Annotated in this window: 96 protein-coding genes and 1 tRNA gene (1 of these 97 running past the window's edge); 51 read left to right on the forward strand and 46 right to left on the reverse strand. The window is 39.7% G+C overall.

All coding sequences use genetic code 11. The features are described from left to right. Nucleotides 1-69: 69 nt before the first annotated feature. On the reverse strand, nt 70-2118 hold the full coding sequence (locus DD649_RS11045) for a TonB-dependent receptor (RefSeq protein WP_294107067.1): 2049 nt from the start codon (nt 2116-2118) through the stop codon (nt 70-72). A 271-nt stretch (nt 2119-2389) separates the two neighbouring features. Here DD649_RS11045 and DD649_RS11050 point away from each other — a divergent pair, with 271 nt between their 5' ends. The 8 genes from DD649_RS11050 to DD649_RS11085 all read left to right on the forward strand — a co-directional run bounded on the left by DD649_RS11050 (nt 2390) and on the right by DD649_RS11085 (nt 12192). Further along, nucleotides 2390-3481 (forward strand): efflux RND transporter periplasmic adaptor subunit, encoded by a 1092-nt coding sequence (locus tag DD649_RS11050; protein WP_336430680.1) that lies wholly within the window; start codon nt 2390-2392, stop codon nt 3479-3481. Beyond that, complete coding sequence (locus DD649_RS11055; protein ID WP_294107069.1) at nt 3478-6564, forward strand: efflux RND transporter permease subunit; 3087 nt, start codon at nt 3478-3480, stop codon at nt 6562-6564. The genes DD649_RS11050 and DD649_RS11055 overlap by 4 nt, the downstream gene beginning before the upstream one ends. Nucleotides 6565-6695: 131 nt before the next feature. After that, a complete protein-coding gene (locus tag DD649_RS11060) occupies nt 6696-6923 on the forward strand; it encodes a type II toxin-antitoxin system Phd/YefM family antitoxin (RefSeq protein ID WP_294107070.1) in 228 nt (75 codons plus the stop codon). Between the two features lie 14 nt (nt 6924-6937). Next, nucleotides 6938-7246 (forward strand): type II toxin-antitoxin system RelE/ParE family toxin, encoded by a 309-nt coding sequence (locus tag DD649_RS11065; RefSeq protein WP_294107071.1) that lies wholly within the window; start codon nt 6938-6940, stop codon nt 7244-7246. Nucleotides 7247-7508: 262 nt separating this feature from the next. After that, entirely contained in the window at nt 7509-8684 is a 1176-nt protein-coding gene (locus DD649_RS11070; protein ID WP_294107072.1) for an MFS transporter, read from the forward strand. 19 nt (nt 8685-8703) lie between these two features. Then, the gene (locus DD649_RS11075) at nt 8704-8967 is read left to right on the forward strand and encodes a SemiSWEET family transporter (RefSeq protein WP_336430690.1); all 264 of its coding nucleotides are present in this window, start codon (nt 8704-8706) and stop codon (nt 8965-8967) included. A gap of 509 nt (nt 8968-9476) precedes the next feature. Next, nucleotides 9477-10649, forward strand: coding sequence for a multidrug efflux MFS transporter periplasmic adaptor subunit EmrA (emrA, locus tag DD649_RS11080; RefSeq protein WP_294107074.1), 1173 nt, complete (start codon nt 9477-9479; stop codon nt 10647-10649). A gap of 16 nt (nt 10650-10665) precedes the next feature. Beyond that, entirely contained in the window at nt 10666-12192 is a 1527-nt protein-coding gene (locus DD649_RS11085; RefSeq protein WP_294107075.1) for a DHA2 family efflux MFS transporter permease subunit, read from the forward strand. Nucleotides 12193-12255: 63 nt separating this feature from the next. Here DD649_RS11085 and DD649_RS11090 read toward each other — a convergent pair whose 3' ends face one another. The 4 genes from DD649_RS11090 to DD649_RS11105 are packed head-to-tail and all read right to left on the reverse strand — an operon-like array spanning nt 12256 to nt 17208. Beyond that, complete coding sequence (locus tag DD649_RS11090) at nt 12256-13320, reverse strand: fimbrial protein (protein ID WP_294107076.1); 1065 nt, start codon at nt 13318-13320, stop codon at nt 12256-12258. A 13-nt stretch (nt 13321-13333) separates the two neighbouring features. Continuing rightward, nucleotides 13334-15826 carry a fimbria/pilus outer membrane usher protein gene (locus DD649_RS11095; protein WP_294107077.1) on the reverse strand — a complete coding sequence of 831 codons (2493 nt, stop codon included), beginning with the start codon at nt 15824-15826 and terminating at the stop codon, nt 13334-13336. Nucleotides 15827-15875: 49 nt separating this feature from the next. After that, the gene (locus DD649_RS11100) at nt 15876-16568 is read right to left on the reverse strand and encodes a molecular chaperone (protein WP_294107078.1); all 693 of its coding nucleotides are present in this window, start codon (nt 16566-16568) and stop codon (nt 15876-15878) included. Nucleotides 16569-16620: 52 nt separating this feature from the next. Further along, a complete protein-coding gene (locus DD649_RS11105) occupies nt 16621-17208 on the reverse strand; it encodes a fimbrial protein (protein ID WP_294107079.1) in 588 nt (195 codons plus the stop codon). 1216 nt (nt 17209-18424) lie between these two features. On the opposite strand from DD649_RS11105, the gene DD649_RS11110 reads away from it, so the two are divergent. Beyond that, on the forward strand, nt 18425-19210 hold the full coding sequence (locus DD649_RS11110) for a class I SAM-dependent methyltransferase (protein ID WP_294107080.1): 786 nt from the start codon (nt 18425-18427) through the stop codon (nt 19208-19210). Between the two features lie 5 nt (nt 19211-19215). Here DD649_RS11110 and DD649_RS11115 read toward each other — a convergent pair whose 3' ends face one another. The 3 genes from DD649_RS11115 to proP all read right to left on the reverse strand — a co-directional run bounded on the left by DD649_RS11115 (nt 19216) and on the right by proP (nt 22593). Then, the gene (locus tag DD649_RS11115; protein WP_294107081.1) at nt 19216-19524 is read right to left on the reverse strand and encodes a monooxygenase; all 309 of its coding nucleotides are present in this window, start codon (nt 19522-19524) and stop codon (nt 19216-19218) included. A gap of 87 nt (nt 19525-19611) precedes the next feature. Next, a complete protein-coding gene (phrB, locus tag DD649_RS11120) occupies nt 19612-21063 on the reverse strand; it encodes a deoxyribodipyrimidine photo-lyase (protein WP_336430699.1) in 1452 nt (483 codons plus the stop codon). A 27-nt stretch (nt 21064-21090) separates the two neighbouring features. After that, nucleotides 21091-22593: a glycine betaine/L-proline transporter ProP gene (proP, locus tag DD649_RS11125; protein ID WP_294107083.1), complete on the reverse strand. Its 1503-nt coding sequence runs from the start codon at nt 22591-22593 to the stop codon at nt 21091-21093. 915 nt (nt 22594-23508) lie between these two features. Between proP and poxB the strand changes: the two genes are divergently transcribed. After that, entirely contained in the window at nt 23509-25233 is a 1725-nt protein-coding gene (poxB, locus tag DD649_RS11130) for a ubiquinone-dependent pyruvate dehydrogenase (RefSeq protein WP_294107084.1), read from the forward strand. 729 nt (nt 25234-25962) lie between these two features. Here the strand turns inward: poxB and DD649_RS11135 are convergent. Beyond that, nucleotides 25963-26865: a 3-methyladenine DNA glycosylase 2 gene (locus tag DD649_RS11135; RefSeq protein ID WP_294107085.1), complete on the reverse strand. Its 903-nt coding sequence runs from the start codon at nt 26863-26865 to the stop codon at nt 25963-25965. Nucleotides 26866-27102: 237 nt separating this feature from the next. On the opposite strand from DD649_RS11135, the gene DD649_RS11140 reads away from it, so the two are divergent. Genes DD649_RS11140 through DD649_RS11150 form a run of 3 tightly spaced genes read left to right on the forward strand, consistent with a single transcriptional unit; the run spans nt 27103 to nt 28578 of the window. After that, nucleotides 27103-27651: a DUF2569 domain-containing protein gene (locus tag DD649_RS11140; protein WP_294107086.1), complete on the forward strand. Its 549-nt coding sequence runs from the start codon at nt 27103-27105 to the stop codon at nt 27649-27651. 36 nt (nt 27652-27687) lie between these two features. Continuing rightward, nucleotides 27688-28044: a DUF488 domain-containing protein gene (locus DD649_RS11145; protein ID WP_294107087.1), complete on the forward strand. Its 357-nt coding sequence runs from the start codon at nt 27688-27690 to the stop codon at nt 28042-28044. A 12-nt stretch (nt 28045-28056) separates the two neighbouring features. Continuing rightward, nucleotides 28057-28578, forward strand: a complete 522-nt coding sequence (locus DD649_RS11150; protein WP_294107088.1) for a DUF2569 family protein — start codon at nt 28057-28059, stop codon at nt 28576-28578. Nucleotides 28579-28609: 31 nt separating this feature from the next. On the opposite strand, the gene DD649_RS11155 is transcribed toward DD649_RS11150, so the two are convergent. The 7 genes from DD649_RS11155 to DD649_RS11185 all read right to left on the reverse strand — a co-directional run bounded on the left by DD649_RS11155 (nt 28610) and on the right by DD649_RS11185 (nt 35867). Then, on the reverse strand, nt 28610-30181 hold the full coding sequence (locus tag DD649_RS11155) for an ATP-binding cassette domain-containing protein (RefSeq protein ID WP_294107089.1): 1572 nt from the start codon (nt 30179-30181) through the stop codon (nt 28610-28612). 392 nt (nt 30182-30573) lie between these two features. Continuing rightward, complete coding sequence (gene glpD, locus DD649_RS11160; protein WP_294107090.1) at nt 30574-32076, reverse strand: glycerol-3-phosphate dehydrogenase; 1503 nt, start codon at nt 32074-32076, stop codon at nt 30574-30576. A 378-nt stretch (nt 32077-32454) separates the two neighbouring features. Then, complete coding sequence (locus tag DD649_RS11165) at nt 32455-33213, reverse strand: DeoR/GlpR family transcriptional regulator (protein WP_294107091.1); 759 nt, start codon at nt 33211-33213, stop codon at nt 32455-32457. A gap of 29 nt (nt 33214-33242) precedes the next feature. Further along, complete coding sequence (gene glpG / locus DD649_RS11170; RefSeq protein ID WP_294107092.1) at nt 33243-34091, reverse strand: rhomboid family intramembrane serine protease GlpG; 849 nt, start codon at nt 34089-34091, stop codon at nt 33243-33245. 16 nt (nt 34092-34107) lie between these two features. Continuing rightward, entirely contained in the window at nt 34108-34431 is a 324-nt protein-coding gene (glpE, locus tag DD649_RS11175; protein ID WP_294107093.1) for a thiosulfate sulfurtransferase GlpE, read from the reverse strand. A gap of 101 nt (nt 34432-34532) precedes the next feature. Next, the gene (nfuA, locus tag DD649_RS11180) at nt 34533-35111 is read right to left on the reverse strand and encodes a Fe-S biogenesis protein NfuA (protein WP_294107094.1); all 579 of its coding nucleotides are present in this window, start codon (nt 35109-35111) and stop codon (nt 34533-34535) included. Between the two features lie 63 nt (nt 35112-35174). Continuing rightward, entirely contained in the window at nt 35175-35867 is a 693-nt protein-coding gene (locus tag DD649_RS11185) for a DNA utilization protein GntX (RefSeq protein WP_294107185.1), read from the reverse strand. A gap of 56 nt (nt 35868-35923) precedes the next feature. Between DD649_RS11185 and bioH the strand changes: the two genes are divergently transcribed. After that, nucleotides 35924-36703 (forward strand): pimeloyl-ACP methyl ester esterase BioH, encoded by a 780-nt coding sequence (bioH, locus tag DD649_RS11190; protein ID WP_294107095.1) that lies wholly within the window; start codon nt 35924-35926, stop codon nt 36701-36703. 16 nt (nt 36704-36719) lie between these two features. Here bioH and DD649_RS11195 read toward each other — a convergent pair whose 3' ends face one another. From DD649_RS11195 to DD649_RS11210, 4 genes are all read right to left on the reverse strand, one after another. Beyond that, entirely contained in the window at nt 36720-36953 is a 234-nt protein-coding gene (locus tag DD649_RS11195) for a FeoC-like transcriptional regulator (protein WP_336430711.1), read from the reverse strand. Between the two features lie 11 nt (nt 36954-36964). Continuing rightward, entirely contained in the window at nt 36965-39283 is a 2319-nt protein-coding gene (gene feoB, locus DD649_RS11200; RefSeq protein ID WP_294107097.1) for a Fe(2+) transporter permease subunit FeoB, read from the reverse strand. Nucleotides 39284-39367: 84 nt separating this feature from the next. Beyond that, on the reverse strand, nt 39368-39598 hold the full coding sequence (feoA, locus tag DD649_RS11205) for a ferrous iron transporter A (protein ID WP_294107098.1): 231 nt from the start codon (nt 39596-39598) through the stop codon (nt 39368-39370). Nucleotides 39599-39965: 367 nt separating this feature from the next. Continuing rightward, nucleotides 39966-42296, reverse strand: coding sequence for a Tex family protein (locus tag DD649_RS11210; RefSeq protein WP_294107099.1), 2331 nt, complete (start codon nt 42294-42296; stop codon nt 39966-39968). Nucleotides 42297-42466: 170 nt separating this feature from the next. On the opposite strand from DD649_RS11210, the gene greB reads away from it, so the two are divergent. The 15 genes from greB to hemN all read left to right on the forward strand — a co-directional run bounded on the left by greB (nt 42467) and on the right by hemN (nt 58019). Beyond that, nucleotides 42467-42952, forward strand: a complete 486-nt coding sequence (greB, locus tag DD649_RS11215) for a transcription elongation factor GreB (RefSeq protein ID WP_336430714.1) — start codon at nt 42467-42469, stop codon at nt 42950-42952. Nucleotides 42953-43069: 117 nt separating this feature from the next. Next, entirely contained in the window at nt 43070-43789 is a 720-nt protein-coding gene (ompR, locus tag DD649_RS11220; protein WP_336430715.1) for a two-component system response regulator OmpR, read from the forward strand. After that, a complete protein-coding gene (envZ, locus tag DD649_RS11225) occupies nt 43786-45117 on the forward strand; it encodes a two-component system sensor histidine kinase EnvZ (protein WP_336430716.1) in 1332 nt (443 codons plus the stop codon). Before ompR ends, envZ begins: the two co-directional genes overlap by 4 nt. A gap of 200 nt (nt 45118-45317) precedes the next feature. Next, nucleotides 45318-46130, forward strand: a complete 813-nt coding sequence (locus tag DD649_RS11230; RefSeq protein WP_294107102.1) for a hypothetical protein — start codon at nt 45318-45320, stop codon at nt 46128-46130. Between the two features lie 328 nt (nt 46131-46458). Next, the gene (pstS, locus tag DD649_RS11235) at nt 46459-47502 is read left to right on the forward strand and encodes a phosphate ABC transporter substrate-binding protein PstS (protein ID WP_294107103.1); all 1044 of its coding nucleotides are present in this window, start codon (nt 46459-46461) and stop codon (nt 47500-47502) included. Between the two features lie 195 nt (nt 47503-47697). Beyond that, nucleotides 47698-48654 carry a phosphate ABC transporter permease PstC gene (gene pstC / locus DD649_RS11240; RefSeq protein WP_294107187.1) on the forward strand — a complete coding sequence of 319 codons (957 nt, stop codon included), beginning with the start codon at nt 47698-47700 and terminating at the stop codon, nt 48652-48654. 1 nt (nt 48655) lies between these two features. Next, nucleotides 48656-49537 (forward strand): phosphate ABC transporter permease PstA, encoded by an 882-nt coding sequence (gene pstA / locus DD649_RS11245; RefSeq protein ID WP_294107104.1) that lies wholly within the window; start codon nt 48656-48658, stop codon nt 49535-49537. Nucleotides 49538-49574: 37 nt separating this feature from the next. Next, nucleotides 49575-50351, forward strand: a complete 777-nt coding sequence (pstB, locus tag DD649_RS11250) for a phosphate ABC transporter ATP-binding protein PstB (protein WP_336430717.1) — start codon at nt 49575-49577, stop codon at nt 50349-50351. 13 nt (nt 50352-50364) lie between these two features. Beyond that, nucleotides 50365-51078: a phosphate signaling complex protein PhoU gene (gene phoU / locus DD649_RS11255; protein ID WP_294107106.1), complete on the forward strand. Its 714-nt coding sequence runs from the start codon at nt 50365-50367 to the stop codon at nt 51076-51078. Nucleotides 51079-51604: 526 nt separating this feature from the next. Then, nucleotides 51605-52444, forward strand: a complete 840-nt coding sequence (locus DD649_RS11260) for an ABC transporter substrate-binding protein (protein ID WP_294107107.1) — start codon at nt 51605-51607, stop codon at nt 52442-52444. Nucleotides 52445-52630: 186 nt separating this feature from the next. Continuing rightward, complete coding sequence (locus DD649_RS11265) at nt 52631-53383, forward strand: amino acid ABC transporter permease (protein ID WP_294107108.1); 753 nt, start codon at nt 52631-52633, stop codon at nt 53381-53383. Between the two features lies 1 nt (nt 53384). Continuing rightward, nucleotides 53385-54137, forward strand: coding sequence for an amino acid ABC transporter permease (locus DD649_RS11270; protein WP_336430718.1), 753 nt, complete (start codon nt 53385-53387; stop codon nt 54135-54137). A 186-nt stretch (nt 54138-54323) separates the two neighbouring features. Then, complete coding sequence (locus DD649_RS11275) at nt 54324-55658, forward strand: NCS2 family permease (protein ID WP_294107110.1); 1335 nt, start codon at nt 54324-54326, stop codon at nt 55656-55658. Nucleotides 55659-55858: 200 nt separating this feature from the next. After that, nucleotides 55859-56377 carry a Der GTPase-activating protein YihI gene (gene yihI, locus DD649_RS11280; protein ID WP_294107111.1) on the forward strand — a complete coding sequence of 173 codons (519 nt, stop codon included), beginning with the start codon at nt 55859-55861 and terminating at the stop codon, nt 56375-56377. A 268-nt stretch (nt 56378-56645) separates the two neighbouring features. Continuing rightward, on the forward strand, nt 56646-58019 hold the full coding sequence (gene hemN / locus DD649_RS11285; protein ID WP_294107112.1) for an oxygen-independent coproporphyrinogen III oxidase: 1374 nt from the start codon (nt 56646-56648) through the stop codon (nt 58017-58019). A gap of 114 nt (nt 58020-58133) precedes the next feature. Here hemN and ampC read toward each other — a convergent pair whose 3' ends face one another. Then, nucleotides 58134-59276: a class C beta-lactamase gene (ampC, locus tag DD649_RS11290; protein WP_294107113.1), complete on the reverse strand. Its 1143-nt coding sequence runs from the start codon at nt 59274-59276 to the stop codon at nt 58134-58136. A gap of 187 nt (nt 59277-59463) precedes the next feature. Between ampC and DD649_RS11295 the strand changes: the two genes are divergently transcribed. Then, nucleotides 59464-60339, forward strand: a complete 876-nt coding sequence (locus tag DD649_RS11295; RefSeq protein WP_294107114.1) for a LysR substrate-binding domain-containing protein — start codon at nt 59464-59466, stop codon at nt 60337-60339. 84 nt (nt 60340-60423) lie between these two features. On the opposite strand, the gene DD649_RS11300 is transcribed toward DD649_RS11295, so the two are convergent. The 14 genes from DD649_RS11300 to DD649_RS11365 all read right to left on the reverse strand — a co-directional run bounded on the left by DD649_RS11300 (nt 60424) and on the right by DD649_RS11365 (nt 74231). Next, nucleotides 60424-60711 carry a helix-turn-helix transcriptional regulator gene (locus DD649_RS11300; RefSeq protein WP_294107115.1) on the reverse strand — a complete coding sequence of 96 codons (288 nt, stop codon included), beginning with the start codon at nt 60709-60711 and terminating at the stop codon, nt 60424-60426. Nucleotides 60712-60772: 61 nt separating this feature from the next. Continuing rightward, nucleotides 60773-61003 (reverse strand): helix-turn-helix transcriptional regulator, encoded by a 231-nt coding sequence (locus tag DD649_RS11305; RefSeq protein ID WP_294107116.1) that lies wholly within the window; start codon nt 61001-61003, stop codon nt 60773-60775. Between the two features lie 289 nt (nt 61004-61292). Further along, nucleotides 61293-61574 (reverse strand): helix-turn-helix transcriptional regulator, encoded by a 282-nt coding sequence (locus DD649_RS11310; protein WP_336430719.1) that lies wholly within the window; start codon nt 61572-61574, stop codon nt 61293-61295. Between the two features lie 58 nt (nt 61575-61632). Next, nucleotides 61633-62130, reverse strand: a complete 498-nt coding sequence (locus DD649_RS11315; RefSeq protein WP_294107117.1) for a fimbrial protein — start codon at nt 62128-62130, stop codon at nt 61633-61635. A gap of 14 nt (nt 62131-62144) precedes the next feature. Continuing rightward, the gene (locus DD649_RS11320) at nt 62145-62663 is read right to left on the reverse strand and encodes a fimbrial protein (RefSeq protein WP_294107118.1); all 519 of its coding nucleotides are present in this window, start codon (nt 62661-62663) and stop codon (nt 62145-62147) included. A 9-nt stretch (nt 62664-62672) separates the two neighbouring features. Further along, a complete protein-coding gene (locus DD649_RS11325) occupies nt 62673-63641 on the reverse strand; it encodes a fimbrial protein (protein WP_294107119.1) in 969 nt (322 codons plus the stop codon). 16 nt (nt 63642-63657) lie between these two features. Next, nucleotides 63658-66183 (reverse strand): fimbria/pilus outer membrane usher protein, encoded by a 2526-nt coding sequence (locus tag DD649_RS11330; RefSeq protein ID WP_294107120.1) that lies wholly within the window; start codon nt 66181-66183, stop codon nt 63658-63660. 23 nt (nt 66184-66206) lie between these two features. Further along, nucleotides 66207-66875 carry a molecular chaperone gene (locus DD649_RS11335; protein WP_294107121.1) on the reverse strand — a complete coding sequence of 223 codons (669 nt, stop codon included), beginning with the start codon at nt 66873-66875 and terminating at the stop codon, nt 66207-66209. Between the two features lie 58 nt (nt 66876-66933). After that, the gene (locus tag DD649_RS11340; RefSeq protein WP_294107122.1) at nt 66934-67458 is read right to left on the reverse strand and encodes a fimbrial protein; all 525 of its coding nucleotides are present in this window, start codon (nt 67456-67458) and stop codon (nt 66934-66936) included. Nucleotides 67459-68087: 629 nt separating this feature from the next. Then, nucleotides 68088-69560, reverse strand: a complete 1473-nt coding sequence (gene glnG, locus DD649_RS11345; RefSeq protein ID WP_294107123.1) for a nitrogen regulation protein NR(I) — start codon at nt 69558-69560, stop codon at nt 68088-68090. 10 nt (nt 69561-69570) lie between these two features. Further along, the gene (glnL, locus tag DD649_RS11350) at nt 69571-70620 is read right to left on the reverse strand and encodes a nitrogen regulation protein NR(II) (RefSeq protein ID WP_294107124.1); all 1050 of its coding nucleotides are present in this window, start codon (nt 70618-70620) and stop codon (nt 69571-69573) included. A 180-nt stretch (nt 70621-70800) separates the two neighbouring features. After that, complete coding sequence (glnA, locus tag DD649_RS11355; protein ID WP_294107125.1) at nt 70801-72210, reverse strand: glutamate--ammonia ligase; 1410 nt, start codon at nt 72208-72210, stop codon at nt 70801-70803. 386 nt (nt 72211-72596) lie between these two features. Beyond that, complete coding sequence (locus tag DD649_RS11360; protein ID WP_294107126.1) at nt 72597-73172, reverse strand: HdeD family acid-resistance protein; 576 nt, start codon at nt 73170-73172, stop codon at nt 72597-72599. A 264-nt stretch (nt 73173-73436) separates the two neighbouring features. Then, nucleotides 73437-74231, reverse strand: coding sequence for a PadR family transcriptional regulator (locus tag DD649_RS11365; RefSeq protein ID WP_294107127.1), 795 nt, complete (start codon nt 74229-74231; stop codon nt 73437-73439). A 431-nt stretch (nt 74232-74662) separates the two neighbouring features. On the opposite strand from DD649_RS11365, the gene typA reads away from it, so the two are divergent. The 8 genes from typA (at nt 74663) to fabY (ending at nt 83776) form a co-directional block, all read left to right on the forward strand. Further along, nucleotides 74663-76483 carry a ribosome-dependent GTPase TypA gene (gene typA / locus DD649_RS11370; protein ID WP_294107128.1) on the forward strand — a complete coding sequence of 607 codons (1821 nt, stop codon included), beginning with the start codon at nt 74663-74665 and terminating at the stop codon, nt 76481-76483. 350 nt (nt 76484-76833) lie between these two features. Further along, entirely contained in the window at nt 76834-77295 is a 462-nt protein-coding gene (locus tag DD649_RS11375; protein ID WP_336430721.1) for a helix-turn-helix domain-containing protein, read from the forward strand. A 188-nt stretch (nt 77296-77483) separates the two neighbouring features. Beyond that, nucleotides 77484-78224, forward strand: coding sequence for a MurR/RpiR family transcriptional regulator (locus tag DD649_RS11380; protein ID WP_294107130.1), 741 nt, complete (start codon nt 77484-77486; stop codon nt 78222-78224). Between the two features lie 240 nt (nt 78225-78464). Then, nucleotides 78465-80021 carry a PTS transporter subunit EIIC gene (locus DD649_RS11385; protein ID WP_294107131.1) on the forward strand — a complete coding sequence of 519 codons (1557 nt, stop codon included), beginning with the start codon at nt 78465-78467 and terminating at the stop codon, nt 80019-80021. A gap of 14 nt (nt 80022-80035) precedes the next feature. Beyond that, nucleotides 80036-81406, forward strand: a complete 1371-nt coding sequence (locus tag DD649_RS11390) for an adenylosuccinate lyase family protein (protein ID WP_294107188.1) — start codon at nt 80036-80038, stop codon at nt 81404-81406. Between the two features lie 307 nt (nt 81407-81713). Continuing rightward, a complete protein-coding gene (gene yihX, locus DD649_RS11395) occupies nt 81714-82328 on the forward strand; it encodes a glucose-1-phosphatase (protein ID WP_294107132.1) in 615 nt (204 codons plus the stop codon). Between the two features lie 63 nt (nt 82329-82391). Beyond that, entirely contained in the window at nt 82392-82829 is a 438-nt protein-coding gene (gene dtd / locus DD649_RS11400) for a D-aminoacyl-tRNA deacylase (RefSeq protein ID WP_336430726.1), read from the forward strand. Between the two features lie 23 nt (nt 82830-82852). Next, nucleotides 82853-83776: a fatty acid biosynthesis protein FabY gene (gene fabY, locus DD649_RS11405; protein WP_294107133.1), complete on the forward strand. Its 924-nt coding sequence runs from the start codon at nt 82853-82855 to the stop codon at nt 83774-83776. Nucleotides 83777-83922: 146 nt separating this feature from the next. Here the strand turns inward: fabY and DD649_RS11410 are convergent, their stop codons facing one another. Both DD649_RS11410 and DD649_RS11415 read right to left on the reverse strand, forming a co-directional pair. After that, nucleotides 83923-85713, reverse strand: coding sequence for an AsmA family protein (locus DD649_RS11410; protein ID WP_294107134.1), 1791 nt, complete (start codon nt 85711-85713; stop codon nt 83923-83925). A gap of 149 nt (nt 85714-85862) precedes the next feature. Beyond that, nucleotides 85863-87251 carry a uracil-xanthine permease family protein gene (locus DD649_RS11415; protein WP_294107135.1) on the reverse strand — a complete coding sequence of 463 codons (1389 nt, stop codon included), beginning with the start codon at nt 87249-87251 and terminating at the stop codon, nt 85863-85865. Between the two features lie 234 nt (nt 87252-87485). Here DD649_RS11415 and gltS point away from each other — a divergent pair, with 234 nt between their 5' ends. Then, nucleotides 87486-88700 (forward strand): sodium/glutamate symporter, encoded by a 1215-nt coding sequence (gene gltS / locus DD649_RS11420; protein ID WP_294107136.1) that lies wholly within the window; start codon nt 87486-87488, stop codon nt 88698-88700. A gap of 93 nt (nt 88701-88793) precedes the next feature. Here the strand turns inward: gltS and recG are convergent, their stop codons facing one another. From recG to gmk, 5 genes are all read right to left on the reverse strand, one after another. Continuing rightward, nucleotides 88794-90875, reverse strand: a complete 2082-nt coding sequence (gene recG, locus DD649_RS11425) for an ATP-dependent DNA helicase RecG (RefSeq protein WP_294107137.1) — start codon at nt 90873-90875, stop codon at nt 88794-88796. 90 nt (nt 90876-90965) lie between these two features. Continuing rightward, nucleotides 90966-91676 carry a tRNA (guanosine(18)-2'-O)-methyltransferase TrmH gene (trmH, locus tag DD649_RS11430; RefSeq protein ID WP_294107138.1) on the reverse strand — a complete coding sequence of 237 codons (711 nt, stop codon included), beginning with the start codon at nt 91674-91676 and terminating at the stop codon, nt 90966-90968. Nucleotides 91677-91710: 34 nt separating this feature from the next. Beyond that, nucleotides 91711-93828: a bifunctional GTP diphosphokinase/guanosine-3',5'-bis pyrophosphate 3'-pyrophosphohydrolase gene (spoT, locus tag DD649_RS11435; RefSeq protein ID WP_294107139.1), complete on the reverse strand. Its 2118-nt coding sequence runs from the start codon at nt 93826-93828 to the stop codon at nt 91711-91713. Between the two features lie 19 nt (nt 93829-93847). Further along, on the reverse strand, nt 93848-94123 hold the full coding sequence (rpoZ, locus tag DD649_RS11440; protein ID WP_294107140.1) for a DNA-directed RNA polymerase subunit omega: 276 nt from the start codon (nt 94121-94123) through the stop codon (nt 93848-93850). A 55-nt stretch (nt 94124-94178) separates the two neighbouring features. Continuing rightward, nucleotides 94179-94802, reverse strand: a complete 624-nt coding sequence (gene gmk / locus DD649_RS11445; protein ID WP_336430733.1) for a guanylate kinase — start codon at nt 94800-94802, stop codon at nt 94179-94181. 386 nt (nt 94803-95188) lie between these two features. Between gmk and ligB the strand changes: the two genes are divergently transcribed. Next, nucleotides 95189-96823, forward strand: coding sequence for an NAD-dependent DNA ligase LigB (gene ligB / locus DD649_RS11450; protein WP_294107142.1), 1635 nt, complete (start codon nt 95189-95191; stop codon nt 96821-96823). A 53-nt stretch (nt 96824-96876) separates the two neighbouring features. Here the strand turns inward: ligB and DD649_RS11455 are convergent, their stop codons facing one another. Beyond that, nucleotides 96877-97491: a trimeric intracellular cation channel family protein gene (locus DD649_RS11455; protein ID WP_294107143.1), complete on the reverse strand. Its 615-nt coding sequence runs from the start codon at nt 97489-97491 to the stop codon at nt 96877-96879. Between the two features lie 123 nt (nt 97492-97614). Here DD649_RS11455 and DD649_RS11460 point away from each other — a divergent pair, with 123 nt between their 5' ends. Then, complete coding sequence (locus DD649_RS11460) at nt 97615-98940, forward strand: DUF3748 domain-containing protein (RefSeq protein WP_294107144.1); 1326 nt, start codon at nt 97615-97617, stop codon at nt 98938-98940. A gap of 388 nt (nt 98941-99328) precedes the next feature. On the opposite strand, the gene DD649_RS11465 is transcribed toward DD649_RS11460, so the two are convergent. Beyond that, nucleotides 99329-99670 carry a YceK/YidQ family lipoprotein gene (locus tag DD649_RS11465; RefSeq protein WP_294107145.1) on the reverse strand — a complete coding sequence of 114 codons (342 nt, stop codon included), beginning with the start codon at nt 99668-99670 and terminating at the stop codon, nt 99329-99331. Nucleotides 99671-100027: 357 nt separating this feature from the next. Between DD649_RS11465 and DD649_RS11470 the strand changes: the two genes are divergently transcribed. After that, nucleotides 100028-101686, forward strand: a complete 1659-nt coding sequence (locus DD649_RS11470; RefSeq protein ID WP_336430737.1) for a putative transporter — start codon at nt 100028-100030, stop codon at nt 101684-101686. A gap of 462 nt (nt 101687-102148) precedes the next feature. On the opposite strand, the gene DD649_RS11475 is transcribed toward DD649_RS11470, so the two are convergent. Both DD649_RS11475 and DD649_RS11480 read right to left on the reverse strand, forming a co-directional pair. Continuing rightward, nucleotides 102149-103405 (reverse strand): valine--pyruvate transaminase, encoded by a 1257-nt coding sequence (locus DD649_RS11475; protein ID WP_294107147.1) that lies wholly within the window; start codon nt 103403-103405, stop codon nt 102149-102151. A 204-nt stretch (nt 103406-103609) separates the two neighbouring features. Continuing rightward, the gene (locus DD649_RS11480; protein WP_294107148.1) at nt 103610-104173 is read right to left on the reverse strand and encodes a DNA-3-methyladenine glycosylase I; all 564 of its coding nucleotides are present in this window, start codon (nt 104171-104173) and stop codon (nt 103610-103612) included. A 200-nt stretch (nt 104174-104373) separates the two neighbouring features. Here DD649_RS11480 and glyQ point away from each other — a divergent pair, with 200 nt between their 5' ends. The 9 genes from glyQ to dppF form a co-directional block, all read left to right on the forward strand. Further along, a complete protein-coding gene (gene glyQ, locus DD649_RS11485; protein WP_294107149.1) occupies nt 104374-105282 on the forward strand; it encodes a glycine--tRNA ligase subunit alpha in 909 nt (302 codons plus the stop codon). 9 nt (nt 105283-105291) lie between these two features. Further along, nucleotides 105292-107361: a glycine--tRNA ligase subunit beta gene (gene glyS / locus DD649_RS11490; RefSeq protein WP_294107150.1), complete on the forward strand. Its 2070-nt coding sequence runs from the start codon at nt 105292-105294 to the stop codon at nt 107359-107361. A 201-nt stretch (nt 107362-107562) separates the two neighbouring features. After that, nucleotides 107563-107639, forward strand: a tRNA-Pro gene (locus DD649_RS11495). Between the two features lie 246 nt (nt 107640-107885). Continuing rightward, nucleotides 107886-109508, forward strand: a complete 1623-nt coding sequence (locus DD649_RS11500) for a ShlB/FhaC/HecB family hemolysin secretion/activation protein (protein WP_294107151.1) — start codon at nt 107886-107888, stop codon at nt 109506-109508. A 592-nt stretch (nt 109509-110100) separates the two neighbouring features. Beyond that, nucleotides 110101-111711 carry a dipeptide ABC transporter periplasmic-binding protein DppA gene (gene dppA / locus DD649_RS11505; protein ID WP_294107152.1) on the forward strand — a complete coding sequence of 537 codons (1611 nt, stop codon included), beginning with the start codon at nt 110101-110103 and terminating at the stop codon, nt 111709-111711. A gap of 208 nt (nt 111712-111919) precedes the next feature. After that, nucleotides 111920-112939: a dipeptide ABC transporter permease DppB gene (gene dppB / locus DD649_RS11510; RefSeq protein ID WP_294107153.1), complete on the forward strand. Its 1020-nt coding sequence runs from the start codon at nt 111920-111922 to the stop codon at nt 112937-112939. A gap of 11 nt (nt 112940-112950) precedes the next feature. After that, nucleotides 112951-113853, forward strand: coding sequence for a dipeptide ABC transporter permease DppC (gene dppC, locus DD649_RS11515; RefSeq protein WP_336430748.1), 903 nt, complete (start codon nt 112951-112953; stop codon nt 113851-113853). A gap of 12 nt (nt 113854-113865) precedes the next feature. Continuing rightward, a complete protein-coding gene (dppD, locus tag DD649_RS11520) occupies nt 113866-114846 on the forward strand; it encodes a dipeptide ABC transporter ATP-binding protein (RefSeq protein WP_336430750.1) in 981 nt (326 codons plus the stop codon). Continuing rightward, on the forward strand, nt 114843-115343 hold the start of the coding sequence (gene dppF / locus DD649_RS11525; protein ID WP_294107154.1) for a dipeptide ABC transporter ATP-binding subunit DppF. 525 nt of this gene lie beyond the right edge of the window; only the first 501 of its 1026 coding nucleotides appear in the window; it begins with the start codon at nt 114843-114845; the stop codon falls past the right edge of the window. The genes dppD and dppF overlap by 4 nt, the downstream gene beginning before the upstream one ends.

A 115343-nucleotide genomic window follows, 5' to 3' on the forward strand; every position in this document is an offset into this window, starting at 1 on the left:
GTTGCCTACATGCAACTCGAATGGCTTTTAATGTAATAGGTAGCCTGCAAAAATTAACAAGGTAATCAATTAGAAGGTGAAATTCACGTTCGCCCAATAACGGCGACCATCTTCTACATCCCAGTTGCCGCCATTTTTATCAATTTTAGGCCCTTTTTCATTACCGATATTTAATACTGCTAAATTTAGCTTAGTATTTTTCAGTAATTGATAAGTGGCTCCGACATCCATGGTGGTATAGCCACTACGGTAGCGTGGTGCTGTGTAGCCATTACGCTGGGAGGCCCAAACTTGTTTACCTTCATAGTGTGCACGGGTATATAAAGTGAGGTCTTCGCTATAATTCCAATCTAACTTAGCATTTGCCAGATGCTTTGGCGTTTTATCCAATGCATAGCCTTTGAGTGATTGACCACTACTTAGCTTTTCATCATCACTTTTACGCTCTGAATCAGTATAGGTGTAATTTAAACTCAATTTCCAATCTTGGGCTAGAGGAATTCCTGTTGCGACCTCAACCCCTTTGATATTGGCTTTACCGACGTTGTCATAGGTATATAAGTTTAGATTGGTAATAGGGTCTGCGTCGCCAGTATAGTAGCTAGTTAATTTGTTTTTAAAATCGGTATTAAAGAAAGTTAAGCTAGCATCAAAACCGGATTCATGGTTATAGGCAATACTGATTTCTTCACTGAGGCTTTTTTCTGGTTTTAAATCAGGATTACCGTAGATAATCCCATTACCGCCCTCAGTTGAGGTACCGTAACCTGAACTGACTTCACGCAAGGTTGGTGCACGGAAAGCTTGTGATACACCGCCTTTAATGGTGATTTCATCAGTTAAATAATAAACTGCATAGCCTCTCGGGTTCCAGTGATTACCATAAGTCTCATGGTGATCTAAACGTAGACCACCCGTTAAAATAAGGTCATCTGTTGCTGTAAACTCATTTTCAACAAATAATGCATATTGTTCAGCGCTAAGTTTTGCATTTTCTGTGGTTGTTTTACCTGTGGAAGAGCTATCTTTCAATTTAGCGTGTTGGAATTGCCCCCCTACAGAGAGAATATTGTCAGGTAGAAAGGCAACCACTTTCCCATCAACTACAGTATTGGTAATTTCAGGAACGCGAGGCTCATAACTATAAACTAATGGGCTTGTTTTGGTTTCTTGTCTTTCAGATTTAGTTGAGCGCTTTGTTTGTTCTTGATAAACGCTCAACTCAGTGTTGAATGAATCCCAATCACCTTTATATGTTAGTGCTAAATGGTTTCGATCATTATGAAGTTCTGTTTTGGTATTGGCTTTTTTGGAGGTACCACGAATTTCATATTCAGCGAGAGATTTACCCGGCGTTGAAGTTCTTTCTTGAGTGGTTCTGCCTGCTTCAAATAAGAAAGTTTGGTTATCCCAAGGGGTAAAGGTTAGTTTTGCCGTTAAGCTTTTATTATCCTTTTTATTATGCCCTTCTGTAATCTTATCTTCTTGGCGATAATCGCCACCGCCATATAATTGCAAACCTAATTTATCTTGCATTAATGGTCCAGATAGATAGAAATTACCATCTGTTGAGTTACCGCTATCACTGTTTTCTTGCACAATAGCGCCAGTCGATAGACTGCCGTGCCACTCATTAGTGACTTTCTTGGTGATGATATTGATAACGCCGCCCATGGCATCAGAACCATACAGGGAAGACATAGGACCACGGATCACTTCAATACGTTCAATTGCTTCAACAGGCGGCATAAAGCCTGCTTCAAAACCACCGCTGCCATTCGGGCGAGATTCACGGCTATTTTGACGACGACCATCCACGAGTATTAAGGTGTATTCGCCGGGCAAGCCACGAATATTAATATCTTGTTTATTGGCTGCACCTACAATACTGACACCTTCAACATCTTTAACCGCATCGGCTAAATCGCGTACCGGTTTGTTTTGTAATTGTTCAGCAGTAATTACAGTCACACTCGCAGGGGCATCACGTAATTGCTGTGAATAGCCCGATGCACTGACGACCATGGTATCTGAGTTTTCTGCGGCAGTAGCGCTAAAAGAAGAGAGTGCCGTGCAAACACCTGCGGCAAGAAGCGTGTAGTGGTATGGCTTAGACATAATTATTCCTAGACCCCGGTAAATTGAAACAATAAATATAAATGATAATAATAATCATATTCTTTATCGATAATACCATTGAAGTAAGTAAGAAATAAATAATTGCCTAACTAATTTATGGTCAGGATTTGATCTCAGACATAAAAATGCATCTAGCTTTGTGAAGCGTGCCAACCTTAATGGAAAATTAAGGTTTAACTTTGGTTTATGGAGTTTCCCACAATGTGAACTTACATTAGCTCTGCTATCTACTCGGGGAACTTAAAGGCTAATGAGAAGTATATTTTTGATGATCGCAGGATTATTGATGTTAATCGCACCCACACTGGCGTGCGCAGAGGCGATGCGCTTAAGTGTGACTAATCCACAACAAACTATGGCGGTTGATGTTGTCAACATTCCGGGAAAGTTTGTGGCTAAAAATGAGGTTTCTATCGGATCGCCATTACAGCAACAAAGGGTGACGGCGGTTTTTGTTGAAGAAGGTGAATGGGTTGAGAAAGGGCAATTACTCGCTACGCTTGAATCACCACTTCAAAGTGCGGCGGTGAAGCAATTACAAGCGGAAACAGAGAAAGCAACCGCTTACATTAAGCAGCAACAAGCTCTAACGGCACAGTCACAAAAAGAGTTACAGCGCCTTATGCCACTGGCTAAAACAGGGGTAATTTCCGCGAATGAATTCGGTAAAGCGAAATCAGAAGCGCTATCACAGCAAGCCTTGCTCGAGGCGAGTCGGGCTGAGTTGCGTCAACTACAAGCACAATTAACGCGTGAACAGAGCCAAGAAGATAAATCAAAGATTATCGCCCCCGTTTCAGGGGTGATCAGTGAGCGTTACGCGATGAACGGCACGCTATCTGATAATGCGTTGCTGTTTAAATTAATTGAAAATAATGAAATTGAATTTGAAGCCGCCGCTCATTCATCGGAATTAGCGCGAATTCGAGGTTCAAATCCCGTTGTTATTCAATTATCTGAAAATAAGCAACTTTTGGGTAAATTACGTTATTTATCGCCGAAAATAGCGTCATTAACACAATTAGGTAAAATGCGAGTCGCCTTGAACGAGGCGCCCAACGGTATCCGTATAGGGGAAATTGCGACGCTGGTTTACGCCAATTCACCCGAGGAACAACTTACTTTGCCATATAGCGCCATTAGAACGGAAACAAATGGTGAGCGTTTCGTTTTCACCGTGACCGAAGGGGTTGTGACAAAACAAAAGGTACAAACGGGGAAAATACAAAATGGCCGAGTGGAAATTCTCAGTCCTTTAGCGACAAATTTAGACGTTGTAACTTATGCACAAGCGTTTTTGTCGCAGGATGACATTGTTATTGCAGTGAAGGATAGCCAATGAAATTACAGTTATCATCTTGGGCCATCACCAGACCCATTCCTACTATTGTGATTTTTTTGGTGTTAACGATTGCCGGAATATTTTCATTCAATACCTTACCGGTGACGGCGAATCCGGTAATTACTTTTCCGATTGTTACTGTGACGGTGACGCAAGATGGTTCATCGCCAACGGAGCTAGAAAATGCAGTCACCAAGCGAGTTGAACGTGCGGTATCGGGTATTCCGGGTATTCGCCACATTTCATCATCAATAACCGAGGGGTCATCATCAACAACCATTGAGTTTAACCTTAACGTGAACGCTCATGTGGCGACTAATGATGTGCGCGAGCAGATAGGACAAATTAGAGCAGAGCTGCCTCAAACAATTGATGAGCCGCTTATCAACCGAATTGATGTGGAAGGTGGTGCAATTTTACGTTATGCGGTTTCTTCTGATACCGAATCTATCGCTGATTTATCATGGTTCGTGGATGACACCGTCAGTAAGCAGCTAGTGGCGGTACCGGGTGTGCAGAAAGTGAGTCGATTAGGCGGCGTTGAGCGCGTTATTCGTGTCGAACCGGATGCTCAAAAATTGGCTGCAATGCAGATATCAATCGCGACTATTAATGAATTACTGCGCAATGTACATCAAAATTCCGCAGGAGGTAGTACTAAATACAATACCTTACAGCACACAATCCGTGTTCTGGGTGAAAAGCATGCGGTGGATGATATCGCCAATGTGATGTTACCGATGGATAACCAACAATCTGTCAAATTAGGTGAAATTGCAAATGTGTACGATGGCTATAAAAATGTGAAATCCATTTCACAGTTTGATGGTGAAGAGGTGGTGGGATTTGCGGTTTTTAGAGCGAAAGGTTCCAGTGATACGCAAGTGGCTGAAGGGGTAAAACAGGCGCTTGCCAAACTGCAAGCGGCGAATCCCGCGGTCAAAATTAGCTTAATTTCATCGACCGTCAAATATACCGAATCAAGTTTTAATTTAACCATTCAAACCTTATTAGAAGGGGCATTTTTAACCGTTGTTATCGTTTTCTTTTTCTTAAAAAGTTGGCGAGCAACGTTAGTAGCAGCGATTGCTTTACCATTGTCTATTTTGCCGACGTTCTTTATTTTGGCTCTGTTTGATTACAGCCTAAACAGCATTACATTACTGGCATTGACCTTGGTGATTGGTATTTTAGTCGATGATGCCATTGTTGAAATTGAAAATATTCAAAAATATATTGAGCGCGGAGAGCGCCCTTATCTGGCGTCACTAAAAGCCTCTGATGCGATAGGATTTGCGATTGTTGCCATTACATTGACGATTGTGGCCGTCTTTTTACCAGTGAGCTTTATTGGTGGTTTTGTGGGGCAATATTTTGTGCCCTTTGGTGTCACGGTTTCTGCGGCAGTATTATCATCATTATTGGTTGCTCGCCTTGTGACACCGTTGATGGCAGCTTATGTTTTATTACCACAAAAACAGCAACATGAAGGGGTGAAGGTTGCCAATTGGATTGTGCGATATACCCGATTTTTATCAGCAACCTTGAAACATCGTAAATTAGCTTTATCTGTTGCTGGGGTGTTTTTAATTGGTTCCGTTGGGATCACCAGCTTCTTACCCGTTGGTTTTATGCCTGATGGTGATATTAGTGTAAGCCAGATAAATATAGAGTTATCGCCAGGCACACCTGTTGAGCAAACTCAGCAAAAAATTAATGAAATTGCTGAGAAATTAAAAGATAGGCCTGAAATTTTATCCGTTTATACCATTGCAGGCATAGCGGATGATTCAGAGGGTGTTGCTCAACACAAGGGGGAAATGATTTTAACTTTAACGGAGCCAAGTGAGCGTGAGTTATCACAAAAGCAATTTGAACAATCAGTGTCACCGTGGTTGAGCCAAAAAACTGATGCGCGTTATAGCTTTAGTAACAGTAATGGCAGCAAAGAGTTTTCGTTGGTATTTACCGGCACCGACCCTGAAGAGCTTGAAAAAGCGATTCAAGCATTGCGCAATGGGATAGCCAAAACTGCTGGATTTAAAAACGTGCAGGTGGTGAAACCGTTATTGCGTAAAGAGTTACTTGTTACGCCAAACTTGGTTGATTTAGGGCGAACAGGGGTGAATGTGGACGATATTTCCACGACACTACGCATTGCTACGATGGGAGAAGCCAGTTCTCGCAGTGCCAAATTTAATCTACCGGATAGGCAATTAGCATTGCAGGTTATTCTTCCTCAAAATCAACAAAATGATATTGAGGTATTGAATAATTTATATGTGAAAAGCGCGGGGGAACAAAGTATTCCTATCAAATCGGTGGCGAAAATTGACTCTAGTGATGGGCCTTCACAGATTGAGCGAATTAATCGCCAACGTAAAATGGTGATTGAAGCTAATTTAGAGGGTATTACTTTAGGGGAAGCTATTGAGAGTGTGATGCAATTACCTGAGTATCAACAATTACCCCATAGTGTTTCACAGGTCGAATACGGCGATATGGAATATATGACCGATATGTTTGAACGCTTTGGCACTACGATGGTATTAAGTATTTTGCTAGTTTTTGCCATCTTAATTGTGCTGTTTAAAGATTTTATGCAGCCGATTACGATTTTAGTGGCTCTGCCGTTTTCTATCGGTGGCGCGATTATCGCACTGGTTCTTTATGGTGCGATGATAGATTTACCCGTTATCATCGGTATTTTAATGCTTATGGGGATTGTGACGAAAAACTCAATTTTGCTGGTGGAGTTTATCCTTGAAAAAGAGCGCTCAGGTCTTGATCGCGAAACGGCTATTTTAGAGGCAGGACAGGAACGTATTCGCCCGATAATTATGACCACGTTTGCGATGATTGCCGGTATGGTGCCGTTAGTGTTGACGACAGGGGCAGATGCTAGCTTTAGAGCGCCGATGGCCATCGCGGTTATTGGTGGGCTGATTAGTTCCACGATATTGAGCTTACTTTTTGTTCCCGTAATTTACAGTTTAATGGATGATTTAAAACAAAAAATACTGCCTCTATTAGCCAAACTGACTTCCGTCACGCAAACTGATAGAGATGTTAAAGAGTGGTAAAAAGAGGCCAGTCATATAAATGGCTGGCTTTTTACTATTGTTTTTTTATTGATTGGGAAGTAAATTGACTTTTAGTCCACCTATAGACTATATTTGGTCTAGTTGCCTGAAAATGCATGTAGGAATTCTTAATGAAAATTGAAACGATTAGTTATATTAAAAAACATGCCGCTGCACTTGAACTTTCTGAGCCAATTTTGGTTACTCAAAATGGTGTGCCAGCTTATGTCATTGAGTCATATGAAGATAGAAAAAAGAGAGATGATACTATTGCTTTACTTAAGCTCTTATCTATTTCAGAAAAAGATAGCAAAGAAGGAAAGCTCTACTCGCGTAGCCAGTTATTGGATAATCTGTAAATTGGAGCTGTAGGATGATAATTAATTTTAAGTACACGGAAACATTTTTAAGTATTATAAAAGACCAAGGATTGGATAAAAAATTAGTTAATACTATTCTTGATAGGTTTGAACGGCATCTGAATTCTTTTCCTGAATGTTGTGGAGTACATGTATATTTACAGGAAATAGGTGTAACTAAATATAGGGGATATATATCGCCTGAAAATTACACTCTTCTTTATTCCTATGAAAACAAAGGCAATGTTGTTACTGTTCATGCTATTTTGCATCAACGACAAGATATACAAAAGCTATTATTTAATCGTATCATTGAACGCTAAATTTAGATTATTAGTGATTTCTATATGTACCATGTGAACTTTTTATTCCCTAGAAATTATTTCTGTAGCACTAATCTATTAGTTAAATTTACTGCAATTAATAATGTTTAAGTTAAATTAATAATAATCAATCATATTAATGAAAAATTGCTACATTAGAGGCAAAACAAAAATTTCAAAACTAGTATTATTGACATTTTTAATTCATTAATCTAGTTTCAAGGTGTCCAAATCAGTATTGATGAGTAAGGCACCTTTCATCATGAATACATCCCCAACTCGCTCACAATGGCCGCTATTACGCCTTGCCACGTCTATGTTTTTTTCGTATATGACGGTTGGCCTTCCCTTAGCTGTTATTCCACTGTTTATCTATCAAGAACTTGGCTATAACGATATTTGGGTGGGTGTCGTGGTCGGTATTCAATTCTTAGCCACGGTACTGACTCGGGGTTATGCGGGGCGCTTAGCTGATCAACAAGGTGCCAAAAGAACCACATTACAGGGCATGTTAGCTTGTGGTTTATCTGGTCTGTTTTGTTTGCTCGCAGTTATTTTACCCCTTGGGCCAGCCTGCCAAATTTCACTCTTGATTATGGGGCGCTTAGTGTTGGGTTTAGGGGAAAGTCAATTATTGACAGGGAATTTAACGTGGGGAATGCGGCTTGCGGGCGCTGAACACGCAGGAAAAGTAATGTCTTGGAATGGAATGGCTATTTATGGCTCTCTTGCTGTCGGGGCACCATTAGGGTTGATGATTTATCAACATCTTGGCTTTGCAGCACTTGGTGGTGTCATTATGTTGCTACCTTGTATTTCATTACTGATAAGCGGCACGGTAAAAGCAGTTTTACCTTTGCAAGGGCGTTGGGTGTCGTTTTGGTCTATCTTGCGCAAAATTTGGAAAATGGGCGCTATATTGGCGCTACAAGGCATTGGCTTTGCTGTGATCAGTACTTTTATCTCACTCTATTTTGCATCTAATCAATGGGGAAATGCAGGGCTAGCCCTCACAGCATTTGGTTGCGCGTTTGTTTTGGTACGTATCTTTTTTGGCGGTTTACCCGATAAATTCAACGGTTATCGAATTGCGCAGATTTCTTTATCAATCGAGTGTGTTGGGTTAGTAGTGCTTGGTTTTGCGCCTGAATTTAGCGTGGCACTAGTGGGTGCGGCACTGACGGGGATGGGATGTTCACTTATCTATCCTGCAATTGGTAAGGAAGTTGTGAAAACTGTTGAGCCTCAAATGCGAGGTACGGCACTAGGTGGATATTCCGCTTTTCAAGATATTGCCTATGGGATAACTGGCCCACTCGCGGGTATGACGGTGGCTTATATTCATTATCGAGGTATCTATTTAGCGGCGGCAGTTGCGGTTTTATTGGCTATCGTGATGACTTCTATTTTTATAGGTCGTTCGAGCTATCGTCATTAGTTTATTGAGGAGATAAAAATTGTCATCAGAAAATATGCCAAAATATATCAGTTATCTTGGATGGGCTGCGACCTTGACTGCATTTAGTATGTATGTGGCCTATATTCCACAAATTCTAGGGAATCTTGAGGGAAATAAAACCCATCCAATGCAAGCGGCGGTTGCTTCACTTAACTGTGCTCTATGGCTCTGGTATGGAATAAAGTTAAAGAATAAGCCAATTACCTTCGCGAATGTTCCTGGGGTTATATTTGGACTGATTGCATTTATTACTGCGTTATGAATTCATTGACTGTATACAGATGCAGTCAATGATCTACGTTTATAATTATTCATTTCGACTATGTTTTAATATATCTTTGGATATTTAGTCAAATAATGATGTGAAAAATGAGTCCATAGTTTTTTATATTATGAAATCATTTACTCGTAAATTGAATTTCATCATCTAATCATATTAAGATGTGCTCTATAAAGCCATTAACTTTAAGTGTATTCAATTACACTTATTATCATTATGGTATAGTTAATATCATATTTAGATATAGCCTTCATTTTATTTAACATTGACCTTACATTGATGATTTAACTCTATGTTATTTATATATATTAATTTGAGTTGCTAAGTTATTAGATAAGTTCAGTAGCTGATAAAACTGATATAAAAGATATCATATTATTGTTCTATTCTATTTTTATGTTATTTAAAAACAGTTCCCTATTGCTTTATGGCAGAGAGTTCGTAAATATAACAGATAGAATGAATAATTAATTTCGACGTTGAGAGTTATTATGGACCAACCAAAAAATACAGATGAATCTAATCAAAAAACGACAAATGAAAAACGAAGAAAAATATGGATGGTATTTGCTTCAATTATTATCATTCTTTTATTTGTCGCCTATGGCGTTTATTGGTTTTTAGTCTTGCGCTTTCAAGAATATACCGATGATGCATATGTTGCTGGATTACAAATCCCGATCATTGCGCAAACAACGGGTAATGTCACTCAAGTCAATTTTGAAAATACAGACTTAGTGAAGGCGGGTGATGTGCTCGTTGTCTTAGATAAAACCAATGCGACGTTGACTTTTGAACAAGCAAAACACGATCTCGCCACCACGGTGCGCAAGACGAAAGAGCTGTATATCAATGGCGACGAATATCAGGCTCAAATTCAAAAGAATCGCGTATCCCTTGCGCAAGCGCAAAAAGATAATCAGCGACGTATTGCGTTAGGGCGTAGTGGTACTATTTCTAAAGAAGATTTGCAACACTCCCAAGAGGCTGTGCAATTGGCTCAAGCTGCGCTGGAGATTTCAATTCAGCAATATAATGCCAACCGAGCGCTATTACGCAATACGGAATTGAAAAAACAGCCAGCAATACAGCAGGCAGCAGATAGTGTTCGCAGCGCATGGATTAACTTGCAACGTACTGAAATTAAAAGCCCAATGACAGGTTATGTCTCCCGCCGGAACGTCCAAGTGGGTTCACAAGTTAGCTCTCAAAGCTCATTAATGGCGATTGTTCCTATTCAGCCAGTTTGGGTTGATGCCAATTTTAAAGAAACTCAGTTAGAAAAAGTCCGGATTGGTCAGCCAGTGACGATAAACAGTGATTTCTATGGTGATGATATTGTTTATAACGGGACTGTTGTTGGGCTAGATATGGGAACGGGCAGTGCGTTTTCGCTATTGCCTGCTCAAAATGCGACGGGCAACTGGATTAAAGTGGTTCAGCGTCTCCCTGTTCGTGTTGAATTAGACCCAGCGCAAGTCGCGAAACATCCGTTGCGTATTGGTTTATCGATGAATGTGACGATTGATATTAAAGATCTCAACGGCCCTGTTTTGGCTGAAGTTCAACGAACGGCACCCGCTTTTGAAAGTGATGTATTGGTGCTGAAATTGAACGATGTCGATCAGATTATCGATACCATCATTAACGATAACGCGGATTAGCCCGAAAGGAGTGGCTGTGGCAGATATTCAACCACTAAAGGGCACAAAGCTAGTTTGGGCAACAATTGCATTGTCCTTGGCGACGTTTATGCAAGTGTTAGATTCGACAATTGCAAACGTTGCTATTCCGACAATTGCAGGGAACTTGGGGGTTTCGGTATCTCAAGGAACGTGGGTTATCACGTCATTTGGGGTATCAAACGCCATTTCTATTGCTATCTCGGGCTATCTTGCGAAACGATTTGGTGAAATTCGTGTTTTCTTATGGGCAACGGGGTTATTTACCATCTTTTCTCTGTTGTGCGGGTTTTCCGATAGTTTGGGTATGCTTATTATGTATCGCGTGTTGCAAGGCGCGGTAGCAGGGCCGGTGATCCCACTTTCCCAAAGCTTAATAATGCGTTGTTACCCGCCGAAAATGCAAAATATGGCCTTAGCATTTTGGTCGATGACGATTATTTTAGCACCCGTGTTTGGTCCTATTTTTGGGGGTTATATTAGCGATAACTTCCATTGGGGCTGGATTTTCTTTATGAACGTGCCTTTAGGTATTTTCGTTATTATTGTGAGCACAATAATATTCAAGGGTATGGAATCAAAAGTGGTCAAAGTGCCATTCAATGTGATTGGCTTGGCGCTACTTTCTGTCGGTGTGGGTTGCCTTCAAGTGTTGCTAGACAAAGGCAAAGAGTTAGGTTGGTTAGCATCTAAAGAAATCGTAATTTTAGCTGTATTTTCAGCAGTTGCGTTAGTTTTCCTTGTCATTTGGGAACTGACTGATAAAAACCCAATCGTAGAACTTTCGTTATTTAAGTCGAGAAATTTTACCATCGGAACCATTTCGGTCAGTTTGGCGTACATGGCCTATTTTGGCGCGATTGTCTTACTACCTCAACTGTTACAGGAGGTATATGGCTACACGGCAACCTGGGCTGGACTGGCGCTAGCGCCAATTGGTTTATTGCCCGTATTATTTTCAGCACCAGTCGCTAAGTTATCAGATTTTCTTGATATCCGCTGGATAGTCACCTTTAGCTTTGTATTTTATGCAATCTGCTTCTTTTGGCGTGCATATACATTTGAGCCGAGTATGGGCTTCTCTGCGGTAGTTTGGCCTCAATTGGTACAAGGTATGGCGGTTGCCTGCTTCTTTATGCCATTAACTACGTTAACATTATCGGGCTTACCACCAGAAAAATTAGCATCGGCATCAAGTTTGGCCAATTTTTTCCGTACTTTAGCCGGTTCAATTGGTACATCGATTACTACAACGATGTGGAGTGATAGGGAAGCGGTGCATCATAGTCAACTAACTGATTATATAACAGATTATAATCCAGAGTCGTTACAGATGTATCAAGAAATGGCCGCACATGGAATGACATCAGAGCAAACTTCTGGATTTATTGCGCAGCAGATAACTAGCCAAGGGTTGATTATTGCGGCAAACGAAATCTTCTGGTTATGTGGTTGGGTGTTTATTGCTTTGATTATCACGGTTTGGTTTGCGAAACCGCCATTTGGTGGCAATGCGAATAAGTAAATAATCCATTCAAAGTCATATAAATAGGGCGCAAGAAGATATCAATTGCGCCCTATTTTTATTTTATGGATACACTACATTCAAGATGGCGGTGGTTTTGATTGTACCCTGAGTAACTTGTTTCGGCGCCCATGGGTAATAATAAGCCGCCATCGGGATCATAAAATTAGATTCTAATTGCCCACCTGCTTTGACATAAAAAAGCGATGTGGCATTACCACGGCTATTGGTATTGGTTGAAATGAGCACCGGCTGTTGGTTATCACTGGTTTTAACTAATCTTAGACCGACTCCTTGAGCCGCATTTGGTGATTTATCAATTAAAACGGTGCGATCAGTACTGAGCAAGTTATTACTGGATAAGAAGATATCAATATCACGTTCAGAGGTATTTTTATTGCCCAAATTTTCGCAGCGCATATTTAAACTAAATGGTGTGTAGCCTGCTCGGGTATCATTTAAGACCTGATTACGTCCTAAAGTCGGTAATGTAACCACTAAACCTGCATTTTGAAATAAACAGGTCGTCATTTTGGGTGAATAAGTGATATTCATTGGTTGGCTATACATATCGCGTTGATCATAAGGCCATTGAAAACCGTTAAGTAACCAATAGGCAATTTTAAGAATTTGCTTGGGTAGCCAAAGTAATATTTCAAAGAAGCTTAAACCGCTTAAATCAGTCACAATAAGAACATCACGTAAGTTCGCCGTATTGCCTTGTATTTTTTCTCCCTTTTGAGAGACCAATGAAAATTTAATTGTCATTGAGGCATTTAATTGGGCAGCAGAATAGCTACCCCATTTTTTTATCGTTAGATTCGGGATGTTATTCGTAATTTCTGCACGAATATTATATTTGCCCTCATTAAAACTTAAAACAGTCGCATCATGGCTACTGGTGCTTAGAATTTTAATATAGCCAAAGGTGCTTTCATAAGTCGTACAGTTAAAACTGCCTGCATATTGCGTTGGAATTGTGGTTATCCATACGGGAGTTGCAGGGGAAAGCTTATCGGATAAATCTACATTAATCGGCGGTGCGTAGCGAATATTACTATTGTAACAAGTAGCATAACTCAGGCTACTAAATAAAAATAAGCATAAAGATAGGATATTCTTAATCATTATTTACATCTCTTTATTGGCAAATAGCGGGTGAGCTATCAAGGTTTTCAGTCAATTCATTGATAGTACAACTGCCATTAGCTAATTGGACGACGACTTTTTTAGGGAAGTTTTCGGCTTTCAAATAAAGCACGCTAGATTGTCCGACATAGCCGATTGATTCCCCATCAATACTCAAAATTTCTGAGCCAAAAGGGAGTGCTTTGTTATCAAAAAACAATGCACGACTCACCCAGTTTTTACGAGTATCGGTTTTAAAATTGACGACACTAACCGCGCCTTCTAGCGGGGCACTATTGGCTATATTTCCAATGACTTCAGCACCCTGCGTCTCTTCTGTATTAGTAACCGTGATGGCATTTTTTCGATAAGGTGTTGCATAAGGCACTAACGCGAGTCCTTCACTATTTGTGACAATACTTTGGTCGCCATTAATCATGAGCCCTTCAGCTTTAGGGGCTTTCACAATGGTCATGGTGCTGCCTACTTCATTAGACATGAGCACATTCCAAGGAATAGCGACTAAGCTACCTCGGGCACTTAAACCTGTTTGACGATAATCGTTGGACTCACTTAATGACGCCCCTAAAGTGGAAATATTAGCGCGATAGGTGACATTGGCACTGGCCATATTTTGTCCATTTTGCTGATTGCTACCAGAAAACGCATAATTAAGACGATTTGCCTCAAGGGCGGTTCCACTTAATGAAAGGGTACTTTGTTGGTAACCGGAGTCGGTGGCGGTAAAACCAGAACTGACCCAAATATTGTTATCGAATAACGACATAGGCAAGCTTAGGGACAAATAGTAGCGATTTTCTTCTTTTCCTTGTCCGTCTCGTACACGACTTGCTGACAATGAATAACTCATCTGTGCATAAGAATTGGCATAGCCGAGTTGATATTCTCGTGTTGCAGGTATGGTTGCCCAATAATCACGTTGCGATCCTGAAACATAAAATGTGCCCCAGCTTTCTGGTAGTCGTTGGTTTAAATTGATGGTGAAGGTATTTTTGGGTCTTGCGCCTCGCATGGAATCCCAAGTATTAAGATCAACTGCGGGTGTTTCTTGATTATTTTTTTGATTTTTTTTATACAAATCAATAGATTCTTGGTATGAACGATAGCCATCGTGAGCATGAATTGAATCATTAAAGCTATAATAGCCTTTAGTTGAATAACGATAGGCCGCTAAGGTGAAGTTAGTGGCTGTGGTATCTAAAAATTTACTATAAGAGACACGCATACTTTGCCCATGTTGCGAATCATTCAATAATTGTGTATCTGCATGGGTAATATCAACGGAAACTGCCCCAATAGGGAGATTCCAACCTGAACCCACTAAATAGGCTCGGTAATTTTCACTGGCGATAGTGCCTATGTATCCGGTGATTAAATTATTAAAACCATACTCAAAAGTACCTTGTACAAAAGAAGGAGTGTAGTTTCCTCCGTCCTGATTCACTTTTCCTGCAAATAATGCATAGTTACTGACCCCCTCCTTTAACATACCCGGAACGGCAGAAAAGGGGACAGTAAAGGATTGTTCTTGTCCATTGGCTTCTTGCACAATGACTAATAAGTCACCTGCGGAGCCTGTAGGCTGAATATTATCAAGGGTAAATTGCCCCGGAGGGACACTTTCTTGATAGATAACACTGCCATTTTGTAGAACTTTAATCAGCGCATTTGTTTGTGCGACACCTCTAACTATAGGGGCGAAACCTTGTTGAGAGCTTGGACGCATGTTGATATCGGAGGCGAGCGAAACACCACGGATCCGCATAGAATCGAATAAATTACCTTGTGTATAGAAATCACCCACTAATAAATTAGATTTTTGCATCGGTAATGATTTTCGAATATAGCGGGTATTATTCTGCCATTTCAGTTGTTCACCAGAGTACTTTCTGACGGTACTGTTATCTCGAAATTGCCAAGAACCTATATTAAGACCGGATTCTAAACCGCTATAAAAGTCATCACTGGATAATTTAGCACCATTTTTATTCTTCGTTTTATAATAAGTGGTGTTATAGGAAAAGATCATTGCGGGTACGCCGCTATCCCAAAACTCAGGAGGCACGTAGCCGACTTGGGTACGTAAAACGAAACTTTGTGGTACAGATAATTTAATACTTAGTGTACTAACATCAACACTATAGCTTCCTCCTTGAACAATTTGTTCTAATGAGTAGTCATATTGCTCAGTGTCAAGTTTAGGGAGAGATACCCCGAGCAACATGGCTTCTTTTTGTTCAAGATATATTTTCTTGTCATCGCCAGTAAAGGTGAACGGATAACGGCCTTTCCAGTCATCATTGACGTAGATATCCATTTCTTGGATACCAGCGGGCATATTTTGGTCTTCATAAAAGCGAGTTAAGTCTGACTTTGCAGAGTCACCTGCGAGCAATGAGGTGTCAAAATTAACTCCCCAACTCGGTGATGTTGCGAAAAGTAGGCATATTGCCAACAGGCTTTTATGATGGCCGTACTGCTTCATTATTACAGGTTCTCTAACTGGTGGGATTGTTGTTCTTTTTACGATAAAGCTACAGCGCAACGATCGATTTATCTTTATAGGCACCAAAATCATCAACATATAGCAAACTATAGGTTTTACCCTGCTTTACGGGGGATTTTGCAGGTGCAAATACATTAGAAAATGGGGCGATCATTAACGATTCAGAAAGTACTTTTTGGCCTTTGTCGTCATTGATATTGGCAATGGTGATGTAAAACGGACTTGTATTCGTGAGGCGAAATCCTTGATTTTCAACTTTCGCTTCGACGGTTGAAATTGCATTCTCTGAAATACTTTGTAAGTTAGTTGGACGATAAAACAGTTTAATACGCGTTTTAATAGCCAACTGCATCGTATTTTGTCCCTGTAAATTATCGGGTGTCGGGGGAATATCGAGAACATTTAAATAAAAAATAGATTCTCTATCCGTTGGCAATGAAGAGGGTAATTTTTTAATTCGCAGTTGCTGGCCTGCATTACCTGAAACCTTTATAACTGGAGGTGAAAGTAAAAATGGCACATTAGCAGTTTCTGGCGTTGAATTGATATCACCATCATCAATCCAAGATTGTACCAAGGCGGGATCATTACCGTTATTAATTAATTGTACGATAGTTTCTTTATTACTCGCCGGATAAATAACGCGAGTGCCATTGACCACAATATTGGCAAATGCGGAATTAACACTAAATATTAAAGAAAGTAAAATAAGTATACGCATATTCATTCGCTCAAAAATAGCCAAGTTAGTTATTTAACTTGGCTATTAATCATTACAGGTAAGAAATTGTGTAAGTTACGTTAGAACTCAAGCTACCTACTTTTGCCGGTAATGCATTGGTTTTATAGTAGTAAATATCTAAGGCTAATGACTCAGGTTTAGCTGGGTTAGTCGCGCTGCCTTTGATATCAGTTACAAAGGGTTTATTTAATGGAATTGCTGTTTTAGTACCTGGTTTTGCAATAGCAAAGCCGACGTTACGCGCAACAGATACATCATTTTCATTTACAGTCGTATTTTGCAAATAATTACCGTCAGTAGAGATATTATCTGCAGATGAGAAATGAATGGTTAATGGGGTATCAATGGCTTTTGCTGCGGGTGCGCAATCAGAAAAAGTTAACGCGATTGTTTTTTTATTTTTATCAATCAGACCTGTAGTAATACCTGCATCAGCTGCAGTAATAGGGTTCAATGCAACAGTAAAATCTGCACTTTTTCCACCATTAATTGTACAAGTTGTATCAGTAATTGCACCGCTGAAGTTAATTACACCACCTGCCGCATTATCCGCTGATAAAGCTGGTGTTGCAGATAAAATAAGAGCTGTGGCAGCAGATAATGCAAATTTATTATTCATTTTCTTCTCCGAGAAGAGTTGTTATTCATGACGATGGTAAATAAGTAAAATATTAAATTTTTAATTTAATAAAAAATTTTAATTAATCATTAAAGCAATTTTTTAATTACTTAGATGTAAGAGGAAATTAAAAAATCAATAGCAAAACGTAATCACTTTAAAAGTGATTAATGTTTTATTTTCTATTTATTTCAGATAATTTGACTTATATCAAAAATGATAGCCTGTCATTATACGTGTAATCATTTATTTAAACAGAGGGCGAAAGTTAGTCATTTTATATATAAAAATTATATCTTGAAATGGGTACACTTAGGATGGGTGATTGTGGTTTATATATCGATATTAATTATATATATGATTTTTTATTCTAAGTTCTAATTTAAAATGATATTTTATATAAATATTGTAGATATTGTTGGAGTTAATAACTTGTTGCAAATAGTGAATTTATGTAAAAAATGATGTTTTAAATTATTTTAAATCAGTATGTTAAATGAAAAGGCTATTGGTGATTATTTGCTAACTTAGGATTATTTATAGTAATCATTGTTTTTAATATTCCGATTATTTGCTTTTAATTGGTCTAATGTTTCAATTATTTAATTAATATATAGATATTTTTAATATTTAAATAAGTGCTAATTTTAATTAGGGTGATTTAGCAATTATATTTTATTTGTATGACATTATTATTAACCAGGCATTTAAAAAACATTTTGATTATTTTTTCATCAATAATATTCTTTATGGTTTTTTTAAATTGGCCATATTCGATATTTACCCATATTAATTACGAGGTCTTTTATGGTTAAAGTTAAATTTTATACCGTATAAGCTCTCTATTTTTATCACTCAGCTATTATCGGCAGAATAGAAATTAACTTTATAACTAATTCATGGTTTAGGTGTAATTACTTAATTTTTTAGGCAAATATTAAATTTACATTAAGCTTGCTGCGTATAAAAAATAAGAGGACGAAATTTATCGTTTTTAAACGATAAATTTTTATAAACTCGATTTCGAAATCAGATTTTGAAAGGCGAGTTTTGGGCGATCTATTTCGATTTCATAAAGTGGCTCGACTTGCTTGAAAGAGTTCTGACCACGTGCGTTATACCGTATTCTAAATATAAATTGCTTATTTTATTGGCTCAAATAGGTGCTTTTTCAATCATTTTCTGTTTTGATGGATAAATAATTATATTTCATTTCATGTGGAAAAACGTAGGGAAACAAAAAGTGAAAACACACCATCAAGCGGTCTACCAACAATTTGACGAACAGGCAAATTCATATTTAACCAGCCAAGTTCATGCACAGGGTGAGGATTTAAAGGCCTTAATACATTCACTCAGTGGCAGTAATGAGGCCAATGTACTTGATTTAGGCTGTGGTGCAGGGCATGCCAGTTTTGGTGCGGCTCCTCTGGTATGTTCTGTGACGGCTTATGACTTATCAGATGCGATGTTAACGGTGGTCGAAAAAAATGCGACAGAGCGTGGTCTTAATAACATTACGACTTGTAAAGGCACTGCGGAATCATTGCCTTTTGCTGAAGATACTTTTGATATTGTGATTAGTCGTTACTCTGCTCACCATTGGCATGATGTTGAGCGGGCTTTACGTGAAGTTCGTCGCGTATTAAAACCTGGAGGAAGAGGTATTTTCATCGATGTTGTTTCACCGGGACACCCTTTACTGGATATTTATCTGCAAACGGTGGAAGTACTGAGGGATACATCTCATATTCGCGACTATTCCGCAGGGGAATGGTCTGGTATGTTTAATAATGCAGGGCTATTCGTTCGTGAAATTAAAAGCTTTCGTTTAGAGCTTGAATTTACTAGCTGGGTTGAGCGGATGAGAACGCCAGCACCGCTAATTGAGGCTATTCGTTTATATCAAAGCACATTAAGCGATGAGGCAAAAAGCCATTTTGCAGTACAGGAAGATGGCTCATTTACCTCAGACGTCATGCTGTTTGAATTTCAAGGCTAATTGCGTTATTTGATAAATTGCGCTTGGTTTAGCTGGCTAAGCGCAGTATTCACCTCGAAGATTTCACCGTCAACGGTTGGAATACCGAAGGATTTCAAGCGGGCGCTATGCTTTTGCAAGTAAGCTTGTGCCTCGGCTGCTGAGGCAAAGAGATAGATACCGCCTGCTTTTTGTGTTTCTTGGTTTTGCGTCCAAATTTTCCACATAAAACCCGGCTCTTGATTGATAGACTCAGCCAATTCATTCATCGCTATTGTCATTTCATCGCCCCAAGGCCCTTGGTAAGGGAAATCTACTTGTAAAATAACCTGCATATCATCTCCTTTTATTTGGATTTATTATAATAACGGCTAAATTCATATATTACATTGATTGTTCTTGGACGCTAATTTTTAGGGCAATCACGGTGATGATAATTTCAAACTATTCCGTTTTCCGGCCTCAAAAGCCTCGAGGGTGTTTAATCGCGCTTGTTTATGGTCAACTATCGGTGTTGGATAATTGAGCTGAATGTGATTACTATCAGCCCATTCATGAGGCGTATGGATATATTTATCTGGCACCGACATTAACTCAGGTAACCAATGGCGAATAAATGTGCCTTGTGGATCAAATTTGGTTCCTTGGGTCGTTGGGTTAAAAATTCTAAACCAAGGTGATGCATCAACCCCTGTTGACGCTGACCATTGCCAGCCCCCATTATTCGCCGCTAATGTGCCATCGATTAGTTGGCCCATAAAGTATTTTTCACCTTTACGCCAATCGATGAGCAAGTCTTTTACTAAAAAACTGGCCACAATCATACGTAAACGGTTATGCATCCAACCCGTTTCATTTAGCTGACGCATTGCTGCATCCACAATGGGGTAGCCTGTTTGTCCGTTTTTCCATGCATTAAAATCGTCAGGGGAGTTATTCCACTGAATATGTTGAGTCCATTCAATAAACGGTTGATGACGGCAAAGTCGCGGAAAAGCAACTAATAAATGAGAGTAAAACTCACGCCAAATCAATTCATTAAGCCAAGTAAAAGCGCCACTGTCTGGAGAATCTAATGCCTGAGGGTTTTCCGCATGTAAGCGGTTAAAACACTGCCGTGGAGATAATACGCCAATGGCTAGATAAGGGGATAATTGACTGGTTCCATTGACTGAGGGAATGTCTCTATCTCGTTGATAATTTTGGACACGCTCACGACAAAATTGTCTCAGTTGCTGTAATGCGGCTTGCTCTCCGGCCACAAATTGTGGCGAGATATCAGCCGCAGCATGTGCAAACAACGGTTGTGTTTCGTTAATTTCGAGGGCTTTACCGCGTTTTTCTGGCACAGTTAACGAACGGCAATCAGTGACAACAAGTTGAGAGGTAAATGCACGCCGAAATGGTGTATAGACCTGGTACATTTCGCCTTTTTGATTGCTCACGGTTCCAGGAGCAAGCAGTAAAGCATCATCAAAAGCATGAATATGTAAGGCATGAGATTGTTTGACTAACCACTCATCCCGTTGCTTTTCATTTATCTCATATTGGCGATTAAAAAAAAGTGCATCCGCTTGCTGTTCGCTGGCGTAATCAAGCACCCATTGTGCGGCCTCAGTAAAACTCGCGCTAGTATGACAAACTAGCGGAATACCGAGTTGTGCAAGAGAATGTTGTAATGCAACGAGGTTTTGATGCAAAAAAGTAATTTGACGTGCAGAAACATCATGCGATTGCCATTGTTGTGGCGTAGCGGTGAATAATGCAATCACTTTCGCCTGCGGATCAGCGCAGGCGGAGGAAAGCGCTTTATTATCTGTGACTCTCAAATCATTGCGAAACCAGATAAGATGACAAACTTGTTTTGCTGCCACCGCTTTCCTCCTTTGCCTTTGAAAAGGTTAATCCAATTTAGGGTGCTGATTGATCAAAGATTGACGTTTTTTCTCAAGTTCAGCAATTTCTTTTTCAATATCTTCAACTTTTTGTTCAATGTTGTCAAAGTGCTCAGATAAGATCTCTTTTGCCTCTGCTTTATCTGAAGCCGCAGGAGTCGCGCCTCTTAATGGCTTATTTGCAGTTTCTGGCATTTTAATACCGGTTAGCAAACCGATAGCGGCGATCACCATCAGATAATAGGCTGGCATATACAGATCATGGGTTGATTCGACTAACCATGCTGCTGCTGTTGGTGTTGCACCTGCAATTAATACTGAAATATTAAAGGCGATTGCTAAAGCACTGTAACGAATATGGGTTGGAAAAATAGCGGGTAAAATTGATGCCATTACACCCGTAAAACAATTTAATAATACAGCTAGAATTAATAAACCAACAAAAATTAAGCCGACAGAACCACTGTTGATCAACATAAAGGCCGGATAGGCTAAGAAAATAAGACCTACACTACCTGCGATGACAAAAGGACGACGGCCTATTCTGTCACTCATCAACCCAATCAATGGCTGAACAAATAACATACCCATCATAATGGCAATAATAATTAGCACACCATGGTCGGTTGAGTAATTCAGGTTATGTGATAAATAACTTGGCATATAAGTCAGCAACATATAATAAGTTACATTAGTTGCGATCACTAAGCCGACACAAATCATCAAACTTTTCCAATATTTAGTCGCCACTTCACGGAAAGAAACTTTCGGTGGGTTTTGAATATTGGCTTTATCTTGTTTTTCTAACGCTTCAATATGTTGTTGGAATGCAGGGGTTTCTTCAAGAGAATGACGTAAATAAAGACCAATAATCCCTAAAGGAAGTGCTAAGAAAAATGGAATTCTCCAGCCCCAATCGTGAAAACTTTCTTCCCCTAGAATACTTGAAATCAGTACTACGACACCTGCACCTAGTACAAAACCGGCAATTGAACCGAAATCTAACCAGCTTCCCATAAAGCCACGTTTACGGTCGGGTGAATACTCTGCAACGAAGATAGCGGCACCTGAATACTCGCCACCGACTGAGAACCCTTGAGCTAGTTTAGCAATAAGTAATAGTATCGGTGCCCAGATACCGATGCTGTTATATGAAGGAATTAACCCTATACAAAAGGTACTGATTGCCATAATGATAATGGTCATCGACAATACTTTTTGTCGACCATATTTATCACCTAGGACACCAAATACAAGTCCTCCGAGTGGCCTAACTAAAAAAGGTACTGAAAAAGTGGCTAATGCGGCAATCATCTGAACGCTCGGTGATGCGTCCGGAAAGAACACTTGACCTAGTACATAGGCTAGAAAGCCATATACACCAAAGTCAAACCATTCCATCGCATTACCCAGCGAAGCAGCGGTGATTGCTTTTTTTAACTTACCGTCATCAATGATAGTAATATCATTAATATTTAACGGTTTTTCTCTTTTTTTTCTAAATTTCATGGAGCCATCCTGTTATCTGAATATTAAGAACTTTTTAAACGACATTCAAAATGTAGGTTTTTCACATCTGAGTTTTTTGGATAAAGAGCAAGTGCTTAATATTTAGAATAGTCGTTATATGAACAATACATAAATTATTTAAACATTATTTGAAAGTGAAAATGATATTTTGCTGATTTTATTGATTTGTATCAGCTATTTTTTGATTAGGTTACCGTAGGCAGGAATATAGCGAAAAAAAATCATGAGAATAATATTGAAGTTGATTTAATGACAAAGAACATGGCTGTGAAGATTGTTGTAAATGAAGCAAAAAAGTCACCATCTAATAGCTGAACATGGTATCTATCATACAATAATTTCGAAATGTTGTAAAATAACGTGATTTTAATCCAGTATTAATACTTTAAATTGAATGTAAATGCTGACTTTTGTATGAAAGCTAGATTTAATGGGTGGTTTTGTTTTACTTGTATGATTTTAAAGTGAAAATTACTAATTTAAAATCAATTGGTAATTACCGCATGTTTTAATGGAACTAGCTCAAATAGGGTTGTTAATCATTGGTAATATCGATAGATTTTTTATGTGTAAAAATAAATTTGATTAGTACAACAGCAACGTAATATTAATTTTGACTAAGTTGATAATAAATTTTTTGCGATAGTCTAAATTTGATGATTTCTTTATGTGACCAATACAATCCATATTTATGCTGATACTTAGTTCTTCTTTTGATATTAACAGGTTATTGTATTGTTCTGTTTTATATTTAATTTAGTCGGTAGGAATAGACTATTTCTTTAGCTACAATCAATTCAATTATTGCCCAAGCATTTGAGAATGAGTGAGTATTGCAGCATATGAAGAATATCTGCAAATAACCTAATTATCTGACTTAAAAAGAGTGCCATTATGAAAAAACAGAGTATTGCATCCTACATTGCTAAAGTTCTTGATAATGCAGGTGTTGAACGTATCTGGGGCGTTACTGGAGATTCATTAAACGGTTTAACAGATAGCTTGCGCCGTCAAGGTGCTATTGAATGGCTAGGAACTCGTCATGAAGAAGTCGCTGCATTTGCCGCAGGGGCAGAGGCTCAGTTAACAGGAAACTTAGCGGTTTGTGCAGGTTCTTGTGGTCCAGGTAATATGCATCTTATTAATGGATTATATGATTGCCATCGTAATCGAGTGCCTGTATTAGCTATCGCAGCTCATATTCCTTCAAGTGAAATTGGTAGTAATTATTTCCAAGAAACACATCCGACAGAACTCTTCCGTGAATGCAGTCATTACTGTGAGATGGTCACTAATCCAGAGCAAATTCAACAGGTCTTAGGCATTGCAATGCGCAAAGCTATCCTTAATAAAGGGGTATCTGTTGTTGTGATCCCTGGGGATATTGCGTTGAAAGATGCACCAGAAACCGCTAAAGATACGTGGTATCAGCCACAAGCTCCGTTGATCATGCCACAACGTACTGAGATTGAAAAATTGGCCGAAGCCTTGAATCAATCTAAAAATATCACGTTATTTTGTGGTAACGGTTGTGCTGGTGCTCACGATGAAGTGGTTAAATTGGCTGAAACTCTAAAAGCACCTGTAGTTCACGCCCTGCGCGGTAAAGAACATATTGAGTGGGATAACCCGTATAGCGTTGGTATGACTGGGTTAATCGGCTTTTCATCGGGCTACCATGCAATGATGAATGCGGATACTGTGGTGTTATTAGGTACCCAATTTCCTTATCGCCCGTTCTACCCAACAGATGCAAAAATTATTCAGATAGATATTAATGCAGGTAGTCTAGGTTCTCATTGTCATATTGATATGGGGCTTATTGGCGATATCAAATCAACGCTTACTGCATTACAACCACATTTGCAGGCTAAACAAGATCAAAAACATTTAGACGGTGCTTTGAAGCATTACGCCGAAGCGCGTAAAGGGCTAGATGATTTAGCGAAGCCGGGACATGAAGGTCTTATTCATCCGCAATATCTGGCGACTAAAATTAGTGAGTTGGCAAATGACGATGCCATTTTTACTTGTGATGTTGGCACACCAACTGTATGGGCTGCGCGCTATTTAAAAATGAACGGTAAACGCCGCCTGATAGGCTCTTTTAATCACGGTTCAATGGCAAATGCGATGCCACAAGCATTGGGCGCACAATCTGTTGATAAAAAACGTCAAGTTATTGCCATGTGTGGTGATGGTGGTTTCAGTATGTTGATGGGAGATTTTATTTCCCTGACGCAAATGCAGCTTCCAGTCAAAATTATCATTCATAACAATGGTGTTTTGGGCTTTGTGGCAATGGAAATGAAAGTTGCAGGTTTCTTAACGGCTGGCACTGATTTACATAATCCTAATTTTGCTGCGATTGCCAATGCTGCGGGTATTAAAGGTATCCGAGTTGAGAAAAGTGAAGATCTTGACGGTGCATTAAAAGAAGCTTTTGCTCATGATGGTCCGGTTATTGTCGATGTGTTGACAGCAAAACAAGAGCTATCAATGCCGCCAGAAATTGAGGCGCAAGAAGCTAAAGGATTTAGCTTATATATGATGAAAGCAATTATGAGTGGCCGTGGCGATGAAGTTGTTCAACTGGTTAAAACTAACTGGCTGCGCTAATTCATTGATGTGGTGAATTTTTAAAACCTCATTCAATATAGTGTGAATTCGCTAGGTTGAATGGGGTTTTTATTTGGGGTATTTTTAATAATAATTTCATTCATTACGCCACGATATTTTATTTTTCAGAGACGGTATTACTGATTTTCCTGGTCTTTTGAACCCATCATTTCAATGAATAATATATGTAAATAAATACAGTATTGACATATAATTTAAAACATGTAGATTAAGTATCAACAGCACAGAAACACGCTGTGACAAGCAGTTCAGCGATAGCACATTGCAATCGCTAAAGAGTGTAAACGCGATGATGTAAGGCTTGGATAGTGCTTTTTGGTTGCGGCTGCAATGGTCAGCAACGGGGAGTAAGGCAACGCATCAATAGTATATATCGCGTGGGAGAGTGTACTGTTTATCTGTTACTCTTGTCTTGATGAGATAACAGTTTTATAAACGAATATTATATGGAGTCAGTTAGTCACCATATCGTAATAAATTTGTACATTTTAAACGTAGTATCAAAGTAACACTAAATTAGTAGTCATTAATGTTAAAAATTAAGTTGGCAGTATCTTAAAAGCCCTGAACGTATTAACGTCAGGGCTTTTATCGTTTTAGCCCCTCAGTAAACTTAATTCTCATGTTCTCATCTCAGGCATACTCAACCGTTCTGTGCCACAAAACAAACTTTTTTTGCCCAGTTTCTCTTCTTTCTCATTTCTATCACTAATAACCCGCGGCCGACTGACTGCGCCATAAATGTGCTGCCACTAAGGCTCGCCATGGGGAATATTGTGCTAACCATTTTTCAGTTTCTTTGGCGTTAGGTTGTTCATCTTGTGTTAGTAATATTTGCAAATTACGTCGCACTGCTACATCGCCATGTAAAGAACCATCGAGATAATTAAAGCCCCGAAGTAAGGCGTAGCTCACTGTCCATGGTCCAATACCTTTTATACTTAATAACTGCTCCGTGAGATGGGCAACATTGGATGAGGTTATTTGTACAGATAAATCAAGTTGTTGGTTTTTGATTGCATCACATAGTGCCCGCAAAGCGACAATTTTGCCGGTAGAAAAGCCGGTTTGGCGAAGAGTATCATCATCGACTTGGTTGACTTGTTGCTCGTTAGGAAAACACCAGATGCCTGATGAGTGCTGCATTCCGACAGCCTGAATAAACCGGCGGCGAATGGCAATTGCGGCATGAACGCTGATTTGTTGACCGATAATGGCCCAAACGAGGGCTTCAAATGGGCTGGCAGATTGATAAATCCGTAAACCTCGTTGGTTTTTAATCAGTTTCCCCAACCGAGGGTCAGTTAAATAACATTCTTCAAATTGTTCTACTCCTTGATGAAGACCTAACAAATTTTTTCCAAGAGCCACGATTTGTTCTTCATCTGATGTGTTTTTTAATGAGTCAAGTTTGGATGAGTCGATATCGAGTGAAATGATAGCTTGCTGGTTATCGATACGAAGGTTTATTTGCGCAGGGTTGTTATGCCAAATAATGCCTTTACGTAACTGTTTATTCTCAACAATTTCCGCAATGTTTTGTTGATCTCTTAAATGAAATGCAAAAAAATCATCGCAGCGAAAGTGCTCTGGCAGTAATAGCGTTGGCATGGTCATCACCTTATAGGACTTTTCTTTATTATTAAGAAGCGCATTTGGTTACTCATAATTTACCATTCAAATATGATATTGTGCTTAATATAGTTGTATTTGAATGAGGAAAAGAAGCAATATAGTTAGTCTGATAAAACAATCATGACAGATTTGCGGTGATAGTTGGAGCCTATAAAAGTGCTTAGTTCAGAATAAAGCGAAAGTATGAGTATGATACAATTCAAGGATGTTTAGATGAACAATCATGAGCCATCTCAAGATAAAATACCACAGCAGTCTTTCGACGCGATACCTCCTGCCATGCCAACTGCCCCTGCGCCAAAAATAAAAAATGAGTTAACGGGTTTTGGTGGATGGCTTATTTTGCCAATGTTGGGCATTATTTTATCTATTTTTGTTTTGCCCGCGACGATTTATGCTCAAAATATTGAAGTGATTGAATATTGGGATGCATTAACTAATCCGCTATCAGATTCATTTATTCCTTTATTCAAAGAATTAATTTACTTCGAAATCTTAGGTAACTCGATTCTTTATTCCGTACTCTTGTTTTTATGTTATGTATTTTTTACCAAGAAAAAAATAGCGATTAAAGTTTATATTTTCTTCCAGTTATTTTCTTTGGTGCTAGTTGTCTCAGATATTGTGTTAGCAATGACATTGCTTGATTTAGAATTTGAACCTTCAGATATTAAAGATATTAGTCGAGTCCTTGTCAGTTGTGCGATTTGGATCCCCTATTTTTTACTTTCCGTGAGAGTTAAAAATACGTTTGTAAACTAAGTCATAGTCTAACTCACGATAATAAGAGGTAAGTTGATGATTTATTGTAAAAGAGTTTATGACGCCACCTCTCTTGAAGATGGTTATCGCGTGTTAATTGATAGATTATGGCCAAGAGGAATTAAAAAGACGGATTTACAGTGTGATGAGTGGAATAAAGCTGTTGCTCCCTCCAATGAATTGCGAAAATGGTTTCATCAAAATACAGATCAATTTGAACAATTTATTACGCAATATCGCCAAGAGCTCAATAATAATGAATCCGCTTGGCAGCCGTTAGTCGAAAAGGCAAAGCAAGGTCATTTAACCTTATTATATAGTGCAAAAGATACGCAACATAATCAGGCGAAAGTGCTTAAAGCATTTATTGAAGAAAAGATACAAGGTAAATAGAAGGTTATTAGAATGGAAACCCGTCAGTTATCTCAGGGGGAACAACAGGTTTCTCATGTTACCGCTCAACATGTGCAAAAAGTACCTGTTCAAGGCATTGGTGGATGGCTTATTTTACCGCTTATAGGGCTATTTTATATGTTCTATAAAGCTATCAGCATGATGCTACAAGAGATTAGCCAAGTAAAAATTGCTTGGCCATTAGCGACTCAAATAGATTCTGATTTTTATGTTTCGGGTTTTGCATCTGCATTTTATTTATTACAAATGGGCTATGGCCTATTAATTGCTTTACTGTTATGGACTTTTATCGCAGCAATTAAATGGAAAAAAAGCGCCAAGCTCTTGTTTATCATTTCAATGATTATTTATCTGGTGGTGATTATTGGGGCTCGTTTTGTTTTCCCTAATTATTTTGGCCTAGAGATTAATTATTCAAATTTAATCACTGCGGTTAATAGCGGTTTTTATTGTGTCATTTGGATCCCTTACTTTTTGGTTTCCAGTCGTGTGAAAAATACCTTTATTCGCTAGAAATAGGCTGCCATAGGGCAGCCTTGTTTGTTTATTGACTAGAGAGATTTAATTCATGGGTGATATTACATTGCTCAATAAATACATTATCATGAGAAACTAAAAATAAAGTGCCTTGATATTCATTCAATAAATTTTCAAGTAATTGTTTTGAATCTAAATCTAAGTGATTATCGGGCTCATCAAGTAATAGCACTGCGGGTGGGGTGGGACTATGAGTTAAAGCTAGTAAGGTGGTTTTAAGTTGCTCCCCACCACTGAGCAGATGTAATGGTTGTAATGATTTATCCCCTCGAATACGTAACATCCCAAGTTGTGTGCGCCATTGCTCAACAGTAAAAGCAGGTTGATAGTGGTGTAATGCTTCGGCGACGGGCAACGATTTATCTAATAGATTTAAGTGTTGGTCTAAATAGCAAAACTCACCACTGATACGATACTCTCCTGATAGCGCTTGGATATGACCCGCAAGTACTTTAAGTAAGGTCGATTTTCCACTACCGTTGTGCCCCTTTATATGCCAATGCTCACCACTGTATGCAGTAAACGATAGAGGAGCTTGATAACCGTAAGGTAAGTGTAAATCAGCAGCAAATACAGTGACTTTACGACCATCACCTTGATATTTTAAATACATTTTTTGGGGTTTGGTATGAATGATTTTATCTTGGCTTTGTTGTAACTGATCGTGTAAATCGCCAATAACGCGCTGGTGTCGTTCAGCAACGTTCGATTGCCTTTTCTCTGCTCTATTTTTTTTCATATCCAGTAATAACAAGGACTGCGATCCACTTGAGCGTACTTTTTCACCTTGCTTACGCCGTTGAGCTGCTTTTTGTAATATGGCTTGTTGTTGCTGTTTCTCATGACGAATATGCTTATCAAGCCTCTCCGATTCGGCTTCAATAGCGGCTAGTTCAAATTTTCGTTGCTCATCATACAAGGCATAATTTCCACCATATTCATGCAGACCCTTGTCAGTGAGCTCTAGAATATTCTGCATATGGGCTAATAGTGTTCGGTTGTGAGTAATAACCAAACTCCCTGCGGTGTGTTGTGCCAGTTTTTCACTTAACCATTGGCGACCTTCAGTATCGAGGTGGTTATCTGGCTCATCGAGTAATAAAAAATGATTGGGATGCAAAAAAGCGCGGCAAAGCGCAAGGCGAGTACGTTCTCCTCCACTGAGATACGCAATAGGTGTTTCCATCGAGATAGGCAGATTTGCGGAATCGAGCAGGCTTTGCCATGTCGCAGGGTAATGCCATTTATCTTCAACTAATTCAAAATCGACTAATGTGCCATTACCCGCATTAATGCGAGCAAATGCTTGATAAAGTTCACTAATCCCTAAGGCATCGATAAGCGTGTTGCCTGTTAGACGAGTCAGTTGATCAACGTGAATGAATGGGATGTTCCAGTGAATGTGACCTGATGTGGGTGTTAATATTTGGGCGAGCATACGCATTAGCACGGATTTTCCCTTACCATTATTACCGACTAAGGCATTTTTTTGGCAAAACAGAGTGCCACTTAACGGTGGAAAAAGTGCAGTTTGATTAAATTCGATATTGAGTTGTGAAAAGTGACAAGCAGCCGTCATAGATACCTCCAATAAATAGAGGGCAGACAACGAAGATTATCTTTCGAATAAGATAGGATGATAACTATTGCCCGCCAGGAACAGAAAAATGAATACCGAAACACGGTATTGGAAAATATTTTCTGGCAGTGCTTAGTTCATCGTGAGGAATACCTGCTAATTGACGTTAGTGTGATTAGGCTAACGTGTAAAAATGTGAGCACATATTATAAGCAAACTAAATCAATTTGTACAACCTCAGCCCGTATCTAAAAATAAAGCGCCAGTCAGTAAACACTGACCGGCGTTTATTTTACAACGAGACTGCTTTCAATCTACAACTTACTATAACAACGAGATTCTATTTTTACGTTTGGATTATTGCACCAGTTCAGCAGTTTTAGTTTGTTCTGCTAACCACTGTGTTTGCTAACCATTGTGTTTGCTAACCATTGTGCAATGCGTTGTTTTTCTTCATCATTCAGCCACATACCCAATTTAGTCCGACGCCAAATAGCATCATCTAGTTCAACAACCCATTCATTTTTCACTAAATAACGTAATTCTGCTTCATAGACGTTATTGCCAAATGCTTCACCAAGGTCGCTAAGTGAATTAGCACCTTCAAGGATCAATTTGCTGTTGCTGCCATAGGTTCTTGCATAACGTAAGGCAAGTCCCTCAGGAAGCCATTGATAGCGTTGGCGTAACAGGCGTGAATAACCATCACGGTCACAACCTTCAATATCACCACCCGGTAGCTGACCGTTTTTTGTCCAAGGACTGCCCGCATTTGGGTAGTAACTTGCCAGCTTAGTGACTGCCGCTTCAGCAAGCTTACGATAAGTGGTTAATTTACCACCAAAGACAGATAACAGTGGTGCTTGACCATTTTCATCATGAATATCTAAGGTGTAGTCACGAGTGATTGCCTGTGGTGAATCAGACTCATCATCACACAGCGGACGAACACCAGAGTAATCCCACACGATATCATCTTTACCTAGCTGTTTTTTAAAGTGGTCGTTATAGACTTTTAACAGGTAGTTGACTTCATTTTCATCAATTTTGACATTTTTTGGATCGCCGTTATATTCAACATCGGTGGTTCCAATGATTGAAAACTCATCCATCCAAGGAATGACAAACACAATACGATTATCTTCGTTTTGTAAGATATAAGCTTGTGGCTCATCATGTGCGCGGCGCACCACAATATGGCTACCTTTGATAAGGCGAATGCCATAAGGTGATTTTAATTTCAAACCATCATCAAAGAATTCTTTTACCCAAGGTCCTGTTGCATTCACGAGGCCTTTGGCTTTCCAGGTTTCGGTTTCGCCAGTGCGGAGGTCTTGTGCTTCCACAATCCACAAACCATTTTCACGATATGCACGAGTGACTTTTGTTCGAGTGCGGACTTCACCTTGTTTACGAACGACTTCTTGAGCGTTTAACACGACTAAACGCGCATCATCAACCCAGCAATCTGAATATTCGAAACCTTTCGCCAGCTCCGGTTTAAGCACGGAGTTTTGGCTAAATTTCAAACTCTTACTGCTTGGTAGGCTAACGCGTTTTCCCAAATGGTCATACAGGAATAAGCCAATACGGATCATCCATGCAGGGCGTAAGTGCGGTTGGTGAGGAAGGCGAAAGCGCATTGGGAAGGCAATGTGCGGTGCTAACCGTAATAGGACTTCTCGCTCAGCAAGCGCTTCACTGACTAACCTGAACTCATAATGTTCAAGGTAACGTAAGCCACCATGGATAAGTTTTGAGCTCGCTGATGAGGTTGCACTCGCCAAGTCTTGAGCTTCAAGCAGCAATACTGACAGTCCACGGCCTGCAGCATCAGCCGCAATACCAGCGCCGTTAATTCCGCCGCCAATTACAATCAAGTCTTTAGTTTCCATGCATACCCCTGAGATGTTCGAAATACTTTCAAATATGTTCGTTTTCGCTCATTTGATTGTAGTCAAATTTCATTAATATGCCAACTAGTAATCGATATAAATATAACAAGTGCGTGATATAGGTAACAAGTTTTATACACTTCATACCTTGTGCAGATACACTTCATACTTCGCGCCACAGCGTTGTTGGCAGCACTCGGCTACCCAAATCACGTACTAATGTACGCTCATTGGGATATCCTCGTTTGCCGCCTAGCTGTAATGTGAATTATTTTGTGTATGAATAATTTGCTAATGAGTAAAGGAAAATAAAATCTAGGGATCGAAAATATAGAGGGGAATGATGGCAGCGTGGCTACCATCATGGAAGGCTATTTTTTAACACAGTTCGAGCTGAACGTTATGTTGTTCAATCACTTTGAGAATACTGTCAGGTGGTTGTTGGTCAGTAAATAAATAATCAATTAGGTTCATATTACCGAGGTTTACCATGGCATTACGGCCAAATTTTGAATGGTCGGTAACTAACATTACGCAACGCGAGTTTTCAATAATGGCGCGTTTGGTGCGAACTTCATGATAATCAAACTCTAATAATGAGCCATCCATATCAATACCACTGATACCTAGAATGCCGTAATCGAGCCTGAATTGGGAGATAAAATCGAGGGTTGCTTCACCGACAATACCGCCATCTCGTGAACGGACTTCGCCACCCGCGAGAATTAAACGAAAATCTTCTTTTTGCATCAGTAGAGTAGCGACATTGAGGTTGTTGGTCACAACTCGCAAATTTTTATGATTCACTAAAGCATGGGCGACCGCTTCGGGCGTTGTTCCGATATCAATAAATAAAGTCGCACCATCAGGAATTTGGCTAGCCACATGTTGTGCAATTCGCGCTTTTTCGTCTGACCACATGATTTTACGGTCATTATAAGCTGCATTCACCGAGCTTGAGGGCAGTGCTGCGCCACCGTGATGTCGTTGGATTTTATTCTGTTCAGCGAGATCGTTGAGGTCTCGACGAATTGTTTGAGGGCTGACCTCAAAATGTTCGACAAGTTCTTCAGTACTGACATATCCCTGAAGACGCACAAGTTCAATAATTGCATCATGTCTCTGGGTTTGTTTCACAGCGTTAGCCTCTAATTATTAAAATAATTTTATTTGGAGCTCTGGTGTTTAAAACTGTGCCTATTATCCCATACTCCCATCAATAAGCCGATAATTAACCCTGAAGTATGTGCGGCATTGGCAATATGCATACCTAAAATATCGAAATAACCGAAAAAGAGCCAGACAATTGAGAAGATCATCAATCCACGAGGTACACCAATTCCCAATTCAGGTCGGCGCTCACCCGTTAGCCAAACGTAGCTGACAAGGGCATAAACCACACCGGATAATCCGCCAAAATTATTTTCACTAAACAGTGATTGTCCCCAATTACTAAACAATGCAGAGACTAATAAAATGGTGAACAGCTTACCACTACCGAGCTTGCGTTCAACTTGGCCGGCGAGAAACCACCAGAGTGCAAGATTGAAACCGATATGTGAAATTGAAAAGTGAACAATGGCAGGGCTAAACCAACGCCATAATTCAGTTTGTTGATCGCCTATAGGCCAAGCTAAATAGCGCAAAACTTCCCGAGCATCGGTCATGACGACCCACAGATAAACCACAACGGATAACAGAATAATGGCTATCGTTAATGGGCCTGATTGCTCTTTTAAATAACGGAGGGTGAGGTAGTTGCGATATTGGAATTGCGCATCCGTATTGCCGGTTTGCCAACTTGCGGCGAGATAACGGGGATGGTTCGGATCTTGCAAAAATACATCAAGTTCATGGCGAACTTGTGAAAGATGCTGCTCATCGTCTAACCAAAGTTCAAACTGTTGCTGCTGTTCGGATGATGGCTGTATTCGCAGATGAATATTTTGACTAGCCATATAGTCAACGAATGCTTGCGCCATTCTTGGGTTAGCAAAAGAAGTGATATGGGTCATGAATGCGATTTCTCGTTTAGAGAGCCGTAACGGCTTGTGGATATTCCCTTAACCATGCTTCGAATCCGCCGCTGATACTGTAAACAGATTCAAAACCAATATTAATCAGGTATTGTGCAGCGCCTTGGCTACTGTGCCCGTGGTAACACATGACCATAACCGGCTGTTCATAATCAGTTTGTTCTAAAAACGCAGTGATTGATTCATTGGTTAGGTGATAAGCGCCACTTGCATGGCCAGCACGAAAACTTTGTGGATCGCGTACATCCACAAGTACAGCGGTCTTGTTTAACCAGTACTGATGAGCCTGTTCAGGTGTTATTATCTCAAAATGATCCATAAAATACCGAATTGTAAGGGCAAACTCTTGCGAATACAGGAAAGCTGGCACCCGTTAATCATGCTCGGGTGCCAAATAAAAATAAATCTAGTCTTTGGGATCTAGTAGAACGAGTGGTCGCCACGTTGATGTTCGGTCAAGTCTTTAACGCCTTTTAGCTCGCCTTCGAACATTTTAAGTAACTCTTTTTCGATGCCTTCTTTTAAGGTGACATCGACCATGGAGCAACCATTACAACCACCACCAAATTGCAGGATAGCAAAACCATCATCAGTGATTTCCATTAGGGAAACACGACCACCATGACCCGCTAACTGAGGGTTAATTTGTGATTGTAAAACATATTCAACGCGCTCAATTAATGAGGCATCGTCAGAAACTTTACGCATTTTAGCGTTAGGCGCTTTGAGCGTTAGTTGTGAACCTAGTTGGTCAGTGACGAAGTCAATTTCAGCATCATCCAAAAATGGTGCGCTAATTTCATCAACATAGGCTGAGATTTTTTCGAACTTGAGTTCTTTATCAGTCGCTTCAACTGCACCTGGTGGGCAATAAGATACGCCACATTCAGCAGTTGGTGTGCCTGGGTTAATGACAAATACTCGGATCTGGGTGTTTGGCTCTTGATTTTCCAACAACTTGGCAAAATGAGCCTGTGCTGCTTCTGTAATATTAATCATAATCATTTGCTCAATAATAGTTGACTGCTTTCGTTGGTTATAATACGCCCATTTACCCCTTTCCTACAAGGTGCGACACAAGGACCACGCATCAACAGTATGCGCTCCAGCACAAATCAGCAATTGTGCGGCAGTATTCATCGTGGCACCGGTGGTAATGACATCATCGATGATAGCAATGTGTAACCCTGAAACTGTAGTGGTTAGCGTAAATGCACCTTTTAGGTTGCTTAGGCGGTATTCCCGTTCTAATGTTATCTGAGCCAGTGTATCACGAGTGCGCGTTAATGAATTTCCCGAATAAGGGATATTGAGCCATGTGGACAATTTTTCACCAATTAGTGCCATATGATCGAATCCACGTTGCCATAATCGATGTGGATGCATTGGGATAGAGACGAGCAAATCGGGTTTTTTCCATTGATTCTGACGATAGCCCATCAGCCAAAAAAGTAAAAAAATTCTCGCAATAACAAAGGCTAACTGAGGCTGTTTATTAAATTTATAGCGATGAATGAGTTTTCTTAACGGCGCTTGGTAGGGGCTGACAGTGATTAATTGTTGCCATGCAGGAGGTTGCTTTAAGCAACGTCCACATGCTAATAATTGCTCATCATGAGGCTCATAAGGCAATGCACAGCGTGGGCAACATTGTGGCATTAAGGGGATACTTTTTAAACAAAAACTACAGACGCCCTGACATGGTAATTTTAATGGTTGTTGGCATAGCCAACAGTTCCCTTCTATTGTTAGCATAGATATTGTTATCATAGATATAGTTGGCTGATTCCGAATTAAAAGAGAGTGTAACCATGACAACGCTATATTGGCAGACCGTCGGCGAAGGAAAACAAGATCTTGTGCTGCTACACGGATGGGGACTGAATGCGCAAGTTTGGCAAACGATAATTCCGCGAATCACTTCCCATTTTCGCATTCATTTGGTTGACTTGCCGGGTTATGGTCGTAGTCATGATTTCGCACCAATGAATGTACAGTCAATGGCGGATACGGTGTGGGAATTAGCGCCTAAAAATGCAATGTGGTTAGGATGGTCATTAGGTGGATTAGTCGCTAGTCGCATTGCTCTGGATCACCAACAAGAAATTAAAGGCCTAATTTCTGTGGCATCTTCCCCTTGCTTCAAGGCGAATGAAAGTGGCTGGCCGGGGATTAAACCTGAGGTCTTGCTTGGCTTTGAACATCAATTATCTGCTGACTTCCATCGTACAGTTGAACGTTTTTTAGCCTTGCAAACTTTAGGCACTGAAAGTGCGCGTAATGATGCTAGATTGCTAAAATCGGTTGTTTTGGAACAACCAATGCCAACGGTTGAGGCGTTAAACGCGGGTCTTGAATCACTGCGCACAGAAGATTTACGAGATGAATTGAAAAATTTATATGTGCCTTTTTTGCGCATTTACGGTTACTTAGATGGTTTAGTACCACGTAAGGTCGCGACGTTATTAGATAAAATGTACCCGGACTCTCCTTCTATCGTGATGCGTAATAGTGCCCATGCACCATTTATTTCCCATCCTGATGAGTTCTGTGAATATTTATTAGATTTTCAGTGTCGTTTGGTAGAGTAGATAACTAAAATTTGAATCACTTAATTTTATACACAAAATGTGCACAATCTTGACTCTCAGGGCAGCCTTTGCAGCTGACCCCTGTTAAACATGCACTGACATCGACCTTTTCTATTTTGTCTAAACTAACTAATTTTTCCGCCATTGCTTTAATCAGTGGGGCTGGAGTATGCAATTGTTCACTGAGTAATTCGAGGTCAGCTTGCCCATATAAAGCAATTAAGTCTCTCACTTGAAGCAGGCTGACCATCATATTTTCCTTTAGTGACAAGCACTACTTGAGCAATCAGAACACTGTTTCGCTGTTTTAGTTTGCAGATTGAGGGTTACTCGGCTACGCATACGACGTAGGAGAACAAACAACACAATGTTAAACAGAACAACGGCTGCAATGGTAATTAAACTACTTTGTGGATGCTCACTAAATGTTGCGATTTGATAGAATAAAGCTGAAAGGCTATAGGCAACGTTGAGTCCCCAAAGAATAGAGAACATCATCCAACTTTTATTGGTTTCGCGAGCAATCGCACCCATCACAGACACGCAAGGCACATACAGCAAGACGAAAATCAGATAGCTATAAGCCGCAATACCAGAGCCAAATTTAGCCGCCATGGTGCCCATTGAACCGGATTCCATTTCACCATCCCCTTTACTCGCTTCGATAGGGTTGGATAGCGCGCTTAGTGTAAATGTATTTTTCAAACTATCCCAAGTTTCAGAAACGGCATCTTCTAATTCTTCGAGTAAATTAAATGATGCGGCATCGAAAGGTTCCGCAGTAATCGCTTCTGCGGTATACAGTGTATTCAAGGTACCGACCACCACTTCTTTCGCCATTGCACCCGTGATCAACCCAACCGTTGCTTGCCAGTTATCAGCGTGAACGCCAATGGGTTGAAGAACCGGAGTAATCACTTTACTTACGGAAGCAAGGGCTGAATCATTAATGCTATCAACAGGTTTACCTGAAAATGAAAAGCTATTGAGCGCGCCAATAAAAATACTGGCAACTACGATGACTTTACCTGCGCGGATCACAAAGCCTTTTAAACGCTGCCAAGTTTGAATCAATAACGTTTTGAGGTGAGGGACATGATAAACCGGCAACTCCATCACAAACGGTGATGCTTCGCCGCGCATGAGCGTATGTTTTAATAACAACCCAGTTAAAATAGCGACCACAATACCGAGAAGGTATAAAGAAAAAACTATACTGGCGCCATTTTTACCAAAGAAAGCGGCAGCGAATACAGCGAAAATAGCGAGTCGTGCACCACATGACATAAAGGGTGCCATTAATACTGTAATCAGTCTTTCCCGTGGAGCATCGAGTGTACGGGCACCCATAATTGATGGGACGTTACAACCAAATCCTACAATCAAAGGCACAAAAGATTTACCCGGTAAGCCCAGTGCTTGCATGAGCCTATCCATCACAAAAGCAGCACGAGCCATATAACCTGAATCTTCTAATAACGATAAGAATAGGTACATCATCCCGATTTGCGGCACTAATGGGAGAACTGTATTGATACCACCACCGACCCCTTGAGCGAGGAAAATGGTTAGCCATTCAGGGAAGTTAAAATAGGCACCAGTCCATTGAATACCGTGAATAAATATCGCCTCGGATGCACCTTCAAAGAAAGGTTGTAATGCGCCACCAATATTGATGGCTAAGACAAACATCAGGTACATCACGAATAAGAAAACAGGCACGCCAAGCCAACGATTCAGAATGTATTTATCAAGTGATTGAGTAAGTTTGTTGGGTTCAGCGGCACTATTATTAATTGCAGCATTACAAATTGTGGCGATAGATTGATAACGTGCATCCGCAATTAATAATTCAGGTTCTTCATGTAGATGTTCATTTAAGCGTAAGCGAATATCGGCAAGCTGCGTTTCTGAAATATTGGCTCGCTGACGACTATAGATATCGCCTTCTAATATTTGTAAGGATAACCAGCGGCGTTGTTGTTGGCTAAATTGTTGTGCTGAAATTTGTTCTGATAATGAATCGACAGCATCTAATAATTGAGGGGGATATTGGACTAACGCTTGTAGGTTATTTTGTGGTTGGCTATCGATAGCTTTTTTCAGCTTATCAATACCAGTTGCACGGGTGGATACCATTGGAATAACAGGGCATCCGAGTTGTTTTTCCAGTTTCTCTATATCGATATCAATATGTTGGCTTTGCGCAATATCCAACATATTCAGCGCAACAATACAAGGTACGCCTAATTCAACTAATTGCAGCGTTAAGTAGAGATTTCGCTCTAAGTTAGAGGCATCAACGACGTTAATTAGCATATCGGCTTCGCCGCTCAAAATGAAATAACAGGCAATCTGTTCATCAAGAGAGGTTTGTTCCGAAATGGTGGTCAGTGAATAGGTGCCAGGAAGATCAACTAGCTCTATTTTATGATCCGCGGTATGGAAGCGGCCAACTTTTCGTTCGACAGTGACACCTGCCCAGTTACCTACCCGTTGGCGCGAACCAGTAAGCTGATTAAAGAGTGTTGTTTTACCGGCGTTGGGATTGCCGATTAGGCCGATAGTGAGTGGTTTCATAGTGTTTGCCAATAAATGTATTTGCCAGTGGAGAGTCTTGCCAATAGTTACAATAAGAATCTTATCGAGACCGATGACTTATTTTTACGCAGTTGGTGTTTCGTCTAGATTCAATAATGCTAAATCTTTTTTACGTAAAACTAAGCTGACTCGATGGGTTTCTATTTGAACAGGGTCACCAAAAGGTGCGACACGAACCACCTTAAATATGGACCCCGGCAATAAGCCAAGGGAAAGTAATTTTTGTCTATAAGCGGGGCTTATCTCTGGTGAGAAACCAAGTATTTTATAACTGCAATGAGGAAGTATAGCCATGTTGCCTTCCAATAATTTTAATGAATAACAATATTGATAATTATTATTAAAATAATAGATGCTTCCGTGATAAATGCGACGAAAAACAAAAATTAATCTAATTAACAATGATAATCATAATCATCTGCCTTTTGTTATATTTAGCCTCTTTTTTCGTCAATTTGGCTTGATGTGGATCAACGAAGCGTTGAGTTGACAGTGTTTTGTTGGCGACGATGAGTTTAAGGCGTGAGTAAATATACGGAGTTAGATTTAAACAAAAGATGAGTTTTATTAATTTAATTTGTAATTGAATATATTGAAAACTAAACGCTTAATTAATAATCGACCCCATAACTATCATGTTATGGAGCCGATTAATGGATTTTTAACGTTTTTTGCCGAGTGCTGCCGCCAATGCATCACTCATGGCGCTATTGCCGGATGATGCTGAGTTTTGGCGAGATTGGCCTCTAGGCGCAGGTGCTTTACGTGTGTTTTTTTCTTGGGCTGGACTCGCATTGCGAGGCGCACTATTTGTGTCCCCAGGTTGTTCGTCTAAACGCATTGTCAGTGCAATACGTTTACGTGGAATATCCACATCGACCACTTTAACTTTGACGATTTCCCCTGTCTTGACGACTTTATGCGGATCTTCAACATAGCTATTGGATAGGGATGAGATGTGTACCAGTCCATCTTGGTGAACGCCGATGTCCACAAATGCCCCGAAGTTAGTGACGTTAGTTACCGTCCCTTCTAAGATCATTCCCGGAGTAAGGTCATTCATGGTTTCGACACCATCGGCAAAGGTTGCCGTTTTAAATTCAGGGCGAGGGTCACGGCCTGGTTTTTCAAGTTCTTTAATAATGTCAGTCACGGTCGGTACACCAAATTGCTCAGTGGTGAATTCACGCGGGCTTAAGCCGTTTAATACTTGTGAGTTACCCATGATTTCTTTTAGTGGCTGGCGGACGACTTCCAGAATTTTTTCCACGATAGGATAGGCTTCAGGGTGGACGGTTGATGCATCCAACGGATTGTTCCCATTGGTGATCCGCAAGAAACCGGCGCATTGTTCAAACGCTTTGGGGCCAAGACGCGCAACTTTTAACAGCTGTTTTCTATCAGCAAATTGGCCATTTTCATCACGCCAATCCACGACATTTTGCGCGATCATTTTACTCAAGCCTGCAACGCGAGTCAGTAGTGGAACTGATGCGGTATTAAGATCAACACCGACTGAGTTTACGCAGTCTTCAACCACTACATCAAGCTTACGCGCTAATTGTGTTTGGCTTACATCATGCTGATATTGGCCTACACCAATTGATTTCGGGTCGATTTTAACCAGTTCAGCTAGAGGGTCTTGCAAGCGACGGGCAATGGATACTGCGCCACGTAAGGTCACATCAAGATTTGGAAACTCTAAAGCCGCTAATTCTGATGCCGAGTAAACGGATGCGCCAGCTTCGCTGACAATCACTTTCTGTGCAGTGACACCCGGATACTGATTTTGTACCTCAGCAAAGAAGCGTTCGGTTTCTCTTGATGCTGTCCCGTTACCGATAGCAACAAGCTCAACTTGGTGTTTTTGACACAGCTCTGCCACAATTGTGGCTGATTTTGCTGCTTGTCCAGTATGTGGATAAATTGTATCTGTCGCGATAACTTTACCGGTTGCATCGACAACGGCAACTTTAACACCTGTACGCAAACCTGGATCTAGCCCCATTGTTGCGCGCATACCAGCAGGCGCTGCCATTAGTAAGTCATTGAGATTACGGGCGAAGACATTAATGGCTTCTTCTTCTGCTTTCTCACGCAGTACACTCATGATCTCAGTTTCTAAATGCAGCAACACCTTAACACGCCATGTCCAGCTCACGACGGCCTTACGCCATTGGTCAGCAGGGGCATTATTTAAACGTAGGTCAAGGTGGCGAGTAATAATTTCTTCACAGTAACTTTCTTTTGGTGGCTCCTCAAATTGCGGGTCACAGTTGAGCGAAAGCTGCAAAATTCCTTCATTTCGGCCACGAAACATGGCGAGTGCGCGGTGGGATGGAACTTGGGAAACGGGTTCTTGATGCTTAAAATAGTCGCTAAATTTAACGCCTTCTGTTTGTTTGCCATCAGCAACAACAGAAACTAAGTGGGCATTTTTCCATAAATAGTCACGAACTTTAGCTAAAAGTGATGCATCTTCGGCGAAACGCTCCATTAAAATGTATCTTGCACCATCTAAAGCCGCTTTGATATCTGCTACACCGTTGTCTGCATTAATAAAGGTTTGGGCGAGTGTATCAGGTGATTGACTCGGGTCACTCCAAAGCGTATCGGCTAAAGGCTCTAATCCGGCTTCAATGGCAATCTGGCCACGGGTACGGCGCTTAGGTTTGAAGGGTAAATAAAGGTCTTCAAGCTCAGTTTTATTTAAAGTGGTATTAATCGCATTACTGAGCTCAGGTGTTAGTTTACCTTGTTCTTCAATTGATTTAAGAATGGTTTGCTTACGATCGTTGAGTTCTCTTAGGTATCCTAAACGGCTCTCAAGCTGGCGAAGCTGAGTATCGTCCAACCCGCCGGTAACCTCTTTACGATAACGCGAAATAAACGGGACAGTATTACCTTCATCAAGCAGTGTGATGGCAGAAAATACTTGTTTAGGTTGGGTATGCAGCTCAGCTGCAATGATTTGGCTTAGAGTTTCATTCATGTCGTGTTTAAATACCTACTTCAAAGAACGGAAAAAAAATCAATGGCACTGTTATACTTGGTGGTAGAGAGAATTTCCAGAATGAATTTAATTCTATTGGTATGAAAGTCGCAGATTATTTTGTATAAAATATTATAATTAACGGATCAACTTATACATATTTGAAGGTTATGGCGAAAAGTCTATTAATTACACGTGATGGCTGGGATGCCCTTGATAAAGAATTAAAATATCTTTGGAAAGAAGAGCGCCCCATTGTGACTCAGTCTGTCACTGAAGCGGCTGCTCAAGGCGATCGTTCAGAAAATGCGGAATACATTTATGGTAAAAAAAGGCTGCGAGAAATTGATAGACGTGTGCGTTTTTTATCCAAAAGGCTGGACCAACTCAGGATTATTGAACCCGACCCTCGCCAAGAGGGGCGTGTGTTTTTTGGTGCATGGGTTAAACTAGAAGATGAAAATGAAAATATCAGAATATTCCGGTTAGTGGGTGCGGATGAGTTTGATCCAGCCAAACAATGGATTTCGATAGATTCTCCTGTAGCACGAGCCCTGATAGGCAAACAAGTGGATGATGAAATCACTGTTAGCACACCAGGTGGACAAGTTACCTATTTTGTTCTAGAAATAAGCTATAAGCCACTAACCGCATGAAGTGTAAAATGATTCATTAAATCTTAGGTTAATGGTAAATTAGTGAGCATAAATATTATATATGTTCACATTCAATAGAAAAATAATTCTAAAGATGCACATCTTGAGGGCTACACAATGCAGGAAAGTTATAAGGTTCTTGTCGTCGATGATGACATGCGTTTACGTGCACTGCTGGAGCGTTACCTTTCTGAGCAAGGGTTTCAGGTAAGAAGTGCTGCGAATGCAGAACAAATGGATAGGATTTTGACTCGAGAATCCATTCATTTGATCGTATTAGACTTGATGTTACCAGGCGAAGATGGATTATCTATTTGCCGTCGCTTACGCAGCCAAAACAACCCAATTCCTATCATTATGGTAACGGCTAAGGGTGAAGAAGTTGACCGTATCGTTGGTTTAGAAATCGGTGCGGATGACTATATACCTAAGCCTTTCAACCCTCGTGAATTATTGGCTCGAATTCGAGCAGTACTACGCCGTCAAGCAAATGAATTACCGGGTGCGCCATCTCAGGATGATGCTGTCATTACGTTCGGTAAATTTAAACTGAATCTTGGTACTCGTGAAATGTTCCAAGGTGAAGAAAACATGCCGTTGACGAGCGGTGAATTTGCGGTCTTAAAAGTTTTGGTTTCTTACCCAAGAGAGCCATTATCTCGTGATAAACTGATGAGCTTAGCGCGAGGCCGTGAATATAGTGCTATGGAACGTTCTATCGACGTTCAAATCTCTCGTTTACGCCGTATGGTTGAAGAAGATCCTGCACACCCTCGCTATATTCAAACCGTTTGGGGTTTGGGCTACGTGTTTGTTCCGGATGGTAGTAAAGCATGAAACGATTGAGGTTCTCACGACGTAGCACATTTTCTCGCTCGTTGTTTTTATTTGTTGCTTTATTGTTTGCTAGTCTTGTGACCAGCTATATGGTCGTGTTGAATTTTGTTGTCATGCCTAGCTTACAACAATTCAATAAAGTGCTGGCTTACGAAGTAAGAACATTAATGACAGAGAAAATGGTTCTACAAGATGGAACCTCAGTTCGAGTATCTCCAGCTTTACGCAAGAAAATCTATAATGAATTAGGTATTACTTTTTATGCACATTCAGCCGCGATGGAAGAAGGATTGAATTGGGCAAAAGAATATGATTTTCTGAGTAAAAATATGTCGGAATATCTCGGTGGCAAAGCAAGTGTTCATCTTGAGCTTGGTCGTGAGTACCCGATTTTATGGCTGACGTCTTATCTTGCACCCGATATTTGGGTGCGAGTGCCTTTGACTGAGATCGGTCAAAATCAATTCTCCCTCGTTTTTCGCTATACGCTGACTATTTTCCTTACCATTTTTGCGGGTGTTTGGTTGTATATCCGTTATCAAAATAAACCACTGCTTGAATTGGAATACCATGCGGGCGAGGTGGGTAAAGGGGCAAGTTTACCCCCAATGCAGGAAAAAGGTGCCGCAGAGGTTAGGGCTGCAATTCGTTCATTTAATCATATGGCTACCGGTATTAAAACACTGGAAAATGACCGAACTGTATTAATGGCAGGGGTTAGCCATGATTTAAGAACGCCATTGACACGTATTCGTCTCGCCACAGAAATGATGAGTCCAGAAGATAATTATTTGGCAGAATCGATAAATAAAGATATTGAAGAGTGTGACGCGATTATTGGTCAGTTCATGTCTTACCTGAAAACAGGGCAAGAGATGGAAATGGAGTTCTGCGACCTGAACGCTATTTTAATGGAAGCAGTCACGTCTGAAATGAGCGTTGTTGGTGAAATTGAAACTTCACTTGAATCTGGCTCGATGATGGTTAATGGTAATCCATTAGCGATTAAACGTGCGATTACCAATATGATAGTTAACGCATATCGTTATGGTAACGGTTGGATTAAGGTCAGTAGCGGTAAAAATGAAGATTCTGTTTGGTTCCAAGTCGAAGATGATGGCATAGGGATCAAAGAAGAAGATATCCAACGCTTATTCCAACCTTTTGTACAAGGTGAAAAAGCTCGTAGTAATACAGGAACAGGCTTGGGACTTGCCATTATTCGCCGTATAGTTGATGCTCACGAAGGAAACATTGAAATTCATAAAAGTGAGCGCGGTGGATTTGCTATTCGCGCACTCCTACCATTGAAAGAGAAAGAAGAATAATTTAAAAAAAGCAGTTAGTTAAATCTAGCTGCACCTATCGATTTGCTCAATAGTCGTTATCCTCCAATTGTATTCATTCCTAGTTATTCATTCGGTAAAAATAAATATTTATCCTATACATAATACAATCGTTATCTGAAAGATCCGATGATTGAGTTACTTAGATAATAGTGGTCAATCAAATCATTAGGATCAATATTATGTCGATTATTAATAATTTAGCTGGAGCCATTAAAAAGTCTCAAAATGTAACAGTATTAAGCACCCTTCCATTAGATAGTGAAAAAAAAGTCGTTTTGGTAAAAATGAACAAGGTGATTAATGTTCAAGATGTTTTTAGTTCAAGAACTGAAAAAAAATCGAAAAAAGTGACTTGGAGTGATCAGCATACAGAGGTAGTGGGCATTTCACCCAAAAAACAGGTTGAATCGAAGTTATCTTCAACGCCACCTCCGCCGCCAATGCCTTTATCTCTACCACTACTTTCACCAATTTTGAGGTTATCCCAAGATGCTACCTTAGAGAGACCGGAAGGAAAGCGCACTATGGTAAGTCAATCGTCAAAAGGTAAAGTTGCTCCAGGTTTATTTGAAGAAATGGCTAAACTTCAAATGTTTAAAGATGCAGGAAAAAAATGTAATAAGCCTGAGTATGCGGCTAAAGCGTTAACCGAAGATATCATCGTATCTTTAAAATCAAAAAAATTAGCCCCTGTGCCTGAAAGAAAGAAAGGATCGATTGTTTTTTCTGCGAAAAGTTTAGAAGAGAGTCCTATGTTTAAACAAATCAGGGATAAATATATAAAAGCAGAGTTGGTCGAAGCAAAACGGGCTAAAAACTCGCAGGTAAAACCAATTTTTTCTTCAAAAGAACAAATGGTCATTAATGCAAAAATAGAAACTGAAAAACAAGTAAAGAAAAAAGTCGAAACTGTAACAAAGGATATGATAAGCGAGCTTTCAAGCAAGATAACTGCTCCTAGCCTGCATAAAACAGGTATTAAATTATGGTAACGTAATGCTTATTCTATTTATCACTAAAATAAACTCGCTAATGTGAGTTTATTTTTTATAAAAAAAACATTTTTAAATTTTTTATGACAATGTGTCATTTTTTTTATAGCGTATATCCATTCCTTTATTTTTATATAACTATTTGGTTTTATTGTTATCTTCATTATGTGTCGCTGTTTTTTTTCGCTATAAATACATTGAAAAAATCAACTGTCATAAAACTGTCATAAATATGACATGTTGCTGCAACCAAATTATCTTATTTTCCCTATCGTGACATTCACCCACAATTTAATACTTGATTGTTTCTTACATCCCCGGAGGGATTATGAAAATGATGCGTACCACCCTAACAAGCGTAATGGCAGCAACTTTATCTTTGACTGCAATGTCTTCTTTTGCTGCTACTAACCTGACGGGAGCTGGTGCTACATTCCCTGCTCCGGTTTATGCGAAGTGGGCTGACTCTTATCAGAAAGAAACAGGTAATAAAGTGAACTATCAGGGGATCGGTTCTTCTGGTGGAGTTAAACAAATTAATGCAAAAACCGTTGATTTTGGTGCATCAGATGCACCATTGACGGATGAAAAATTAAAAGAAGATGGTTTATTCCAATTCCCTACCGTGATTGGTGGCGTGGTTCTTGCTGTAAACGTAAAAGGCATTGAATCAGGTCAATTGACCCTCGATGGTAAAACACTCGGTGATATTTATCTCGGCAAAATCACCAAATGGAATGACCCAGCAATCGTTAAATTAAACCCAAGCGTTAGCCTGCCAGATCAAACAATTGCGGTTGTTAGACGTTCAGATGGTTCAGGTACAACTTTCGTATTCACTAGCTACTTAGCGAAGGTAAGTGCAAGCTGGAAAGAAGAGATTGGCGCTGGTTCAACTGTTAACTGGTCAAAAACAAGTGTTGGCGGTAAAGGTAACGATGGCGTAGCCGCCTTTGTTCAACGTTTACCAGGCTCAATCGGTTATGTTGAATATGCTTACGCAAAACAAAATAATCTTGCGTATACTAAGCTTATCTCAGCAGATGGCGAAGCTGTATCACCAACAGGTGCAAGTTTTAGCGCAGCAGCGAAAAAAGTTGATTGGTCTAAATCATTTGCTCAAGACCTCACTAACCGTGACGGTGCGAATGCATGGCCAATTACGTCAACGACATTTATCTTAGTTCACAAAGAACAAGCTAATGCAGAGAAAGGTAAAGCGGTCCTTGATTTCTTCAACTGGGCCTATGATAAAGGCGGCAAACAAGCAGAAGCACTCGACTATGCAGTTTTACCACCTGAAGTCGTAACAGCCGTTCGTGCAGCATGGAAAACAGAAGTTAAAGATAGCCAAGGTAAATCACTGTTCTAAAGTGAGCCTCGGGTTGGCAGTGGCAGGTGGGTGCTGAGGAATAGCATCCACTTTCTATATCCATCATATTTCGAGTTGTTTGGATGTTAGCTTCACTTGCTACCGACATACAGCTCGAATTATTTTGCATATAAACGCCATGAAAATTGTAAATCCTACTGATGATATCGTAGGTGTGAAATGAGAACAAAGCGCATGGCCGAAAAAACAACGGCATTTAAAGCCCCTAGCAAATCAGGTGATGTAATTTTTAGTGCGCTAGTAAAGATGGCTGCACTAATCACTCTGTTAATGCTTGGCGGTATTATTATTTCCCTTATTTTTGCATCTTGGCCGAGTATGCAGAAATTTGGGTTTTCGTTTTTATGGACAAAAGAGTGGGATGCGCCAGCGGAGCAGTTCGGTGCACTTGTGCCTATCTACGGCACCATAGTGACATCACTCATTGCGCTTATCATTGCGGTACCGGTGAGTTTTGGTATTGCCCTGTTTCTAACTGAACTTGCCCCTAACTGGTTAAAGCGCCCATTAGGTATCGCTATTGAGCTTCTGGCTGCAATTCCAAGTATCGTTTACGGTATGTGGGGACTCTTTGTGTTTGCCCCTCTATTTGCTGAATACTTCCAAGAACCTGTCGGCAATGTGATGTCGACTATTCCGATTGTAGGCGAATTATTCACAGGTCCTGCTTTTGGTATTGGTATTTTAGCTGCGGGAATTATCCTCGCTATTATGATCATTCCTTATATTGCCTCCGTAATGCGTGACGTGTTTGAGCAAACACCGGTCATGATGAAAGAATCTGCATACGGTATCGGCTGTACCACATGGGAAGTTATTTGGAACATCGTGTTGCCGTACACCCGAAATGGAGTGATAGGCGGTGTGATGTTAGGCCTTGGGCGTGCACTGGGTGAAACCATGGCGGTTACTTTTGTAATTGGTAATACCTACCAGTTGGATAGTCTTTCATTATTTATGCCGGGCAACAGTATTACCTCTGCGCTGGCGAATGAATTTGCTGAAGCTGAAAGTGGCGTGCATACCGCGGCATTGATGGAGCTTGGATTAATCCTGTTTGTCATTACATTCATTGTGTTAGCAATATCCAAATTGATGGTGATGCGTCTTGCTAAGAGCGAGGGCCGTTAGTATGTCAATCTCTCAGCCAATGGTTGTAAATCAAAAAGAACGTACTCGTCGCCAAGCATGGCGTCGTCAAATTAACCGCATGGCGTTATTTATCTCCATGCTAGCAATGGCTTTCGGTCTGTTTTGGTTAGTGTGGATTTTATTTTCGACAGTAACTAAAGGGATTGATGGAATGTCCATTAATCTATTTACCGAAATGACGCCTCCCCCAAACACACCGGGTGGTGGACTTGCAAATGCTATCGTCGGTAGTGGATTATTAATTTTATGGGCAACAGTCATTGGCACACCGCTCGGTATTCTTGCGGGTATTTATTTAGCTGAATATGGTCGTAAATCATGGCTTGCTTCAGTAACTCGTTTTATTAACGACATTTTGTTATCAGCCCCTTCTATTGTGGTTGGACTGTTTGTTTACACCATTGTGGTGGCTCAAATGCAGCACTTCTCTGGTTGGGCGGGTGTTATTGCATTGGCGTTATTGCAAATTCCGATCGTTATCCGTACTACTGAAAATATGTTGAAGTTAGTACCGGATAGTCTGCGTGAAGCTGCATATGCGCTAGGTACGCCAAAATGGAAAATGATTTTATCGATTACGTTAAAAGCATCTGTATCCGGGATTATTACGGGGATTTTGCTAGCAATCGCACGTATTGCGGGAGAAACCGCGCCGCTACTGTTTACTTCACTGTCTAATCAGTTCTGGAGTACAGATATGAGCGAACCGATTGCTAACTTACCTGTGACTATTTTTAAATTCGCGATGAGTCCATTCTCAGAATGGCAGCATTTAGCATGGGCAGGGGTGCTTCTTATCACCTTATGCGTTTTGTTAATTAATATCATTGCACGCGTTGTGTTTGCACAGAAAAAACACTAGCCCCGGATTGAACAGAGATTTATAGAGAGAAGTAGCCATGATCAAAGCAAACGAAATTGAAAATTGTAAGATTCAAGTACGTGACCTTAACTTTTACTATGGAAAGTTTCAGGCACTGAAAAATATCTCATTAGATATTGAAAAGAATAAAGTCACCGCCTTCATTGGCCCGTCAGGTTGCGGTAAATCCACACTGCTGCGTACGTTCAATAAAATGTACGAGTTATACGGTGAGCAGCGTGCAGAAGGGCAAATTTTACTGGATGGTCAAAATATTCTGACTGATAAACAAGACATTGCATTATTGCGTGCGCAGGTTGGTATGGTATTTCAAAAGCCAACGCCATTTCCAATGTCTATTTACGATAACATTGCTTTTGGTGTTCGCTTATTTGAGAAATTGTCTCGTGTTGATATGGACGAGCGTGTGCAATGGGCGCTAACGAAAGCTGCGTTGTGGAACGAAACCAAAGATAAGTTACACCAAAGTGGTTATAGCTTATCAGGTGGTCAGCAACAACGTTTGTGTATTGCTCGTGGTATTGCTATTCGCCCTGAGGTTTTATTGCTTGATGAGCCTTGCTCAGCGCTTGACCCAATTTCAACAGGTCGAATCGAAGAATTAATTAGCGAATTAAAATCAGAATACACTGTTGTCATCGTGACCCACAATATGCAACAAGCAGCACGTTGTTCTGATTACACTGCATTTATGTACCTCGGTGAATTGATTGAGTTTAATCACACTGACAAAATGTTTACTACCCCAGAAATGAAACAAACTGAAGATTATATTACTGGCCGCTACGGTTGATATGGAGCCGACGATGGATACGCTGAATCACAATAAACATATATCTGGGCAGTTCAATGCTGAACTGGAACATATCCATACTGAGTTGATGACGATGGGAGGGTTGGTCGAAGAACAACTCACCAAAGCTATCACGGCAATGCATAATCAGGATGAAGCCCTAGCGCGTGAAGTTATCGAAAACGATCACAAAGTCAATATGATGGAAGTGTCTATCGATGAAGAATGCATCAAAATCATTGCTAAGCGCCAGCCCACGGCGAGCGACTTGCGTTTGATTATGGCGATTTCAAAAACTATTGCCGAGCTAGAAAGAATTGGTGATGTTGCTGATAAAATTTGCCAGACAGCATTGGAAAAATTCTCACATCAACATCAACCCTTGTTGATTAGTTTAGAGTCATTAGGGCGTCACACGATACAAATGCTTCATGATGTATTAGATGCATTTGCACGTATGGACGTGGAAGAAGCTGTCCGTATTTATCGTGAAGATGAAAAAGTTGATCAAGAGTACGAAGGTATTGTTCGTCAATTGATGACTTACATGATGGAAGACCCACGCACGATCCCAAGTGTTTTAACGGCGTTATTTTGTGCGCGCTCAATTGAGCGTATCGGTGACCGCTGCCAAAATATTTGTGAATTTATTTTCTATTATGTTAAAGGGCAGGATTTCCGTCATGTGGGTGGGGATAATTTAGAGAAGATGCTGACGAGTAAATAACTTGTCATACTTCGCACTGTAGCTGTGTTGGCTTCATTCACTAACCCTAGTCACATACTTGTGTATGTTTCTAGGGCTTAGTTTCATTTGCCGCCTTGCCACATCGCGAATTATTTAAAGTATTGAATACTTGTTATATTTCGTACTATAGCGGTGTTGGCTTCATTCACTAACCCTAGTCACATACTTATGTATGTTTCTAGGGCTTAGTTTCATACTGCTAAATTATTTAAAGCATGAGTAATGCAATTTTTTTGAAAAACGTTGAAGCTCCTCATGCTTTGAGCTGTAACTGCGTTTTTTAGAGTATTAGTCACTTATTCAATGATTCGTTTTCTTCTCGCTCAATAAGCGATCTATATGGTGTAAGCCATATTTAGGGCACCCAGTGGGTTTTGCCCTTTTTTTATTATCTTTGTTATTCCGTTTAGTTATAAATATATTATCTAATATTATTTCCGGTGCTAAGCATTAATTGATAGCTTGTGATGGTCGATTTACAAAAACTTACCGTCTGAGGTGTTCAATGAAAGCTCGTATTCTTACTACCGTATTACTTACAGGTCTGGCGCTGACAGCGAATATCGCGAGTGCGGACAAATTAGATGATATTAAAAAGGCGGGAGTTGTTCGTATTTCTGTTTTTGATAGTAATCCTCCATTTGGGTTTATTGATCCACAAACGAAAAAATTAGCAGGTTATGATATTGATATTGCCCAGGCAGTCGCTGATGATTTAGGTGTTAAATTAGAATTGCGTCCAACGAACCCTGCAAATCGTATTCCTCTGCTAAGCTCAGGCAAAGTTGACTTGATTGGTGCTAACTTCACCATCACTGATGAGCGTGCAAAACAGGTTGATTTTACTATCCCTGATTTTGCGACAGGCCAAAAATTTATCGCACGTAAAGGTGTTTTGAAAACGCCAGATGATATCAAACCACTGCGTATTGGCGCTGACAAAGGCACCGTACAGGAAGTGACTTTGCGTGAGCGTTTCCCTGATACTAAAGTCATTTCCTATGATGACACCCCGCAAGCCTTCGCAGCACTACGTAATGGTAACGTACAAGCTATCACTCAGGATGATGCGAAATTAGTTGGTTTGCTTGGTAATTTACCTGAAAAGGTAAAAGTAGATTTCGAAATCTCACCATTTAGTCTGACAAAAGAGTATCAAGCGCTGGCAACAAACAAAGGTGAAGATCGTTTGGTGGAAAGCGTAAATCAAACTCTGTTGAAATTAGAAAAAGAGGGTAAAGCGCAAGTAATTTATGACCGTTGGTTTGGTCCAGAAACGAAAGCCGCACAGCCTCGTGGTGATTTTAAATTTGCACCATTGAGCCAACAACAGCCTCAGTCATAATCAATCAACAGAATGTTTCATTCACTTAATGCAAGTTGATGTGACACATTGAGACGAAAGGTTAGATAAATAGATACCCCGCAAATGTCGCGGGGTTCTTGATTATACAGGCCATACTGTAAGTTGCATGGGTGTTAGCACCTTAAAGTATTAAGTGTATTGGTGTGAAAGAAGTAGGTATTTATTATGTTTGAGAAATTTTTTAGCGATGACTTTTGGTCTGCAAACTTACTGGCACCCCAATACCTTGAGTGGTTTGGCTATGGATTTTTACTCACAGTCTGGATCTCAGTTTGTACTATCATTGCTTCTACGCTATTAGGTTTCATCGTTGCATCTGCAAAGGATAGCCAAATAGCCCCGCTACGTTGGTTAGTGACGCTCTATATTTCAATTTTTCGTAACACACCTTTGCTCGTGCAGTTGTTTTTTTGGTATTTTGCTTCAGGTGAGATTTTGCCATCGTCGGCGATGGAGTGGCTGAATACGCCTCATACGGTGACATTACTGGGGATGACTCTTGGTTGGCCATCGTTTGAATTTTTAGCCGGATTTGTGGGTTTAACCCTATATACCGTACCTTTCATTGCAGAAGAAGTGCGCGCGGGTATTCGTGGTGTACGCCAAGGGCAAAAATATGCGGCTTTTGCTTTAGGGCTGACATCTTGGCAAGCGATGAAATTAGTCGTTCTACCACAAGCCGTAAAAATTGCCATGCCACCGCTGCTTGGCCAATATATGAATGTGGTGAAAAATTCATCACTGACAATGGCGATTGGCGTCGCTGAGCTTTCATACGTTTCTCGCCAAGTCGATAGTCAAACACTGAAAACCTTCACCGCCTTTGGCGTTGCGACGGTGCTATATATTGCCATTATCGCATTGATGGAAGCTTGGGGTCAGTGGCGTCAACAGCGTAATTTAGCGCAAGGGGTATAAAATGGACTTTTCAGTTATCGAGCAAAATTGGCAATACCTACTTTTTGGTGCTTACCCTGATGGCCCACTAGAAGGGGCGGCTTTGACACTGGTTATTAGCATACTTGCTGGTGGCGCATCTATCATTTTAGGTACTTTAGCCGGTATCGCATTGGCAATGTTACGCGGCTTTTGGATGAATGTTTTCGCGGCTATTCTTGGCTTTTTCCGCGCTATTCCCGTTATTATGCTGATCTTCTGGACCTATTTCTTGTTACCCATTTTACTGGGAACGGAGATCCCCGGGATCACTACCGTCGTTTGTGCGTTGGCATTGATCACCTCTGCTTATTTAGCCCATGCAGTAAAAGCAGGAATATTGGCGATAGGTAAAGGGCAATGGCAAGCGGGTATGTCATTAGGGCTTAATCGCTGGCAATCGCTGTTCTATATTGTTTTACCACAGGCCTTACGCATGATGGTGCCGTCGTTTATCAACCAATGGATAGCATTAATTAAAGATACTTCTTTAGCTTATATTGTCGGGGTAGCGGAACTATCATTTTTGGCAACACAAGTTAATAACCGTGAAATGGTTTATCCTCTTGAAGTATTCCTATTTGTTGCCTTTATCTATTTTGTCATGTGTTTGAGCATTGAAATTGCAGCGAATGTGATTGCAAAGAAATTGAGTAACCAAAATGTACCACATAAGTTAGCAGCGAAACGTAAACTCCTGTTTTGGCGTAGACAAAAACTGCTCGCGTTATCCTGATTATCTTAAAATAGCGGCGTGATCGTCGCTATCTCATTCAAAAATTTATCTTTAGTTGATTATTCAAATTCATCACGTTGTATCAGTAAGTTAGGGTTTTTTTGGTCTTAAAGTTCACGCAATCGTTTTCTTTTCTCAATTTTAACGGTAGTATGAGTCGAAAAAAACTTTTTTTAGGCGCATCTAATGAGTAATCAATCTTCTGGCTCGACATCACAACAGAGCTTGTTTCAGCGTGTTTTTAAGCTACAAGAACACGGCACGACGGCGAAAACAGAGGTCGTTGCAGGCTGTACGACTTTCCTGACGATGGTATATATCGTATTTGTTAACCCACAAATTTTGTCTATTGCTGGCATGGATATCAAAGCGGTCTTTGTTACCACTTGCTTAATTGCGGCGATAGGTAGCATCTTTATGGGGATATTGGCTAATTTGCCTATTGCAGTCGCACCTGCGATGGGATTGAATGCCTTCTTCGCTTTTGTGGTTGTTGGCGCTATGGGCTACTCATGGGAAGTGGCGATGGGGGCTGTATTTTGGGGTGCCGTCGGTTTATTTATCCTCACTTTATTTCGTATTCGTTATTGGATTATTGCTAATATTCCTCTGAGTTTGCGTGTCGGTATTACCAGTGGTATTGGTTTGTTTATTGCCATGATGGGGTTGAAAAACTCCGGTATTATCGTGGCTAACCCAGATACTTTAGTATCTATCGGTAATTTAACGCATCACAATGTTTGGTTGGGCGCACTCGGCTTTTTTATTATTGCCATCTTAGCCGCTCGTAATATCCATGCTGCGGTATTGGTTTCTATTGCGGTGACAACGCTGATTGGTTTAGCGCTTGGCGATGTGAAATTTAGTGGTATTTTTTCTATGCCGCCAAGTATCACTAGTGTTGTTGGGCAAGTTGATTTTAGTGGCTCATTTGATCTCGCACTCTCCGGTGTTATTTTTTCCTTCATGTTAGTTAACCTGTTTGATTCCTCTGGCACAATGATTGGTGTAACGGATAAAGCGGGGATTACTAATGAACGCGGTACTTTCCCTCGCATGAAGCAGGCATTATATGTTGATAGTTTAAGCTCCGTTGCGGGTTCAGCAATGGGAACGTCATCCGTTACCGCTTATATTGAAAGCTCATCAGGTGTTTCTGTTGGCGGTCGTACCGGACTGACTGCGGTCGTTGTCGGCATTTTGTTCTTATTGACCATGTTTATATCACCACTAGCCGGTATGGTTCCTGCTTATGCAACCGCAGGTGCGTTGATTTATGTTGGTGTGCTGATGACATCAAGCCTAACTCGCGTGAAGTGGGATGATTTGACTGAATCTGTTCCTGCATTTATTACCGCAGTGATGATGCCATTTAGCTTCTCAATTACCGAAGGTATCGCTTTAGGCTTTATTGCTTACTGTGCCATGAAAATTGGTACTGGCCGTTGGCGTGATCTTGGTTTATGTGTTGTTTTAGTGGCTATTTTATTTTTATTGAAAATGATACTGGTCGACGCTTAATTACCTCCTTTATTTAACGGCCTCAAATTCTGGGGCCGCTTTTCCCATTAGGGCAAAATCGCGCTATAATCAATCATGTACTGTTATGAGTTATCAAGCGGATAAAAAAAATCTACTTTAATTGCAAAGCAGTGCTTTCGCCGCTTGAGGGATTCTGCTAGATTCCGCAGCAGAAACTGACTTTATCAAGGTATCAGACCATGAATTCACCAAAAAAACCGACAAGTAAAACCAAAAAAAAATACCGTAAAACGACCGCTGAATTGAATGCTGAAGGTCGTGAACGTAAGCACGATAAAAAACATCGTGGTAACAAATCCGGTAGTCGTAACCAAGACAAACCTGCAAATGGTCAAAATAACGGTCAAAATAATGTGGTAGACCCACGTTTGGGCAGTAAAAAACCAGTGGCTTTGATTCTCGATGGAAATCAACCCAAGGCAGCGCCGGTTGTGGTAAAACAACCAATAGTGAAAGAAAAGCTCGCGCCTGAGAAAGAGTTAGAGATGTTAGAAAGTGATGATCGCTTAGACGGCCTTTTAGCTCGTTTAGAAGATGGTGAAACGATAACTGAAAAAGAGCAAAAATATATTGATACTTGTTTAGATCGTATCGATGAGCTGATGAAGCAGTTAGGTATTGAGTTTAGCGATGAAGAAGAAAACGAAGAGGAAGAAGACAAACTAGATGACATTATGCGCATCTTAAAAAGTAAATAATCCTCACTTAATGTTTCCTCTCGTTTTACACGAGGGGAAATAATGCCTATTTTTCCCCTAAACTACTTTTCTTTGATGTTACATCAAGTCTCTTTTTCATAACAATACTATACTCGTCATACTTAAAGTTGCGGTGTTGTCGCCTAGCTGCCTTTTGAATTATTTAGAGTATATAATCTACTCACGTATAAATATCGCCTAATAAAAAATCTAAATAAGGCGCAATCCAAAGTTTGGTTTTGAGCTATTGGTCAATTGAGGAATGTTAATGTCAGAGCAAAATATCGTTTGGGATCTTTCTCTCATCCAAAAATATAATTATTCAGGGCCACGCTATACATCGTATCCAACGGCTGTAGAATTCAATCAAGAATATGATGAGAAAGCGTTTATTAGTGCGACAGAGCGCTATCCCGAGCGCCCATTATCTCTTTATGTACATATTCCTTTTTGTCATAAGCTTTGCTATTTCTGCGGTTGTAATAAATTGGTGACTCGGCAAAAACATAAAGCTGATGAATATTTAAAAGTGATAGAAAAGGAAATTATTCAGCGAGCCGCATTATTGAAAAATCGTACCGTCAGCCAAATGCATTGGGGCGGAGGTACACCAACCTATCTAGATAAAACGCAAGTCAGTCATTTAGTCGCTTTGTTAAAAACACATTTCCATTTTGCTGATGATGTGGAAATGTCGATTGAAATCGACCCTCGCGAAATTGAATTAGACATGATTGACCATTTACGTCATGAAGGGTTTAATCGTTTAAGCATGGGTGTGCAGGACTTTAATAAAGAAGTACAACGTCTCGTCAACCGCGAACAAGATGAAGACTTTATTTTTGCTTTAATCAAGCGAGCAAAAGAAACCGGTTTTACCTCTACAAGTATTGATTTGATTTATGGTTTACCGAAACAAACACCAGAAAGTTTTGCTTTTACACTGCAGAAAGTCGCGGAATTATCGCCAGATCGCTTAAGTGTATTTAATTATGCACATTTACCAAATCTATTTGCTGCACAGCGCAAAATTAAAGATGAAGATTTACCTTCCGCAGAGCAAAAACTCGATATTTTGCAAGAAACTATCGCGACACTAACCTCCGATGGTTATCAGTTTATTGGAATGGATCACTTTGCACGCCCACAAGATGAGCTAGCGATTGCACAGCGTGAAGGAATATTACATCGTAATTTCCAAGGCTATACTACCCAAGGGGATTGTGATTTATTAGGTTTAGGTGTCTCAGCCATCAGTATGTTGGGTGATAACTACGCGCAAAACCAAAAAGATTTAAAAACCTATTATGCACAGGTAGAACAACAAGGTCAGGCACTCTGGCGTGGATTAGCATTGACACATGATGATTGCATCCGTCGTGATGTGATTAAGTTGTTGATTTGTAATTTCCAACTTAATTTTTCACAGGTCGAAGAGATGTATCCTATCGATTTTAAAGTTTATTTTGCAGAGGATTTAGAACTGTTAAAACCGATGGCAGATGATGGATTAATTGAATTGAGCGAAGCAGGTATTAAAGTGACCCCACAAGGGCGTTTATTGATCCGCAATATTTGTATGTGTTTTGATGTTTATCTGAGGAGTCAGATGAGGCAGCGGCAGTTTTCACGCGTTATTTAAGGCTCGTCATATTTTGAACTGTAGCGGTGCTGGCTATGCTGACTAAAGATTAGTTTCATTTGCCGCCTTGCTACAGTCCAAACTATTTAGAGCATGATAATCAAAGAATCAAAACTAATGGTCGATTTTTTCCAATATCTGATAGGTGGCAGATATGCGCTCAGGTATTGGATACCATTTATTGGAAAGTATCACTACAGCGATTTGGCTTTCGGGGATAAACATCGCATAGGTGGCAAATCCGTTGGTTGAGCCAGTTTTATTATAGTAAGCACGGGTTTCAGGTGCTAGAGCGGGTTGAATTAATTCTACTTTGTGTGGCTCAAGCGCCATTTCATTTCTATTACCTTGCTGCAATTGCGCAAGGGATACCGGCCACGGATAACTTTCCCACATCATATCTTGGATGAATGAGTCAGTTGAATAAACACCAGTATGCGTATCTTCAGCCGCTTCTAGCCAAGGCTTAGCCACTTTCGTCACCTGCATATTAATATCTAGAAAACGAATTAAATCTTTGGCTGTCGATTTCAATCCATAAGATTCTGCATCTAATATTTCTGGCGTTACTCTAACGGGTTGGTCTTTCTTATTATAACCTTGCGAATAATTCTTTTGTTGGTCTTTAGGTACATGAATATAAGTATGTTTTAGACCAAGTGCAGGTAACATTAGATTTTCCATGGCGTCGGAAAATGTCATATCTAATTGTTTTGCAGTCACAATGCCTAATAAGCCAACACCCAAGTTTGAATATGAGCGGTATTGACCGATATTTTTCTCAGGTTTCCATTGTTGATAATAACGGATTAGCTCAGCGCTGTTTGTGACTGTATTAGGTACAAATATTGATAGCCCTGAGGTATGAGTTGCAAGATTCATAACGGTGACATTATCAAAAGCCGAGTTTTTCAGTTCAGGTATGTAATGGCTAACTTTTTGTGAAAAATCGAGCTTTCCTTGTCCCTGTGCATAAGTGGCAAGTGTGGCGGTGAAGGTTTTTGATAATGAGCCTATTTCATATAACGTGTTATCACTAACTGGAACTTTAGTTTGTTTTGATTGCACACCATAGTGGTAAATAGTGTGTTTACCCGCAATAGAAACAGCGACTGACATGCCAGGGATCTGCTGTTGTTCCATTAATGGTTTAATTATCTCATCCATTTCTTGTTGCGTTAGAGCCAAAGCGGAAATTGAGGTAAAAGCCAAACTTAGGGCGAGAAATACTCGTCCTTGACGAAAAATAGTTTTCATAAGGTTATTTATCCAAAGAGAAAGTTTAGGTTATTGCTAATTAAATACAGGAAATCACTATTTAGCTGTTTCGAAGTACTTTAAAATACATTGTTAACACCTACCAATGCGTTATTGGCGGCTAGTATGCGTGTTTTAGGTTTTTATGTGTAACGATATAAAATTCGATGAGGCAAAAGAAAATCTTATGTCAGGTAACTATCGTCACCGGCTTCCACTTAATGGCTTGCGGGCGTTTGAAGCGTCGGCTCGTCATCTTAATTTTACACGTGCGGGCCTTGAATTGAATGTAACGCAGGCCGCCGTTAGCCAGCAGGTTCGCTTACTAGAGGAACAATTAGGTTTAGAATTATTTATTCGTTTACCGAGAGGGTTAGCGCTGACAGATGAGGGACTCGCATTATTGCCAGTACTAAGTCGTTCTTTTGATCAAATTGAATCATTATTACAGCAATTTGAAGATGGACACTATCACGAGGTATTAAGTATTTCAGTGGTGGGTACTTTTGCGGTTGGCTGGTTATTACCGCGTTTAGAGCGGTTTTCTCATTTATATCCTTATATTGATTTGCGTATTATGACCCACAATAACGTGGTCAATTTAGCTGCGGAAGGAACTGATTTTGCTATTCGTTTTGGTGAAGGGCTCTGGCCATTGGTAGAAAATATCTCGTTATTTTCTACGGCGCATACGGTGGTATGTTCAGAAAAAGTGGGCCATAAGCTCAAACACCCAATTGATTTAAAAGAACATCAACTTATGCGTTCCTATCGTAAAGATGAATGGGAGAAATGGTTTTTAGCCGCAGAGATTGAGCCATGGCGTGTTAAAGGCCCTATATTTGACTCATCGCGTTTAATCGTTGAGGCGGCGTTAATGACTAACGGTATCGCACTAGTGCCGAGTTGTATGTTTGAACATGAATTAAGTGCTGGATTATTAGTTCAACCATTTAATATTAGCGTCACTCTGGGCGGTTATTGGTTAAGTCGTTTGAAATCCAAACCGATGACACCTGCAATGGTAATATTTCAGAATTGGTTATTGGATGAATCAAAGTAGAGGAAATAAGCCGGTGTCATGATGAAATTGACACCGGTTATAATAAATAGACATTTTTAGATGTCCAAGTAGGTTGATAAACAGTTAAAAGACAAGTGCTTCAGCCGCATAATAATCCTTTTTACAATGCGCTTCGTTTGTTATTTTATTTTCGGTACTGAGGTCGGTAAAAAAATAAACAGGATCGATATTAAATATTTGAGATAAGTGATATATCGTATCGACATGTATATTAACGTCACCATTTTCATAACGAGATTGGTGTTGTTGGCTAATGCCTAATAAAAGACTTAATGTTTTAGCACTCATTCCATGACTTTCTCGCAATGCTCTTATTTTTAAGCCTACAAGTTTTGATATTTTCTTATGCATAATCTAAGCCTCTATTAGTTATTTTTAATTCACTATTTATTTAATTAAATGACCTATTAAATTATGGCTTATCATTTATAGTTAATAAGTCAATATAGTTTAGTTTAAGGTATTTAACGTATTGTGCTAATCTTTCTAAGTTAATTCGATTAATACCTCTTTCATATCGTGATTGTTGTTGTGCACTGATTCCTATTTCTTTAGAGATTAGCCTTAATGGGACACCTTTCATTTTTCGATAATAAAGTATATTATTGCCAACTATTTTAGATAGAGGATAATTTTCTCGCATGGTAAATTCCTTTTATATTTATAACATTGAAATAAAAACTTCAAGATATGATTGTTTTTATGAGGTTTTTTAATTGAAAAATAATGTATGCAATATAATTCATAGGTAAATACTATACGTTATCACTCTATCAGATTGTCATTTATACGTGAATAGGTCTTGGCCATTAAATTAATAAATAATTTCAATGTTCCTATTTGCTTTTATTGATGCTCGAATAACGTCAGAAAAAAAACATAAATATTAAATAAAACTGCTGGTTATTTCATACGTTATCAATAAATAAGAATCATTTCTGTATGTTTTTTACTTCCGATAAAAAATAGGCGTTAATTTCATCGCTTTCTTTATCGTCGAGTATGAAAAAACTAGATAATTTAATATTAAATACTTTGGCATACTTATTTAGCTTATCTAAATTAATTCGATTAATTCCTCTTTCATATCTCGATTGTTGTTGTTCACTAACGCCTATTACTTTAGATAAATCGGTTAATGACATTCCTTTCATTTTTCGATGATATGTAATCTTGTGACCAATAACTCTTGAGATGGGATAGAAATCAGGCATTAAATAATCTCCTATCTACTTACAGATTAAAATACGTTAAGTAAAAACACTAATTTGGTTAATGGTACACAAAAGTAAATTCGAGGTGGCTATTAAATGAACCGGGCATCATACCACTACCGTAGCCTGCAACTCTGGCTGAAAATGGAATTTCTACGCTGCGGGTTAAGCTATTAACGGGAGTGATAATTTTATCGCCATTCTTGATTGTCGTTTTATTTGCGCCATTAGCCAGATTTAGCGCAACATTTTGTGCCGTACCTTTATTTAAAAAATACTCTGCGGTGGTTAGGTCCGGTGTTCCAGATATGGTCATGATGGCTTCATTAGTGCCCATAGGGCAGTTTTTTAGTTTTACTGAAAAATCAACCCAAGGTGATTTTTGAGTATCTTTGATATTCCAAATATTAATTTTTTTTAGGTCAATTAAATAGCTAGTTTTCACTAATTCACAAGGCATTGCAGTGATATAACCATGAATATTGATATTTACGGTTTCCCCAATTGCACTCAAAGGGCTAGCAAGAAGTAATAATGAAAGTAATATTTTTTTCATTTTATTATTCGTCCTTATAAATAAGTGATCGTCGCTGTAATATTGGCAGATATCGAGCCAGGAACGACATTACCTAACGAGCTAAATGCACGAGTTCTAAGTGGAATAATGGCATCTGTTTGTCCGTTTAGTGGTACTTGCAGTACTTTTTGATTACCAAGTAAAACGGATCCATCCCCATTTTGTAGTTGTACCGCGACATTTTTTGCTGTACCTAAATTCTTGTACAAGCTGGTTTCATCGGTAGTATCTGCGGAGCCTGAAAATGTTAATTTAATTTGATTCACAAAAGAGGAACAATTATTTAAATTAATATTAAACGGCTTCCATTCTGAACTCGTTTGAGGGGCGTTAAAGAGATCAATAGGTAAACGTTTAAAATCAATATCGATATTATTACCACCAGAAAGGTTGCAGGTGGCTGCTTTGATATTACCTGTGAAGTTTAAAGTGATATTATTAGCTGTAAATGAATAAAAACTCACTAATAATAGACTACTTATCAACGATAAAGTTATTGTTAATTTTTTCATTGCCTATTCCTACTCATAGCGAATATTAACGGTAGCTGTCGCATTTGCTGTTCCAGGTGTTATGGTATTTGTCGTTTTGATATACCTCGCTTTCCAATTAAATAGATAATCACCAGCTGGGACATTATTTTGCAAACTATTTTTAGTATTTAATTTAACGGGTAGATTATTTTTATCTAATAATTGAATTGCAACGCCAGTCGCTTTGTTTGTGCCAGAAAGTGCAAGTTTTCCTGTTGCCGCATCAACATATCCACCACTACTCGTAATTGTTGTTTTAATATTTGTTCCTGCTTTGCATGTTAGTGATATCGGAATATCAACCATATCACTGGTATCACCGATGTTATTAAATTGAGTATCATACCAGTCACCCATATTGATATTATAAGTAGATTGATTATTTTTTAATGAGCAACTAAGTACATTTATTCTATAGTTATTTGAAAATGATACTGTTGAAATGAAAAAGTTGGTGCCTGTTGTTTTATTCTGTTGGTAGAATCTAGCCAATTGCCTTATTGAAATAACTCCCCCAGAAGTCACCTGACCAATTTTTTCTATATTAATGACCCAACCGAGGTTCGAAAATGTCCAAGTGGTATCAGTATATGGGCCATTTACCGGAAAAAAATAATTTGGCCCAAATGAATTAATTCTTGCTCTAACACCAATACCATTAACTCCACTTATTGCCATGCCATTACTCACTGATGTTAGATAGACTCCTACTTGATTTCCTCCGCAACTCATATCAACGCCATTAGTTGGATTATAATTTCCAGTGTAAATCGGTAGCGATATCGAACTTAGTAATTTAATCGATGTATCATCGTACTGTATATTTATTGTTTCATTTGGAATCGTCTTCTGCATATCACGCCAAGTTGGATTTTGCACACATGCAGAAGAAGAATATCCTGAGTAAAGGCTAAATAAACTTATTACTAGGATAATTTTGTATTTTGTTTTTTTCATAACTATCTATTTCCTATTACTGGCAAACCGCAGTCGTTTTATATAAACCCATATAATTAGATAAACCAGCTAAGTTATAATTTACTTGGCATTGCTGCTTATCATTATATTGAATAATAAAATTTCCATTTTCTGCTAAGCCAGATAAATACAATTCACCGTCATTACCGACCATGCCATTTAACTGACTTTCACCGTTGAATATTGTTTGTGCGCCAAAAGGTACCGGTTTACCGTCAGTGAAAGTAAGCACCATAATGGCACGATAGCCCACATTGGCGGCAAAGTTTGCTTTCACGATAGCGCCACGGCTTGGTGAAACGCTTTGGCTGGTTAAGTCCATTTCAGTGTCATTTGGTAGCGCAGAGGTATCAATATCAATGGTGTTTTTACGGTAGGCACTGACATACGGCACTAGCGCATAGCCTTGATTATTGGTCACAACACCGGCTTGATTCATAATAGGGACATCGCCAGCGTTAGGAATCTCAACAATAGCCGAGGTTTCACCAAGTTGCTGGCCTAATACCAATCCACCTGAGTGAGCGACTAAGCTACCGTTTGCACCATAATAAAGATTATAGCTATCTGTGCTGTAACCACTGCCTCCAGATATTTCACCATATTGACCTTTATAGGACGCGTTCATATTACCTGATGTGCCACTGTCTTTATTGGTAAATCCTTGCTGCATGCTCCAGTTTAAGCGATTGTTCAATTGGGATGCGGATACCCCCATGCTGCCTGTGCTTGAATTGTTGCTGCTACTATTGCTATTGAAGTTATAGTAGAAAGTATCGTCGAATACAGTAAATGGTACGTTGACTGAAAATGCGAACTGGTGGTCATCTTCACTTTTATTTTTACTGTCCGATGAGTAAGAATAATTATTCGTGTTTTTGTTATAGGTATAATTCAAACTATAGCTAATACCTTGCCAGCTATTGTTATAACCTAGCGTGGCAGATTGTGTTTTTCTATCACTGTTCCAATAGTCTTCATTGATATAACCAACTGAAATTGAACCGAAACTTTCACCCAAGTTTTGGCTTAAGGTTATTTCTCCACGATTACGACGACGCTCAATTTCAGGGGTGTAGTCAGTATCTCGAAAACCATCAAACACCTCGGATAAACTATAGAAGCCTTTAGTTGAATAACGATAACCCGCTAATGCGATGTTAGTGCCGATATCATTTAAATTTTTGTTATAACGAAAACGGTATGATTGCCCACTTTCTTTCTGGTCTTCACGCAATTTAGAATCTGCATGAGTAATATCAATAGATATTGCACCAAAACGGCCAAGGTTTTGTCCTGTCCCGATAGAGTAGGATTGATAATCTTCACTGACTTGGCTTCCACCATAAGCCGTAATGCCATAAGGTAAACCATAGATAAGTGTGAATTGGGCAAAATGAGTCCTATCCACATGGCTATCATAAGAGCGATATTGCCCACCAGTTGCGCTATAAGACAAATAACCTTCACGTTGTAAAACAGGAAGTGAGGCAAAGGGAACAATCTGTACCTGTTCGCTGCCGTTTGACTCTTTTATTGTGACATGCAAGTCACCACTTCCCCCAGTTGGATACAAGTCATTAATTTCAAACGGACCTGCGGCTACATCGGTTTGGTAGATGGTATAACCATTTTGACGTATGGTAATTTGTGCGTTACTGCGTGCAATTCCGCGTACTACTGGGGCATAACCGCGCAAACTTTCTGGATACATATCATTATCTGTCGCCAGTTGAGCACCTCGAAAAGGCACACTGTCAAATACTTGTGAGGGTGAAACACTATCCCCTAACGTTAACTGACTTTTGATGCTGTTTATTCCACGTGAGGCATAGGTATAAACGGTATCCCATTTATTGGTTTGGTTATCACTATTTGACCATGTAGTGTAGTTACGTAAACGCCATGCGCCGATATTTAAACCCGGTCTTAAATTGACATAGTTTGAGTTTGTATCAGTTCCGCCTTTTTTACGGTCATAGTTTTTTGAACCGCTATAGCTATAATTAAGCAGTAATGCATTAATACCATTATCAATATCGGCTAAGTCAACATAACCCCTTGGGTTTTTTGTTAATGCAATTTGTGGAACACTTAAATAAAGGCGCTGTGAATCAAATTTAAATACACTTTTTACATCTGGAATCGCCGATAAATTGGCACAGCCATTTTGAGTATTTTGTAGTTCAGGATAATCAGCGATTTTAATATCAAAGCTTTTTAAATCAGCAATTGATAAACAAGGTGTCAATTCGTTATTGTTACCTTTATTAAATTTAAGATTTGTTGCACCAATTAAATTTGTGTTGATGTAAATATCAACGTAGTAATTTCCAGGTAATTGTTCATTGTTTTCAAATTGGCTTAAATCAACTGAGTCTTTATTTGGTAACTCTAAAAAATCAGGATCAAAATACGTATTACTTTCCATTTTATTATTAAGTGGAAGGTTTTCTGCGTAAGTGGGTGCCGTATAGCCTAAATATAAAAGTAGGCTAAGACATATTTTATTTGTTTTCATAGAAAAGCCTAGGTTTATAAAGACTATATTTTAATTTCCGATGCATCTGATGCCGCACCATAATCATTAATAACTTCCCATTTAACGGTGCCATTACTTGCTGTATCATTAATTTCAAATGATGCAGTAGAGAATGGAGCCGCATAGGAGATATCAATCGCTTTCTTACCGTTAAATGTAATACTTTGGAAATTCATGTAATAGGGTGTCGGGTTTTTAACGATAATTTTATTTCCCGATTTAGACCAAATTAATTTTTTTTGTTCTTCAACGAAATTAACGTCTTTTATTGATGTTGGTCGATAAATTAATTTCATTTGTGTTTTAAAGGCAATTTGTAGCGAGTTTTCAGTTCTTTCAGTGGCTGGTATTGTCTTTATGTTTAGCCAGAATAATGACTCTCTATCTTTAGGTAATTTATTCTCAGTTAGAAATATTCTAAGCGCATTAGTTTTATCTGCATTGAGACGAAATAACGGAGGTGTTATGGTGAAATCCGATTGTTTTTTTTCATCAATTCCGTCTATCCACGATTGAATTAAATAAGGGATTTTATCTGGATTTTCAACACTAATACTGACATCTTTATTGCCTTCGTTATAAATAACACGTGTTCCACCAATGATCACACCTGCATGAGCTGTATTGATAACTATCAATAAAGAGATAAAAAAATAGACAATGTGTTTCATATCACCACCAGTAAATATATGAAATAAGGTTTAATTCCATTTAAACCTTATGAATTATTTAGTTATAATTAATTGTAAATGTTGCAGAACCATTAGCAGGACCAACAGTGACTGCATCTGTCTTAGCAATATAACGCGCTCTGAAATCTAAATTATTTTCTACATTTTCTTTGAGTGGATAAGTCTTAGACGCTGTAAATAATGGTACGACAGTATTTACGTCATCAGTAATCTGGATCCCTACACCTGTAGCTGCACCAGTATCCTGTTTTATTTTAATGACAGAGTCATCACCTAAATAAGAGTCAGCATCAAATTTAACTGATGCTGCTGTAACGGTGCTTGGGCAATTAATTAATTTAATTGTGAATTTAGTTGCCGCAGCTGTACTTCCCGCAGTTGGTAGTGCTTTTTTGGATACTTTACCTAAGTTAACTTTTAAAGCATCTGAGCCTGCTGCTAATTCACAAGCTTGATCTGTGATTTCCCCTGTAAAGTCGATAGTACCATCCGCTGCAAATACATTACTAACAGCAAAAATAGATGTTGCAGCAATTAATGATGCAAGTAAGTTCTTTTTCATTCAATTCTCTCCAAAAAGGTTTTTATTTAATTATATTGAGTTGTGCGAATAATCACTTACTCAACTGGAGTGTATTTTGAGTCTATTTTTATAAATAAACAAGTCAGGAGGAAATTGGTTTAATATAAGAGAATTAAATTTAATAATTACATTATAATTTTATTAAACACATTATGAGTTAAAATTAAGTAGGAGTTAGATGATAATTTATATTTTTGTTTTTCGGGGCGGTAATTGTTTAAGTTAAATAACGATAATAAACTATTAATAATTGCAGGGTGATTTTAAGTGTTTATTTATCTCGTATATGGTGATTGTTTGAAATTTAAATTCACATGTTGTTTCTTTATTTTATAGTACATATCGAATATGTATATTCTTTTTTTGTCATTATAGCGTAGAAATAGTGTGAACATTGTTAAACTCATTATTTTAGCGTTTTATGTTCTAATCTATTTATGAAGAATTTAATGTTTTTTTGTTTTTGGCTCTATCAATATCTAGTCTTAATTTTAATAATTTAGTTGTTTTCTTTAGCCATTGATTAGCCTTAGATCTTATTTCGATGATATAAATAAGAGATTGGTGGTTATATTCACCAATCTAATTATCATTTATCGACGAGAAAATTACTCTATACCTAACTCTTTTAATTTACGTGTTAACGTATTCCGACCCCAACCCAATAAACGTGCGGCTTCTTGTTTATGACCATTGGTGTATTTGAGCGCGCAATTTAGCATCGTGTGCTCCAATAAAGGAAGAGCTTGAGCGAGTAAATCTTCTTTGCCTTCAATTAACGCATTATCTGTCCATTGGGCTAATTGCTCAAACCAAGCCCCTTCATTACTAAGCGTTCGTGATAAGGCGGGTTGTGTTTGTGCTAAGTGTTGAGTCTGATTGTCAGATTTATGCGCTTTAGGATGCGATTCATCAGATAAATCATCCGGTAAATCTTGGGGTAAAATCTCTTGGCTTGCCGCCATTACTGTTAACCAGCGGCAAACATTTTCTAATTGGCGAACGTTACCTGACCAATAATAGCGTTGAAGAATTTTTTCACTATCAGGATGGAGTACTTTACTTTCAACACCCAATTCTTTTGCGGTATTTTGCAAAAAAAAGTGAGCAAGACGCGGAATATCTTCAAGACGCTCTCGTAATGGAGGTAACTGCACCCGAATAACATTTAATCGATGAAAAAGGTCTTCGCGAAATAAACCTTCTTTGACACGTTTTTCTAAATCTTGGTGAGTGGCGGCAATAATACGGACATCTACTTTGACCGGAGTATAACCGCCAATACGGTAAAACTGTCCTTCAGCGAGCACTCGGAGTAATCGGGTTTGAACATCAAGGGGCATATCACCAATTTCATCTAAAAATAAAGAGCCCCGATTGGCTTGTTCAAAGCGCCCCTGTCTAACTTGTGTCGCACCAGTAAAAGCGCCTTTTTCATGACCAAAAAGTTCTGACTCAATTAAGTCTTTGGGAATTGCGGCCATATTGAGTGCAATAAACGGTTCGTTCACTCGTGGGCTGTGTTGGTGTAGCGCATGAGCCACTAATTCTTTACCAGTTCCCGATTCACCATTAATAAGCACACTAATTGATGAGCGAGATAAACGACCGATAATACGATATACCTCCTGCATGGCAGGGGCTTCACCTATCATGGTGGAAGAGACAATCGGTGCTTTTTGTTTAGTATCTCGATTGGTATGATTTTGCTCGCGGCTATGGTTTAACGCACGTTCCACTAAGGCGACGGTTTCATCAATATCAAACGGTTTGGGTAGATAATCAAATGCCCCTGATTGATAAGCACTAACCGCAGCATCAAGGTCAGAGTGTGCTGTCATAATTATAATCGGTAGCAGGGGATGAGATTGCTTTAGTTGATTGAGTAGTTCTAGACCATCAGTACCTGGCATGCGAATATCAGATAGCAACACATCAGGGAGGTCAGTTTCTAATGCGGTAAGTACGGCATTGGCGCTATCAAAGCAGGTACAATCAAAATCAGCGCTACTTAACGCACGCTCTAATACCCAGCGAATAGAACTGTCGTCATCAACGACCCAAATTTTTCCCTGTTGCATGGGTTATCCCCTATTTTTTGATTGGTAGATAAATAGAAAACTCGGTGTGTCCCGGCCAACTGGTAAATTCAATTTTGCCCAAGTGTTGGTCAACTAAACTGCGTGCGATAGAGAGTCCTAAACCTGTGCCATCTGGTCGCCCACTGACCATGGGATAAAATAAGGTATCTTGAATAGATAACGGAATACCGGAGCCGTTATCTTCAATATCAATACGTGCGGCTAATCGATAACGCTCACCCTGCAACATTACTTGAAATGCGGTGCGAGTACGCAAAGTGATGGTTCCCCCTGTTTTCTCAAGTGCTTGTAATGCATTACGAGTGATATTTAATAGCACTTGCTCAATTTGGTCAGGGTAGTGTTCTAGGTCGGGTAAACTCGGGTCATAGTCACGAATTAGCGTCACATCATCCGGTTTTTCTAAAGCGACTAAACGTGTCACATTTTCAACAATGTGGTGAATACTTTGCTGAGTTTTCGGACCTGGATATTGTGGGCCAAGTAGTCTATCGACTAATGCTCTTAAGCGGTCGGCCTGCTCGATAATGACTTGAGTGTATTCGTTAAGTTTAGGGTCTGGTAGCGCTTTAGATAATAGTTGAGCGGCGCCGCGTAATCCCCCAAGTGGATTTTTTATTTCATGGGCAAGACCACGGATAAGTTCTCGAGCGGCAAGCTGTTGCACATTTTGGGCAACTTCTTGGCTAAGGCGTCGTTGGCTATCGAGTAGTGACAGTTCAACTAAAATGAATTGATCAGAAAATGGTTGTGCACTGAGAGACATCACATGGGAGTGGTTATTAAATACCAATGTGATTTCATTTTCAGTAAAGCTATGGCCTTCTTTTAAGCTATTTAGCATCAGTTCATCATTCAATGAACAGTAGCTGAATAATAGCGGAAAGGGGGTACCATAAAGTTTGCGCTGGCTCTGGGTTAAGATCTGTAATGCGGCATGATTGGCATAGTGAATAACCAAATCATAATCCAGTATCAGCACACTATTAAGCAGTGAATCGAGAATATGTTCCGGCGCGGGCAAATGTTCGGTTTTCATACGGTTCTACTCCTGCACTAATCTGCACTATTTTGGTGCATTATACCTGATTTGCTGAGTAACACCGCAATTTAACGTCGATAATTTAGTTTTGCTACCGTTATTATTTAGAGAGAAAAGGCCCCATCATAGATGGGGCAAGTGCTTCACGGCAACAAAGACTAGCAGTGGAACGGCGTGTTACACACTGTAGTACATTTCAAATTCGAGTGGGTGTGGCGTCATGCGAACACGTTGAATGTCGCTACGCAGTAATTCAATATAGCCATCGATAGCATCGTCGGTAAATACACCACCACGAGTTAAGAACTCACGGTTTTTATCCAATTCAGCCAGTGCTTCCTCTAATGAACCTGCCACTGTTGGGATTTCTTTTGCTTCTTCCGGTGGTAAGTCATACAGGTTTTTATCCATCGCATCGCCTGGGTGGATCTTATTGATGATGCCATCAAGGCCGGCCATTAACTGTGCTGCGAAAGCTAAATATGGGTTAGCCGCAGGGTCTGGAAAACGAACTTCAATACGACGTGCTTTAGTGCTGGCAACCACTGGAATACGAATAGATGCTGAGCGGTTGCGGGCAGAGTATGCCAGCATGACAGGTGCTTCAAAACCTGGGACTAAACGTTTATATGAGTTAGTCGTTGGGTTAGTGAATGCATTTAATGCGCGCGCATGCTTGATGATGCCACCAATATAGTACAGCGCCATTTCAGATAAGCCGCCGTATTTGTCCCCTGCGAATAGGTTAACACCATCTTTAGATAGGGACATATGGCAGTGCATACCAGAACCGTTGTCGCCAACTAATGGTTTTGGCATAAAGGTTGCCGTTTTACCAAAGGCGTGTGCAACGTTGTGCACGACATATTTATAAACTTGGGTTTCATCCGCTTTTTTCGTCATTGTATTAAAGCGGGTTGCGATTTCATTTTGGCCTGCTGTTGCAACTTCATGGTGATGAGCTTCAACTACCAAACCCAAATCTTCCATAGTAGTACACATTGCAGAGCGTAGGTCTTGTGATGAATCGACTGGAGGAACTGGGAAATACCCACCTTTTACTGAAGGACGATGGCCTTTGTTGCCGCCTTCGTATTTAGTTCCTGTATTCCATGCACCTTCGATATCATCGATGTGGTAGTAGCTGCTATGCATGCTGTTACCAAAGCGAATATCATCAAAGACGAAAAACTCTGGTTCTGGTCCGAATAGAACAACATCAGCGATACCGCTAGAACGTAGGAAATCTTCAGCACGTTTTGAAATTGAACGCGGGTCACGGCCGTAGCCTTGCATGGTGCCCGGCTCTAAAATATCACAACGAATAATTAAGGTGATATCAGCAAAGAATGGATCGATCATTGCCGTTGACGGATCTGGCATCAATACCATGTCAGATTCATTGATTCCTTTCCAACCACCGAATGATGAGCCATCAAACATTTGGCCTTCTTCAAAGAAGTCTTCGTCAACTTGATGAGCAGGGATAGTGATGTGTTGCTCTTTACCTTTAGTGTCGGTAAAACGCAAATCAATAAATCTTACATTGTGCTCTTCAATTAACGATAAAATATGTTCAGCGGACATTCTCGGCTCTCCTGGTCGGGTCTAATCAACAAATGACAATATTGGGTTGATGTATTTGTTGGTTGTCTGGCTTTGCAGTGTCAGTTTTTATTACTCTGCAATTCTGCAATTAATATAAGCGAAAATCGTGCCAACTTTATAAAGTATAATAAATACTGATCGTTAGGCTGAAATAATAAGTATTAGCGTTGGTAAAGGTGAACGATTGCACAGTATTGGTGCGATCAATCTCAGGGGTGCACCAAAATGGTGAGAAAAAGCCAACTATATTGAATTGAGTGTCATGAAGTTGTAGTGAAAAGATTAAATATGGGCGCTTTTGAAAGTGAATAAGCGAATAAAAAAATAAAAGGATGCGACTAACAATAGCATCCTTTTTTTGAATATTAAGATTGGTTCTTTTTGAGAATGCTCAACAGCGTAAATAAGCTAAAAGCACTGAATAACATTTCAATACCAATTAAGGTCGTTAATAAGGTGATTGATGTTAGCGGGCCATTGCCAATTAACAGGAATGCAATCACGAAGTCTAAGATACCGATGAGAATTTGTACCCAGCCACTGGATGTCTTAATTTGTTGAAATCCAACATATAATCTGACCACACCACCAATAATAAACAGGACAGAAACAAAAATGGCAAGTAGAACTAAACTTTGAATCGGGTCTTTAATAAAAGAATAGCCCAAAGTACAGTAAGCCACCCCAATGACGAAACTGAATATTTTCGACCAGCCTGAATATAAGCTAGAACTGAAAGTGCTGACGAGGATCGCTAAGCCACTCATAATAAATAAAATACCAAGAATAGCGCTCACGGCAATACCTGAGATCATTGGATTGATCAGGCAAAAAATACCGCCAACAAAAAGCAATACAGCAAGTACGATCAGTAAATTCCGTTGTTTTTTGAGTTCTTCTGAGGCGAGTTTTGACATTTGCTCGCGATTAATATTTAGCATGGTGCACCTCCTAAATGAAAGAATATCAATAAAATATACACCATAAATGATATTCGTTCGATTTTTTCAAACAGAATTTGGATTAAGTAACTTCTAAAAGGAATGCAATTTTATATTTAGTAGATTGAAATTGAAGTATAAAAGAAGGTTATTTAAGTAATAGAGATGTCGGAACAGAGGATGAGCAAAAATAAGAACAGCTCTGTGCTGATGATTGAGCACAGAGCTGAAGTTTTACAGAAGTAGAGAATGGTGACGGTTTGACTATTCGTCGTCATTGTCAGTGAGTAATGTATTTACTTCTTCAATTTGTTTAACTGCATCATTGATGATCGTTGCAATTTGACGAGTTTGTTCTTCATTTAACTGTTTTAAAACCATTTTATGGCGCAGTAGTGCTTTGAAGCGGCTAACTGCCATTTCAATGTCTTCAGTTAAATTGACGCCTTGTTGCATATCGCGAGCTTTTGCTAATTTTCGCGTAATCATTGTTTCTATATCTTTATTTTGCGCTAGGTGTTCAGCACCTTCCGCAGTTAGGGTGAAACTTTTACGATTACGTTCAACAATTTGCGATTCAAGAAAGCCTTGTTCTTCTAGTAGTGTCAGTGTTGGATAGATAACACCTGGGCTTGGCACATAAAGGCCATTCGAAGCTTCTTGAATGTCTTTAATGATTTCATAGCCATAGCTTGGTTTTTTTGCTACTAACGAAAGCACCATGATATGGAGATCGCCATGGTCAAATAAACGACGCAAGCCTTTACCTCTACCGCGGCGGCCTTCGCCGTGACCACGACCATGACGACCTTCACCATGACAGCCTTCGCCGTGACCGCGGCCATGACGACCTTCACCATGACAGCCTTCGCCGTGACCACGACCATGACGACCTTCACCATGACAGCCTTCGCCGTGACCGCGACCATGATGACCTTCACCATGACAACCTTCGCCGTGTTCGTGACGGTTTTCACTGTGGCAGCAGCCAGCGCCATGACCGTGATGGTTTTCATCATGATGTGAATAATATACATGACGACAAGAATGAATTAGCATATAGTATTTCCTTATTATATTTTCGATATATCTAAAAAGATATTGTGGTATTACTATATTTAGATATATCGAAAGTGTCAATTTAGATATATCTAAATATAGAAGAAAGACATTAAAAACGGTGATAATGAAAGAAAGTTTATTTTTTATTCTTTTTTTTGGCTGCTAATATCTAGTTTTTAGCGTATTATTCTACCACTTTGTGATTTCTCAGTGCTGATATGAGCTATTTTCTAAAATATTCTGGCATTATTATGCAACTGGATGTTTTTTCATTAAAAACTTTTTTTACAGTGATGAGTTTCACATTTATTCCACTTGTGTGGAAAAACGTGTAAAATAACAGCAAATTAACGTAGAAAGTATGCTTTGAGCTATAATAACGACTCAAAAGGCATATTCCTTTTCTGTCAATTAAACGGTAAAAATCCTTGTCAATTCAAAACTTAAGAAACATCGCCATCATCGCTCACGTTGACCATGGCAAGACAACACTGGTTGGTAAATTACTGCAACAATCGGGCACCTTCGGTGAACGTGAAACAGTTGATGAGCGTGTTATGGACTCCAATGACTTGGAGAAAGAGCGCGGTATTACAATCCTTGCGAAAAATACTGCTATTCAATGGAATGGCTACCACATCAACATCGTAGACACCCCAGGCCACGCCGATTTCGGTGGTGAAGTTGAACGTGTTATGTCCATGGTTGACTGCGTTCTACTCGTTGTTGATGCAACTGACGGCCCAATGCCGCAAACTCGCTTTGTAACACAAAAAGCTTTTGATAATGGCCTAAAACCAATTGTTGTTATCAATAAAGTTGACCGCCCAGGTGCACGTCCTGATTGGGTTGTTGACCAAGTATTCGACTTATTCGTTAACTTAGGTGCAACGGATGAGCAGCTCGATTTCCCTGTTGTTTATGCATCAGCTCTGATGGGTATTGCTGGTCTTGAGCATACTGAAATGGCTGAAGACATGACCCCACTATACGAAGCTATCGTGAAGTATGTTGAGCCACCAAGTGTTGATCTGGAAGGTCCTTTCCAGATGCAAGTTTCACAGCTAGATTACAACAGCTACTTAGGTGTTATTGGTATTGGCCGTATTAAACGCGGTGTTGTAAAACCTAATCAGCAAGTCACTGTTATCGATAGCGAAGGTAAAACACGTAATGGTAAAATCGGTAAAGTTCTGACTCACTTAGGTCTAGAGCGTATCGATTCCCAACAAGCAGAAGCTGGCGATATCGTTGCTCTGACTGGTTTGGGTGAATTGAACATTTCTGACACTATCTGTAATGCAGGTAATGTTGAAGCGCTGCCTGCTCTGGCCGTTGATGAGCCAACAGTTAGTATGTTCTATTGCGTCAATACTTCACCATTCTGTGGTCGTGAAGGTAAATATGTGACTTCACGTCAGATTCTTGATCGTCTGAACAAAGAATTAGTCCACAACGTGGCACTGCGTGTTGAAGAAACTCAAGATCCAGATGCATTCCGTGTTTCTGGTCGTGGTGAGCTTCACTTATCTGTTCTGATTGAAAACATGCGTCGTGAAGGCTTCGAGTTAGCTGTTTCGCGTCCAAAAGTTATCATTCGTGAAATCGATGGTCGTAAGCAAGAGCCATTCGAACAAGTGACTTTAGACGTTGAAGAGCAACATCAAGGCGATACCATGAAAGCGTTAGGTGAGCGTAAAGGCGACCTACGTGACATGATGCCAGATGGTAAAGGCCGTGTGCGTCTTGATTACGTTATTCCTAGCCGTGGTTTGATTGGCTTCCGTACTGAATTCATGACAATGACTTCAGGTACAGGTTTACTGTATTCAACATTCAGCCATTATGATGATGTTCGCCCAGGCGAAATCGGCGGCCGTCAAAACGGTGTTCTGATTTCTAATGGTCAGGGTAAAGCAGTTGCTTATGCTCTATACAGCCTGCAAGATCGCGGTAAATTATTCTTAGGTCACGGTGCGGAAGTTTATGAAGGCCAAATCATCGGTATTCACTCTCGTTCAAATGACCTGACAGTTAACTGCTTAACCGGTAAAAAACTGACTAACATGCGTGCGTCAGGTACTGATGAAGCAACAACACTGTCACCACCAATTAAAATGACACTAGAACAAGCGCTTGAGTTTATCGATGATGATGAACTAGTTGAAGTGACTCCACTGTCAATTCGCCTGCGTAAGCGTCATTTGACTGAGAATGACCGTCGTCGTTCAGGTCGCAGCAAAGACTAATTTTAGTCATTAGATATACGAAAAGGCACTTCAATATGAAGTGCCTTTTTTACGTCTATCGTTAAATTAATTACTGCTAAGCTTCTATCATCAACGATGATAGTTTTATGCAATTAACATTAACAGCGAGCCCAATCAATAAGGTACTGCTACAAAGTTAGAGTGCGGTTATTTCGTATTCATTGCTGTAATAATGATAGCAATCAGAGATATAAATGAGCTTATTTTTACTAATTATATTATTGTCATGATGGTGTCGTCGTTAAGTCGTATTCCTGTCGTCACGATTACATAGCTGATTGATGTATTAATTTAAGCAATGACTCAATTAACTCTAAGGTGCTATTGCTATGAATAATAAAGTTAAAATATTGAGATTACAAAGAGCATGGTCTCAAGATCAATTAGCTCAATTGTCATCACTTAGTATAAGAACTATCCAGCGAATCGAAAATGGTGAAACGCCTAGTTTAGAGACGCTTAGTGCTCTTGCCTCAGTTTTTAATGTTAGTGTGTCTGAACTCTCATCAGAAGTCTTGATTGAAAGTTCAGAGCTAGATAATCGAATTACCCTAGCCAAAAAGCGGGTAGAGGATGAAGCCAAATTATTTAAAAATATAATTATTGCGATTATAGTCTGTGGTGTAATTTTGATTGTTAATTTTCTTTTCACTCCTCATCGAAATTGGCCGATTTGGCTGATTAGCATTTGGGGGGGGATTTTAGTGATAAAAGCGCTTAAATTGTTCTTTCTTGATGAAATGGTGAATCGATGGAAAGCAAAGCGATTGAGAAAGATAAGTAATCGTTGAAATATGGCCGAATGCATATTTTCACTTAATTACTCATGTAACTCACAGAATGCTATTTCAAGTCCTATTTAAATACACTATTTAACGTATAATCAATTAATTGACGGTTTATATGTCTTTTATCTTGTTGACGATGTTCTACCCCTAGCTTTTGATGGGATTGTGATACTCAATTTATTAGGTGAGATATGTTGGATTTTTTGAAAAATTACGATGCTTTAACGAGTAGCGAAAAAAAGGTACTGAAGTATCTCACCGATAATATTGCGGATATTCCTTACTTAAATATCAATGAATTAGTCGCTAAGACTTTTGTCTCAAAAACGGTGATCATTAATTTATCTCAAAAATTAGGATTTAGTGGATTTAAAGAGCTTAAGTTCCAAATTAGTAATCATATTTTAACGGAAAATAAAAAAGATAAAATTAATTCATCCTCTTATAAAAAACAATTAGAAAAGAATATTACTAAAAGTTTTACCTTGATTAATGAAGAGCAGATCCATGATTGCGCTAAGCTTTTGCGCAACTCTAGAAATATCTTTATTGTTACAAGGGGAACCAGTAAAGCGGTTGGCTATTATCTTGAGCACTTGCTGTTTGCGCTGGGGCTACACTGTTTTTTCATTAATGATTACAATTTGTCTGACACCTTCACTCGTTTAGTCAATAAGGACGATACAGTGATATTTATTTCTCTCTCTGGGGGAACCAAAAAAATTATTGAAACTGCAAAAATTGTACAATTAAAAGAAGCGAATATCATTAGTATGACTGCTTTTCATACCAATGAATTAACGACCTACGCGAATAATACTCTATTTTGTTTTTCAGATAATCACGATACGAAAAAAGATGACACAAAATCAAGGATAGGCTTTTTTATTTTAGCGGATTTACTGATAAACGAATTAGAAAACTTAATTTAAATTTTATAACAAATAATTAGATTATAGTTGTGGCACTCTTTTATATTAATAAGCCATTAAATAAGAAGTCAGCACTGATAACTAGAAAATAGTTAAAAATCAATCAAATACCCTCAAAAATGACATGGGTCATAATTAATGACCTGAGATAACATTTAAAACCGCAACAGCATTTATTTCACTGAACTCCCAGTGCTAGTATCCCTATAGTTTCTACATTCTAAGTCATAAGGAAAAAATATGGCCAGAAGAAAGTTTAGTGATTCAATTCAGCGCTTTGGGAGGACTTTGCTTCTTCCAATTGGCGTTTTAGCTCCAATCGGTATGATTCTAGGGATCAGTGGTGCTTTAGTTCAAACATATATGATTGCTCGATTTCCTTTCCTTGGAAATGAAACCGTTAATGCATTATTAGTCAGTATTCGTGCTATTGCAGGTGTTATTTTTGACAATATTCCACTCCTTTTTGCGATGGGTGTTGCCTATGGCATGAGCCAAAGAGATAAAGGAATCGCAGTTTTTGCCTCTGTTGTCGGGTATTTAACCTTGATAATTACCATTAATATTTGGTTAGTGCTCAATGGTAAGCTCGCTGATGTTGCCATTATGACGCAAGTGGGGCAGATCAAGGTTTTAGGTATACAAACCATGAATATTAGCGCCGCAGGAGGGATTATTACCGGCCTAATTGCATCTTGGGCAACGGATAAATTCTATAATCTCGAACTGCCCACTGCGTTTGCTTTCTTTTCAGGGAAAAAATCAGTTTCAATCATCATGATTGGACTCATGATTGCGGTTGGCGCGTTTCTACCGTTTATTTGGGAAGTATTAGTTCTTGGTTTAATGAAATTATCAGCAGTGATCCTGAGTCCTGTGGGGCCATTCTTTACTGCAGCGGGTGAACGACTGTTTATTCCATTCGGTTTGCACCATGTTTGGAATGTGCTGTTTAGATTTACTGAAGCGGGTGGTTCTTACGTTATTGATGGGCAAACCTTTGTTGGTGTTGTGCCTGCGATGACTGAAGTGTTATTTAAACAAGGGCCAAATAGTGAATATTGGGCAATGATGCCAAGCTTAACGCGCTTTATGGCTCAACAACAAATGTTGGTGACTTTATTTTTATTCCCTGCAATTGCTCTTGCAATATATAAGACATCAAGGAAAGAAAATCGCGTTGAAGTTAAATCGATGCTAGTCACGATGGTATTAACGGCAATGTTAGGTAACGTCACTGAACCGTTAGAATTTACCTTCGTCTTTATTGCACCACTCTTATATTTAATCTACGCGGTTATTGTCGGCATTGGTGCGGTTCTGCTCTCTTTAGCTGGTGTTGCTATTGGCTATATTCGAGGAACAATTTTTGATTTCACCATCTTCGGTTTGCTCTATGAGAATACTAACTGGATTTTCTTAGTCATTATTGGAACGAGTTTGGCTGTTATCACGTACTTTATTTTCTGCTGGGCGATTGTCAAATTTGATATTAAAACGCCAGGAAGAGAAGAGTCGAGTAATCTTAAAAATACATTAATCAAAGAAAAGCGTTATGGCGAAATTGCAGATCTTCTTATTAAAGCGTTAGGTGGCAAAGACAATATTCGTAATGTTGATAACTGTATTACCCGACTACGTATTGATATTTCAGAGGTCAATGTAATTGATAAAGAGTTGATGTTGGAGTCAGGATGTACAGCATTTTTCTTTCCTGCGGCAAACCATATTCATGTTGTATATGGACCGAAAGTAGAATTTGTGCGAAATGCTGTTGATGAAGCGATGAAGAAATAGAGAAGGGATACATGATGAGAGCGTTATATGATTCTAAAAGTAAAACAATTGATGATCGCGGCATAAAAGCGCTGCTATCCAATGAAGCCAAATATTCAACTTGGTTAATGTTTGAATCAATGCTAGCTCAAGCTCAAGCTGAGCAAGGTTTTATTCCACAATCAGCAGCTGATGAAATTAAGCAAAAAGCAAAAATTGAGAATATTGATTTTGAAGAAATGAACCGTATTTATCAAAAAATCGGTCATGGTTTTGTGCCTTTTTTAAAGGTTTTAGTGAATGCATGTTCAGAAGAGAGTGGTAAATATATTCATTACGGGATTACTACTCAAAACATACAACAAAGTTCACAGCTGTATATGATGAAAACAGTGCATCATAAGTTTATGTTGCTTTTAAGTGAGATTATCGAAAATTTATCAAACTTAGCATCAAAAACCAAAACAATGGTAATGGCGGGGAGAACCCATGGGCGTCATGCGATCCCAATTACTTATGGATACAAAGTCTCCGTGTGGATAAGTGATTTTATCGATTGTTACCAAAGAATGAAAGAGTGTGAAAAGCGTGTATTTACTATCATGATGGGCGGTGCAGTTGGGGCGTTTAACTCGATGCCCGGTGTCGGTATTGCCGTTCAAAAAAGAGTCGCTGAACTTACAGGTATGGAAGCTATGGAGGTTCCATCAAGGAATCTTAGCACCCATAAATTAGAATATATCTCTAATTTAGCGTTGATGGCGAATATTTGTCATAAAATTGGTGAAGAAGTTTACAGTACAACATTAGAAGAAATTGCGGAAGTCTCTGAAGGGTTTACTAAAGGTACCGTCGGTAGTAGCACGATGCCACATAAAATTAATCCTAAATTAGCTAAAGGTATTATCGCAAATTCTCAAAAATTGTATTCGTTGCCTAGCGTCGGAATGTACTCTGCGGTCAGACCTTATGAAGGTGATAGTAGCTCATACATGCTATTTGATGGGCTACTTGAAGAGGCGCTCGAACTGACAACAGAAATTTTACTGAGAACTGAAGAACTTTCTAGAACTATCGTGCCTCATGAGGAAAGGATGCTACATAACGTATTAAGAAACAAGGGATTAGATAATACTGAATACGTTATGATGAAAATGGCAGAAAAATTAGGTAAAGATAAAGCACACTCTTTATTGTATGACGAAGCGATTAAAACCGCCGCAGATGGAGAGGATTTTTATACTAACTTAATCAAAAATGAGGTTATTACTGCCGCGTTTAGTTGTGATGAAATTAAGGAAATGCTTGATCCTCGCGCTTACATTGGTTTGTCTGCTGAAATAGCAGAAAAAGAATCAAAACGTGGACTTGCTATCGTTCAAGAAATCAAGCAACAGTATAAATAAGCCGTAACTAGCTTAGGTTAAAAGCTAACTAATGCGTTATTTGTTGGCATGAAGTGGTTGCCTTACATTGAAAAAGTGATGTGGTGTAAGGCAATTTACCGATATCTATAATTCTCAATTATCCCTTGTTGTTTATTAGCTCATCACTATTATCCGTTTTTCCTCTCTCACTGTTTATAATTTATCCTAAATGTGGATAGCTCAATTGATAAATTAACAAAATAACGCGAATAATCACTAATTAGGGCTGTTCAGCTGTACGAATAATGATTAAAGTAAATTTAGTTAATAATGAAGAGGAAAACTTATGCTGTATATCTTCGATATGGGTAATGTGATTATTGATATCGACTTTAATCGTGTTTTTGATAAATGGGCTGAACTCAGCGATACCCCGAGTGAAGAAATCAGATCACGATTTACGTTTGGGAATATCTTTCAATTACATGAGTGTGGAAAAATTTCAGATATAGAGTTTGCTGAGCTACTTTGTGAAGAAATCGGGATCACTCTGAGCTTCGAAGACTTTGCCGAAGGTTGGCACTCGATTTTTATTTCGTTAAGACAAGAAGTTATCGACATTATGGAACGCCTGCGTGAGCAAGGACATCGAGTTGTCGTCTTATCGAATACCAATCGCCTGCATTTAGACTATTGGCCGCAGCATTATCCTGAAATTGCCGCTTCCTCTGATTTCCTCTATTTATCTCAAGATTTGGGAATGCGTAAACCTGACCCTGAAATTTTTAAATATGTGCTGCAATCGGAGGAGTTCGATGCCTCTGAGGCTATCTTCTTTGATGACATAGAAGAAAATGTGAAGGCCGCGCAATCCCTTGGTATTAAAGGCGTACATGTCTTAAATAAGGACACTATTCCTGAATATTTCCGCACTTACGACTTTAGTGCAGAAGTTGAATAATATACTGATTTATCACAGTGGAGTAGCTTAGTCAGTTACTCCCTCTTTTTGTACAGAGTTATCATGATTGCATTGATTCAGAGAGTCACTCACGCGAGTGTTATTGTCGATGAGAAAATTATTGGCCAAATTGGTTCAGGATTACTGGTTTTACTTGGCGTTGAAAAAGATGATGATGAACAAAAAGCAAAACGCCTATGTGAAAAAGTGCTAGGTTATCGTATTTTTAGCGATGATCAGGGCAAAATGAACTTAAATGTTCAACAAGCTGGTGGAAGCTTATTGGTTGTTTCTCAATTTACATTAGCGGCAGATACCAACAAAGGGATGAGACCGAGCTTCTCTGGTGGTGCGGAGCCTGAGCGTGCTGAAGAACTTTATACGTATTTTGTACAACAAAGTCGCCAGTTAGGTATCGTCACTGAAACAGGGCAATTTGCCGCAGATATGCAAGTGAGCTTAACCAATGATGGCCCTGTGACTTTCTGGCTGCAAGTGTGATCCAAACTATTAAAGGGGAAACAATGTACCATCTGCGCACACCGAAAGATGATATTGAATTTGCAGCTTATTACCAATTCCGTTGGGAAATGTTGCGTAAACCCTTTAATCAGCCTCTTGGTTCTGAGAAAGATGGTTATGACCTGACCGCTCATCATCAAATGGTTGTTGATGATAAAAATCGAATTCTTGCTATTGGTCGTTTATATATCAATGCCGATAACGAAGGCGCAATACGCTTTTTGGCTGTGAACCCGGTTATGCAGGGAAAAGGGCTAGGTAAATTAATTATCATGGCGCTTGAATCTACGGCAAGACAAGAAGGTGTAAAACGGATTGTTTCTAGCGTAAGAGAAGAGGCGGTTCCATTTTTTAGTAAAAATGGGTTTGCAAATAGAGGAATTGTCGCGGGTGAGCTGAAAACACCTGTCCGTCATTACCTAATGATTAAGCCGATTGAAACGTTAGATCAAATTTTACATCGACCTGATTGGTGTGGTGAATTGCAGCAAGCTTGGTATAAATACATTCCATTGAGCGAAAAAATGGGTGTACGCATTGATCAATACACGGGCAAACGTTTTATTACCACAATGCCAGAAGCGGGCAATCAAAATCCGCATGAAACTATTTTTGCGGGTAGCCAGTTTTCCCTTGCGACACTTACCGGTTGGGGGCTAATTTGGTTATTAATGCAAGAACATCAGTTGGGGGGCGATATCGTTCTGGTGGATGCGAATATTCGCTATGCTAAACCAGTAAGTGGTAGGCCAACAGCAGTCGCTGATTTATCGAATCTTAGCGGTGATCTTGATCGTCTCGCAAGAGGTAGTAAAGCTCGCGTGAAACTCACCGTTGAGGTTAGCGGTGCGGAAAATCAAGTTGGGGCGGTATTTAGTGGTATTTATATGGTTTTTCCTGTTACCGAACCCAAACAAGATGCTTAACTTTGTATGATATAGCAATACGATACAAAAATAGCTAAATACGATTAAAAAGGCAGGTCAGCTAAATATGCGAGACCTGCTTTTTTATTGATTGGTAACCTACATCGCGATTAACTTATTATATAGTGGATTATTACGTAATGAATCTATTGTGCCACTAATGATGGTATTTGCAGCTCTGTAGGTAAAGGGCTCTGTGATGTCGATAATGCTTCTGGTTGTATCATCGAAGGCTCTGAGGTTTCAGATTCAACGGATGAAGTCACTTCACCTTTAATAACCGTGCGATACATGCGCTTACCTTGCAAAGGGATTGCCATAAGTTCACCATTTGTACTTTTAGCTAGTGAGGTCGCAAGTAAATCCCCTTGTAATGTGACATCAAAATCACCCAAAGTCTGAGGTGGGAAACCTTGCCATCCCCATTGATTTAAGTCAGCTAAATCAATGTTTGTTCCCGATGCACGCAGCAAAAATGGGATTTTTTTAGGTTCTTGTTTTACTAATAACCCAAGCTTGCTAATACCCTTATCGGTACTCACTGTTAAGCTGGCCGCCGCAGACGATTTTCCACTTTGACGGATTTCCATAAATGGGCGGCGTACCAGAACTTGGTTAATTGTGCCGCTATCTGCATTGAATGTCGCTTTACCGCTCCAAATTCCCCATTGTTTTTGTTTAATCAGATCAACGTTTTCAATGTTGGCACCGAGCGCTGTAAACTCAAATGGAAATTGCGGTTGGATATTCATTAGCAGTGATTGTGATAGTGTAAATTTTTTGATGGATATGCCAGAAAGCCAAGAGGGGGCTGGTTGTGCGAAAAACTCAAGCCAATTCTCTGGTAAGGTATATAAAATACCGGCTAATTTAGCATCAGCGATGGTGAGTATTTTATCATTACGTTGCCAAGTGCCACTTAGGTTAAATATCCCTTTGTTATAGTAGCCTGATAGTTTCTCAATATTGATATTATCAGTATCGATATTAAGCTCACCAATCAATGTATCTAGCTGCTGTTCTTTAATAACCAACTGATCCATATTGAAGCTAATCTTGCTTTTCGGGCTACTCCAGCTTCCTCTAACAAAACTAATTTGATCTATTTCAGTGCTGAGCCCTGCTAGCGCCCAATCTTTACCTTGAATATCGATATTTGTAAGTTCAAGATTTTTAATCTGTAGCGGATTATTACTATTGATAGCATCAAATAGGTTGTCAAAAGTGAGATCATTTTGCCAGCCCACTTTATTCATGATGAGACGATCAATATTGATTGAACCATCGGTGAAGGCTTTTCCTTCACCTGCAATATAGCCATTATTAAGGTAGCCGCTCGCTTGGCTGATTTCGGTGACCTTTTCCTGTAACTTTCCAGTGATTGCTACATTTCTAAACGCTAATTGATTAATGCTCATCTGGCTAGTCGTAAAACGAAAGTCACCGTAACCAAAAGGGTGGTTTATTGTTGGATGCCACGGGGTGATCCCTCCCGTGAAGCCAGATACTTGTATCGTTTTATTTGCTTGTTTTAATTGAAGCTGGCTATTTTCAAATTGCAGGATATCAGCGGATAATGGAATTTTTGTCGAATTTTCAGCACTAATTGCAGCAATTTCCCCTTGGGTAATTACTAAACGTCGAATTGCGGTGCCGTTAAAAATATTACGCCAATTGACATCAATGACGATTTGGCGGGCACTTAATGATAAATCTTTATTTTGCGATTCTAATTTAACATCTTGAAAAATAAATTCGCCCGCATTCGAAAACTCATGGCCCATGATACCGACCTCGATATCATAATCAGTAAATTTACTTAAAAATTGGCTTGCATAGGAGGCACCCCAGCGAGTTTGCAGCCCTATATAGGCGAAGACTATCACCAGTAAAAATAATAGAAGAGCGTATGCAATTAGCTTAGTTAACCATTTCATCATCTATACCTGTGATACTTCAAGTTGTCGGAGCGTTGGCTTTATTGGCTACTTATTACTTAAAGTAGCTATCCGTTAAATGTCGAGCAATTAAGGATAGCATACAGAAGAACCGCCAGAAGATTCAACTCTGGCGGTAGAATGATGGACTATTTTTCGAGGGGAAAGATTAAATTCAGAACAATTGCAGTAAGACCGCCAGCAGCGATACCTGATGAAAACAGTGTTTTTAGCCAGTCAGGCGCAAATTGTAATATCAATGGTTGCTGAGAAACGCCCATTCCAACGGCCAAAGAAAGCGCAATAATCATAATGGCACGGCGGTTAAGTGGCTCACGGGATACAATTCGAACACCCGAAGCGGCAATGGTGCCAAACATCACAATTGTGGCACCGCCTAGAACGGGTTCAGGAATTTGTTGCACAAAACCTGCGACCGCAGGAAACAAACCAAGTAATACCAGCATCGATGCGACAATATAACCGACATAACGACTTGCAACGCCAGTTAGCTGAATGACACCATTATTTTGGCCGAAGCAAGAATTTGGAAAGGTATTGAAAACAGCCGATACCATCGAATTCAAACCATTGGCTAAAACGCCGCCTTTGATACGTTTCATATATAACGGGCCTCTAACTGGCTGCTCAGAAACGTCCGACGTTGCGGTAATATCACCAATAGTTTCTAAAGATGTCACCATAAAAATTAAAATCAGCGGGATAAGCAGATTCCAATCAAATGACAAACCATAATAGAAAGGCTCTGGAATAATGATAATTGATTGTTTGGCCTCAGCAGCTTGAGCCGCCGGCAGCATATCCATCCACCAAGCAACGAGATAACCCACTGCCATCGCAATGACGAGAGATGCAACGCGTAAATAGGGGTTCTTTTGTCGATTAAGTAAGATAATGACCGCGAGTACGACACCGGCAAGGATTAGGTAGTCAGGAGAGCCAAAGGTATTGTCGCTGATAGCGCCATAACCGCCGCCAATAGAGGTCAGGCCAACTTGAATGAGTGATAAACCGATAATCATCACGACAACGCCTGAAACTAATGGCGTAATGACGCGGCGAGCTAAGTGTAGAAAGCGAGATAAAATAACTTCAGCGAGTGCAGCAACGAGTAGCGTGCCAAATAGAGCTGCCATCATTGATGGAATATCTGCTCCGCCTTGTTTAAGTGCAACACCCCCCATAATCAAAGGTGCAACAAAGTTAAAGCTCGTGCCTTGAATCGAAAGTAAGCCAGAGCCAATAGGCCCCCATGCTCTAATTTGTATTAAAGATGCTATACCCGATGCAAATAACGACATACTGATTATGCGCTGAGTATCGTGAGCTGGTAGTCCTAACGACTGGCAAATTAGCATTGCAGGTGTAATAACGGCAACGAACATTGCAAGAAGATGTTGCCCAGCAGCAAATAGCGCTTGAGGCAGTGGTGGCCTATCTTCAAGCCGATAAATCAATTCACTTTGTGGTTGTGCCGTTGTTTCAACGTTCTGTTTTTCAGACGCTGTTGTGTTCATTATTTTATTTCCTGCCGCCAAAAAACGCATTGTAAATGGACTAGCCCAAAAAGCAATCGTTTGCGTAAAATATTTTTTTTATTTTTTAAATTGATAACATCACATTTTTATATGTTTTAACTTGTGTTTAGTGTAGATTTTTTTTCTAATCCTATCACCTGCTTTGGCGTTTTAAGGAAGAAATTAACGTCTTATTTAGTTTTATATAATATTAACAACAGACGAGGTACGTACATGTATCATCTTGATGTCTACGGTACTCTGGTAGCAGCTACGCTAGTGTTATTGCTTGGACGTAAACTTGTAAAATCGGTTCCCTTTCTTGAGAAGTACACAATTCCTGAACCCGTTGCGGGGGGATTGTTAGTTGCTTTTAGTCTTTTACTTATTAAGCAACTTTTTGATTGGAGCCTTTCTTTTGACTTATCACTGCAAGAACCCATGATGCTAGCATTCTTTGCTACAATTGGTTTGAATGCGAATTTAGCCAGTTTAAAAGCTGGTGGCAAAGCGTTATTTATTTTTATTTTTGTCGTTGTAGGCCTATTGCTAGTGCAAAATACAGTCGGTATCGCACTTGCAAAATTATTGGGTTTAGATCCACTCATGGGGCTGTTAGCCGGATCAGTAACTTTATCAGGTGGGCATGGTACAGGTGCTGCTTGGGGTAAAATCTTCGTTGAAGATTATGGTTTTAAAAGTGCAACTGAAGTTGCTATGGCTTGTGCAACCTTTGGTTTAGTTTTAGGTGGCTTAATCGGTGGGCCTGTTGCACGTTTCTTAATTCGCAATATCCCAACGCCAGGCACTGCATCAGATGAGCAAGATGTACCAACGGCATTTGAAAAACCCCAATCTGGTCGTATGATTTCATCAATGGTATTAATTGAAACCATTGCTTTGATCGCTATTTGTTTGTTGGCTGGGAGCTATATTTCAGAGCTTTTAGCAGGAACCGCGTTTGCTTTACCTAAATTTGTCTGCGTGCTTTTTGTCGGTGTCATTTTAAGTAATAGTTTGTCTTTACTAGGTTTTTATCGTGTTTTCGATAGAGCCGTCTCTGTTCTTGGAAACGTCAGCCTTTCATTATTCCTTGCTATGGCATTGATGAGCTTGAAGTTATGGGAATTGGCGTCTTTAGCCATTCCAATGATTATTATCCTTGCGGTACAAGCTTGTGTGATGGCAGGTTACGCGATTTTTGTGACCTTCCGTGTTATGGGCAAAAATTATGATGCTGCCATTTTAGCGGCTGGGCATTGTGGTTTTGGTTTAGGGGCGACTCCGACCGCGATTGCTAATATGCAAGCGGTAACCGATAAGTTTGGACCATCTCATTTGGCATTCTTAGTGGTGCCAATGGTCGGTGCATTCTTTATTGATATTGTGAATGCACTCGTGATCAAACTTTACCTATGGTTACCTATTTTTCCAACGATCGGTGGGTAACATTTTTTAAAAACAATAATATATAGCAGGTATTGCCGTGACATTGTTCACGGCAATTTTCATTTTAAGGCGTTATTTAAGTATGGGGAGTATTTAAGCGTGGCTGTATTGCTCTCGCTCAGGGAGCCATCTCTCGATAATTTGTTGGGCATTGTCAGGGTAATGTTGTTGGATATGTCGAGCAATCCGTTGTACTTCTGGCAACATATATTGGTCACGAAGTAGGTCAGCAACTTTAAAATCTGCATTACCTGTTTGTCTGGTGCCGAGTAATTCACCAGGGCCTCGGATTTCAAGATCTTTTTGGGCAATGACAAAGCCATCATTACTATCACGTAAGACTTGTAAGCGTTGTTTGGCGGTATGTGTCATTGGTGTCTTATAGAGCAATACACAGTGCGAGGCGATAGCCCCACGTCCGACTCGGCCTCTTAATTGATGTAATTGTGCCAGCCCAAGGCGCTCAGGATTATCAATAATCATCAAACTTGCGTTAGGGACGTCAACCCCGACTTCAATAACGGTAGTTGCTACAAGCAGTTGAATTTCATTATTTTTAAAAGCAGCCATAACGCTTTGTTTTTCTGATGATTTCATTCTGCCATGAACTAATCCAACTTTTAGCTCGGGTAACGCTAAAGCCAGTTCTTCACTGGTAACTTGTGCTGCCTGCGCTTCTAATAACTCGGACTCATCAATTAGCGTACAGACCCAATAAGCTTGTCGCCCTTCGTCAATACAGGCTTGTCTGACGCGTTCAATAATATCGTTTCGTCTTGTATCTGGAATAGCGACAGTAGTGACCGGTGTTCGACCCGGAGGAAGTTCATCAATAACGGAGGTGTCTAAGTCTGCATAAGCCGTCATCGCTAACGTGCGTGGGATTGGCGTAGCGGTCATAATCAATTGATGTGGATGAAAGCCTTGTTGTTCACCCTTCTCTCGCAGAGCGAGGCGCTGATGTACTCCAAAGCGGTGTTGTTCATCAATAACAATCAATCCTAATGATTTAAATTTGATTTGTTCTTGAAATATGGCATGTGTACCGACCACCATCGCAACTTCGCCATTGGCAATGGCTTCTTGTTGCTGCTGGCGTGCTTTACCTTTTTGTTTACCAGCAAGCCAACCAACTTGGAGACCCATGGGTTCAAGCCATTGTTTGAAGGTATTGACGTGTTGTTCAGCGAGTATCTCGGTGGGGGCCATTAACGCAACTTGTTGACCATTTTCAATCGCACAAATGGCAGCTAGCGCTGCAACAAGGGTTTTTCCTGATCCAACATCCCCTTGAATTAATCGCATCATGGGGGAATCTTTCATTAAGTCCTGTTCAATTTCAGCGACAACCCGATTTTGGGCATTCGTTGGTGAAAATGGTAACTGTGCTAATAATTGGGATTTTAATTTTCCAGTTGGTGTTAATGATTTGGCATAAAGGCGTTCATTGCCTGCTCGGATCGCTAACATACTCAAATGGTGAGCTAACAATTCTTCGAGTATGAGCCGTTTTTGTGCAGGATGATGGCCTTTTTCAAGTTCACTTAACTCAACATCTGGCGGTGGGTTGTGTAGCAAACGAATCGCATCAGGTAAGCTGATTAAACCACGACTAAGTTCATCCGGTAGAAGTTCTTTAATATTTCCGCTTTCAAGCATCCCGAGTGCTTGATCCATTACTTTTCTCAGTGTTATTTGACGAACACCTTCAGTGGTGGGGTAAACTGGCGTCAAATTTTCCTGAAGGGTAATATTATCGGTATCTTGAGATACTTTATATTCGGGATGAATAATTTCAGGCCCTTGCATGCCTCGGCGGACTTCACCGTAGGCGGTCACGCTGCGCCCTTCAGCTAAATTATTTTTCATTGCAGCAGAAAAATTAAAGAAGCGTAACGTCAAATTTCCAGTTCCATCACTGATGAGACTAGTCATCATTTTTTTACGACCAAATAGTACTTTGGTTTGTAAAACTTCGCCTGTCACTGTTGCCGTCGTACCAGGAAGAAGATCGCGAATTTGATAAAGGCGGGTATGGTCTTCATAGCGAAGAGGAAAATGTAATAGCAGATCTTGAACAGTGTTCAAACCTATCTTACTCATTTTTTCTGACTGGCTGGCACCAACGCCATGTAAGGAGGTCAGTAAAATGGTATCAAGTAGCCCACTATTCATGGTTTCGTCCTTAATCTTATACTCGCAATGCTTCAAGTTACGGCGGAATTCAGTTTTTCCGAGTCATAGGTTTTGGGTAATTAATGAATCTTATTCTTTGTAGTTTGATTTTTTATTTCGTTGTTGCATTTGCGCCCACCATTCATCGTCGGCTTCAATTTGCCCTATATTATTAATGTAAGGGCGAGCAAGTCCTTTACGCTTAGAGACCTCAGCTAAGACAGGATAGCCACCTTCAAACAACCATTCTTGCTGTTCTTCTTCAGATAATAAACTATGTTCTCTTTCATACATTCCTGCGAGCTGACGTTGGCGCTGTGCTTCATATAAAATAAGTGCAGAGGCGACAGAAACATTAAGAGACTGCACCATCCCAGCCATTGGAATAATGATGTGTTGATCTGCGAGAGCTAAGGCTCTAGGCGAAATGCCTTTTTTTTCTTGTCCCATCATAATACAGGTTGGGCGGGTATAATCAATTTCACGAAAATCTACGGCGTGATCGGATAGATTAGTCGCTAAAACCTGCATATTCTGTGATTTTATTGAGAAAATCGCTTCTTCGGTAGATTGGTGAGAGATGACTTTTACCCAGCTATTACTACCAGCGGCGGAAGAGACAGATAGTTTGACGTGTTGATCAGGCCAAATCCCATGGATTTGATGTATACCTACAGCGTCTGCACTGCGAACAATGGCAGAAACGTTATGAGGCTTATGAATTTCTTCAAGGCAAATGGTTAGGTCGGGCTGCCGCATCGCCATCATTTGGCAAATGCGGCGATAGCGGCGTTCATTCATAGTTAATTAGAGTATCTTGTTAATTAATATATCGTTAGTTACGATTTCGACTGACTCGCAGAACATCAGGCATAATACGTATTTTGCGCATAACATTGGCCAATTGGACACGATTCTTCGTGGTCAGACGGATAAAGGCGCAATAGACACGGCCATCTTTTTCTTCGGTATTCATGCTTTGAATGCTTGAGTTCGCATCATTAATAGCTGCGGTCAAGTTAGCAAGTGCACCTTGATGGTTAATCATGTCGACTTTGATTTCTGCAATGAAATCTGTGTCAGTTTCGTTATCCCATTCTACCGCCATAAATTTATCGGGCTCTTTTTGGTAGCCTCTAATATTACGGCATGATTCATGGTGAATAACTAACCCTTTACCGGGGCTGATATGGGCGATGATTGGGTCCCCAGGAATAGGGCGACAACATTTTGCGAATGTAATCAAGACACCATCAGCACCTTTGATTGATAATTTACTACGACTTTCGACGATGATTTGGTCGTCAGGAGTGGTTTGCGGGTTGTTCTGTAAGTTACGCGCAACCACCACACTCATGGCATTACCTAAACCAATTTCAGCCAATAAATCATCGATAGAATGCAGTTTCATGCGAGCCAATTCAGCATCAATATTGGCTTGCGGTACATCACTTAATTTATTTCCAGCACCGAGTGCGTGGTTTAATAACCGACGACCTAAATTAACCGAGTCTTCTCGTTTTAAATTTTTCAGTAATTGACGTATTTTGGCGCGAGCTTTAGAACTGACCACAAAGTTGAGCCAAGCTGCATTCGGTCTTGCGCCCGGCGCGGTGATAATTTCAACCGTTTGACCACTCGTCAGCGATTGAGACAGTGGATAAGGTTGACGGTCAACGCGGGCACCAACACAGGCATGGCCAATATCGGTATGTACCGCATAGGCAAAGTCAACGGGTGTTGCGCCAGTGGGTAATTCGACAATACGACCTTCTGGTGTGAACACATAAATTTCATCAGGGAATAAGTCTGATTTCACACTCTCAATAAATTCAAAAGAGCTTCCTGCGCTTTGTTGGAGCTCAAGTAAGCTTTGCATCCAGCGTTGGGCTCTAACTTGTGCAGTTGTGCCTTGCTCGCCTTGTTCTTTATAAGCCCAGTGGGCAGCTACCCCCATTTCAGCCATTTGATCCATATCTTCAGTACGGATTTGAACTTCAACAGGTACGCCGTGTGGCCCAATTAATGAGGTATGCAAAGATTGATAGCCATTCGCTTTGGGTATTGCAATATAGTCTTTAATACGTCCTGGACGAGGTTTATACAGGCTGTGCATTTGGCCTAAAACGCGATAGCAAGTATCGACATCTTTAACAATCACTCTAAAGGCATAGATATCCATAATTGAATGGAATCGCTGCTCTTTTTGATGCATTTTACGATAAATAGAGTAAAGATGCTTTTCGCGCCCACTGACTCGGCACGGTACACCAGCCTCTGTTAATCGACCGTCAATTTCAGAGAGGATTTTTTGGATCATCTCTTTACGGTTACCACGAGCCGCTTTGACAACTTCTTTGATAACACGATAGCGGTTTGGATACAGAGCTTCAAAACCGAGCTCTTCTAACTCAGTTTTAATATGGTGTATACCTAGTCGGTGTGCTAGGGGGCTATAAATCTCTAATGTTTCACGCGCAATACGTCGACGCTTATCTGGCCTTAATGAGCCAAGCGTGCGCATATTGTGAGTGCGGTCTGCCAGTTTTATCAAAATAACCCGGATGTCTTTTACCATCGCCATGATCATTTTGCGGAAGTTTTCTGCTTGAGCTTCTTTTTTGTCGCGAAAATTTAATTTATCAAGTTTGGATACGCCTTCGACAAGACCGGCGACGGTAGTTCCAAACAATTGCTCTATATCCTGAAATGTCGCTGGAGTATCTTCAATCACATCATGAAGTAGCGCGGCCATTAATGTCTCATGATCCAAGCGCATTTCAGCTAAAATACAAGCAACAGCAACTGGGTGAGTAATATAAGGCTCACCACTTGAACGGGTTTGTCCTTCATGGGCATCCCGTGCAACGACATAGGCTTTTCTCAGTAATTCAATCTGCTCTTTAGGAAGATATTTTTGAATGACTAGATTAAGGCTTTCAAACAGATACAAGGCAGACCCACCTTAGTGATTAGCGACGACCTTCAGCGATAGCAGATACTGCCTGCATTTCAGCCGCTTCTTGCTCTTGCTGTTCTTGGCGCTCACGGACATCTAAAATATGACCGTTAATTAAACCTTCTTCTATTTCACGTAGCGCGATAACCGTATATTTATCATTTTCTTCAGGAACGAGAGCGTCTTTACCACCAGTTTGTAACTGACGAGCTCTACGTGCTGCGACCAATACGAGGTCAAAACGGTTACCAATTTTCTCTACTGCATCTTGAACAGTTACGCGTGCCATAAGTGTGCTACTCCAAAGAAATAAAAAATGACCTGATATGATACTGAAACTATTCTCAGTCTGCTAGTAATTTGCTGATTAAAGCATCATGTCTCTGAATTTGACGCTCTAATTTTAAACGCTCAGTACGTATAATTGATTGTAGATCGCTTAATGCCGTATTGAAATCATCATTAACAATGAGGTAATCATACTCATTATAATGTTCAATTTCACCAACAGCTTGCGACATACGTTTTTCAATGACTTCATCACTATCTTGGCCTCGGCCACGAAGTCGACGATAAAGCTCATCTTTTGACGGAGGGAGTATAAAAATACTACGCGCTGCGGGCATTTTATCCCGAATTTGTTGCGCTCCCTGCCAATCAATATCAAGAAAAACATCAACACCACTTTTGAGTACATCTTCAATGATAGGTTTAGATGTTCCATAGTAGTTTCCAAAAACACAAGCGTGTTCTAAAAACTCATTATTTTCGGCCATCTGTATGAAATCAGCTTCAGAAACAAAAAAGTAGTGCTCACCATGAACTTCTCCTGGGCGCGCTGCTCTTGTTGTATGAGAAACAGAAACTTGAGTGTCATACAATGGTTGCGTCTTCAACAGAGCCTGGATCAGACTTGATTTACCTGCACCGCTAGGGGCGGAAATTATATATAACGTGCCTTGTATCATGATGGTTTCTTGAATAATCGAGGGTTAAACATAAAAGATAGTGATAAACCTCACATAGTATACACGTACTTAACCTAACATGCAGCGTTATCAATAAATCATGGATAGCTGAAAATAAAATTTAATTCATAGCTGAATTGTGAACAGGTTCCAAAAATTAATTTTATTCCCATGAAATTAACATTTGTTTTGCGAAGCGTTTTGCAATTCGTTGTATTTATAGCGGATGGTAACGAAAAAGCACTTCATGATTAAGGCCGAGGATAAATTTTTAGGGCAATAAATGATAACAAGGAATAGTTATGGCTTGTGCCACAAGGAAACGTATTTTAATTGTAATTTATTATATAAGCGTATTAATAATCACATTCGGTAGTGGGATTAAATTGGCTCAAGCCTCAAAAGTTGAATCAAAAGAAATTAATAGTGATTGCCACACGCGAAATATGACTCTATTCGCTAAAGAAAATTATAAATTGGGTGAACAATTACAACAGTGGAATGAAGCGTATCGTTTAGCGGGGAATAGTCCGGTGAACGATGAAATTTATGATCAACTTTTTGATAAGTGGCAGCGTCGGCAACGTTGCCAAAATTTATCAGATGTTCTCTCTGAAGTGAATATCTCGCAACAATCTGATTTGATTAAGCATCCTATTCCTCATACTGGTTTAAAAAAGCTTAATGAAACTGAGATAAATACTTGGATAAGTTCTCGTAACGAGGTTTGGTTACAACCGAAAATTGACGGTGTTGCCGTTAGTTTAGTGTATGAAAGAGGGCGACTTGTTTCTGTTATTAGCCGAGGAAATGGTATTGAAGGGCTAAATTGGCGTGAGAAAGCGAATTTTATTCCAGCTATCCCGAAAAAAATTGCTACGCAGGAACCATTATTAGTCTTACAAGGAGAAATTTATTGGAAGCTGGCTAATCATGTACAAGAAAAGTATGGGGGAATGAATGCAAGAAACAAGATTGCAGGTTGGCTAATGCGAAAAATTTCACCTATTCAAATAGAAAATGATATCGATATATTTATATGGGCTTGGCCAGAAGGGCATCCAAAATATGAAATACAACTTGGGCGACTAACTGAATTAGGTTTTGCATCGGCGGAAAAATATAGCCATAAAATTGAGAACATAGCGCAAGTAAAACAATGGCGTGAGCATTACTATCGTAGCCAAATGCCTTTTGCAACAGATGGTATTGTATTAAAAAGCTTTCCCCCACCAAAAATTACTGCATGGCAGCCAAGTCAAAATAGTTGGGCGATCGCATGGAAATATCCATTGCAGAGTGTTGTTTCAGAAATTAAAGACTTGCAGTTTCGTGTCGGACGAACGGGACTTGTTAGTGTAGTTTCAATCATAGAACCTATCGAAATAGACAGTAAAATAGTGCGTAAAGTAAATGTGGGATCTCTAAATACATGGAAGAAGAAGGATTTATTGGTTGGCGATCAGGTGCAAGTTTCTTTAGCGGGTCATGGTGCACCTAAAATTGAGAATGTTGTTTGGCGTTTAAAAAAGCGTCAATATCCTGATACTACCAAACTTGAACAGTTTCATTTTTTAAGTTGTTTGAGGTATTCGCCTGATTGTTTTCAGCAGTTTACTGCAAGGTTAACGTGGCTTGGCAAGCAAATTAAAATTAAAGGGGTGAGTGAGGCAACTTGGCGGTTATGGGTTGAAAATTATGGCATCACGCAGCTTACAACTTGGTTATCTCCTCATTGGCAGCAACAGTTACCAAATACGAGAAAAACAACTCAATTTATCAATCAATTGCAAGTCGCCATGTCGCAACCATTAGGTCTATGGTTAAAAGGCTTTGGTATTCCATTGAAGCAACAACAAATTATGAAAATAAAAAGTTTAGATATGATTTTTAATTCTACTTTTTTAAAAGATATAAATGTATCTAAGAACCAAAAGAAAAAACTAAACCAGTGGTTAGGAGAGCCTGAGATACAAAAACTATTGCAGATACTGCAAGAAGTAAAACAAACAAGCCATTAATTATATAATGAATTAATGGCTTATAGTGATGGATTATGTATGTTTTTTTAGGTTTAATCTTGATTTTCGTAATTGAAAATAGGTAATCCTAAGCGGTAACGTATTGCGATTAACCTAGCACTCAAACCTGTTACTAATGTAATAATCACCACAATATCTTGTGGGAGAGGGGTATAAAGTAATCCAATATAAATCCATGCCGCAGCAAATGAAACACCAGCATAGACTTCTTTTTGGAAAACAAGCGGAATAGTATTACACAGCATATCTCTGAGTACGCCGCCAAATACACCCGTTATTACCGCCGCAATTGCTGCAATAATAGGGCTATAATTCATATCTAGTGCTATTTGAGCACCAAGAATAGAAAAAACAATTAAGCCAATTGCATCAAGGATAAGAAAGAGTCGTCGTAAATGCTTCATCATCGGCGCTATCCACATAGTGACGACAGCAGCGCCTGCTACAGTGAGGATATACTCAGGGTGTTTAACCCAACCCAAAGGATAGTGACCAAGAAGAATGTCACGTACAGAGCCACCGCCAATAGCGGTTGCTGAGGCGATAATAATGACACCGAAGACATCCATTTTGCGACGACCCGCGGCAAGAGCACCGGTCATGGCTTCTGCTGTAATACCTATTATATAGAGAACACTTAATAACATAATGGTTTTATTCAATACTAAAGTTATTGCTAAAGGGTAATATGCCTTGCGTAAATTCTCGACTGAGATTTTCTAGTATCTCGCATGACAGATTAGTTAAAGTAATCCGATAGTCTGTGTTAAATGATGTTAAAGGATAACAGATTGAATAGTCAATTACCTTATAAAGAAACACGTATAACCGATGATAAAAGAAGTCATCAACTTACTAACATTAATGTTTGGACGCCTGATAGTCAGTGGTTAGCGTATGATGTTCGCCCTAGTGGCAGTTCATTTACGGGGTTATCAATAGAAAAAATTCATGTGAAGACAAAGCAGCAAGTCGAAATTTATCGTGCAAAGTATGGTTCACATGTTGGCGTGGTGACGGTCAGTGCTGAAAACCCACCGCGATATGCATTTATTCATGGTCCTGAACACCCTAATGAGCACTGGCAATATGATTTTCATCATAGAAGGGGGGTATATGTTAATGATGGGGAGCTCAATGTGGCTCATGGTATTGATGCTATGTGTATCACGCCTCCCTATATTGTAGGCGCCCTGAGAGGGGGGACTCATGTACATGTGTTTAGCCCTGACGGAAAATGGTTGAGTTTTACCTATAATGACCATGTTATGCATGAGCTTGGCGTGCAGTATGACCAACGCAATGTCGCTGTGGCAGTGCCTGCGGGTAGGGTGAGTGTCGAGCCCAAACGACATGCAAGAGAATACAGCGGCGATTATTTTTGCAGTGTAGTGAGTGTCACAACACAGATGCCTAAACCAGATAGTAATGAAATTAGCCGAGCCTATGAAGAAGGGTGGATAGGGCAGCATGGCTATTTAAACGCTTCTGGGCAGTGGCAGGAAAGGGCTTTAGCGTTTATGGGTGATACCCATGCGAATAATGGTGATGTTATCCCTGAAATTTATATTGTTGACCTTCCTAATGATGCTGAAAATTTTAAAATAGCAGGAGATCAGCCAATTCAAGGAACTGAGTTTAGTTTGCCGTCGCCCCCTAAAAGTGTTTATCAAAGGCGGCTGACTTTTACACATAAAAGAAAATATCCAGGGTTAGCTAAACAGCCGAGGCATTGGCTTAGGTCATCACCAGATGGAAAGTTTATTGCTTGCTTAATGCTTGATGATAATGAAATCGTCCAGTTGTGGTTAGTTTGTACAATCACGGGTGAACTTTTTCAAATTACATATGGGGCATTATCCATACAATCGGCTTTTAATTGGGATAGTAGAGGTGAGTATATTTGTTTTGTTTATGATAATTGTGTTGTGCGTTGTCAGATCAGTACTGGTGAATTACAGGCGTTAACAGCGCGAACAGAGCTAGCACCTGTCGCTGATGCGATAGTATTTTCCCCTAATGACCGTTTAATTGCTTTTATGCGTGACGTGGATGGTTTTAGGCAATTATATATGGTTGAGACTGGGCTTGGGTAATTGGGGCATCATTTTATATTTGTAATTATTATGAATAGAGAGATGAATATGCTTCATTTTTCTATTCGTTATATTTTATCTCGAAAGATTTAATCAAATGACTATAAAATTTTTATAAATTATAAATAAATGCATTGAATGGGTTTATAACGACTAAAGTCGACTATAAACTAAGTGTATTGTTTTATTGAATTTATATCTTAAGAAAAGTAATTTTATTGAGTTAAATTTGATAATGAGTAGATGAAAGCCACCTATAAATGATGGTTATATACTGCGTGAATTATATGAAACATCAATTATTAAAATTTTATTTATTAGTATTAATTAAAACTCAATACAAAATAGTGTATGAAAATATATGAATGAGCTAGATTATATATTTTAGTTATTGTTCTGTAATATTCGTTGTGACATGTTCATGACTTTTTTCTTTTTTATCAAGCTCTTCAATCCGTTTTTTGGGTGAGTCAGCGCTTGAGTTGTTATCTGATTTTGCATAATCGAGGGGAATTAAAAGCGTATCCATGACCATTGAAAATGGTAAATCGATAGCTAGCAACGGTTTAACAACCCAGCCGGTTTCTTCATCTTTAATCATTTTAATACTGTTTTTAGAGCCAGGATAATAACCTTCTGTTGGTCCCGCATGTGTCATAATGCTTGAGCATCCACATAATATAAATGGAGTCATAAGAGCGAATAATTTTACAAAAATTAAATTCGGCATATCATTTTTCAGCCTGTATTTAGATTATGATTTCTAACAGTTGTTTATCATAACGAAAAACAAAAAATTCACAATCACAGTGTTGTACTATTATTTGAACATAGAATATTGCTAATTGTTCATTTGCTGTATTAAATCCAGATAGTTGTGAATAAAGTTAATGAATAGAGGTTAATTAGGTCGTTATTTGTTATCAATCAGAAAGTTCGACAGTATTAACTCATTAATTAGTCTTGAACTGTGCTCTATTGCACATATTACTCTATTCCTATTTGGCATAATCGATTCAGTTGTATGTTTTGTCATCGATTTTATTTTTGTTTTTTGGGTAACTTGTCGTCAAAAGGATAGCGGTCTATGAGTGAATTGGCTCTTACTGTGAGTTTGTTGGCGTTGGCTGCCGCACTGGGTTTATGGATTGGTAACTGGAAGATCCGTAATGTCGGACTGGGGATTGGAGGCGTTTTATTTGGCGGGATCATTGTTGGCCACTTCTCTCAAAGTTATGGTTTGCAGCTTAATAAAGATATGCTGCATTTTATTCAAGAATTTGGCCTGATACTATTTGTTTACACTATTGGTATTCAGGTTGGCCCCGGTTTTTTCTCGTCTCTACGCGTATCTGGCTTAAAGCTTAATGGTTTTGCGTTGATGATTGTCGTGTTAGGCGCTGTTGTTACTGCGATTATCTATAAAATTTCAAATATTCCACTTCCGATTATTTTAGGTATTTTCTCTGGAGCTGTAACTAATACGCCATCTTTAGGTGCTGGTCAGCAAATTTTAACTGATTTAGGTTCTGATCCTAACCTCGTAGGCCAAATGGGGATGGGCTATGCCATGGCTTATCCGATGGGTATCTGTGGGATTCTACTGGTGATGTGGCTTGTCCGTGTTATTTTTAGGATTGCAGTCGATAAGGAAGCCTCGACATTTAACAGTGCTAATTTTCAGCAGCGGGATACGTTGCAAACAATGAATATTGCTGTTCGAAATGCAAATTTAGACGGATTGATGATGCAGGACATTCCTCTATTAGGTAGTGAGGAAATTGTTTGTTCAAGATTAAAACGTGGTGAGACATTGATGGTGCCACAGCCTACTTCTGAAATTCATTTAGGTGATTTACTCCATGTTGTTGGGCAAAAAGAAGATTTGAATAAAGTACGTTTGATCTTAGGTGAAGAAGTTGATGCATCATTATCGACCTCTAGCCCTGTGCTGCATTCGGTACGCGTTGTTGTGACTAATGATAAGGTCTTAAGTAAGCGGTTAAAGGATCTTAATCTTAAACAAAAATATGATGTGGTTGTCACTCGCTTAAATCGTACAGGTATTGATCTAGTTGCAAATAATAATTCTATTTTGCAATTTGGGGACATTCTCAATATTGTCGGTCGTCCTGAATCTATCGAAGCGGTTACAGCTTTGCTTGGAAACGCAAAACAAAAACTACAACAAGTCCAAATGTTGCCAGTTTTTATTGGTATTGGGTTGGGGGTTGTTTTAGGATCAATTCCAGTATTTGTACCCGGTTTCCCCGCAGCGTTAAAGCTTGGGCTTGCAGGAGGTCCGCTTGTTATTGCGCTGATCTTAGGACGTATTGGTACTATTGGACGACTTTATTGGTTTATGCCACCAAGTGCTAACCTTGCTTTGAGAGAGCTCGGTATTGTGATGTTCCTTGCTGTGGTTGGATTAAACTCTGGTGGTGATTTTATTGATACCTTAATAAAAGGTGATGGGTTAACTTGGATTGGCTATGGTTTGCTTATCACATTTATTCCGTTGTTTATTACGGGTGTTGTGGCACGAGTGTTTGGCAAAATGAATTACTTGAGCTTATGTGGTGTACTCGCGGGTTCAATGACAGACCCTCCTGCTCTTGCATTCGCTAATAATATACATCCAACAAGTGGTGCCCCTGCATTGTCTTATGCAACCGTTTATCCTCTAGCGATGTTCTTGCGAATAATCTCCCCTCAATTGCTTGCCATATTATTTTGGACCATATGATAATCTAGAAATAAAAATAAAAGCTCTCTGTTAAAAACAGGGAGCTTATTGTTTTATATAATTTTTTTTTTTGGTTTTGCTAACTTATATTATTTCAATAATTTAAAATTTTTCGTATTTAAAACATAAATATTGAAAATATATGTGCTTCTGTATTCAATTTCATCAGTGTTATTCGAATAGTATTAGGACATATAGCGCTAAAAAGCACGCTTGTTCAAGCAATGACGATATGAAAATAGTGTTTTAATAGACCTGAATGATATTCGTATTGAAAGAAACATTTGATTTCAATTACGGAGTTCTCGCTAATTTTTGCCCTTTCTTTATGAAAGGGCTTTTTTTGTTTGTTATTCAGGTATTTTGTTTAGAACCTATTGTTTAAGGCCTATTACTTAGTCGCCATTATTTAAAATTTATTACTTAATAGCGATAATAAATAATGACATTCAAAACAGCAAGTTAGCAGGGAACTGTTTGATATGCCTTTTCAAGTTCTTCTGCCAGTATTTTAATGCCCTGCTCAATTTTTTCGGGTTCAGGTACATAATTCATGCGCATACATTGGTGTGCATGTGGCCAATCTTCTTCGATTCCAGGGAAAAAATAATGCCCTGGTACCATCAAAACGCCACGTTTTTTCAAGCGCTGATAAAGTTCTAGGCAACTAATTGGCAAATCTTTAAACCATAACCACAAGAAGATAGCGCCTTCAGGTTTGTGAATAAGGCATTTATCTTCAGGTATATAACGACGAATAATTTGAATTGCTTCTTCAACGCGTTGTTTATAAAACGGTCCAATTACATTTTTGGAGAGCGCAAATAAGTCATCTCGCTTAAGCATTTCAAGTGCTAATGCAGGGCCGATACCACCGGGTGCGAGGCTGATAATTCCATTTATATTACTCACCGCTTCAATAATTTCTTCGTTAGCAATAATTATTCCGCAACGAGTGCCGGGTAGGCCAAGCTTCGATAAGCTCATGCATAGAATAACGTTTTCATTCCAAAAGGGTGTCGCATCGCTAAAAATAATACCAGGGAAAGGGACACCGTAAGCATTATCAAGCAGTAAAGGAATATTGTGCTGTTTAGCGAGTTGATCTAAGTGTTCAACCTCTTCATCTGTGATGACATTACCTGTTGGATTCGTTGGGCGAGAGACGCAAATAACGCCAATATCATCAGTAACTTCTAATGTATTAAAATCGACGCGATATTTAAATTGGCCATTAGGTAAAAATTCAATTTGCGGCTTGTTAGCGACAAAAAGGTCGCCATCTAGCCCTGAGTCAGCGTAGCCAACATATTCAGGGGCTAGAGGAAATAGAACTTTACGGGTGATACCATCTTCAAAGCGACCAGCAAGCAAGTTAAATAGATAGAAAAACGCACTTTGGCTACCGTTGGTTAGTGCGATATTTTTCGCACTGATATTCCAGCCTAGTTTTGCGTTTAGAGTTGCCGCTAGCGCTTTCAACATGGCATCTTTGCCCTGTGGACCATCATAGTTACATAGAGTGTCTGTTAATTGACCATTTTCACACATCTCAGCTAACAAAGTTTGGAAGTATTTATCCATTTCAGGAATGTGAGCAGGATTACCACCACCAAGCATAATAGCGCCAGGAGTTCTTATGCCTTCATTCAAGTCTTTCATCAACAGTGAAATCCCTGAATTTTTAGCGAATTTATTACCAAATTTAGAAAATATCATTTCATTTATTCACATATGTTTATTAGATTGTTAATGGAATTTTAAACATACCCTGCCGGGCACCAGAGTTCAATAGCTCATTTATGTGCCTATATGAAACAAATGACCAATTAATCTTTATGAATTGGTTTTTTGGATTGATATTTTAATTAATAGTAGAGTGTTTCTCTTATTATGAGTATTGGTTCATCCATAAATACTGATTTATTTAAATTGACAACAATTAACCAAATGGTCATTTATCAGACCAGTTGCCTGCATAAATGCGTAACAAGTGATTGATCCTACAAATTTGAAACCCCGTTTTTTGAGTGCTTTAGATAAGTCTTTAGAAAGATCTGTTTCAGCCGGAATTTGAGAAGATTCTGTCCAATTGTTAATGATGGGTTGATGATTAACGAAACTCCAGATAAAAGTTGCGAAGTCTTCACCATTTTCAGCCATGTTTAGATAAGCTTTAGCATTTGCGATGATTGCATTAATTTTTGGTCTGTGTCGAATGATCCGTGGGTCTTGCATCAGGCGTTCAACATCGGCTTCATCCATAGTTGAAATACGTTCAGGATCAAAGTGATAAAATAGCTCACGATAGCCTTGGCGTTTTTTTAAAATTGTGTACCAAGATAACCCCGCTTGTTGGCCTTCTAAGCAGATCATTTCAAATAAATGTTGGTTATCTCTATTGGGCTTTCCCCATTCTTTATCATGATAGGCGATATAATCAGGGTCTTGGTTTACCCATTGGCAGCGAGTGAGTGACGTATCCATTTTTCATCCTTTTTTTTATCTGATATGTTTGCTTCAATATTTAGAATATTTATACTGTATAAATAACCAGTTTAAAAGAGAGAATAGAATTTTTTTTTATTTTTAGAATAAATACAGACAGATTGGGTGCTGTATATCTAGCGGTCAAAGGGTATACTGGCGTACTTCCTATAATTTAACGTATCGCGTGCGGATCTAACATGCAAAAGTTTGATACCAAAACCTTCCAAGGTCTTATCCTGACATTACAGGACTATTGGGCGCGTCAAGGCTGTACCATTGTTCAACCACTGGACATGGAAGTCGGCGCAGGCACTTCTCACCCAATGACATGTTTACGTGCACTAGGCCCTGAGCCTATTGCTGCGGCTTATGTTCAGCCTTCTCGCCGACCTACTGATGGTCGCTACGGTGAAAATCCAAATCGCCTACAGCATTATTATCAATTTCAGGTGATCATCAAGCCATCTCCAGACAACATCCAAGAGCTCTATCTTGGTTCCTTAAAAGAGCTCGGTGTTGACCCAACCGTACATGATATCCGTTTTGTTGAGGATAACTGGGAAAATCCAACGCTAGGTGCTTGGGGATTGGGTTGGGAAGTGTGGCTAAATGGTATGGAAGTCACTCAATTTACGTATTTCCAACAGGTCGGTGGCCTTGAATGTAAGCCTGTCACGGGCGAAATCACTTATGGTCTTGAGCGTTTGGCGATGTATATCCAAGGCGTTGACAGTGTATATGACCTTGTTTGGTGCGATGGCCCATTGGGTAAAACAACGTATGGTGATATCTATCATCAAAACGAAGTTGAGCAATCCACCTATAACTTTGAATATGCTAATGTAGATTTCTTATTTACATGTTTTGATGAGTATGAAAAAGAAGCGCAATATCTGCTGGCCTTGGAGCCGCCTTTGCCACTTCCTGCCTATGAACGCATATTGAAAGCCGCTCATACTTTTAACTTACTGGATGCCCGTAAGGCTATTTCAGTCACAGAACGCCAGCGCTATATTTTACGCATTCGTACCCTCACAAAAGGGGTTGCTGAAGCTTATTATGCTTCTCGCGAAGCGCTTGGATTCCCTATGTGTCATAAGAATTAAGAGGCTGTCATGACTCAACAGACTTTCCTTGTGGAAATCGGCACAGAAGAGTTACCGCCGAAGGCTCTTCGTTCATTAGCCGAATCATTTGCCGTAAATTTTACATCTGAACTTGATAGCGCTGATATTGCCCATGGTTCAGTCAGCTGGTTTGCCGCTCCTCGCCGTTTAGCATTAAAAGTGGCTGATTTAGCATCTTCTCAACCGGATCGCGAAGTTGAAAAACGCGGACCTGCAATTTCGCAGGCTTTTGGGGCTGATGGTCAACCGACTAAAGCTGCTGAAGGCTGGGCGCGTGGTTGTGGAATTACGGTTGATCAAGCAGAACGTTTGACGACAGATAAAGGCGAATGGTTACTTTATCGTGCTCAAATGAAAGGCCAATCAGTCAGTGAATTATTGATTGATATGGTGAGCCGCTCTCTTGCGAAGCTGCCTATTCCAAAATTAATGCGTTGGGGAGATAAAGAAACCCAATTCGTGCGCCCTGTTCATACGGTCACGTTGCTTCTTGGTAGTGATGTCGTTGAAGGCGAAATTCTTGGTATTAAGAGCGGCCGTACAATCCGCGGTCACCGTTTTATGGGTGAAGCTGAATTTACTATTGATAACGCTGAGCAATACCCAACGATACTGCGTGAGCGCGGTAAAGTCATTGCTGACTATGAAGAACGTAAAGCAATTATTAAAGCAGGTGCCGAAAAAGCGGCTGCAGCATTAGGTGGTAAAGCAGATTTAACAAGTAGTCTGCTTGAAGAAGTGGCTTCATTAGTTGAATGGCCTGTTGTATTAACCGCTAAATTTGAAGAGAAATTTTTAGAAGTTCCTTCAGAAGCCTTAGTTTATACAATGAAAGGCGATCAGAAATATTTCCCTGTTTATGATAATGCAGGCAAATTAATGCCTAACTTTATCTTTGTGACTAATATTGAATCTTCTGATCCTCAGCAAATTATTTCGGGGAATGAAAAAGTTGTGCGTCCGCGTTTAGCAGATGCTGAGTTTTTCTTTAAGTCCGATCGTAAACACCGCTTAGAAGATAATTTACCGCGCTTAGAAACTGTTTTATTCCAAAAACAACTAGGTACGCTGCGTGATAAAACTAATCGTTTAGAAGCATTAGCAGGCTGGATTGCAGGCAAAATAGGTGCAGATGTTAATCATGCTACTCGTGCGGGTTTATTAGCTAAATGTGACTTGATGACTAATATGGTTTTTGAGTTTACTGATACTCAAGGTGTTATGGGGATGCATTATGCGCGCCATGACGGTGAGTCAGAAGATGTTGCATTAGCGCTAAAAGAACAATACCAACCGCGTTTTGCTGGTGATGAACTGCCTTCTACTGATGTATCTGCGGCTCTTGCGCTCGCTGAAAAAATGGATACGCTTGCCGGTATTTTCGGTATTGGTCAGCACCCTAAAGGGGATAAAGACCCGTTTGCTTTGCGTCGAGCTGCACTGGGTGTTCTGCGTATTATCGTTGAAAAAGATTATCAGCTTGATCTTGTTGAAATGACACAAGAAGCTGCTCGTCTGTATGGCGATAAGCTAACCAATGAAAATGTAGTCAACGATGTTGTTGAGTTTATGCTTGGTCGTTTCCGATCTTGGTACCAAGAGCTTGGCTTTAGTATCGATACTATTCAAGCGGTATTGGCTCGCCGTCCAACACAACCAGCCGATTTTGATGCTCGAGTTAAGGCTGTGTCTCACTTCCGTTCTTTAGATGAAGCACAAGCATTAGCGGCCGCTAACAAGCGTGTATCTAATATTCTTAGCAAGTCTGATGAAAAATTAGGTGATAGCGTTTTAGCATCTGTTCTTAAAATGCCAGAAGAAGTTAAGCTTGCGACTCATGTAGTGGTATTACAAGAAAAACTAGCTCCAATGTTTGCTGATAGAAATTATCAAGAAGCATTGTCTGAGTTGGCTTCTTTACGTGATGTTGTTGATGAGTTTTTTGCAAGTGTGATGGTTATGGATGAGGATCAAGCGGTACGTATTAACCGCTTAACATTGCTGAGCCAACTGCGAGAACTATTCTTAAAAGTTGCGGACATCTCTTTATTGCAATAATTAACTATTTGATTCTTTTTTAAGTGCAAATAGGATTATTTAAAATAAGCGCTAAACAATTGTTAGCGCTTATTTTTTTGCCAAAATAGACGAATTTGCTAAGAAACCTTACCGTTTTGATGGTTTTATCAGCAGACGAACTGAATTAGATAAAAATGGGTTGACGAACTCAGCGCTCGGCAGTATTATTCACACCGTTTTCGGCGAGTAGCGCAGCTTGGTAGCGCAACTGGTTTGGGACCAGTGGGTCGGAGGTTCGAATCCTCTCTCGCCGACCAAATTCCTAAGCCCACCTCATTGAGGTGGGTTTTTTCGTTTTAGCCTTTCTAACTTTGTTCTATTCCTCCTTCTCATTTTTCAGAGTAAGTTTCCTTGCACATAATAGCTGTGATCTGTTGAGATAACGGTTTGTGGCGTTAATGTCATTAATCGTATTGCATGGTCTTTTTGCTGTTATAAATTCTTATTTTTCTTTGAGTTTATACCAAAGCAAATTAAAGGATTTTCATTACAAGGACTCGTTAATGAAACCAAAATACAGTGTAGGATTTGCACTTTCTCTTATGTTGTTTCTTGGGCTATTTTTGTCCATAACACCTATAGTCCAAGCTCATAGTGATAGCTATGCATCAAAGCTTCCTTCCTCATTGAATCCATCCGATGTACAGCCCTGCATTACTGTTAGGCAGGTTCATATAGAAGGTGTTGCCCTGTTTAACCTTATAGAGCCAAAGCGTATAAATGAATGGAAACGGTTAATTGAAGGTAAATGTGTGAATGACAGTGCTCTGATAGATTACGCGGAGTTGATCACTTCAGAGCTAGAACAGGCCGGTTATGCTACATCTTATTTATTTTATCCTGAACAGAGCTTTTCATTCGGGGTATTAAAAGCCACGTTAGTGGCAGGGAGAGTTGCAAATATTACTTATCAAGATACCGCTCATGGTGATAGGTCATTATCAAATGCTTTTCCCGTTACGAATGGTCAAGTATTTAACTTAAGGCTTGTAGAGCAAGGATTGTACAATTTACAAAATACGTCTCTTATTCCTTATAATATTTATTTAGTACCAGACGATAATGAAACTCAGTTAATTGTTGAACGCACTAAAGAAAGGGCATTTAAAGGTTTGTTTTCTATTGAGTCATTGAAATTAGATGGTTCATTGAATAACTCAGTTGATAACATTTTCATGTTGGCAAATCCATTGTTGTTAAATGATTTTTTTTATACGGATATTAGCCATGATTTTACTAAAGAGACAAATAATAAAGGGATAAATAGTAACGCAATATCAGTTGGATTTTTTTATTCATTACCGTACCAATATTGGTTGTTTTCCACTTATGGTGGTTATCAAGAAAGCCAAAGTAAAGATTCAATCGATGAAACTGTGTTATTGCTGGAGCAACGTAGCCGCATATTATCGTTGGATGCGAAATATATAATACGACGAATGCAGAACTCTCTGACAACATTGAGTTTTGGTTCTCAGGTACAGACATTAGATACTTTTTTATCTCATCAACGTTTAAAGACACAAGGACGTCTGGCAAGTTACGTCATGTTAGGGTTGGAGCATCAAATTGATTTCTCTCAAGGTCATCTTACATTGTCGTTAAATTATAAACAGGGTACGGATTGGTTTGGTGCTAATGCACACCAAATTACGGGGTTAGATAAGCCTCAAATATATCAGCTTTCTATTGCTGCTCAACGTTCGATAGTATGGTTAAAACAGCCTATTTATCATCAATATGAAATGGATATTCAATTAAGTCGTTCAAAGCTTGATAATTTATTGGAGCAAGGGGTTTTGATTGGAAAATTGGGTCTGAGTGGTTTCGGCAATTCAGATGATGATTTTAATATGGGGGATAACAATTTAACACTAAAGAATGAATTGGGATGGATGACACCTTGGAAAGGCACCCAGCTTTATACATCCTTAGATTTGGGTACAACTTCAAATGATAGAGCGGGATTTTGGCATGAGAATTTATTGCTTGGGGTTAGAGCCGGCACTCGGGGATGGCTAGGGTCTGTTGCTTACCATTTCTTTGTCGAAGCGCCAGTCTGGAAAACTGAGAGTATGATAAAAAACCAATTTGGTGGAGGTGTAGAATTGAGTTTTGGCTATTAATCGATAGTGTTTTATACACTCTGTCGTCACTACATCATCATTAAGATTATGCTAAGTAAGCAGGTTCTCATTTATAAACTTTTAGGCTGTAAGATAAATCAATAGAAATGACGCTATTTATGAAGCTATCGACTGGTTGAATTTTTGTTGACTATTAGCATCAATATCATTTCTATGTGAATAAAAAACAAACTAAATACTAACATAGGAAAATAGTTTCAATATAGTTTCGCTTCAGAATTTTATATTGTAGCTATTTGGATAAAACGCTATTTTCGTTCAGTAATTCAGCACTTAATCACAAATATAAAAATAAATCACCTCACTATAAAATACTAATCATTACACATTTTATGGGTATAACCTCTGCTTATCAACATTAATAGTGATATATTAACCTAAATTATGATGGTAATTGTTTCTAATATGTTGCAAAAAACATGTTGAGGTAGTGTGTGATGCTATTGACGAAGTGGATGACAGTTGATTAATTGCACAATGAATAACAAAAAATACAGATGTTATATCTGTCACTTGGATGATGGATGTAAACATCAAGCAAAAACAACATGAACACCACAGGAGCATATAGATGACGCGCTCTCTTAAAAAGACAGGTCTATTAACCGTTAGTTTAACGCTTGCTGCGTTGGCGGTTTCTGCATCAGTACAAGCTAAAACATTAGTTTATTGTTCAGAAGGTTCTCCAGAAGGTTTTAATCCACAATTATTTACCTCTGGTACAACTTATGATGCAAGTTCAATTCCATTATATAACCGCTTAGTTGAATTTAAATTAGGAACGACGGAAATTGAACCTGGTTTAGCTGAAAGCTGGGATGTGAGTGAAGATGGTAAAGTTTATACTTTCCATCTACGTAAAGGGGTTAAATGGCACTCGAATAAAGAGTTCAAACCAAGTCGTGACTTGAATGCTGATGATATAATCTACACATTCATGCGTCAGAAAGATCCAAACCACCCGTACCACAAAGTTTCAGGCGGAAGCTATGAGTATTTTATGGGTATGGATATGGATAAAATCATTGATAAGATTGATAAAGTTGATGATAACACTGTACGTATTACTCTGACTCGCCCTGAATCACCATTCTTAGCCGATATGGCAATGGATTTCGCCTCCATCCTTTCTGCTGAATACGCTGACCAAATGTTGAAAGCCGGAACTCCTGAAAAAGTTGACCTTAACCCAATTGGGACGGGGCCTTTTGAACTACAACAGTATCAAAAAGACTCGCGTATTCTTTATAAAGCAAACAAAGAATATTGGGGAACTAAACCTAAACTTGATCGTTTAGTATTCTCAATTACACCTGATGCTTCGGTTCGTTACGCAAAATTGCAGAAAAATGAGTGCCAAGTTATGCCATATCCAAATCCGGCAGACTTGGAGCGTATGAGAAAAGATAAAGATATTACTTTGTTGGAACAGCCTGGTTTGAACGTGGGTTATCTCTCTTATAACGTTGAGAAGAAACCGCTGGATAATCAAAAAGTTCGCCAAGCATTGTCTATGGCGGTGAATAAAGACGCCATTATTGATGCGGTTTATCAAGGTGCTGGTCAAAAAGCGAAAAATCTAATTCCACCAACTATGTGGGGTTACAACGACGCAGTTAAGGATTATGAATATAATCCTGAAAAAGCAAAAGCATTACTGGCAGAAGCAGGCTTCCCAGAAGGTTTTGAGATTGATTTATGGGCAATGCCAGTACAACGCCCATATAACCCAAATGCGCGCAGAATGGCTGAAATGATCCAAGCTGACTGGGCGAAAATTGGTGTTAAATCAAAAGTCGTGAGTTATGAGTGGGGTGAATACCTCAAGCGTGCGAAAGATGGTGAACCACAAACCGTTATGATGGGCTGGACGGGTGATAATGGTGATCCTGATAATTTCTTCGCTACCTTATTTAGTTGCGCCGCTAAGAAACAAGGTTCTAACTATTCGAAATGGTGTAATCAAAGTTTTGAAAACTTGATTCAACCTGCACGTATGACCGCAGACCATGATAAACGTGTTGAACTGTACAAGCAGGCTCAAGTGGTTATGAATGAGCAAGCGCCAGCGCTGATCATTGCGCACTCAACCGTATTTGAACCAGTGCGTAAAGAAGTGAAAGGCTATGTGGTTGATCCACTGGGTAAACATCACTTTGAAAACGTAGATATCGAGAAATAATCGTTTCTAATCTGTATCTGCCCTTCACTGCGATCTCGTGGCGAAGGGCGTTTTCTTCTTTAATGTTTAGAAAATCTAGAATATTTAGCAAAATCTAAATATTAGAAGAAACAGGAAGGTTCAGTTATTTGTGAGCACTCAGAGCATTTTTTCTGAGTAGCCAAACGGACTAAGAGCCGTCAACGGCATTATTAAAGAGATTCAGGATATGTTGCAATTTATCCTTCGACGCTTGGGGCTCGTGATCCCCACGTTTATCGGTATTACATTATTGACGTTTGCTTTTGTCCACATGATCCCGGGCGATCCTGTGATGATAATGGCAGGTGAAAGGGGGCTATCCCCTGAAAGACACGCCTATCTAATGGCTGAGCTAGGGCTTGATCAACCACTATGGCAGCAATATCTCCATTATATTAATGGGATATTTCATGGTGATTTAGGTATTTCCTTGAAAAGCCGCATTGGTGTTTGGGAAGAATTTTTACCCCGCTTTCTTGCCACTATGGAATTAGCCACCTGCGCAATGATTTTTGCTGTATCGGTAGGGATCCCTGTCGGGGTACTGGCGGCAGTAAAACGTGGTTCTATTTTTGATCATACCGCGATTGGCATTTCCTTAACGGGCTATTCAATGCCGATTTTCTGGTGGGGGATTATGCTTATCATGTTGGTATCGGTACAGCTAGACCTCACGCCAGTGGCGGGAAGGGTTAGTGATACTGTTTTCCTCGATGATTCACATCCACTCACTGGCTTTATGTTAATTGATACCCTAATTTGGGGGGAAGATGGCGACTTCGTGGATGCGGTTATGCATCTGATCTTGCCTGCGATTGTGCTTGGGACAATACCGTTAGCTGTCATTGTGCGTATGACTCGTTCAGCTATGTTGGAAGTGTTGGGAGAGGATTATATTCGCACCGCGAGAGCGAAAGGCGTTAGTCGTGCCCGAGTCATTTTAATTCATGCACTACGCAATGCATTATTGCCTGTCGTTACGGTTATTGGATTGCAGGTTGGCGTGATGCTTGCCGGCGCTATCTTAACTGAGACAATTTTTTCATGGCCAGGACTTGGGCGCTGGTTGATAGAAGGGTTACAGCGACGTGATTATCCTGTTGTTCAGGGCGGTGTTTTACTTGTCGCGACACTGATTATTCTTGTTAACTTAGTGGTTGATGTACTGTATGGCATCGTCAACCCACGTATTCGTCATAAAAAATAAGGAGCGCTAAAATGTCTCAATCTACCGAGCCTACTGTTGTCAGCGCCCCACAGCCGATGACGCCATTACATGAATTTTGGCATTATTTTAAACGTAACAAAGGTGCCGTTGTTGGGATGTTTTACATCATCCTAATGGTACTGATTGCCATTTTTGCTGGAGTTTTGGCTCCTCATGCACCAGATGAGCAATTCCGTGATTTTTTACTGACTCCTCCGGTTTGGCAAGATGGTGGGAGCTGGCAATTTATTTTAGGTACTGATGATATTGGCCGCGATATGTTGTCACGCTTAATGTATGGTGCGCGATTATCACTCTTAGTGGGCTGTTTAGTTGTGGTTCTCTCATTAATTATGGGAGTTACTTTCGGTGTTATAGCGGGTTATTTTGGCGGCGTTGTTGATGCTATCATCATGCGTATTGTTGATATCATGCTAGCACTACCGAGTTTATTGCTCGCATTGGTGCTGGTGGCTATTTTTGGTCCCTCAATCGTTAACGCCTCCATTGCACTGACATTTGTCGCATTGCCCCATTATATTCGCTTGACCCGTGCTGCCGTTTTGGTGGAGGTCACCCGCGACTATGTCACGGCTTCCCGTGTAGCAGGAGCAAGCGCTACGCGTCAAATGTTCATCAATATTTTACCTAACTGTCTTGCACCATTAATTGTTCAAGCATCATTAGGTTTTTCAAATGCCATTTTAGATATGGCTGCTTTGGGTTTCTTGGGTATGGGCGCACAGCCACCAACTCCTGAATGGGGAACGATGCTCTCTGATGTATTGCAATTCGCACAGAGCGCTTGGTGGGTAGTGACATTCCCAGGAGTAGCAATTTTATTGACTGTATTAGCGTTTAACCTGATGGGTGATGGTTTACGCGATGCATTTGATCCAAAACTCAAGCAGTGATGAGGTAATCTAATGGCATTGTTAAATGTAGAACAACTCTCAGTACATTTCGGTGATGAAGGTTCAGCGTTTCGCGCCGTTGATCGCATCAGCTATAGCGTTGAAAAAGGACAAGTTGTTGGTATTGTTGGCGAGTCAGGTTCAGGTAAATCGGTTAGCTCTCTTGCGATTATGGGCCTAATTGATTATCCCGGAAAAGTTATGGCGCAGTCGTTGCAGTTTGATGGGCGTGATTTACTCTCTATTCCTGAAAAAGAACGCAGACAAATTGTTGGTGCGGATGTTGCGATGATTTTCCAAGACCCCATGACTAGTTTGAACCCTTGTTTTACGGTGGGTTATCAAATCATGGAGGCGCTGAAGGTACATCAAGGTGGTAACAAAAGTACACGTAAACAGCGCACTATAGATTTACTTGATATGGTGGGAATTCCTGATCCGCAATCACGTCTTGATGTTTATCCGCATCAATTATCGGGCGGCATGAGCCAACGAGTCATGATTGCAATGGCAATTGCTTGTCGACCAAAATTGTTGATAGCTGATGAACCAACGACTGCGTTAGATGTGACTATTCAGGCTCAAATTATTGAACTCTTGCTTGAACTACAACAGCAAGAAAATATGGCGTTAGTGCTGATTACCCATGACCTCGCATTAGTGTCCGAAGCGGCGCATCATATTATTGTTATGTACGCAGGTCAGGTGGTTGAATCCGCGAAAGCGACTGATATCTTTAAACACCCTCGTCATCCATATACCCAAGCACTTTTACGTGCGTTACCTGAGTTTGCAACGAATAAATCACGACTGGCTTCATTACCAGGCGTCGTTCCCGGTAAATATGATAGGCCATTCGGTTGTTTATTAAATCCTCGTTGCCCTTATGCAACGGATCGTTGTCGCCAAGAAGAGCCGGTGTTACAGACTATCGGTAATCGTCAGGTGAAATGTCATATGCCACTGGATGATCTGGGGAGGCCAACGCTATGAGTGAAAAACAACACACGCCTTTGTTAAAAGCGGTTGATTTAAAAAAATATTATTCAGTCAAAGGGGGCTTGTTTTCAAATGAGAGAACCCTTAAAGCACTGGATGGCGTTTCATTTGAATTAGAAAAAGGTAAAACTTTAGCGGTTGTCGGTGAATCAGGCTGTGGAAAATCAACACTGGGCCGTTTACTGACTATGATTGAAGTTCCGTCTGAAGGTGAGCTCTCTTATCTAGGTCAAAATCTACTGATAAAAGATAAATCTGCGGAAAAGTTACGCCGCCAGAAAATACAAATTGTATTTCAAAATCCTTATGGCTCTTTGAATCCACGGAAAAAAGTGGGCCAAATACTCGAAGAACCTTTGTCGATTAATACAACGTTATCGAAAGAGCAGCGTAAAGATAAAGTTTTATCAATGATGGCGAAAGTCGGGCTTAAGACAGAACATTATAACCGCTATCCACATATGTTTTCGGGAGGACAACGCCAGCGTATT

The sequence above is a fragment of the Providencia sp. genome (assembly GCF_003533305.1).
In the GTDB taxonomy this organism is placed as follows: Bacteria; Pseudomonadota; Gammaproteobacteria; order Enterobacterales; family Enterobacteriaceae; genus Providencia.

Coding starts and splice junctions, on each gene's coding strand:
- glnA (WP_294107125.1), bottom strand. CDS start 72,210: ATGTCCGCTGAACATATTTTATCGTTAATTGAAGAGCACAATGTAAGA.
- poxB (WP_294107084.1), top strand. CDS start 23,509: ATGAAAAAACAGAGTATTGCATCCTACATTGCTAAAGTTCTTGATAAT.
- glnG (WP_294107123.1), bottom strand. CDS start 69,560: ATGCAACAGGGAAAAATTTGGGTCGTTGATGACGACAGTTCTATTCGC.
- DD649_RS11305 (WP_294107116.1), bottom strand. CDS start 61,003: ATGCGAGAAAATTATCCTCTATCTAAAATAGTTGGCAATAATATACTT.
- dppB (WP_294107153.1), top strand. CDS start 111,920: ATGTTGCAATTTATCCTTCGACGCTTGGGGCTCGTGATCCCCACGTTT.
- yihX (WP_294107132.1), top strand. CDS start 81,714: ATGCTGTATATCTTCGATATGGGTAATGTGATTATTGATATCGACTTT.
- DD649_RS11195 (WP_336430711.1), bottom strand. CDS start 36,953: ATGGTCAGCCTGCTTCAAGTGAGAGACTTAATTGCTTTATATGGGCAA.
- DD649_RS11375 (WP_336430721.1), top strand. CDS start 76,834: ATGAATAATAAAGTTAAAATATTGAGATTACAAAGAGCATGGTCTCAA.
- pstA (WP_294107104.1), top strand. CDS start 48,656: ATGTCAATCTCTCAGCCAATGGTTGTAAATCAAAAAGAACGTACTCGT.
- trmH (WP_294107138.1), bottom strand. CDS start 91,676: ATGAATGAACGCCGCTATCGCCGCATTTGCCAAATGATGGCGATGCGG.
- dppD (WP_336430750.1), top strand. CDS start 113,866: ATGGCATTGTTAAATGTAGAACAACTCTCAGTACATTTCGGTGATGAA.
- envZ (WP_336430716.1), top strand. CDS start 43,786: ATGAAACGATTGAGGTTCTCACGACGTAGCACATTTTCTCGCTCGTTG.
- nfuA (WP_294107094.1), bottom strand. CDS start 35,111: ATGATTAATATTACAGAAGCAGCACAGGCTCATTTTGCCAAGTTGTTG.
- DD649_RS11310 (WP_336430719.1), bottom strand. CDS start 61,574: ATGCCTGATTTCTATCCCATCTCAAGAGTTATTGGTCACAAGATTACA.
- yihI (WP_294107111.1), top strand. CDS start 55,859: ATGAATTCACCAAAAAAACCGACAAGTAAAACCAAAAAAAAATACCGT.
- DD649_RS11325 (WP_294107119.1), bottom strand. CDS start 63,641: ATGAAAAAAACAAAATACAAAATTATCCTAGTAATAAGTTTATTTAGC.
- DD649_RS11475 (WP_294107147.1), bottom strand. CDS start 103,405: ATGATATTTTCTAAATTTGGTAATAAATTCGCTAAAAATTCAGGGATT.
- proP (WP_294107083.1), bottom strand. CDS start 22,593: ATGAAATTTAGAAAAAAAAGAGAAAAACCGTTAAATATTAATGATATT.
- emrA (WP_294107074.1), top strand. CDS start 9,477: ATGGACCAACCAAAAAATACAGATGAATCTAATCAAAAAACGACAAAT.
- feoA (WP_294107098.1), bottom strand. CDS start 39,598: ATGGCTATACTTCCTCATTGCAGTTATAAAATACTTGGTTTCTCACCA.
- fabY (WP_294107133.1), top strand. CDS start 82,853: ATGTACCATCTGCGCACACCGAAAGATGATATTGAATTTGCAGCTTAT.
- DD649_RS11115 (WP_294107081.1), bottom strand. CDS start 19,524: ATGCAGGTTATTTTACAAGTAGATTTCCCTTACCAAGGGCCTTGGGGC.
- DD649_RS11065 (WP_294107071.1), top strand. CDS start 6,938: ATGATAATTAATTTTAAGTACACGGAAACATTTTTAAGTATTATAAAA.
- DD649_RS11270 (WP_336430718.1), top strand. CDS start 53,385: ATGGACTTTTCAGTTATCGAGCAAAATTGGCAATACCTACTTTTTGGT.
- DD649_RS11090 (WP_294107076.1), bottom strand. CDS start 13,320: ATGATTAAGAATATCCTATCTTTATGCTTATTTTTATTTAGTAGCCTG.
- DD649_RS11145 (WP_294107087.1), top strand. CDS start 27,688: ATGATTTATTGTAAAAGAGTTTATGACGCCACCTCTCTTGAAGATGGT.
- DD649_RS11275 (WP_294107110.1), top strand. CDS start 54,324: ATGAGTAATCAATCTTCTGGCTCGACATCACAACAGAGCTTGTTTCAG.
- DD649_RS11320 (WP_294107118.1), bottom strand. CDS start 62,663: ATGAAAAAATTAACAATAACTTTATCGTTGATAAGTAGTCTATTATTA.
- DD649_RS11095 (WP_294107077.1), bottom strand. CDS start 15,826: ATGAAGCAGTACGGCCATCATAAAAGCCTGTTGGCAATATGCCTACTT.
- DD649_RS11410 (WP_294107134.1), bottom strand. CDS start 85,713: ATGAAATGGTTAACTAAGCTAATTGCATACGCTCTTCTATTATTTTTA.
- DD649_RS11380 (WP_294107130.1), top strand. CDS start 77,484: ATGTTGGATTTTTTGAAAAATTACGATGCTTTAACGAGTAGCGAAAAA.
- DD649_RS11365 (WP_294107127.1), bottom strand. CDS start 74,231: ATGCTAATTCATTCTTGTCGTCATGTATATTATTCACATCATGATGAA.
- glpG (WP_294107092.1), bottom strand. CDS start 34,091: ATGACCCATATCACTTCTTTTGCTAACCCAAGAATGGCGCAAGCATTC.
- pstS (WP_294107103.1), top strand. CDS start 46,459: ATGAAAATGATGCGTACCACCCTAACAAGCGTAATGGCAGCAACTTTA.
- DD649_RS11455 (WP_294107143.1), bottom strand. CDS start 97,491: ATGTTATTAAGTGTTCTCTATATAATAGGTATTACAGCAGAAGCCATG.
- glpD (WP_294107090.1), bottom strand. CDS start 32,076: ATGGAAACTAAAGACTTGATTGTAATTGGCGGCGGAATTAACGGCGCT.
- dppC (WP_336430748.1), top strand. CDS start 112,951: ATGTCTCAATCTACCGAGCCTACTGTTGTCAGCGCCCCACAGCCGATG.
- DD649_RS11060 (WP_294107070.1), top strand. CDS start 6,696: ATGAAAATTGAAACGATTAGTTATATTAAAAAACATGCCGCTGCACTT.
- recG (WP_294107137.1), bottom strand. CDS start 90,875: ATGAATAGTGGGCTACTTGATACCATTTTACTGACCTCCTTACATGGC.
- DD649_RS11470 (WP_336430737.1), top strand. CDS start 100,028: ATGAGTGAATTGGCTCTTACTGTGAGTTTGTTGGCGTTGGCTGCCGCA.
- DD649_RS11230 (WP_294107102.1), top strand. CDS start 45,318: ATGTCGATTATTAATAATTTAGCTGGAGCCATTAAAAAGTCTCAAAAT.
- DD649_RS11315 (WP_294107117.1), bottom strand. CDS start 62,130: ATGAAAAAAATATTACTTTCATTATTACTTCTTGCTAGCCCTTTGAGT.
- DD649_RS11100 (WP_294107078.1), bottom strand. CDS start 16,568: ATGCGTATACTTATTTTACTTTCTTTAATATTTAGTGTTAATTCCGCA.
- glnL (WP_294107124.1), bottom strand. CDS start 70,620: ATGAAAACCGAACATTTGCCCGCGCCGGAACATATTCTCGATTCACTG.
- ampC (WP_294107113.1), bottom strand. CDS start 59,276: ATGAAAACTATTTTTCGTCAAGGACGAGTATTTCTCGCCCTAAGTTTG.
- DD649_RS11210 (WP_294107099.1), bottom strand. CDS start 42,296: ATGAATGAAACTCTAAGCCAAATCATTGCAGCTGAGCTGCATACCCAA.
- feoB (WP_294107097.1), bottom strand. CDS start 39,283: ATGAAACCACTCACTATCGGCCTAATCGGCAATCCCAACGCCGGTAAA.
- DD649_RS11295 (WP_294107114.1), top strand. CDS start 59,464: ATGTCAGGTAACTATCGTCACCGGCTTCCACTTAATGGCTTGCGGGCG.
- DD649_RS11150 (WP_294107088.1), top strand. CDS start 28,057: ATGGAAACCCGTCAGTTATCTCAGGGGGAACAACAGGTTTCTCATGTT.
- DD649_RS11050 (WP_336430680.1), top strand. CDS start 2,390: ATGAGAAGTATATTTTTGATGATCGCAGGATTATTGATGTTAATCGCA.
- DD649_RS11265 (WP_294107108.1), top strand. CDS start 52,631: ATGTTTGAGAAATTTTTTAGCGATGACTTTTGGTCTGCAAACTTACTG.
- DD649_RS11340 (WP_294107122.1), bottom strand. CDS start 67,458: ATGAAAAAGAACTTACTTGCATCATTAATTGCTGCAACATCTATTTTT.
- DD649_RS11155 (WP_294107089.1), bottom strand. CDS start 30,181: ATGACGGCTGCTTGTCACTTTTCACAACTCAATATCGAATTTAATCAA.
- DD649_RS11460 (WP_294107144.1), top strand. CDS start 97,615: ATGATGTTAAAGGATAACAGATTGAATAGTCAATTACCTTATAAAGAA.
- DD649_RS11055 (WP_294107069.1), top strand. CDS start 3,478: ATGAAATTACAGTTATCATCTTGGGCCATCACCAGACCCATTCCTACT.
- hemN (WP_294107112.1), top strand. CDS start 56,646: ATGTCAGAGCAAAATATCGTTTGGGATCTTTCTCTCATCCAAAAATAT.
- DD649_RS11110 (WP_294107080.1), top strand. CDS start 18,425: ATGTGGAAAAACGTAGGGAAACAAAAAGTGAAAACACACCATCAAGCG.
- glpE (WP_294107093.1), bottom strand. CDS start 34,431: ATGGATCATTTTGAGATAATAACACCTGAACAGGCTCATCAGTACTGG.
- pstB (WP_336430717.1), top strand. CDS start 49,575: ATGATCAAAGCAAACGAAATTGAAAATTGTAAGATTCAAGTACGTGAC.
- DD649_RS11465 (WP_294107145.1), bottom strand. CDS start 99,670: ATGCCGAATTTAATTTTTGTAAAATTATTCGCTCTTATGACTCCATTT.
- gltS (WP_294107136.1), top strand. CDS start 87,486: ATGTATCATCTTGATGTCTACGGTACTCTGGTAGCAGCTACGCTAGTG.
- pstC (WP_294107187.1), top strand. CDS start 47,698: ATGGCCGAAAAAACAACGGCATTTAAAGCCCCTAGCAAATCAGGTGAT.
- glyS (WP_294107150.1), top strand. CDS start 105,292: ATGACTCAACAGACTTTCCTTGTGGAAATCGGCACAGAAGAGTTACCG.
- dppA (WP_294107152.1), top strand. CDS start 110,101: ATGACGCGCTCTCTTAAAAAGACAGGTCTATTAACCGTTAGTTTAACG.
- DD649_RS11140 (WP_294107086.1), top strand. CDS start 27,103: ATGAACAATCATGAGCCATCTCAAGATAAAATACCACAGCAGTCTTTC.
- bioH (WP_294107095.1), top strand. CDS start 35,924: ATGACAACGCTATATTGGCAGACCGTCGGCGAAGGAAAACAAGATCTT.
- DD649_RS11045 (WP_294107067.1), bottom strand. CDS start 2,118: ATGTCTAAGCCATACCACTACACGCTTCTTGCCGCAGGTGTTTGCACG.
- DD649_RS11500 (WP_294107151.1), top strand. CDS start 107,886: ATGAAACCAAAATACAGTGTAGGATTTGCACTTTCTCTTATGTTGTTT.
- gmk (WP_336430733.1), bottom strand. CDS start 94,802: ATGATACAAGGCACGTTATATATAATTTCCGCCCCTAGCGGTGCAGGT.
- phoU (WP_294107106.1), top strand. CDS start 50,365: ATGGATACGCTGAATCACAATAAACATATATCTGGGCAGTTCAATGCT.
- DD649_RS11135 (WP_294107085.1), bottom strand. CDS start 26,865: ATGCCAACGCTATTACTGCCAGAGCACTTTCGCTGCGATGATTTTTTT.
- DD649_RS11385 (WP_294107131.1), top strand. CDS start 78,465: ATGGCCAGAAGAAAGTTTAGTGATTCAATTCAGCGCTTTGGGAGGACT.
- DD649_RS11390 (WP_294107188.1), top strand. CDS start 80,036: ATGAGAGCGTTATATGATTCTAAAAGTAAAACAATTGATGATCGCGGC.
- DD649_RS11260 (WP_294107107.1), top strand. CDS start 51,605: ATGAAAGCTCGTATTCTTACTACCGTATTACTTACAGGTCTGGCGCTG.
- dtd (WP_336430726.1), top strand. CDS start 82,392: ATGATTGCATTGATTCAGAGAGTCACTCACGCGAGTGTTATTGTCGAT.
- DD649_RS11330 (WP_294107120.1), bottom strand. CDS start 66,183: ATGAAAACAAATAAAATATGTCTTAGCCTACTTTTATATTTAGGCTAT.
- ompR (WP_336430715.1), top strand. CDS start 43,070: ATGCAGGAAAGTTATAAGGTTCTTGTCGTCGATGATGACATGCGTTTA.
- DD649_RS11335 (WP_294107121.1), bottom strand. CDS start 66,875: ATGAAACACATTGTCTATTTTTTTATCTCTTTATTGATAGTTATCAAT.
- DD649_RS11360 (WP_294107126.1), bottom strand. CDS start 73,172: ATGCTAAATATTAATCGCGAGCAAATGTCAAAACTCGCCTCAGAAGAA.
- rpoZ (WP_294107140.1), bottom strand. CDS start 94,123: ATGGCACGCGTAACTGTTCAAGATGCAGTAGAGAAAATTGGTAACCGT.
- DD649_RS11070 (WP_294107072.1), top strand. CDS start 7,509: ATGAATACATCCCCAACTCGCTCACAATGGCCGCTATTACGCCTTGCC.
- DD649_RS11105 (WP_294107079.1), bottom strand. CDS start 17,208: ATGAATAATAAATTTGCATTATCTGCTGCCACAGCTCTTATTTTATCT.
- DD649_RS11480 (WP_294107148.1), bottom strand. CDS start 104,173: ATGGATACGTCACTCACTCGCTGCCAATGGGTAAACCAAGACCCTGAT.
- greB (WP_336430714.1), top strand. CDS start 42,467: ATGGCGAAAAGTCTATTAATTACACGTGATGGCTGGGATGCCCTTGAT.
- DD649_RS11415 (WP_294107135.1), bottom strand. CDS start 87,251: ATGAACACAACAGCGTCTGAAAAACAGAACGTTGAAACAACGGCACAA.
- glyQ (WP_294107149.1), top strand. CDS start 104,374: ATGCAAAAGTTTGATACCAAAACCTTCCAAGGTCTTATCCTGACATTA.
- DD649_RS11300 (WP_294107115.1), bottom strand. CDS start 60,711: ATGCATAAGAAAATATCAAAACTTGTAGGCTTAAAAATAAGAGCATTG.
- DD649_RS11185 (WP_294107185.1), bottom strand. CDS start 35,867: ATGCTAACAATAGAAGGGAACTGTTGGCTATGCCAACAACCATTAAAA.